Source organism: Flavobacterium amniphilum, from assembly GCF_023634845.1.
Lineage (GTDB): Bacteria > Bacteroidota > Bacteroidia > Flavobacteriales > Flavobacteriaceae > Flavobacterium > Flavobacterium amniphilum.
The window spans coordinates 57,672-173,014 of record NZ_JAMLJL010000002.1; the positions used below are offsets into that span (position 1 = coordinate 57,672).

The window sequence follows — 115,343 nt, forward strand, 5'->3', positions numbered from 1 at the left end:
CTCTTTACGGATCCGTTTTAAATCTTCTGCATTAGGTTCCCAAAAACCGCCTCCAATGAAGCTGGCACCGGGTTGAATATGCAAATAATATCCTCCGCGGAGATATGGTTTAGCCCTGTCATAACTGACGCTAAAATTATTTTTATAAGGCGTTTTATCTTTCGAAAAACGTATATCCCTGTAAATTCGGTGAATTTGCATTTTTTCAATGTTATCACGGGAACCGAGTTCCTGATGAATACTTCCAAAAAATGATTTGATCGCATCATGGTGTTTTTCAAAACGTTTTTTATTATCGTTAAACCAATCCCTGTTGTTGTTTTGAGCTAATTCTGAAAGGAAATCCAATTCCGTTTTTGAAATCATTTTTTTCTTTTAAAAATACCAAATTCCATTTCAATTTTACAAATTATTTGGACCTCTCTTCTAAAACTGATATTACATCTTTCATTTTAAACCCTTTAGCCTGCAAAAGAATTAAATAATGAAATAGTAAATCGGCACTTTCATTTAAAAATAAAATATCGTTACTGTCTTTTGCTTCAATTACCATTTCAATTGCCTCCTCTCCTACTTTTTGGGCAATTTTATTGATTCCTTTTTGAAATAAAGAAGCCACATAACTTGTGTCAGATTGTTTGCTTTTCTTTCTGTTTTCTATGGTTTCTTCCAGTTTTGAAAGAAATTGCCTGTTTGAATTGTTATTTTCGGCCCAGCAGGTATCAGTTCCTTTGTGGCAGGTTGGTCCTAATGGTTTGACTTGAAACAATAATGTATCATTATCACAGTCGGTTTTATAATTTACCAATTCTAGAAAATTCCCACTTTCTTCTCCTTTAGTCCATAAACGTTGTTTTGAACGGGAAAAGAAAGTTATTTTCTGAATTTCCAATGTTTTATTAAATGCTTCCTCATTCATATAACCAAGCATTAACACAGTTTTGGTTTCCGTATCCTGAATAATGGCCGGTACCAAACCGTTATCGTTTTTTGAAAAATCGGGTTTCATATTATAGTCTGATTGTGATGTTTTGTTGTTTTAAAAATTGTTTAAGTTCTGGGATTTGAATCTGCTCAAAATGGAAAACACTTGCCGCCAAAGCCGCATCTGCATTTCCATAATTAAAAACATCTGCAAAATCCTGTTTGCTGCCTGCTCCACCAGAAGCTATGACCGGAATATTCACAACAGAAACCAACTTAGCCAAAGCTTCGTTTGCAAAACCATTTTGGGTTCCGTCGTTGTTCATGGAAGTAAAGAGAATTTCTCCTGCACCTCTTTCTTCAGCTTCTTTTGCCCAATCGAAAAGATCTAAGTCGGTTGGCTCCTTCCCTCCTGCCAAATGCACTTTCCATTGGTTTTCCACCATTTTAGCGTCAATAGCCACGACAACACATTGTGAACCAAATTCCCGGGCCAAATCATTAATTAGTTGTGGATTTTTTACTGCTGCCGAATTAACCGAAACTTTATCGGCACCATTTTGCAGAAGCAATCTCACATCTTCTACAGACGAAATCCCGCCGCCTACTGTAAACGGAATATTTATAGTCTGCGCTACTTTTTTCACTAACGGAATCAGCGTTTTTCTTCGTTCTTCAGTTGCTGAAATATCCAAAAAAACCAATTCATCAGCGCCATTCCCAGCATATTTTGTAGCTAATTCAACCGGATCACCGGCATCTTTCAGATTGATAAAATTGACACCTTTAACCGTTCTGCCGTTTTTTATATCCAAACACGGAATAATTCTTTTAGTCAGCATTACTATTGTTTTTTAATGATAAAATTTTCCAATTGTTTTAATGAAATCTTTCCTTCATAAATTGCTTTTCCGATGATGGTTCCTTCACAACCTAATTGGGCTAATTGCGGTAATTCGTCAATTGTTGAAATTCCACCTGAGGCAATTAGTTTTAATTGTGACGATTTACAATTAATCATAATTTCCTGATACACATTAAAGCCGGGTCCTTCTAGCATTCCGTCTTTACTGATGTCTGTACAGATTACATATTGAATTCCTTCAGAAATGTAATCCTGAATAAAAGGAATAAATGACTCTCCGCTGTTTTCGGACCAGCCTGAGACGGCAATTTTTCCTTCGTTGACATCAGCTCCCAGAATAATTTTATCAGCACCATACGTTCGTATCCAATTTTGGAACACTTGAGGTTCTTTTACTGCGATACTTCCTCCCGTAATTTGATTGGCTCCCGATTCGAAGGCAATACATAGGTCGTTATCACTTTTTAAACCACCACCAAAATCAATTTTCAATTTGGTTTTCGAAGCAATCTGTTCCAGAATTCTGTAATTGATAATCCGGTTTGATTTTGCACCGTCAAGATCTACCAGATGTAGGTTTTCAATGCCGTGTGCTTCAAACATTTTAGCTACTTCCAGCGGATTTTCATTGTATATTTTTTTGGTTTCATAATCCCCTTTTGTAAGACGGACACATTTTCCGTCGATGATGTCTATGGCCGGTATGATTCTCATAATTTAATGTTTTATCTGCGTTAGGGATTGAGGCTTTGTCTGAGCTCTTTTTATTTGCCGTGGCGTTTAGCAAGGCAAATAAAAAAGCGAGTGCCGAAAGCCCGACCCTTGGGTAACGCCCTACTTATTTTTTAAAAAATTCAGCAACAGTTTTTCCCCGGCTTTCCCACTCTTTTCCGGGTGAAACTGCACACCTGAAAAATTATCTTTTTGTAAAGCTGTGGTATATTCCAAATCGTAATTTGTTGTAGCAATGGTTTCGTTACAAACCGGTGCATAATAACTGTGCACCAGATACATGTACTCATTTTCCAGGATTCCTTCAAACAAAGGTGACTTTAAATTTGAAATGGTGTTCCAACCTATTTGCGGCACTTTAACTTTATTCGAAAACCGTCTGATTTCTGTATCAAAAATCCCCAAAGCATCTGTGTTTCCTTCTTCCGAGGATTTGCACAACAATTGCATACCGAGGCAAATTCCCAACAAAGGTTGTTTTAGTGTTGGAATCAACAAATCCAAACCATTTTCTTTCAGTTTTTTCATGGCACTGGAAGCTTCTCCCACACCGGGAAATATTACTTTATCGGCTGCTTTGATGAAATTATGATCATTGGTCACAACACCTTTATATCCCAATCTTTCCAGTGCAAAAAGAATACTTTGTACATTTCCGGCACCATAATCTATAATTGCTATTTCCATTATAAAATTCCTTTGCTTGATGGTAGAATCATTTTTTCGGTATCTCGTTTTACAGCCGCTTTCATGGCTTTGGCAAATGCTTTGAAAATTGCTTCAATTTTGTGGTGCTCATTTGTACCTTCTGCTTTGATATTCAGGTTGCATTTTGCGCCGTCTGTAAATGATTTAAAGAAGTGGAAAAACATTTCAGTTGGCATTTTTCCTATCATTTCACGTTTGAATTCGGCTTCCCAGACCAACCAGTTTCGACCACCAAAATCAATTGCAACCTGCGCCAGACAATCATCCATGGGCAAACAAAATCCGTAGCGTTCAATTCCTAATTTGGTTCCCAAAGCTTTACCGAAAACTTCACCCAAAGCAATGGCCGTATCCTCAATCGTGTGGTGTTCATCTACTTCCAGATCACCATTGACCGCAATGTCCAGATCCATTTGTCCGTGAACGGCTATTTGTTCCAACATGTGATTGAAGAAGTCAATTCCTGTGTTGATATTTTTTTTGCCGCTGCCATCCAGGTTTAACGATATTTTGATATCTGTTTCTTTCGTTATCCTTTCGATTGAAACTGTTCTTGAATTCAATTTCAGGAAGTTATAAATATTTTTCCAATCTGTGGTTTCCAAAGCCAGAACTGACTCTAAACCATTGAGGTTTGCTGAAAGTCCGTTAGCAGATTCATTTATAAGAATTGCTTTGGCTCCGAGATTCTTAGCTAATTCGATATCAGTTAGTCGATCACCGATGACAAATGAATTTTCAAGATCATACGCTTCGGAAAAATACTCCGTAAGCATAGCTGTTCCCGGCTTTCTTGTTAGAGCATTTTCAGAAGGCAACGTTTTATCGATCAATATTTCATTAAAGACAACACCTTCATTTTCAAATGTTTTAATAATAAAATTATGAGCCGGCCAGAAGGTATCTTCCGGGAAACTTGCAGTTCCCAATCCGTCCTGATTGGTGACCATGACCAATTCATACTCCGTTTCCTCTGCAATTTTGCTTAGATATGAAAGGCACTTCGGATAAAACAGTACCTTTTCCAAACTGTCAATTTGTTTGTCATCCGGTTCAATTATAATAGTTCCGTCGCGATCGATAAATAAAACTTTCTTACCCATTTTGTATTGTTTTTAAAGTTTTGATTAATTGTTTGTTTTCTTCTTCGTTGCCAACAGTAATCCGGAGGCAATTTTGACACAAAGGCTGTGATGACCTGTTTCGTATTACGAATCCGTTTGCCAGTAATTGGTTATAGCGTTTTGTTGCGTTATCTACTTTTATAAGGATGAAATTTGCATTAGACGGATAGACTTTTTCAATGAATTTTACTTCAAGCAATTGTTTAGATAGAATTTCTTTTTCCCTTTTAATACTTACAATTTCATCTTTTGCAACTTGATTTTTATTTAATCTTTTTATTGCTTCCAACTGTGTTAATGCATTAACATTATAAGGTGGTTTTATTTTATTCAGAACATCAATAATTTCTTCAGAAGCATATAAAATTCCCAAACGGATTCCAGCCATTCCATACGCTTTTGAAAGTGTCTGTGTGACAACCAACTGCTTATAGTTTTCCAGTTTTAAAATCCAACTTTCTGCATCTGAGAAATCGATGTAGGCTTCATCCAGCACTATCAATCCGTTGAAATTTTCCAAAAGCGTTATTGTTTTATCTTCCTCAATTAAGTTACCTGTTGGATTATTTGGCGAACAGATAAAAATTATTTTGGTATTGTTGTCAATCACCTCCAAAATCTTATCGATATCCGGCTGAAATGAATCAAGCAATATTACTTCCCTATTTTCTACAGCATTCAGATTAGCCAAAACCCCATACATCCCGTATGTAGGCGGCAAAGTGATTACGTTATCACGATTGGGTTCACAAAAGGCACGGATTAATAAATCCAGTACTTCATCGCTACCGTTACCTAACAAGATCTGACTTTCAGGAATATTTTTTAAGACTGAAAGTTGGTGCTTGAGTTTTTTCTGTTGCGGATCCGGGTAACGGTTAATTCCGTTATCGAATGGGTTTTCATTTGCATCCAGAAAAATCATTTCCTTATCGAAATTTTTGAACTCGTCTCTCGCTGATGAATACGCCTCCATTGCAGCAATATTTTTTCGGACTAATTGATTAATTTCCATCTTTGATTGTTTTTAAGCGAATTGTTACTGCATTTTTGTGAGCTTCCAATCCTTCGGCATTTGCCATAGTTTCGATTGTTTTTCCTATGTTTTGGATTCCTTTCTCTGATATTTTCTGAAAAGTCATTGTTTTCAGGAAGCTATCCAAACCAACGCCACTATAGTTTTTTGCGAAACCATTGGTTGGCAACGTATGATTTGTTCCCGAAGCATAATCACCGGCACTTTCCGGAGTAAAATTCCCGATGAACACTGAACCGGCATTATTCACATTGCTAATGAAGAAGTCTTCATCCTTACTGCAAATGATCAAATGTTCTGGAGCGTATTGGTTAATGAAACCCAGGGCATCTTGATTGGTTTTTACTAAAATGAGTTTCGAATTTTCGATTGCTTTTGCTGCTATATCTTTTCTTGGTAAAGCTTCCAATTGATTTTGTATTTCTACTTCCACCGATTTTAGGATTTCTTTCGATGTTGTCACCAGGATTACCTGACTGTCTGGACCGTGTTCCGCCTGGCTTAATAAATCAGAAGCTACAAAAGCTGTGTTGGCCGTATCATCAGCAAAGACAAGTAATTCACTTGGTCCGGCAGGCATATCAATAGCTACATTATACTGAGTTGACAACTGTTTAGCCACTGTTACAAATTGGTTTCCCGGTCCGAATATTTTGTATACGTTATCCATAGTTTCGGTGCCAAAGGTCATTCCTGCTATGGCCTGTATGCCGCCAACTTTATAGATTTTTGTAACACCACACAAAGCCGCCGCATATAAAATTGCAGGATTTACAAAGCCGTTTTTATCCGGTGGCGTGCATAAAATTATTTCTTTACAGTTTGCTATTTTAGCTGGTATAGCCAGCATCAACACTGTTGAAAACAAAGGAGCCGAACCGCCCGGAATGTACAAACCCACCTTTTCAATAGATCGCTTTTCCTGCCAACATAGTACACCTTCAGTCGTTTCAACTGTGATGCGTTGGGTTATTTGAGCTTTGTGGAATTTTTCAATATTTGATTTTGCCTGATTGATCGTTTCTTTTAATTCCGGGGAAACCAGTTTTACAGCTTCTTCTATTTCTGCAGTTGTTACGATTGGCTTTTCAATCATAACACCGTCAAAAATTGACGTATATTTTGCGATTGCCTTATCCCCTTTTTTCTGTACCTCTTTAAAAATACTTTTGACAGTTGGCTCAATATCAGCATAGCTTTGAATTGGCCTAACGGTTAAAGATTCCCATAAAGTTCTGTTTGGATATTTATATTTTTTCATTGTTGTGGATGATTTATAAAACGATTTTTTCAATTGGACACACTAAAATCCCTTCCGCACCGGCAGCTTTGAGTTGGTCAATCACTTCCCAGAATTTTTCCTCTTCTATAACCGAGTGCAGGCTGCTCCAGTTTTCTTCAGCAAGCGGCATAATCGTTGGACTTTTCAAAACCGGAAGGATTTTACTTATTTCCTGAATCTTTTCATTCGGCACATTCATCAGTATATACTTTGATTTTCTGGCCCGTAGCACCGATTGAATTCTGAACAGCAGTTTATCCAAAATTTGATTCGATTCATCTGAGATCAATGGAGAAACAGCCAATACCGCTTCACTTTTAAGGATCACCTCCACTTCTTTCAGGTTGTTTTTGAATAAAGTACTGCCGCTTGACACAATATCAACAATGGCATCAGACAGTCCGATGTTAGGCGCTATTTCAACAGAGCCAGATATTTGGTGAATATCAATTTCCACCTGTCTTGCTTTAAAATAAGCCGAAACTGTTTTGGGATAAGAAGTAGCAATCTGCAGTCCGTTCAAATCGGTTATCGAATTGTAATTAAAGTTTTTCGGTACAGCAACAGAAACCTTACATTTTGAGAAGCCCAGTTTTTCAACCACCTGGATGTTTCTTCCCTTTTCGACCAAAAGATTGTCCCCCACGATTGCTGCATCCACCACACCATCGATAAGATACTGAGGAATATCCGAATTTCGTAAGAAGTATACTTCCAGTGGAAAATTTGTAGCCGTAGCTTTTAGTTGGTCGTTTCCATTATCGATGGAAATTCCTGAATCTTTGAGGATTTGGATACTATCCTCGTTTAAGCGCCCTGATTTTTGAATTGCAATTTTTAAAATACTCATTGTGTTTAGGATTTAATGAGTATATCAAGAGAAGTTGAGTACAGAAAATGAAAAAACCCGCTTGATATACTCAAACGGGTTTATAGTTATATGATTTTACACAATATCATCACTACCTCGCTCGAGCGTGGGATAAATGATGATGATGCAATTGATTTAAAAACATTATTTCTTTTTTTGTTGGCACAAATTTATGCGAATTAATTTTTAATAAACAAATCTTTTTTGAAAAAAGTCTTTTTTAATTGCTTCACAACTAAGCCATTATTTAGCGGGATCAGTTGTAACAGCAGGCGTTTCGCGTATTTCAGAGTGGCGTATTTCACCACCCGAAGTTCCTACAGGACCTGACAAAATAAGTGCCACAACCACAACTGTAAATACTAAAAACGACATTAAAAGTGCTTTCTTATGCTTCTTATAATTAACGAAAAGTCCGAGAATCGATGTTAAACCCACCACATACATCAATTTCATAAAACCTTCAGCTGCTTCTTCATGCTCGTGGATTAAATCATGTGAAAATCCGGGCATTTCTTCAACAAAATGTTCTGCTTTATCACCCGTCATCATTGAGATTTTCCCCATAATCATACAGAAAATAAAAATGACATAAGCGATATTGATCAACAATGCATTTTTCTTAAACATTCCATATCCTAAAATTGCGATTCCGAAGAATAATCCAATAATAGGAAAATGGTTGATTAACATGTGGTAATGTGCTTGGTTCATAGTCTATTAAGTTTGGTTTAATTACGTTTAAAATCAGAGTAATTCCGGGCGGTATTCAAAATGCATGGTGTCATAATGGTACCAGTTTCCGCCCCAAATGAAGCCGTTTTTTTTGAAAATATCCACGATTTGCTGTGGGATCTTATTCTTATACTTCAATTTTGCATTTTCATTTGTGCATTTACAATCCCATTGCCAGTAATTCGAAAATTTGGTATTGATATCAATTGTCATTCCGAAACTATGTGTGCTAAGACGGTTTGTGCCGGCAATTTTACGCCAGTTGAACGTTCCCCCGATATTTGAAAGATAAGGTTTTAAATTGGGATGTTGATCCAATTCATTTGAAATTTTAAGAATTGCTTTATCAACGTCGTTTACCGTTGTTACCTTTATTTTTTGATTCACTAATTTCGGGCACCAGATAATTTCAATCAGTTTTTTGGCTACCTCTTCTTTCGAATTGCCATATATTTTTTTAAAAAAAGTTTCATTCCGGATTCTTCCTGCGTCATTAGTTCCGGGTGTGGTATAGTTAAATTTAAATTTAAATTGGTCCTCAATATCCGGATTATCCAGCAATTCCTCCTCATTCTTTTGTTTTCCGTCATCATAAATCATTGACGAACCATCTTTAAAGAACAGTTTATTGTCTTTATAATGCGAGATTTTATCAGGATAGGCCTTAATCAGTTTTTCTGCGCCTTGCGGAACTTCGGCAGAACTATTTACAATGCACAAAAACAGTATTGAAAGGATAAATTTCATTTAAAATCTTTTTAGGTGCGACTTTTTGAATGTCCATTCAGGCGTTACAAGCATTTCACCAAAATCTTCACTATACCAAGGAGATATTTTTGAATTATTGGTATTTTTTAAAATCTGAAGTTCCTGAGCCGGCATGTAACTTTGTGCCAGCATAAACATTTTTTTGCCTTGTTTATTTATTGCCATATCCACAACAATTACGGCATGCCCGGGGAAACCGCCTTTGATGAATACATCCCCTATTTCGATATCCGAAACCGAAGCAACAGGTTTCAATTCCTTTTCAAGAGAAGCAGTTCCGGCAAATTGAAAAATCTGTTCCAGGTAATCCCAGTAGGCTTTCGCAGAACTATCAGGTTTTGTCTTTTTAACCCAAGAAGTTTTATTTCCTTTGACTGCGATACGATAACCTTCGCGCCATTTTGAATAATCTACGCGGAAACCATTAGTGAAATTGAAATGAATTTTATCGTATTGTTTTTGTGCAAACCAATAATCAGCTCTTAGCCGCATAACAGCGTCAGCACATTGATGCAGGTCTTTAGTACCTATAGGCAAATCAACTACGGCAACATACGCATCATCCGGTTTTGAATCACCATCATGGTATTTGACCAAAGTTCCTGCTTTTTTTAATGGAAGATTCCTCAAGAAATGACCAAAAGAATTTTGATTTTCATTTGTTCTTTCAAAGCCGGCGGGTACCGAAAATCTAGTTCCGACAGTATTCCCGTTGGACTGATTCTTTTCGATTGATTCAACTGATTTATTTTCTGCATTAGCATATAATAAACCAATGCAAACAATAACCGGAATTAAAAACAGTGCTTTTACTTTCATTATCAGTATACTTTTATGTAGATTATGCTCTTTCGAGGTCTACTTATCTTGGTCGGTGCCTTACTAATCTTCTTCCAAGGCTTACTTATCTTCTTCCGAGCCTTACTTATCTTCTTCCGAGCCTTACTTATCTTCTTCCGAGTCTTACTTTTCTTCTTCCGAGTCTTACTTGTCTTCTTCCGAGTCTTACTTGTCTTCTTCCGAGTCTTACTTGTCTTCTTCCGAGTCTTACTTATCTTCTTCCGAGCCTTACTTTTTAGAGTAAACCGTTATATTTTCGGGTAAACCATTCGGTTGTCAGTAAAAGAGCCAGAATTATAAGTCCCCAAATCCAGTCAATTAACGGTGAGCGTGTCACTACTGCTTTTTGAACGGCTTTATAGTCTGGATTATTTTCCAGGAAACGGATTAATTCGTTCACCTGTGCAGGTGCGAATGTTTTTCCCTGCGTATTTTGTGCCAATTGTTTTAATCGGGGTAAATCAGCATTTGTGAATTGTTTTTCGGCATCGAAATCAAGAATATGGAATGTTCCTGTATATTGTGTATTTGAACTTTTCTCTTTAACTGTAAAGCTATAATTCCCCGATTCAAGATCCTGGAAATTCACCTGAAAATCGTTGCTTCCCTTTGAGAAATCGTAAACCTTATACGTATTACTGTTTTTATTTTTTAACTGGATTGTAAGCTGTGCATTTTCGTCGAATTCATAGTTTTTATTAAAATATTGCGCTGAAATCACGATATTTTCACCTGAATTGTAGAAACTCTCATGCGTGACTACCAAGTTTTTCTTTTGTGTATTAGAAGCCAGGAACTGAATTGTTTTATCCAGAAAAACATCAAATTTCTCAAACGATTTTTCTTTTAAATGACTTTCCATGCGCCATTTCCAAATGTTTTCACCAAATAGATAAGCATTTCTGTTCATGCCGTTTTCGGTATAAGCCAGTAACGGATTTTCTGTACTTACATTCCGGATTCTGGATTTAAGTAATGTATTCGTATTTCCTTTAGGCGTAATCGTTCCAAATGCATTTTCCAAAGGAGGAAACTGTTCAAATCCTAAATTATCGATGGCAAACAAGTTAAAACCCGAATCAAAATCGGCTGAATAATCCTCTTTTTGCATGACCATTTTAAAATCAAAATGATTTTGGTAGCGGTTAAGCAAATTGAAGTCGGTATTCACACCTGTAATTACAAATGTGTTAATTTTAAGATTGCTGTTTTGATCCAAAACCGATTTGAAATCAGAATTCGGTTGATACAACACCAAAACATTATAATTTTGTAACGACTTGATTTCATTTGGTTTAACCAAAGTTACTTTGCGTTGTACGTTAGTTTCAACCGAACGCTTGATTGCGCCTAAATCAGGATGCGAAATACTGGAAATTAAAGCAATTTCAGAACGCTGATCAATGATTTCAACTGCAAAATTTTTAGCATTGTTGAATTTATTCTTTTCGTTTTCGGCAGAAGAAATAACTGCTTTATAAGTATGCACTCCCACTTTATCAGCATTAAGCAAAACCGAAACTTCCTGTGATTTTTTTGAAGAAGAAAAAGATACATTCTGTTTGAAAATAGTTTTTCCGTTTTCCTGAATACTGTAAGTTGCTGAGATTGCTTTGTTCCCGTTATAATAAAGAAAAGCTTCAACCGGAAATTTATTCTTTAAAAAAGCGTATTTGTTCGTGTTGAGTTGGTTGATTTTCAAATCCAGATGTTCGATAGTATCCCCTAAGACAACCGGGAAAGCATTAATGCCTGGTTGAATGTTGAACACATAGTCATCCCCTTGCGTTTGATTTCCGTCGGTCAACAAGACAACCGGATAATTCTGGTTACGGTAAATTTGTTTCAGGTTATCAAAAACCTTGTAAATATTTGATCTCTTTCCTTTAAAATCAAGTGGTTTTCCTGAATTCAGGTCTTCATCAAAAGAAAAAAACTGAAGATCGTATTTTTCTTTAAGTTTTTCATTGTTGCTTAATACTTCTGCAATGCTTTTCGCCTGTTGGTTTTGGTTTAAAAAAGCAATTGACTCCGAATTATCAGCAATGACGGGAAGCGGTGTTTTTTTTGTTTCGTACGTTTTTCTTGAAATTACCGGATTAATCAGCAATACTAGAATCAGGAATATAGTCAGAAAACGTAAAAAAGCTAAAAACCGATTCAGTTTTGAATGGTTTTTAGCCTTGTATAAATATTGGTAAAATGCAATTCCAGCAGATAAAACAATTGCAGATAGTAAAAGTAAAATTGTACTGAAATTCATTTTTTATTTCCGGACATTAAGAATAGGAGTTAAAGATAATAAGAATCTTTTAATCCCAAAGGTCTATTGTCTAAATTAGGTTAACATTCCCCCGTCAACGTTTAACACTTGTCCTGTTACATAAGCACTCATATCTGAAGCCAGGAACACACATGCGTTAGCGATATCTTCCGGAGAACCACCTCTTTTCAAAGGAATAGTATCTCTCCATCCCTGAACCACATCTTCGTTTAATTTTGCAGTCATTTCAGTTTCGATGAATCCCGGCGCAATTGCATTACAACGGATATTACGCGATCCTAATTCCAAAGCGATTGATTTTGAGAAACCAATCATACCTGCTTTAGAAGCAGCGTAGTTTGCCTGACCTGCATTACCTTTTACACCAACAACAGAACTCATGTTAATAATAGAACCGGCACGGTTTTTCAACATTGTTTTCTGAACCGCTTTCGTCATATTGAAAACAGATTTAAGGTTGATATCGATTACTGCGTCGAAATCTTCTTCAGACATACGCATTAAAAGGTTGTCTTTAGTAACACCTGCATTGTTGATTAAAACATCTACAGTTCCAAATTCTGCCAATACATCATCCACTAATTTTTGCGCTTCGTTGAAGTCGGCTGCATTTGATTTGTATCCTTTAGCTTTAACACCTAAAGCAGTTAATTCATTTTCAAGAGCCAAAGCTGATTCGGCTGATGAACTGTAAGTAAAAGCTACATTAGCTCCGTTTTTAGCAAAAACTTCGGCAATTCCTTTACCAATTCCTCTACTTGCGCCTGTGATAATTGCTACTTTTCCTTCTAATAACTTCATATCTAAATATTAATATTTTAAAGAAGCCAAATATACACTATTTTAAAACAAAAAAAATTGATTTTACAATTAAACCTTTTATGGCGGGCAATGTCTTAGTTCAAACCTTAAAACCAACCCCATGAAAGTATTTCTGAAACAACTGTTTTTTATTCCCGTGATCTGCATTCTTTTTCCTTCCTGTTCCAGTAGTGATGAAAATGAGTATGAACCCATACCTGAAGATGAATATCCAAACGTTACTGCTGCCTTCGGTGCTAATTTGGATTTAGCAAATCTATACAATTATGCGAATCAGGCTGTTCCGAATTACATTACTAAAGACAATTCAGTACCCAACCCGATAACCGATAAAGGAGCAACTTTGGGGCGTGTTCTTTTTTACGACAAAAACCTTTCTTCAAACAATACTATCTCCTGTGCCAGTTGCCACCAGCAGGCCAATGCTTTCAGTGACAGCAATACTGCCAGCACAGGAGTTAACGGAACCACTCCCAGACATTCCATGCGTCTTGTGAATTCGCGATTTGCAAGGGAATCCAAATTTTTCTGGGATGAAAGAGCCACTACCCTGGAATTCCAGACTACCCAACCCATCCAGAACCATATTGAAATGGGCTTCAGCGGTACCGAAGGTGATCAAAACATGTCCGGTTTAATTGCCAAACTGAACGCAATACCTTATTATAAAGAGTTATTTAAGTTTGCTTATGGAACTGAAGGAATTACAGAAAACAAGATTCAATTGGCGTTAGCACAGTTTGTGAGAAGTATTCAGTCGTTTGATTCAAAATATGACATTGGAAGAGCACAGGTAGCTAATGACGGCCAACCCTTCCCAAACTTTAGCCAGCAGGAGAACAATGGTAAAAACTTATTTTTAACTGCCCCTGTTTTTGATGCTACCGGAAACAGAACCAGCGGTGGTTTAGGTTGTGCCGCTTGTCATGCTGCACCGGAGTTTGATATTGACCCGAATTCAAAAAACAATGGTATCATTGGAACATTAGAAGGTACTGGCATTGACATCACCATTACCCGCGCTCCTTCATTAAGAGATTTAGTGAAACAGGACGGAACTTTAAACGGTAATTTCATGCATACAGGAGTCATAACAAGTTTACAGGCTGCCATTGGCCATTATGGCACGATAAACGTAGCTCCCGGAAACACAAATTTAGACCCAAGACTAATGCCAAACGGCCATGGACAGCAACTTCATCTTACTGCAAACGAAGTAAACGGAGTCATTGCTTTTCTCAGAACATTATCCGGTTCAAATGTTTATACCGATCCCAAATGGTCTTCTCCATTTCCCAATTAACAGTAAAGCGCCGTAAAAAGCGCTTTTTTGTTGAAAAATACTTTTAAAAAACTGGCAACTTTTTTTATACTCCGAATGCAATAACTATCTTTGCCTTTCTTAAAAATATACGCACTAAAAAAATGAAGATTTCATATAACTGGTTAAAGCAATTTATTAAAACGGATTGGGATTCGGAAAAAACCGGAGCAATGTTGACTGACTTAGGTCTGGAAGTAGAAGGAATTGAAAAATACCAATCTATTAAAGGAGGTTTGGAAGGTATCGTTGTGGGACACGTTCTTACATGTGTACAACATCCGAATGCTGATAAACTTAAAATCACAACCGTTGACCTTGGAGGCGAATCTCCTGTTCAGATCGTTTGTGGTGCCAGTAATGTTGCTGCGGGACAAAAAGTTCCTGTTGCCACTATCGGTACTAAATTATATGATAAGGAAGGTGCAGCATTTGAAATCAAAAAAGGGAAAATCAGAGGTGAAGAAAGCCACGGAATGATTTGTGCCGAAGATGAATTGGGATTAGGTGACAGCCACGACGGAATCATGGTTCTTGATGAAAAGCTGGTTCCGGGTACTCCTGCTTCAAAAGTATTCAATATTGAAAATGACGAAGTTTTCGAAATCGGATTGACGCCCAACCGTGCTGATGCAATGAGCCACTGGGGTGTTGCCCGCGATTTGCGTGCCGGTATGTTACAGCAGGACGAGCACGTTGAATTGATTACACCTTCTGTAAGTTCGTACAAAGTAGAAAAAAGAACACTTAAGATCGATGTTAAAGTTGAGGATAATAAATTAGTACCAAGATATTGTGGTGTTACCATTTCCGATTTGAAAGTTGGTCCTTCACCAGCTTGGTTGCAAAACCGTTTGAAAGTCATTGGGCTTACTCCTAAAAACAATGTAGTTGACGTTACTAATTATGTATTGCATGAATTGGGACAGCCGTTACATGCTTTTGATGCCTCTAAAATACACGGAAAAGTGATTGTTAAAAATGCAGAAGAAGGAGCAAAATTCATCACACTGGATGATGCTGAACGTACTTTAAGTGCTGAAGACATCATGATTTATGATGAAAAAGGTCCGTTATGTATTGCAGGTGTTATGGGTGGAAAGAATTCAGGGGTTAATGAAACCACCACTTCTATTTTCCTGGAGAGTGCTTACTTTAATCCGGTATCGGTAAGAAAAACAGCAAAGCGTCACGGAATTAATTCGGATGCATCATTCCGCTTTGAAAGAGGAATTGATCCAAGCATTACAGAATATGCTTTAAAGCGTGCAGCCATCTTAATCAGAGAAGTTGCCGGTGGTGATATGACTTCTGACATTATAGATGTATATCCTAAAAAAGTTGAAGACCATCAGGTTTTATTAAACTTAGAAAAAGTTAATAAATTAATCGGGCAAACTATTCCGGATGATGAAATTAAAAACATTTTGGTTTCATTGGATATTAAAGTAAATAGTATTTCCAAAGTTGGTTTAGGACTTGTAGTTCCTGCTTATCGTGTGGATGTAACCCGTGAGATTGACGTAATCGAAGAAATCTTACGTGTTTACGGATACAATAACATTCAGTTTACCCAAAAACTAAACGCTACAACTGCGCATTCCGCAAGAACCGAAGATTATAAAATACAAAATATAGTTGCAGGATTATTGGTTGGAAACGGTTTCAACGAAATGATGGCCAATTCCCTGACAACTCCTTCTTATGTTGCGTTAAGCGACAGCATCAATGAAAGCAACAATGTATTGATGTTAAATCCGTTAAGCGGTGATTTGTCTGCGATGCGTCAATCGTTATTATTTTCGGCTTTAGAGGCTGTTTCGTTCAACATTAACAGAAGAAATTCCGATTTAAAATTATTTGAATTCGGTAAATCTTACCATAAATTACTATCCGGTTATCAGGAAAATGCCCATTTGACATTAACCGTAACAGGGAATCGAAACAGTGAAAGTTGGACTGGTGCGCAAAAGCCATCAGATTTCTTCTTGTTCAAAGGTTATATTTTAGGTATTTTAGAGCGCTTAGGTTTGACCAAAACTTTAGTAACCAGTCCGTTGAAAACTGATGTTTTTGCTGAAGGTATGGTTTATGAGTCTGGGAATTCGACTTTAGTAGAATTTGGAACTATCAAGAAAACCATTTTAAAACAATTTGATATCAAGCAGGATGTCTTCTTTGCAGATTTCAATTGGAATTCGATCTTAAAAAATATTTCAGCAAACGGAATTAAATTTACAGAGATCTCTAAATATCCAGAAGTAAGACGTGATTTAGCATTGTTATTGGATGATAAAGTTGAATTTTCTAAAATTTTTGATTTAGCGAAAGCAACTGAGAAAAATTTATTAAAGAAAATTGATTTATTTGACGTTTACCAAGGTAAAAACTTGCCCGAAGGTAAAAAATCATATGCTGTAAGTTTCACATTACAAGACAGTTCAAAAACATTGACTGATGCTCAGATTGATAAAGTAATGGGTAAACTGACCCAGTCTTTTGAAACCGAATTAGGAGCCAGTTTAAGATAATTTTCCAACTGTTAAATACAGTTATTTTATTGTAACACAATCTGTAAATCACTAACTTAGTGACATATAGATTGTGTTATGTTTTTTAACAAGGTTAATATTAAAGACGTTTTAATACGGGAAAACTCAAAACCGGGTCATGAATCTTCTTTGCTTCAATTTACACAATCTGTACTTGATACTAATGATTCAGATCAATATACACTCGTCAATAAACTGTACATCAACAAATTAGAAAACGATAAGGTTTTCCATATCGATACCATCCGGAAAATATGCATCACTTACAGGTTACGCTTTTTAAACAGTAAATACTACAAATTAGACATTCCAGAAGAAGCCAATATCAAAATCCGACAACTCGAAATTGATCACAAAACATCCCTGCACAGCTTTAAAATACTCGCAACGGCAAAAGCTTTGAAACTCAAAAATTATGACGATCCTTTACTTTTTGTTCCCATGGGAAATGATTATTACTATTTAATCTATAAGTGGGGAAACGATTTGAGTCCGTTGCGAAAATGGAAAGCTCTACCTTATAGAAACTTCGGTAATTTACTTGCGTTCATTTTACTCTTGAGTATTGCCACAACCTTTATGCTACCTTATGAAAAACTGGGTACCGAAACGTATTCTACCATAAAAATGATTACTTTCCTCTTTATCTTCAAAACCTACTGTGCCATATATATATATTATTTCTTCTGGAAGGGAAAACATTTCAGTGTGAGTAATTGGGACAGTATTTATTACAATTAGCCTCTAGTTTTAGCAATCCTTTTCTTAACCTAGATTAAGTGTATCCGTGAATATTCGGAGTACCTTTGGGTATCATTTAAAAAATAGGAAACAATGACAACAAAAAAAATCGAATTGGTAGCCGAACCAAAAGCACCGCATTTTGTTGGTGATGGTTTTAGAGTGCACAATTTTATCCCGAGCGGTTATCGTTTGGATATGGAACGTATGAGTCCGTTTATCATGTTAGATTACAATTCAAAATATAACTTCCCTCCTTCTGAGATTCCTAAAGGAGTTGGTGTTCATCCGCACCGTGGTTTTGAAACCGTTACGATTGCTTATAAAGGAAAAGTAGCACACCACGACAGCGCAGGAGGTGGCGGAATCATAGGTGAAGGTGATGTACAGTGGATGACAGCGGCTTCGGGCGTATTGCATAAAGAATATCATGAAGAAGAATTCAGCAAAACCGGAGGAGAATTTCAGATGGTACAACTTTGGGTAAATTTACCGGCAAAAGATAAAATGAGCAATCCAAAATACCAGGCGATAGCCAATGTAGAAATGGGACGCTTTGAACTTCCGGATAATGCCGGTTTCATCGAAGTGATTGCCGGTAGTTATGAAAATGTAAACGGCCCGGCTTCAACCTTTACACCGGTTCATATGCAAAATGCAAAACTGAATAAAGGAGGCAAAGCAGGCTTTTCATTTCCGGCGCATTATAACACTGCTCTACTGGTTATCGAGGGAAGTGTAAAAGTGAATAATGAAGAAGTTGTACCAACCGATCATTTTGTTTTGTTTGAAAACGAAGGCGAAGACTTTACTATTGAAGCACTTGAAAATGCAGTGGTTTTAGTTTTGAGCGGTGAACCCATCAACGAACCTATTTTTCCGCATGGACCATTTGTAATGAATACACGTGAAGAAATTGTTCAGGCAATAGACGATTTCAATAATGGAAAATTTGGTCATTTAGAAAACTAATGGCCAAATTTTATCAATCTGAAATTCTAAAAATCTAATCATCCAATAATCTAATCATCTAAAAAATGAAGCCAGAATTTGAAAATATTCCGTTAGTTAAAAACGAAAGCGAGCACCAATTTGAGATCACAGTCGAAAACCACAAAGCTTTAATCGCTTATAAGGAAAGACCCGGTATAATTACTTTAATACACACGGGAGTTGAACCGGAGCTTGAAGGAAAAGGCGCTGCCACAGCGGTAATTGAAAAGACTTTGGATTATCTTGAGAAAAATAACTATAAACTGGTTCCGTTGTGTCCATTGGTATTTGCCTATATCAAAAGACATCCGGAATGGAAACGGATTGTGGATGAAAATTTCAAAGGATTTGAAGAATAAACTTTAATTTTAAGCAAAATAAAAAACAATGTCAAACATACAACTGATTATTGAAGAACGTTCAGCAGATATTGGGAACTTTATGGTGGGCCGGTTACTGCCTTTCCGGGAGAAAAGAACCGTGGGACCATTTGCTTTTATCGATCACATGGGGCCTTCCTTGCTTAAGGATTACCAGAATTTAGATGTTCCGCCGCATCCTCACATTGGATTATCAACATTGACGTATCTTTTTGAAGGAAGTATCATGCACAAAGACAGTTTGGGGACCGAACTTGAAATTCAGCCCGGAGCGGTAAACTGGATGACAGCCGGAAGCGGAATTGTACATTCGGAACGGACGCCACAGTACTTAAGAACTTCGGAAAAAAGCTTGCACGGATTGCAGATTTGGGTTGCACTTCCGAAGGAACTCGAAGAGATGGATCCAACTTTCAGTCATGTTGAAAAAGAAGACATTCCGTACTGGGAACAAGACGGATTATCAATTAAACTTGTCGCAGGAGAAGCTTTCGGGCGGAAATCACCCGTGCCGGTATACAGTCCGTTATATTTTTTAGAGATCAAATCGGATACAAAACAAAAAGTAACGATTGGTGATGAATTATACGGCGAAAGTGCCCTGTATATCCTTGAAGGAAGCATCAGTGACGGAACCAACAATTTCGGGCCAAAACAGATTTTGATTGCAAAAGACACCAAATTTTGTGAGTTTGAAATAGAAGCCAATACCACCGTTTATATTTTTGGCGGAGAACCTTTTCCGGAGGAACGGTTTATCTTTTGGAACTTCGTTTCATCAAGCAAAGAACGTATTGAAAAGGCTAAAACCGACTGGACGAACCAGACTTTTGCCAAAGTTCCCGGCGAAACCGAATTTGTACCACTACCCGCACCTATTAAATTTTAAGAAGCATGCCACGAATAACTGCAACCATAGGACATCAGAACTATAAAACCGAGATTACGACCGAAACCAACATTTTAATCGCTGACGAACCCAAGGAAGTGGGCGGTCAGGGACTGGGATTTGCACCAAGGGAATTACTTGCTTCCTCATTAGGCGCCTGCACGGCCATCACCTTAAAGATGTATGCCAACAGAAAAGGCTGGAATTTAGAAGAAGCCAAAGTAGATGTTGAATTCCGTTGGGATAAAGAGAATTTGAAATCGGTTATGGAACGGAAGGTTGAATTGATTGGTGATCTAGACGAAGAACAGAAAGCAAGATTACTGGTAATTGCCAATTCATGTCCGGTGCATAAGATTTTGTCTAATCCGATAGAGATTAGTACTGTTTTAGAGTAAATAGTCCTTAGCTCTTAGTCCTTAGTAACTGGTACGATTAAGATAATTAGTGGTACCAGTTATTCTTTAGTCGATACCATTTAAAGAGTCCTTAGTTCATAGTGCTTAGTTCTTAGTAATGGCTAAAGAATGCTTAATACCACTAAAAAGTCTTTGGTACCACTTACAAAATCATCAATACCAGTTAAAAAGTCTTCGGTACCACTTGACTTCGACAGGCTCAGCCACCGAATATCTACCAATACCACTTAAAAACTATCAGTACCACCTAAAAACTCTCAGTACCACTTAAAAACTATCGGTACCACCTAAAAACTCTCAGTACCACTTAAAAAGTCTTCGGTACCACCTAAAAAATCATCTGTACCACCTAAAAAGTCTTCTGTACCACCTAAAGAATGACCAGTACCACTTAAAAAGTCTTTGGTACCACTTAAAGAATCATCTGTACCACCTAAAGAATGACCAGTACCACTTAAAAAGTCTTCGGTACCACCTAAAGAATCATCTGTACCACTAGAAAAGTCCTTAGTACTTAGCTCTTAGTCCTTAGTATCTACAAAAGAGTGATTGAAATTACTTAAGAATGTTCTATTGTTAGTTATACATTCTCTACCAGGGACTAAGGACTTGGCAATAAGTACTATTTACTAAACAAAAATCCCATCACCTTTTACGGGATGGGATTTAAACTACAACACATTTTCAGAGATGGGGCGACTACAACCTAGTCCACAACTAACTTGGCCGTAAATAATTTTCTTGAATGAATTTTCAGGATATAGATTCCTTTTGGTAAATCCTGATTGATTAAAGAATATTTGTTATTGTTAACGTTTTTAGTTGCATACAATAATTTTCCTTCGGTATTAAAAATCTCAATCTCATCGATTGGGTAATCCGACTGGATGAACGTTTGATTCCCCTTTTGGGTTGGATTTGGATACACGTTCAATCCGTTATCAATTTTGAATTCGTCTTTGCCTAAAGTTGGATTAATCACCTGGAACGTCACACGGTTTGAAACCTCATTGTAAGAATCGTTTGTGAACATCACCATAAAATAATTACCTGTTTGAGTGGGTAATTCGGCCGGAGCAATTACTTTTGAACCTTGTGCCTGACCTTCAAAATACGTATAACTCACTAACGGATTCACATTCGGGTTATCCCCTTCGTGGTAAATACCCAGCCAGTCTTTCACGATACCCGGAGCATCTGTCCATGAAGCCGTAATTTGTTCACCAAGATCATACACCGGTTTATTGATCCAAAGTTCGGTTACAATATCCCCTACTTTAAAAAAGACCTTGTTTCCAACAGGATTGTATCCGTTTTGCAGATAATACTCGGCATAATAGTATCCTTTTGGTAAATTATTGAAGGTTTTTGAACCCGAAGCCGTCGTAACATATTGCCAAGAAGTTGCGGCAACACTTCCGCCCGGTGTAACCCCCATTTTATAAATTCCGATCCAGTCACTTGTTAACTGCGGACCATTACTGAACGTAACCGTTACCGGAGAACCTACGGCATACTCGGCTTGATTTGTACTTAGTGTTGGAACAGGTCCAACATAGAAATACTTTCTTGAAGCGATTTCGGTATAGCCACCATTTGAGAATATTGCGGCAAAATAACGTCCTTTATTAGGTAATCCACTGGCAAAATTAATAAAACCACTCGCACTACCGTTAGTATATTGCCAGGTTTGGGAAGGCGAAGTTGAACCCGGTGTTTGGCCTTCTTTATACAAACCAATCCACGTTGACGTACTCGCAGGAGCATCTGTATAATTGACTTTAATTGGAGCATTTTGTGCATAAGTTGCTGCATCCAAAGTAATTTCGGTATTAACCGTGTTACTTCCCGAGATTGTAAACGATTTCACATCAGACCATGGAGACCATTCCAGATTACGGTCGCGGTATCTTAGTTTTATATAGTATTGACCGTTTGGAAGTGAGTTTGAAGCCAAAGTCATTTTAGTAATATCAACTCCTAAGTTTTGATTCACGGTAGAATCCCTTCTGGTTCCATATTTACCATATAAATTTTCGAAATCTCTATACACCTCTTTTTTAATGATATCAAAGGTAGGCGTTTGTGAAATCAGGAACTGGCTCGTATTCAATAATTCGTTTGTCGTTGTACTGAAAGCCGAACCGTTTACCGTCACAGGCAACGTTACATTAGTTGGGAAATTATTAGTAATGGAAGGTTTCACCGGAGCCGGTTTGTTTTTATAGCGGTGGAATGTATCCATTAACTGATTGTTTTTCCAACGGTCAACACTTCCGATTGAGTAGCTTTCGATATCCATTTTACCGTTAGTTACGTCTATATCAACAATTTGGTAAATCCAGTTACAAATCGTTTTTTGCACGTCGTCGAAATCCTGTTCGGTAGACGAACCCCAGTATTGATCCCAAGCCGTTCCACCCGAGATAATATTGTATGTTGGCGTATTTTTTAACTGGCCTCTGTGGTACAAATGATGGTGCGCTCCGATGTGCATGGCATATTTAGGAGAAGACACCAATAAAGGAACCGCAGTGTTGCGAACCCAGGTAGAAATATCACCTACATATTGTTCCGCCTGATACGGACGGTGGCTTAGGGAGAAAATCCAGTCGACGGTTGTATCTGTATTCGCGGCATTTAGAACCTGTTGCAACCAATTCAATTGAGGAGTTCCTGTGTGCTCTGAACTCAAACTGATAAACAAAACGTTACCCGCCTGTTGGGCGTAGTAATTTTCAGTTCCCGAAGAAATACCTTTATAAGTCAGCTCACTGATGTAAAAATGATCGTAGTACGAATTCATTCCCAAAGTACCATACGTTTCGTGATTACCAACCGTAGTCTGAATTGGAATATTACCCGACAATCCTTTATTTTTTTTAAAGTGAACGTTTTCATAATGATCCAACGTTCCCACATCCACCTGATCACCCACCATGAACGTCATGGCGATATTATCTTCAGGAGAAGAATTGCGACCCCATTTGTCCTTGATTTTACGTTTAGCTGCCGAAACCAAGGAATCATAACGCGGAACGGCTTTCAGCTGATTGTCACCCATGATCAGGAAACGGATATGACCATCGGCAGTGGCAGGCTGACCCGGTAACGGTAATGTTTTGAAAGAGTTAACCGCAGAGTACGAAGTTCCTGTTTTGATGCGGTAATAATACTTTGTGTTCGGTGTAAGATTTGCGACTTTCACACTATGGTAAAAGTAATTTCCGGGATAACCAGAATCAGTAAAAACGTTTGTGTTTCCCGTTACTGTAACATTTAAATTGTTAGAAGTAGTACCATATTCAACGGTGGATTCATTGTTACTTTCCGTTTTCCAGTTTACGTAGATCGAGTTTGGTGTGGCGTTTTGGAGATACGGAAATAAAGTTTGCGCTTTTGACACCATCCCGGCACCGAAAAGCAGTAAAAGCATGTAAATTTTCTTCATTAGTAGCTAGTTTTTAGTTGGTTGCAAAACTACCAATCCCAAACCCCAATGCTTTTAAGGGAATGTTACAGTTGCTTTATGCTTACTCTTCTTAATTGTTAATTTTGTTAAATAATTGTGCTTTCTACCGACTTAACTTTAAATTTCAGCTAAATAAAACAGACACAAATAACTATGAAATTCGATTTAGACAAAACCATTGAAGTTTTAGAACGCACGCCGTTATTGCTTGAAGCCTTATTAAAAAACCTTTCTGATGAATGGAGCCTGAGCAATGAAGGAGAAGAAACCTGGAGTCCTTATGATGTCGTGGGACATTTAATTCATGGAGAAAAAACAGACTGGATCAAACGGCTGGAAATAATACTTGCAGAAGAAGGCAATAAAACATTTGAACCTTTTGACCGTTTTGCCCAATTTGAAGAAAGCAAAGGCAAAACATTAAACCAGCTTTTATCTGAGTTTAAAGAAATACGGAATTATAATCTTCAGATTCTGAGATCTAAAAATATAACGAGTGCTGATTTTACAAAGAAAGGCATGCATCCGGCGTTGGGAGAAGCAACCTTAGTTAATTTACTTTCCACTTGGGTCGTTCATGATCTGAATCATTTATCACAGATTTCGAGGGTAATGGCGAAGCAGTATAAAGAGGAAGTTGGTCCCTGGATTGAATATTTACCGGTTTTAAAATAAAGAAATCCCGCTTTAAGGCGGGATTTTACATTCAGAACAAACCAATACGTAAAAACTTCCATCAGTACTTCCTATATTTACAGGTAAATCTTACAAACTATATTTAATGGATTTTAAAGAAATAATTCCTGACAAAAGCATATCCTTATTTGTTAAAAGCATTTTAGTTTATGAATCGATTGAGGACGAAAAACATAAAACGATCCTCCCCTTTTTCGCCGACGGATATCCCGGTATTATGTATCAGGAAACAACAAACGGGTTACTTGTAAGTCCGCATGAAAAAGAAATGCCTGTATTTTTTCTTTATGGCCAAACCATAAAACCTATTGAACTTATCATGGAAGGCAGTTACAAACTGATTATCATCCAGCTTTACCCATTTGTGCTTCAGAAGTTTTTCGGTTTAGATCCCAAAAGCATTAATGATAACTGTTATAATCTGTTACAACTTGAAATGTCAGAGATTCAGAATACTGTCAGCTCATTAAAAATTGAACCAGATACAACAAATAGAATTCAAACTATTTCCGGTTTTTTACAGACCGTTTTCGAAGAAAAAAAACAACTTCTGGATTATAAAATCAGGCAATCAATTCAATTAATCTTAGATAACAACGGCCAATTAAGCATAAGCGAACTTTGCACAGCAACAGAGTTAAATGAAAGAACGCTGGAAAGAAGATTTTTGAATGAAGTAGGTATTTCTCCCAAACAATTTTCAAGAATTATCCAGTTTCAACAGTCCTTGGAACAATTAACTGAAAAAGATTATGACAAACTGACGGATATTGTTTATTCAAACGGATTTGCAGACCAATCCCATTTTATTAAAGTGTTTAAAGCATTCACAGGTAAAACGCCTAAAGTATTCCTTAAGAATTAGTTTTTTACCGGTTGTCGGTTTTATACTATTTTTTAAAACCGTGAAGAATCAACTTTGTAGTATAATAATTAACTAATATACTATGAAACGACTACTTATGATGATGCTTCTTTTCTATGCATCAGTTCATTCAAATGATCCCGGAAACGGTAAAAAACTATTTGAAAGCAAATGTGCAAGATGCCATGGGAAAGACGGAACCAAAGGTTTGTTTGGAGCAAAGAATCTGCAAAAAAGCAAATTGACCGATGCAGAATATACTAAAGTAATAACTAACGGCATAGCATTTATGCCTGCCTGGAAAAAGAGATTATCAGGAGATCAAATTACAGAAGTCATTCATTATATAAAAGAACTAAAAAAATAAACTATGAAAAATACAGACATTATCCTATTAATTACAACGACATTTTCAGCATTGATGGCTGGTCTTTTTTATGCATATACCTGTTCTGTTAATTTAGGTTTAGGTAAACTTTCGGATATCGAATACATCAAAGCGATGCAATCTATTAACAGGGAAATTCAAAATCCGGTATTCTTCAGTTGCTTTTTTGGAACATTGATTCTGATACCTTTGAGTGCATTTTTGCAATACAACCAACAGGCAACATTTAAAGCATGGCTTTTGCTTACGGCTGCAGTAACTTATGCAATAGGTGTTTTTGGTGTAACCGTTTTCGGAAATGTTCCTTTGAATGAAGCATTGGAAAATTTCAACACAATTGGTGTAGCCAAAGAAGTTATCCAGCATCAGAGAGCACTTTTTGAAACAAAATGGAATTTATTGAATACAGTCAGAACTGTTTTTTCAATATTGACCGTGATGCTATTGATTGCCGCCTGTATGAACCATAGTAAAGTACCGGTAACGGCTTCATAAATCTTACTCCATAAAAAAATCCCGCTTTAAGGCGGGATTTATATTTTTAAGAATACATTTTCTTTCTCATTTCCTGAATTTTTTCATCTTCAAGATATTCGTCGAAAGTCATATAACGGTCAATTACGCCGTTTGGTGTAATTTCAAGAATTCTGTTAGCAACAGTTTGTGCAAATTCGTGGTCATGCGTTGTGAACAATACAGAACCTTTAAAGTTTTTCAATGAATTATTGAAAGCTGTGATCGATTCCAAATCTAAGTGATTCGTTGGTTCGTCCAGCATTAAAACATTGGCACGCAACATCATCATTCTGGAAAGCATACAACGTACTTTTTCACCTCCTGATAATACGCGTCCTGTTTTCAAAGCTTCTTCACCGGAGAAAATCATTTTTCCTAAGAAACCGCGAACATAAACTTCATCTCTCTCTTCTTCTGTTTTAGCCCATTGACGTAACCAGTCAACTAGCGTTAAATCATTTTCAAAGAAACTATGATTATCACCAGGCAAATACGATTGATTTGTAGTAATACCCCAATCGAAAGTACCTGAATCAGGTGTTAGGTTACCATTTAAAACCTCATAGAAAGCTGTTGTAGCACGTGAATCTCTTGAGAAAACAACGATTTTATCGCCTTTGGCCATGTTTAAATCCACATTTTTGAAAAGCACTTCGCCATCAACAGAAGCAGATAAATCCTGAACATTTAAAATCTGATCACCGGCTTCACGTTCCTGATCAAAAATGATCGCAGGATAACGGCGGCTTGAAGGCTTGATTTCACCGATATTTAATTTTTCAATCATTTTTTTACGTGAAGTAGCTTGCTTTGATTTTGCTACGTTCGCGCTGAAACGACGGATGAATTCTTCTAATTCAGCTTTTTTCTCTTCCGCCTTTTTGTTTTGCTGAGCTCTTTGTTTAGCTGCTAACTGAGAAGATTCATACCAGAAAGTATAGTTACCCGAGTAATGGTTGATTTTTCCGAAGTCGATATCTGATACATGCGTACAAACCGCATCCAGAAAGTGACGATCGTGCGATACCACCAATACTGTATTTTCATAATTTGCAAGGAAGTTTTCCAACCAACCGATGGTTTCAAAATCCAAGTCGTTTGTAGGCTCATCCATGATCAAAACATCAGGATTTCCGAATAAAGCCTGAGCCAAAAGGACACGGACTTTCAGTTTTCCTTCCATTTCACTCATCAAAGTATAATGGTAATCCGCAGAAATCCCTAGATTAGATAGTAATGTTGCAGCATCAGAATCAGCATTCCATCCGTTCATTTCCTCAAACTGCACTTGCAATTCTCCAATTCTGTCTACTTTATCATCAGAATAATCTGCATACAGATCATCCATTTCTTTTTTAACAGCAAATAATGTTTTGTTCCCCATTAAAACGGTTTCCAAAACTGTATGTTCGTCAAACATATTGTGGTTCTGGTTCAAAACCGACATACGTTTTCCAGGCTCAAGAATAACACGCCCTGAAGTTGGATCAATATCTCCCGAAAGGATTTTAAGGAAAGTAGATTTTCCGGCACCGTTAGCACCGATAATTCCGTAGCAGTTACCTTGGGTAAAAGTTACGTTTACTTCATCAAATAAAATTCGTTTACCAAATTGAACCGATAAATTAGAAACTGTAAGCATTTATTTATTTTTTAAAAAGTGATGCAAAAGTAAGCAATAGTAAGCAGTTTTCTATTAAGAGTTTATAGTTTTTTCCATATTGGATAAATATTCAATTATATAGTTTTCAATTATTAAAAAAAGCCGTTAAAAACACCATTCCGGTTACACATTGCAATCAAACCGGATACAAATTAAAGCATTAAAAGGCAATTATTTGTACTATTTTTCTTTCTTTATATTTAAAAAATTAACTGTTTCTTTGCAACAGCTGTTAAGATATTCCCAATACTCTTGGAAGTACGGGAACTTTAACTGTACATTAACAGCCTTATATGCTTTATAAAAATATATTTGCTTATCATAATTTAGATTAGAATGATTGCCTATTTGAAAAAATTACAATTTCTTTTGCCCATTATCAGCCCAATCCTCGTGACTTCATGTGCGAGAGTCTTCCATGACAATGATTACAAGGCTTATTTTGGGGGTGAGATTATTAACCCTAATTCGAAGAACGTCTTCTTGTGCCGTGATAATGAAATTATCGATACAATCGAATTAGACAAAAACAATCGTTTTTTTACCGAGTATGATTCCCTTACACCTGGCATGTATACTTTTAAACATGAGCCGGAATACCAGTATATTTATTTTGGGAAAAACGACAGTTTGATGATTCGTCTGAACACACACGAATTTGACAACTCACTGACTTTTTGCGGACGTGGTGATGAAAAAAACAACTTCCTGATTGAACTATTCCTGAAAAACGAAGACGATAAAAATGCAGGATTTGACATTTACGATTACGATCTGAAAAAATTCGAGAATAAAATTGATGCCGATTTCAAAGAAAAAAATGCTTTCTACGAAAGACGCAAAGAAGACATCAATTGGGATGAGGATTTTGATGTATATGCAAAATCTATGCTGGAAATGCCGTATCTCGCCCAAAAAGAAGTGTATCCATTAGCACATAAATTCAGAACAGGTCAGGAAGTTTGCAAAATCCTTCCTAAAGATTATTATGCTTTCCGTAAAAATATTGATTTCAATAATGAGAAACTGACACATTTTTCTCCTTTTGTTCGTTACCTGACTTCCATGATGAATAATGTAACCTGCAGCAAGGACGGAAACAATAAATCATTGGAAAACAATATTAAAAAACTGGATGTAGCCGATTCAATTTTTACCAATCAGAAGATCAAAAATGCTGTTTTAAACAACATTGCCTTTATGTATATGCTGGAAGACCAGAATATGCTGAACAATAAGAAATTCCTGGATAAATATTTCAAATTGTGTACTGATAAGGAAAAACAAAAAGAAATCAAAAAAATTGCAGAAGCCACACAAACCATGTCACCGGGAAAACCACTACAAAAAGTTGGTTTAATCAACCCAAAAGGCGAAAAAGTAGATTTCAATTCCATATTAAAGCAAAACACAGTGGTTTATTTCTGGACATCCGAGGCCCAATCACACATGGAATCTGTGCATAAAAGAGCCTCTGAATTAAAAGCCAAATATCCGGATTGGGATTTCATTGCAGTTAATATTGATGACACCAATGAAACATGGAAGGCTACTTTACACAAATACAATCTTTCAGAAAACGAACTACACGCTGTAGATTTCAAGGAAATAAAAGACAAATGGGTTATTACTAAAATCCACCGCGCCATGCTGATCAATGTTGACGGAACCATCAACAACGGCTTTGTCAGTCTTTTTGATGCCAGTTTCGACAAATACTTAATGAAGAAATAATTAAAACAAACAGTCATAAAAAAAGCGTTCAGGATTTCTGAACGCTTTTTTATATTATGGGCTACAAAATTATTTGTTTCCTTTTTCGTAATCAGCAATAAATTGAGCGATTCCGATATCTGTTAATGGATGCTTCAGCAAACCAGTGATTGCAGATAATGGTCCTGTCATTACATCAGCACCAATTTTAGCACAGTTTACAATATGCATAGTATGACGAACAGAAGCTGCTAAGATTTCAGTTTCAAAACCATAGTTATCATAAATATCACGAATTTCCTGAATCAAATTCAATCCGTCTGTAGACACATCATCCAAACGTCCTAAGAAAGGAGAAACATAACTAGCTCCTGCTTTAGCCGCTAATAAAGCCTGTCCTGCAGAAAACACTAAAGTCACGTTTGTTCTGATTCCGCGGTCTGAAAAATATTTACATGCTTTCACACCTTCTTTTGTCATTGGTAATTTTACAACGATTTGCTCGTGTAATTCTGCCAATTCCTCACCTTCTTTAACCATTCCTTCAAAATCAAGTGCATTTACTTCAGCACTTACATCACCGTCAACAATGTTACAAATGTCAACATAATGTTTTAAAATATTATTAGTCCCGGTAATTCCTTCTTTTGCCATCAATGAAGGATTAGTCGTTACTCCGTCAAGAATTCCTAACGCCTGTGCTTCCTTAATTTGATCTAAATTGGCTGTGTCAATAAAAAATTTCATCTGTATGTATTTAAAAAAGTTGTGTTTTAAAGGTTACTATTATTTGGGCGTGTCCCTTTGGGCCGGGCTATCCACTACAATCTTTTTAACACGTCCGTGATTAAAAAGGATTTTCGCTTCTATCCCTCACGCGGACGCAAAATTACAATTTATAATTATCTTTTCGAATTTAATTCGCGTAATTCATCTTTAATTTCATTCAATAAATCCTTTATCTCTTGGTGATTTTCCTCCATTAAATTGATGCGGTTAAGTGCTTTTGTAAAATTTCTGATAAAAAACCACAAGATACCTAAAAATAATACTCCTAAAATTACAGAGAAGAATTGTTGTATATATCTTATAATTTATAATGATTCATCAGCATTTTTTCGTACACTTTATCCGGTAATGCTCTTTTCAAAACAATCGAGAATTTCTGCATGAAAGCTCCCACTTTATAATGCACCTTCGGATTGGGAGTTTGAATAATTTTATAAATCGCTCCGGCCATTTCCTCCGGATTACTGCCACTGTCTACATGTGTGTTCATTTCGTTTAATGTATTTCCGTAAGGAACTTCATAAACCGAACCTTTAATTACAGGTGCATGATAACGTCCGGCTGCGATATTTGTAGCAAAATCTCCGGGAGCTACATTCGTAATCTTAATGCCAAATTGTTTGGTTTCCATACGTAAAGCTTCGGTAATTAATTCCAGTGCACCTTTTGACGCCGAATAAATCCCTCTATACGGAAGTCCCATGTAACCGGCGATAGATGTGATATTGATAATCAAGCCTGATTTTTGGTTACGCATATGCGGCAAAACGGCCTTCATTACTTCAATTGGTCCGAATAGATTAGTCTCAAAGTTGTTTTTTATTTCATCAGTCGGAATTTCTTCAATCGGACCGGTAATTCCAACACCGGCATTGTTGATCACAACATCAACCCTACCCGATTTAGTTATAATTTCAGCAACTGCTGCCTGAATAGATTCTGCATTACGCACATCCAAAGCAATCAATGGAAATACTGAACCGGTAACTTTTTCCGGATTTCTGCTTGTACCGTAAACGGTAAAGCCTTTTTGGTGTAAAAATTCACCAATCGATTTTCCAATTCCTGATGAACCTCCTGTTATTAATACTACTTGACTCATTTTATATTTTTTTAAAGCATTGAAATTCCCAAACCGGGCTTTTCTGATAATTGAATTTTTCCGTTTATAATTTTACTTCCATCGGCTATATCATTAGCTATTAAATTAGCTCCGTCTAAGTCTGCATAATCAGCTAATGGAGCTAAAAACGCTCCGGCTGAAATCCCTACGGTTGATTCGGTCATACAACCAATCATTATTTTAAAGTCCAAGTCCCTGGCCGTTTTTATAAGTTCCAATGCCGGCGTTAAACCGCCACATTTGACCAATTTTATATTGACACTTTTATAATGCGGTTGCAAAGAACGTAAATTTTCAATAGTCTGACAATCTTCATCAGCCATCCAATTTGCATGCAAATTTCTGTTTAATATTGAATAATATCCTATTGGCATCGGCTGTTCGATATAGGTAAACTGTGCTGAATCAATATTTTGCTGCAGTTTACCACAGTCGATTTCGGTAAAACTCCCATTTGAATCCAAAGCTATTGATTGTTCTAATTCAGAAAACCGACGGATTATTTTTTCATCAAAACCTTTGCATTTAACCTTGAAATTAGACCAATTGGATTTTTTAATCTTTTCAATTTGCTCATCAATAGACGCCACACTTATGGTTATGGAAGAATCCGGCAAGTGATTTGGTCTGATTTTATTGAGTTCCAAAAAATTTTTATTCTCCAATTTACCGAATAAATCCCAGTAGGCACAATCCAGGGCAGATGTTAAAAAACTGGATAAATTTAATTTCAATAAAAAACTGTAAAATTCTAAAGGATAGAGCATTTTACTTGACTCAATTAAAGTCTTACTTAAGTTTAATTGATTCATAAGATCATTTAAATCGATCCCATAATAATCAATGGAAGTACATTCACCGTACCCAGTAAATCCGTAATGTGAAAGAGAAATGATAAGCGCTTCCCGATGTGTATAATTTCCATACGAAATAGAAAAAGTCTCTTTGAGTTGTAAGGTAACAATCTGCCAGTTTAATTGCATTGGGAATTTTTGCCTTAAAAATAAAAAATCCCGAACAATCGGGACCACAAATTCTGAATTACTTTAAGAAAAAAAATGGCAAGCTACCTACATCGCACCGCTACAACCGCATACCTTTGCTGTGTTCCCACCCTGGAGGAGTCTGCAGGAGCTGGTCGTGTAGGACTTGCCGCTGCAAATATACAATCTTTTTGTATTTTTGCAAGCGTATTTGTTAATGTAAAACTCCTTTGTATATTGTATTCGAAAAATAATTCATAATGAAAAAATATAACTTATTAGCATTCACTTCATTAGTATTGCTTCTAACCAACTGTGCAGGTGATAAAAAAAATTTATTTTCTATCGATGATTCTAAATTTAAACTGATATACCATCAAAATGACAATGTGTCTTTATTGGTAAAGAACAAAAAAGACAAGACAATTGATTCAGTTGTTTACTTCAATGGTGAAAAAAGAATTGGATCGGTAAAAGGAAATACTGCTTTCAATTATAGTCTGAAAGAACAAAAATTAGGTTATCAAAGTCTGAAAGCCGTTATTTACTTTGAAGGTGATTCAACTAAAACGGAAGAATCCAGAATTGAATTAGTCTCACATATTGAACCAAAATTACTGGATTATACCATTTTAAACACTTACCCACACGATATCAAAGCATATACCCAAGGCTTGGAATTCCACAAGGATACTTTATTTGAAGGAACCGGAAACGGTGCAGGAAACGGAACAGGTCTGCGCGGCGTGTCCAGTTTAAGAAAAACCGATTATAAAACCGGAAAAGTCCTGAAAAAAGTAGAATTAGGGGTTGATTATTTCGGTGAAGGAATTACCGTACTTAATAATAAGGTTTACCAATTAACATGGTTGAATAATGAAGGCTATGTTTATAATGCCGATACATTTAAAAAAGAGAAAACTTTCAAATACTTCAAAAAAATGGAAGGATGGGGTTTAACGAATGATGGTAAGAACTTATATCAAAGTGACGGAACAGAAAGAATCACGTTACTGAATCCTGAAACATTTCAGGAAGTTGATTTCATAAATGTATATACTGCCAATAATAAAATTAAAGCCGTAAACGAATTAGAATGGATTGACGGTAAAATTTATGCAAATATTTACCAAATGGACGCACTGGCTATTATTGACCCTAAATCAGGTGCAGTTGAAGCTGTAATTGATTTATCAAAATTAAAAAGTAAAGTCACACAACATCCTGATGTCGATGTTTTAAACGGAATCGCTTATAATCCAAAGACAAAAACGATTTTTGTAACGGGAAAAAACTGGGATAAAATGTTTGAGATTAAAATTAACCATTAATTTTTTTATCTTCCCTCCCAACCTTTTTATATCAAATGGTCTCTATGTAAATATAGACCATTTTTATTTTATAAGCTATGAGAAAACTACAACTATCGATACCGGAACCCTGTCACGAAAACTGGGTTAAAATGACTCCCGTTGAAAAAGGAAAATTTTGTGCAGCCTGTCAGAAAAATGTTATTGATTTTTCAAAATCAACCGACAGGGAAATCATCAATGCATATCAAAAGGATAAAAATTTATGTGGACGATTTTTAAACACACAATTAGACAGGGAATTGATAATTCCAAAAGAAAGAAAATCTGTTTGGCTGGCTTCCCTATTCTTCGGAATGATTTCATTATTCGATACTAAAGTAAATGCTCAGGAAAAACCAAAAACGGAACAAACTGATGCAAAAAACCTTAATTCCGGGAAGTCTACAACTGAAATAAAAACACAAAACGAAAGAAAGACAATCACTGGAATTGTAAGTGATGCAACCGGGCCAATTCCTGGAGCAAATATTATCGTACAAGGTACAACCAGAGGTGTTCAATCTAATTTCGACGGAACCTACAGTATAAATGCGGAAGAAGGTGAAAGATTGGTTTATTCTTTTATGGGAATGAAGGAAATCACAAAAACAGTTGGTAAATCAACTGTAATAAATGCTGTTTTGCCAGACGACAATAGCTTCTTAACAACAGGATTAGTAATCACTGGAGAAATTAACGAACCAAGAAAAAGACCGTATACCGAAAGAGCTTACCGTGTTGTTGAAACTTGGTTTGAATATTAATACAACATTCCTAATTATGAAAAGATTACATTTATCCATACCGGAACCCTGTCACGAAAACTGGCAACAAATGACACCTGCTGAAAAAGGAAGATTTTGTGCAGCCTGCCAGAAAAATGTGCATGATTTTACAAAGTCAACTGACAGAGAAATTATTAAGGCTTATGAAAAAGACCAAAAATTGTGTGGTCGTTTTTTGAATACACAATTAGACAGAGAATTAATGATTCCGAGAAAAAGAAAATCGTTGTGGTTGGCTTCAGTGTTTTTGGGAATGATTTCTATGTGGAATACTAAAGCAAATGCTCAGGAAAAACCAAAAACAGAACAAAATGATACCAAAAACTTGGATTCCGGAAAATCTGATACTAATATAAAATCACAAGGAGCAGAAAAAACAATTACAGGAACCGTAAGTGATGCAACTGGTCCAATTCCTCTAGCAAATATTGTAGTGCAAGGAACTACAAGAGGTGTAGAGGCTGATTTCGAAGGAAAATACAGTATTGTAGTTAAAGAAGGTGAAAAACTGACATTCTCCTTTATGGGCATGGAAGATATTACCAAAACAATTAACAGTCAATCATCCATTATAAATGTACTTCTGAAAGACGAAATTACTGACAAACATATAATTCAGGTTGTCGGTGGTTACCCAATCAGACGCAGTACCAATTTTATAGAAAGAGCTTACCGTGTAGTGGAAACTTGGTTTGAAGAATAATAAACAGATGAAAAAATTACAACTATATATACCAGAACCCTGCCACGAAAACTGGCAACAAATGACACCTGCTGAAAAAGGAAGATTTTGTGGAGCCTGCCAGAAAAATGTGCATGATTTTACAAAGTCAACTGACAGAGAAATCATAAATGCATACGAAAAGGATAAAAATTTATGTGGACGTTTTCTCAACACACAATTAGACCGGGATTTAATTATTCCGAAAGAACGAAAATCAGTTTGGCTGGCTTCAGTGTTTTTTGGATTTATTTTTCTAATATCGAGCAAGACTATAGCACAAGGCAAACCAAGAATAGAATCAACAAAAATCAAAAACGATAATACAAGAAGTACAGTAACAAAATCTGAGAATAGGACGCTTAAAAAATTAGTTACTGGTACAGTAAATGATAATATAGGACCTTTACCAGGAGCAGTTATTTCTGTTAAAGGAACTAACCTAAAAACCGAAACCAGCTTTGACGGCAAATACAGTATTATGGTTAAAGAAGGAGATGCATTAATTTTTTTCTTTAAAGGAATGAATGATGTAACCAAAATCATCAGTACTTCAAATATTATGAATGTAAAAATGACGGATAATTATTCCGGTGCAACAGAAGAAAAAATCATAAGAACCGGTGGAATAAAAAGAAAAAAGAAACTATAATTTGTTAGTATAAAAAAACGGGCATTTGCCCGTTTTTTTATACATCTTCAGTACCTATTATTTTTTTACTTCGTAACGGGATGTTTTCTCGTTGTAAGCGTATTTAGTAGATTTTGTTTTGTTTTTCAGCAAAAACTCTCCATTTGGCAACAATTGGAATTCAAATCCTTCACTTCTCTTCTTGTATTGGGTTTCAGAAGCTGTCTTTAATTTATCAAGGAAAACAATTTCCTGAACTTCAACAGCCTTTTGGGTATTTCCAATCAATAACGTTTTTGTTGCAGGATTCCACAATTGATTTTCAGTTACGGCTGCTGTTTCTTTTTTAAGTTTTGTATCTGTTTTTACCGTTTCATTCCAAGTTACACAGTAGAAAGTATTGGTTTTAACTTTAACAGGAGTAATTTTTACATTCGCAGGATTAAAATCGGTACGGCTTTTAGTTAACAGCATGCTGTCTTTTGCCACAACCAGAAATAAATCTTTCTTTTTATTATAGGCAACAGACGCGTCACCGGATTTAGCAAGGACTCCGGCTGAAGCGGAAGCAGTTGAGGCTTTCTTTTTTTTCTTTTGTCCGTAAGATAAACTCACCGACAATACCATTAATAGTAGTGCAATTTTTTTCATTGTTTATAAGTTATTTGGTTTGCCAAGATATTAAAAATATCTTACCAAAAACAAAAATCACGCCAAAAAAAGCGTGATTGATTTTATTCTGCAATTGCATTCAACAAAAGCTGCGCGGTAGCTTCATTTGTAGCCAATGGTACATTGTGTACATCACAAATCCTTATCAGCATATTGATATCCGGTTCGTGTGGATGACTGCTCATCGGATCTTTGAAAAACAAAACCATTTTGCATTTTCCTTCAGCAACCCGGGCTGCAATTTGAGCATCACCTCCCATTGGACCACTCAGTAATTTCTTTACTTTGATCCCTGCTCCTTCCGCTTTACTTCCGGTAGTGCCGGTAGCTATGATTTTAATATTTTCTTTATGTAATATTTCGATGTTTTTATTTAAAAACTGCACCATATCGGCTTTTTTACCGTCATGTGCGATTATGGCAATTTCCATGATTATTTGTTTAAAACGTGATATTCGATTAACCCGTCTATAGGTCGGCGTAACACATTACCCAACTGGATTTTGTGTTTGTCCAAAACACTTTGCAATTCATCTTTTAAATAGAACGCAATCGAACCGATGAAATGCACAGGAACTTCTTTATAATTATCAAATTGTTTGATATAATTTTCGACAAATGATTCCATTTCTTCAAAAATATACTGACGGCAAAATTCGGTGTCTTTGTGTTTGATCAGGAATTTTGCAAAAGTGGCCAAATACGCATTCGGATTGGGTTCTTTGTACAAATTATGTTTCACCGGATCCGGTTCAACATTATAGGTCGTTTCAAATTCCTGAGCCAGATCAGCCGGCATCTTGTTGAAATAATAACCTCTCAATAAATGACGTCCGAAACGGTTTCCGGAGCAGTCATCCATAGCGATATAACCTAACGACTGTACTTTTTGGTGCAAAACATGGCCGTCAAAATAACTGCAATTTGAGCCTGTTCCCAAAATACTTACTATAGCCTTTTCACCTTTAGGCGTTGTGGCAAAAACCGCAGCATAGGTATCTTCATGCACCGTTACGGCCGCATTGGGGAAATATTCCTGAAAAACCTGAGTCAGGAAAATCTTCATGCGGTCTGTTCCACAACCTGCACCATAAAAAAACAAACTGGAAACCTGATTCTTATTATGAGAGATATCAAAACGGTCTTCCAGACGGTTGATAATTTCATCTTTTGACAATACTTCCGGGTTTAATCCCAAAGATTGAGTGGTAAACAATACCTTTCCGGCATCATCAATGGCAATCCAGTCGGCCTTAGTAGAACCGCTATCTACGAGTAATTTCATTAGTAAGTTTGAGTTTGAATTGCGAACCTAGCCCTGATGGAAGCGGCATCCTTTTTTGTGGTCATTGAGGTTCTCGAAATGACCACAAAAAAGATACAGCGGACAGCAGGAATAGCTCCAAAAAAAATTATAAAAAAACCCGTTAATACAACGACTAACGGGATTATAAAGATATCAAATTATTTTAAACCTGAAACGTGTACGGCCAAATCGATTAATTTGCTTGAATACCCGTATTCGTTATCATACCAGGAAACCAGTTTGAAGAACGTTGAGTTCAATCCGATTCCGGCGTGGGCGTCAACAACTGAAGTACGTGAATCACCGATGAAATCTTGAGAAACAACATCATCTTCCGTAAAACCCAAGATACCTTTCATTGAAGTTTCCGAAGCATTTTTTAGCACGTTCATGATTTCTTCATAGGTTGTTTCTTTCTCCAATTTAACGGTTAAATCAACAACTGAAACATCGGCTACAGGCACACGCATTGACATTCCGGTTAATTTTCCGTTTAATTCAGGGATCACTTTTCCAACCGCTTTAGCAGCACCGGTTTGAGACGGAATGATATTTAATAAAGCTGCACGTCCACCACGGAAATCCTTGCGTGAAGGTCCGTCAACGGTTAACTGGGTTGCAGTTGTTGCATGAATTGTAGTCATTAAACCTTCCACGATTCCGAAATTATCGTTAATCACTTTTGCCAAAGGCGCCAGACAGTTTGTTGTACATGAAGCGTTTGAAACGATAGTATCGGCAGCTGTTGCTTTTTCGTGGTTGACACCCATCACAAACATTGGCGCATCTGCTGAAGGCGCTGAAATTACTACCTTTTTCGCACCACCTTTGATGTGTGCATTGGCCGTTTCCAAAGTAGTGAAGATACCGGTACATTCTGCTACCACATCTACTTCCACATCTGCGTCGTCCCATTTGATCAAGGTTGGATCTTTCTCAGCAGTAACACGGATGTACTTATCGTTAACGTATAATTTTCCGTCGATAACTTCCACTTTTCCGTTGAAACGGCCGTGAACTGAGTCGTATTTTAATAAGTATGCTAAATGGTTTACATCTAATAAATCGTTGATTGCCGTAACTTCTACATTATCTCTGTTGAAAGTTTCTCTAAACACAATTCTCCCGATACGGCCGAAACCGTTAATTCCTAATTTTACTTTCATATTCATATTCTTTAGACTTTAAGCGGTATTTACTTAAAGTTATTATTTAAATAGATTAAATTTATAATAGTGGGGTTAAGTCGTCATGATATCGGAAACTCTTAACAATTCCTCGTCAATTTTTGAGCTTCCTTTGATGGCTTGTTCCAATGGTGTGAGCGCTACTTTATCCTGGTATAAACCGACCATGAAGTTTGATTTACCTTCCAAAATGGATTCGACAGCTTTTACACCTAATCTTGAAGCCAATACACGGTCGAAACAAGATGGTGAGCCGCCGCGTTGCATATGTCCGAGTACAGAAACGCGCACGTCGTATTCAGGTAGGTTTTCTTCCACATATTCTTTAAGTTCGAATACGTTTTTACCAATTTTATCTCCTTCCGAAACCACCACGATGCTGGATGATTTTCCGGATGCTTTACTTTTTTGAAGTGATTCCAGTAAACGTTCCAATCCCAAATCTTCCTCAGGAATTAAAATTTCCTCTGCTCCTGCTCCGATTCCGGCATTTAAAGCGATATGACCGGCATCTCGCCCCATAACCTCCACAAAAAATAAACGGTTGTGTGAACTGGCAGTATCACGGATTTTATCGATGGCTTCCACAACTGTATTCAAAGCCGTATCATAACCTAAAGTATGGCTGGTACCAAAAATATCATTGTCAATTGTTCCTGGAATTCCCATAACAGGATAACCAAACTCGTTATTGAAAATTTCAGCACCGGTAAAAGTTCCGTCACCACCAATAACTACCAAGGCATCGATTCCTGCATTCACTAAATTTTCGTGTGCTCTCTTACGGCCATCTGGAGTTTTAAAATCCATTGATCGAGCCGATTTAAGAATCGTTCCGCCTTTATTCACGATGTTGTTCACCGATCGCGGTCCCATTTCTTTGAAATCACCTTCAATCATTCCTTGATAACCGCGATAAATACCAATACATTCTACATTATGGTAAGCACAGGTCCGAACAACCGATCTGATGGCTGCGTTCATTCCCGGAGAATCACCTCCCGAGGTCAAAACGCCTATTTTTTTAATAATTTTTGACATTTAAAATTAATTATAATGTAAAATTACTAAAGAAATTCTGTTAAAAATCAAAGAAGTGTTAAATTATAAAAGAGGTGATAAATTTCAAACGTTTTCGTTAATAAGTTTTTAATAACCCGTTGGTTTTAATTCCCTTCAGGCACTTTATTATCGTTATTGAGATCTTCGGTAGGTCTTTTTTTGCGCTGCTCAGACATTTGAATATGTTCTGGTGTAACATCAGAATCAGGAACCTGTTCTTTAGATTCTTTTTCCTTTTTAGCTTTTTTGGAATTGAACACTTTTTGCATCAATTCTTTGAATGTATTAAAGTCTACTTCGTAAGAAACTCCAAGCCCTTGAGTATATCCAATTCCTTCACCGATATAATTAATGTCGTTTTCACGGTTAAAGAAACGGGCTTTTAATGTTCCGTCCTCATTCAATTTCAATTGAACTTCCACATCTCCAACAACAGCAGTTTCAGTAACGCCGCCAACCGGAACACCAAATTTACCGTTGATGGTAACCTTATCACTGATTTGTGTGGAAAGTGTAACACCAACACTTCCATCTGATTGTAAATTAGGATTACGCTTGTCTCCGGTTATTATATAAGGTCTGACTTTAAGTTTGTCATCACTGCTTGAAAACAAATCTTCAAATAAGCTATTCGCTTTTTCCAGTAAGTTTCCTGTTACAGCATTTTCAGCAACACCTTTATCTGTTAGGAAACTACCGGTTGACAATAAATAAATTGCCTGTGTCTGTCGTGTATCAGCATCGTTAAGTTTGTACTCCAGCTCTGATTTCAAAACCGACCCAACCGTTGGGAAATTAATTGAAATATCCGGCGTTGGATTTGTCAGTTGATCAGTTAACTTAATAACCACCTCAGTCGGCACTTTTTTATTAAAGGAAGGATTATCCAATAAAACTGCCGGATTTGCCTGTGTTGTATACACCGCTTCCATATTCAAAGTTGCATTCATCGGATTCCCGTCCCATGAAATGTAACCTCCTTTTTTAACATCAAATTGCTTGTCGATGATACCACCATATTTGAAGTTATATACTCCTTTATAAACCTGGAAATCCCCCCACATATTAAATTTACCCAACGTATTGATTTCCATTAAAAGTGACCCTACTCCTCGCCCTTTTAATCCATGTCCGTTGTTCTTGTTGATAATTACTTCAATTTCTGCATCAGGAGTGATATCAAATTCAAAATTCAATTCGACACCGTTGTAATTCTTATTTTTTGCGTCCTTACCTTTTTGGGCAGCGATTCCGTTTTTCGTAACAAATTTGATATAATCTTTTTCGGTAGTTGCTTCTGTATCGTTAATTGGGATTTTAATTGAAGTGTCTTTACTTGATTTAGCATTTACATTGATTACCAATCCGTTTATTGGCCCTTTAATAGATGCTTCTCCATCAATAAAAGCCGTACCATAATATAATGCACCATCAGAATCTTTTGTATCCAGTGCAAGCATTCGGTCAGAATCGATATTTAAATCCAGTGTCCAATCAGCAAATTTATTATGCCTAATCGATCCGGTCAAGCGTCCTTCTGTATTGTATTTTGAATCATACAAACCTATATTCCTGAAACTAAACTGATTTTCGGTAACATCTACAACTGAGTTTTTACCAAAATTATAATCGGTGTTTAAGTAAGGTATTTTCAATCCTGCTTTATTCAAGTACAAACGTCCGGTAATATCAGGTTCGTCGAAATCTCCGGTAAACCTTGCGGTCCCAGATGCCAATCCTCTTATGTTTTGAATTATATCGCCACCTAACGGACTGAAAATCCCCAAATTAAAATCTTCCAGACGTAAATCTAAATCCAGCTTGGTACTTCTCCCTTCAATAAATACATTCCCGTCAGCTGAAAAAGATTCCATTCCATTATTTCGCAAAACCGAATTGACCCTGAAATTCTTAAAACTATTATCTCCTTTGACATCAACATTCAATTTTCCTAATGCAAAATTATTGATGTTCAAACTGTCAATTTCCAAAGAAGACGTAGGCTCATAAATTGCCTTTCTTTGTTTAAAATCTACTATTCCGTTAACCTTACCTTTAAATCTTAGGCTATCTACCGAAGGTGTAATTTTATCCAATTCAACATCTTTAAATGACAATTGGACATCTTTATAAGTAGAATCCTTTAATTTACCCATGAGCTGCATAACCTGATCGCCATGCGTCATGGAAATTTTCTCTATTGAAAAATCAGTCAGTTTTTTATTGAAAACGATTTTATTATCATCCTCTTCTTTCTCATTCAAAAACCATAGATAGTCTTTAAAATTCACTTCCGATTTCTTGATACCAACCACACTGTTATTATCTTCATTAATGGTATGGTATAAGTTTAGATTATAATAATCTTTCCCCTTTTTTCCACCTTTAAATTCAGTTCTGAAAAACAAGGTATCATTTGCCGTAACATTAATCAGGCTTAAATTGGCAACTTTATAGTACTTCGTCTTAATGCTATCCATTTCGATGTAAGCATTATAAAGAGGATTTTTATTATCCAGATCGATATTAATATTATCAAATTTATTTCCGTATGCCGTAATTGAAGGTGATTTAAAATTGAATTTGAACATTCCGTCATTCGAATCAATTTCTCCTTTCATGTAAGTATTTTCACCCAAAGAAATTTCAGGATAAAACACTTCAATCAGTTTACTGTATACATTAAAATCAAATTTGACAAACTGTCCTTTACTCACTTTATTTGGTGAATAATTGGCATATAAACTTCCCAGAGAGTTCTCAATCAAATCCGGTAATTGCTTGAATTGGAATTTCCCTTCTACCTTACCTTCAATAATATCCGGGGAATTAATGGTTATAGTCCTGACCTGATTTGAGTCAAAAGTTGATTTCACCTGAAAATCATCAAAGAAATAAGTATCCTTGCTGTTTTCATATGAAGTCTGATTGATATAAATATTTCCATAAATATTATCAATCGAGTTCCCTTGTAAATCCATCACAACATCACCTCTGAAAATTGAAATTTCATCAGCGGTATAGATGTTTAATTTTTTAAGATTTGCATATTCCACCTTAGCATGGAAATCGTATTTGTTTTCCCTTTTACTCAAATCCAGGTTACCATCGAATTCCATGATTAAATTCGGGTCATTTGCAACGATGTTACCGTTAAAGACCGACTTATTCATTGTCCCGTCTACCTCTATGTTCCGGTAATTATACCCATTATAATAAATGCTCTGGACGTCACCTTTAATCTGGGTATTCAGGTATTTTTCTTTAAACCCTTTACCATCAGCATCTAAATCCAGATTTACAACTCCCAAATCACTTCTTCCCAAGAATTTACCCAGATCAAAATTATTGAGTTTTACATTTCCTTTATAAGTAGCATTATCGATATGGTCGATATTCGTCATACTTAAATTCGATTGTACGTTTCCTAGCGCAGTCTTCAGCAAAACATTTGCTTTTACTGTTTTGAGTGTAACTTCTGTTTCGCCCGAAAGTGTAAAACGTCCGAATTTTTTAAATGTAGAAGGCAGATTATCTCCTAAAACTCTTGGCAGGAGCTTATCTAAATTATCATAAGTAGAGGAAATTTTGGAAAACTTTCCTTTCATGTAAAAATCACCCTTGTTTTTGGTAAAAAGGTTTCTAAAGTCAAAATTCCCTATAATTTCAGAATTATTTTTATCAACCAAATATAAATTCCTGGTCTTGAAATTATTAAGACTTCCATAAAGTTTACCTCTGACATCAAATTCCTGGTTTTTTCCAAATTCACCATAAAACAAATTCAGATCATTAGAAGAAACTAAAGCTTTGTCAATCTTAATATCAAAAATTACCTTATTATTGAAATCGGCAAAATCCTTTCGGTCGTATTTTAATTCCACATCGCCTTTCAGTTTGGAATTGGATGTTTCCAGATCTAAATTGGCCAAATGAATGTTCTTTTTAGTATAGGTAAAATCCGAAACCAGATTATCAACCACTAAACCACGGTTGTCCACAAAAGCCATTTCTTCGATTTTCATGGTAACATCAGGCCCGAGTACCTGAAAATTTGAAGTATGCGCATTTAATTTTTTAGCCTCAAAAACCAGCTGATCTTTCAGATTTTCATCCAAAAACCGAAAATGGCTGTTAGTCAAATGCATATCTTCGGCAGTCATCAGAAATTTTTTCTTCGTTGGACTACTCGGTTTACCATCATCAAACAATGCTACAAACTTATCTAAATTTGTGTCCTTCTCTCCTTTGTAATTTTTGATATGAAAATCGAGTCCATCTAAACGGACTTCCCCAAAATGCAAGTCACCGTCCAATAATTTTTTAGCATCAACCAAATTAGTTTTCAATACATTTATATAAAATAAAGTATCTTTTCTATAATCCCTGATTAATACTTTTTTTAGTTTGACACCTCCGAAAACTGTAAAATTAGCTTCCTGAACAGTAATATCGGTACCAAATTCCTTATTAAGTCGTTCAGTGGCATACTGTCCCAATTTTGTTTGGACTGAAGGAATATTCAAAGCTATAGCAAGCAACAGCAATAGCAATATTATCCCGAGAAGGACATACAATGCTATTTTCAGGAATTTGTTAAAGGCGGTATTTTTTTTAGTTTCTTCCAAAAGTCAAACAAAAGGTCTAGATGCCCGTACCAGTTAATTCACAAAAAAACTGTAATTTTGGGCTTCGATGTAAAATTATGTATTTTATGTCGGTTTTTCAAATATAACGCAAATTCTGTGCCTTTATGTCTGCACCTACCTATATATTAGCAATTGAAAGTTCATGTGACGATACTGCAGCCGCCGTATTGCTGGACAGAAAAGTCTTGTCAAACGTTGTAGCCAGACAGGAAATCCATGAGGAATTTGGCGGGGTTGTCCCTGAATTAGCATCAAGAGCACACCAGCAAAATATAGTTCCTGTAATTGATGTCGCAATCAAAAAAGCCGGAATTACAAAAGAGCAATTATCTGCAATTGCCTTTACACAAGGGCCGGGACTGATGGGGTCACTATTGGTTGGCAGTTCGTTTGCAAAATCCATGGCCTTGGCATTAAACATTCCGTTAGTTGCTGTTCATCATATGCATGCACATGTTTTAGCCCATTTTATCGATGAAGAAGGATATGATAAGCCTGAATTTCCTTTTTTGGCAATGACAATTTCTGGAGGACATACCCAAATTATCAAGGTGAAAAGCTTTTTTGACATGGAAATTATTGGGGAAACTACCGATGACGCTGTTGGTGAAGCTTTTGATAAAAGTGCCAAAATACTTGGCCTTCCCTATCCTGGCGGACCTTTGATTGATAAGTTCGCAAAAGATGGAAATCCAAAAGCATATCAATTCACCAAACCAAAAGTTGATGGTCTTGATTTCAGTTTCAGTGGTTTGAAAACACAAATCTTGTATTTCATTCAAAAGAATCTAAAGGAAAATCCGAATTTTATTGAAGAAAACAAAGCTGACATCTGTGCTTCCATCCAACATATTATCATTCAGATTTTGATGGATAAAATAAAAATGGCCGTTGAACAAACCGGAATAAAGCAAATTGCAATTGGTGGCGGCGTTTCAGCCAATTCAGGAATCAGGACAACATTAAAAGAAACCGAGCAGAAATACGGCTGGAAAACTTTCATCCCTAAATTTGAATACACTACTGATAACGCCGCCATGATTGGCATTGTGGGTTACCATAAATTTTTAGAGAAACACTTCAGCGATGCTTCAACAGTATCTAAAGCACGAATTGAGTTTTAATATGCAGTTATTTTACAATCCAGACATCACTATTGAATCCAAAGAGTTTTCCTTCGATAAAGAAGAAAGTAAACACATTATTAAAGTATTGCGAAAAAAAGAAGGCGATATTTTATACGTTACCAATGGATTAGGATTTTTATTTGTAACCGAAATCATTTTGGCTTCCGAAAAAAAATGCATAGTTAAAATCAATTCTACTGAAAAGCAGGAAGAAACAGGATTCTATATTCATTTAGCTGTTGCACCAACAAAGATGAACGAACGTTACGAATGGTTTCTTGAGAAAGCTACCGAAATCGGTATTCATGAAATCACTCCTATTATATGTGATCATTCTGAAAGAACAATAATTAAAACCGAACGTTTTGACAAAATCATCCAATCGGCAATGAAACAATCCAATCAGTATTTTTTACCAAAACTGAACGAACCTGTTTCCTTTAAAAATTTCATCAATAAAAATCATGATGGAAATATTTATATTGCCCATTGCGAAGAAAGTAATAAGAAACTATTGAAAGATGTGGTTAAACCTAAGGAAAAATACACTCTTTTAATTGGTCCGGAAGGCGATTTTTCATCTAAAGAAATAAACCTGGCTCTTGAAAATAAATTCGTACCAGTATCTTTAGGAAATACAAGATTACGTACAGAAACTGCAGCCATAGTAGCCTGCCACAGTTTTACCTATATAAACGAATAGTTATGAGAAGTATATTGATATTGTTGTTTGTTTGTAATTTCGGGTTTTCACAGGAAATTGCTCTTTTGAAATACAATGGAGGCGGCGATTGGTACGCCAACCCTACTTCATTACCGAATTTAATTAAGTTCTGTAATACCAACATCAATACCAGGATAAAAACAAAATCAGCCACGATATCACCCGGAAGTCCTGATATTTTCTCCTATCCTTTTATACATATGACCGGTCATGGCAATGTGGTTTTCAGTAGTCAGGAAGCAGAAAACCTCCAAAACTACCTTACTTCGGGTGGTTTTTTACATATAGATGATAATTACGGTATGGATAAATACATCCGTAAGGAAATCAAAAAAATTTTCCCTAATAATAGTTTGGTTGAAATCCCTTCCTCCCACACAATATTCCAAAAACCTTTTACTTTTTCGAACGGATTACCTAAAATACACGAACATGACGGCGGCAAACCACAGGCATACGGCATCTTTATTGAAGGAAAGCTAGTCTTACTTTACACATTTGAATGCGACTTAGGTGACGGCTGGGAAGATCCTGATGTTCACAACGACCCTAAAGAAGTACGTGAAAAAGCCTTAAAAATGGGAGCTAATATCATAAACTACGTTTTTAATAATTAATTTACATTTAGGCTACCTTCTCATTATTAACAAAAACGCAACCCTATTCTTAGCGTGTTTAGCTTGTGCAATTTGTCATTTTAACAATTCTTTATTTACTTTTTTAAGATAATAACAAAAAACAATCCTAGTATTTGCGGATAGTTTGGTTTGTATTATAAATTTTTAACACATAAACGCTTTTTTTGTTAAATTTAATTTATAGTATTGTCAAAGAATTTTGAAAAAAATTACTAATCATTTAACTAAACCAAACAAATTATGAAAAAATTGTTATTAACTGCTTCGGTTGCATTCTTAATGTTTTCTTGTCAAAAAGACAATGTTAACGAAGATCAATCATCTAAAGTTTCAGCTCACAGAGGATGTGCTTCTCATGCTGTATTAGAACAACAATTAAAAGACAATCCTCAATTGGCTTCAAGAATGGCTGATATTGAGAATTTCACAAATGAAGCGATCAAAGCTGGTCGTTTGGTAAATGGTAAAATTGAAATTCCTGTTGTAGTAAACGTATTATACAGAACTACAGCTGAAAACATTTCTTTAGCACAAATCCAATCTCAAATTGATGTTTTAAACAAAGATTTCAACGCAACTAACTCTGACTACAATCAGGTTCCTGCTTTATTCTCAGGTGTAAAGGCTAATGTTGGAATTTCTTTCGTATTAGATCAAGTAATCAGAAAATCTACAACTAAATCATCTTGGGGTACTGCTGATGCAATGAAAAACTCTAAAAAAGGTGGTATTGCAGCAACATCTCCTACAACTAAGTTAAACATGTGGGTATGTACAATTGGTGGCGGAATCTTAGGTTACGCACAATTCCCTGGAGGTGCAGCTTCTACTGACGGTGTTGCAATTGATTCTAAATATTTCGGACTTTCAGGATCCGCTAACGCTCCATACAACTTGGGAAGAACTGCTACTCACGAAGTTGGTCACTGGATGAATTTACGTCACATTTGGGGTGATGCAACATGTGGGTCTGACTTAGTAGCTGATACTCCGGTACATAATACTGCTAACTACGGAAAACCTGCATATCCTCACTACAGTACTTGTACTGGTACTCCTGTTGAAATGACTATGAACTATATGGATTATACTGACGACGATGCAATGTATATGTTCTCAGCAGGTCAAAAATCAAGAGTCGATGCAATTTTTGTTTCTGGTGGTGCAAGAAATTCTTTCGCTCAACCATAACATTTAAGAAATAATATAAACTAAGCCCGTCTTTAAGACGGGTTTTTTTTGTATTGCATTATTCACAATACAAAAAACACATAGCCAACTGTATTTTTATTAACAAGTAACCTTTTTAAAAACCTTAAAATTAAAGACTTAACAAAGTTATTAACAATTTATATTGCTAACACAATAATTTTATTATTCATATTTTTTTAGTAAAAGTTTTGATGATAATTTAATATTATTTATCATTGCATCGGAAATTACAATTTCCAAAAACAAATATTAATCAAACCAATCAAACCAAATTTTTATGAAAAAATTATTATTGACTGCTTCTGCAGCATTATTAATGTTCTCATGTCAGAAAGATGACAATCAAACAAACCAAGAACAAACTAAAGTTTCAGCTCACAGAGGATGTGCTTCTCACCAAGTATTAGAAAGACAATTGAGAGAAAATCCTGCTCTAGCTGGCAAAATGTCTGAAATCGAAAGATTAACAAGCGAAGCTATCAAAACTGGGAAATTAGTAAACGGTAAAGTGCAAATCCCTGTTGTTTTCAACGTATTGTACAGAACGACTGCTGAAAACATTTCTTTAGCTCAATTACAATCTCAAATTGATGTGCTAAACAAAGATTTCAATGCTGCCAATTCTGATTATAACACTGCAAACAACCCATACTCTTCTGTAAGAGCAAATGTTGGCATTTCTTTCGTTTTGGATCAGGTTATCAGAAAATCTACAACTAAAACTTCTTGGGGAACAAATGACGCGATGAAAAAATCAGCTCAAGGTGGTATTAACCCGACTTCTCCAACTACTAAATTAAACTACTGGGTATGTACAATTGGTGGTGGAATTTTAGGTTATGCTCAATTCCCTGGTGGTTCTTCAGCTACTGACGGTGTTGCTATCGATTCTAAATATACTGGAAACACAGGAACAGCTACTTATCCATTTAACTTAGGTAGAACTGCTACTCACGAAGTTGGTCACTGGATGAACTTACGTCACATCTGGGGAGATGCTACTTGTGGATCTGACTTAGTATCTGATACTCCAGTTCATAATACAGCTAACTATGGTGTTCCTGCTGTTGGTCACAGATCAACTTGTTCTGGTACTCCACTTGAAATGTACATGAACTACATGGATTATACAGATGACAGAGGAATGTACATGTTCTCTTTAGGTCAAAAATCAAGAATGAGTGCAATTTTTGCTTCAGGAGGTTCAAGAAACTCTTTTGCTCAACCATAATAGTTGCAATTAATTATATTTAAAACCCGCTTTTTTGCGGGTTTTTTTATTCCATAAGATTTAGTAAATTTAATTTCTCAAAATCTAACAAGTGGCCGGATCAAAAAACATTCTCTCCCAGGAAGTTCAGACTTTTATTGAAGAATCATTAACCGTGAATTTTTCGAAATTAGCCTTACAGAAAAATCCTTTCCCGGAAATTTCCTGGAACGAAATTTTAACTCAAATAGCATCTAAGTTAAAAGCCAAAGATAAATTACCGACTTGGTTTCAAACAAAAGACATACTCTATCCGAGTAAATTATCGATTGAACAGACTTCCTCAGAAATCACCGCGCAGCATAAAGCATCCATAATTTCAGGAGAAAGCATAATCGATTTAACAGGAGGATTTGGTGTTGATGCCTACTACTTTTCGAAAAGATTTAAAAAAGTAATTCATTGCGAATTAAAAGAAGATTTACAGGCAATCGTTTCAAACAATATTGAAAAACTCAAACTTACAAATGTCGAATCCTTACTTGGAGACAGTACAGAGATATTGCAAAAATTAAATCATAAATTCGACTGGATCTATATTGATCCGTCACGCAGAAGTGACGCAAAAGGTAAAGTATTCATGCTACAGGACTGCTTACCAAATGTCCCTGCCAATTTAAATTCATATTTCAATTACACATCCAACATTTTAATAAAAACCGCTCCCATTCTTGATATATCGGCAGGTATAAACGAACTGGAATTTGTTAAGGAAATTCATATTGTCGCATTAAATGGTGAAGTAAAAGAAGTTCTTTGGCTATTGGAGAATAATTATTCAGGAAAAATAAAAATTAAAACAATTAATTTAAATAAAGAACAAAATGAAGAATTTGACTTTGTCATGGGAGATAATTTAAACTTCCCGGATTATGGATTACCAAAAAAGTTTATTTACGAACCCAATGCCGCAATTTTAAAATCAGGCGCTTTTGATCAGGTTGCAATTCATTACTCATTAGAAAAACTACATCAACATTCACACCTCTATACTTCAATTGATTTAATTGATTTTCCGGGAAGAAAATTTAAAATCAGCAATACTTTTGACTACAACAAATCCAATATGAAAAAATTTATGTTGGAACAGAAAGCAAATATCACTATTCGGAATTTCCCCGAGACCGTTGAAAATATCAGGAAAAAATGGAAAATAAGTGATGGAGGAAATATCTATTCTTTTTTTACAACTGATTTGAATAACAGTAAAATTGTTTTAATTTGCGAAAAAATTTAAATAAAATGAAATTCCGAATTTTAGCTCTTTTACTATTAGTAACAACTTTTTCTTTTGCTCAAAAACCTTGTGAATTCGTAACCAATGTGACAGATTCAATAGGTACCTACAAAGAGACGAAAAGTTGTTTGGTTTACGAAAAAGTTTTCGGAAATTCAGCGCAATTAATTTTTTTATCATTAGCAAGCGAGAATGACACTCCAATGCTAAAACTACAGGTAATCCAAAAAAGCAAAGATTTCATCACACCTAAGTGTATTGATACTGCATCAAAATTATTTTTCCAGTTATCTAACGGAAAAGTAATCTCACTTGTTTATGCAGATGAAGGAAAATGTGATAATTTAATTTACAATCAGGCCGAAAAGGAAAACAACCGTTTTTTGGAAGCCAGCTTCTTTTTCCTGAAGAATGATTTTGAAGATTTAAAAAAATACTCCATTTCTTTGATGAAGATCAACTATTCTTCAGGTGCAATCGATTATGTTTTACCAAAAGCAATTGTTTCTGAAAAAATAGGCACCACCTCCAGTCCGGAAAATTTCTTCAAAGACAACTATAATTGTTTATTTACGGACAGTTCCAAGTAAAATTAGACACTTTATCCTTTTTGGATCCTTTTAGGTTATAATGCCACCATTCACTGTTAAGGGCTTCAAAGCCATTACGGAGCATTATTCTTTTTAATAGTTTTCTGTTTTTCAATATCACCTTTTCGAATTGATCATAGGAATGTGCTGATTCCGGACCGAAATGATCAAAACCGGCTCCCATATCCAATTCATTTCCATTTTCATCAACAAGGGTGATATCAATAGCTCCTCCTCTATTGTGAATAGACCCTCTGGCTGGATTAGCTACATAATCTGGATCAGAAACAATTGACCACATTTTTTTTTGTACATCTAAAGGGCGGTAACAATCGAATATTTTAATCCTGTAACCCTTTCTCTTAAAACATTTACTGGCATCAGCCAATGCCTTGACTGTTTTAAGCCTCAAAAAACATTCGTCACATTCATACACCTTTGTCTTTAAAAAATTATCTGTAGTGGCGTATTTCATATCAAATACTAAATCACTTACATAATCTTTACTATTTACAAATGTTGTGTCGGAAATTTCCTGGGCACTAACCAATTCAAGACAGAATAATAAAGAAAGTAAGTAATAATATTTCATTTGTTGTTTTTTCAGAAATTTACTTAAAAAAAAGAAATAAAAAAAGCCCCACATTTGTGGGGCTTTGTGATCCAATCAGGATTCGAACCTGAGACCTACTGCTTAGAAGGCAGTTGCTCTATCCAGCTGAGCTATTGGACCTCATTTTAGTAAACTAAAACAATTTATCATCTTTGTCGGGGTGGCAGGATTCGAACCTGCGACCTCCTGGTCCCAAACCAGGCGCGATGACCGGGCTACGCTACACCCCGAAAAAGCGGAGAGACAGGGACTCGAACCCTGGCGACGGTTACCCGTCGACAGATTAGCAATCTGCTCCGTTACCACTCCGGCACCTCTCCTATTTTGCAAAGAACTTGATCATTTTTGCGGTTGCAAATGTAGCACAACAAAGTATTATTACCAACTTTTAGAGCAACTTTTTTTGGTTTTTTTTAAAGAAAATTCTTTTAAAGCTAATAATCAACAACATACAAATTAACTATTTTTTAAATATTAAATAATATCATAATGAAAATTCCAGTTTGCATTAAAATTAGTAAATTCGCAAAACTAAATTAGAAAACACAAAATGAAAAAAGTTGTTATTGTTTCAGCTGTCCGTACTCCAATAGGTAGTTTTATGGGAGCTTTATCCAGCGTACCTGCTCCACAATTAGGCGCTACTGCTATTAAAGGGGCTTTAAATAAAATTAATTTAGACCCTGCTTTAGTTAATGAAGTTTATATGGGTAATGTTGTTCAGGCTGGTGTTGGACAGGCTCCGGCAAGACAAGCTGCTCTTTTTGCAGGACTATCAAACGAAGTGGCTTGTACTACCGTAAATAAAGTATGTGCATCAGGGATGAAATCAGTTATGATGGGAGCTCAGGCTATCATGTGTGGTGATGCAGAGATTGTTGTGGCTGGAGGTATGGAAAATATGAGTTTGATTCCTCATTATGTTCATATGAGAAATGGAATGAAATTCGGACCGACTTCTTTAGTAGATGGTATGCAAAAAGACGGATTGGTTGATGTATACGATCAACAAGCAATGGGAGTTTTTGCCGACTTATGTGCTACAGAACACAATATCTCACGTGAAGAGCAGGATAATTTCGCTATTCAATCCTATACACGTTCTGCAAATGCATGGGATGCCGGTAAATTTAATGAAGAAATTGTTCCCGTAACAATTCCACAAAGAAAGGGAGACCCAATTGTTGTTACAAAAGATGAAGAGTACACTAATGTAAAATTAGACAAGATTCCTGCTTTAAATGCTGTATTTACAAAAGAAGGAACCGTAACAGCAGCAAATGCTTCAACAATAAACGATGGTGCAGCTGCAATGGTTTTAATGAGCGAAGAAAAAGCAAATGAATTAGGATTAAAGCCTTTAGCATACATTAAAGGATATGCTGATGCAGCGCAGGAACCAAAATGGTTTACAACGGCTCCCGCAAAAGCTTTACCTAAAGCTTTAAACAAAGCCGGTATAACCTTAGGAGATGTTGACTTCTTCGAATTCAACGAAGCTTTCTCGGTTGTAGGATTGGCTAATGCAAAAATTTTAGGCTTAGACAATGATAAAGTCAATGTAAATGGTGGAGCTGTTTCTTTAGGTCATCCTCTTGGATGCTCAGGCGCAAGAATCATTGTTACATTAATTAATGTATTAGCACAAAACAATGCAAAAACAGGTGCTGCTGCTATCTGTAACGGTGGTGGTGGTGCTTCTGCAATTGTTATCGAAAGAGCTTAAATAAATTTATAAATTATCAGTTATAAGCCATAAAACTGCTTATAGCTCATAATTCATAACTCAAATTGTATTCAATGTTTGGTATTTGTAATCTGGCCAATATTCCTCTACGTATAGAACCAAGTGACAGAAGTGAATTAGTTTCACAAGTTTTATTTGGTGAACATTTTATTGTTTTAGAACAAAATCTGAAATGGTCCAAAATTAAATTAGCTTTTGATGAATATGAAGGTTGGATTGATAATAAACAATTTAAAGCCATTGAAGAAGAACAGTACAATCAACTTTCAAAAGACGCAATTGTACTGAATGCTGATTTGATTGAATACATTACCTCTCCTGACAATTTATTAATGCCAATTCCGCTTGGATCTTCATTGTCTTTTTTAAATTATGAGAGTATAAACACTGAAAATCTTTCTTTTGAAGGAGCAAAAATCAGTGGTATGAAAGCTAAGCAGCAAATAATCGAAATCGCTTTTATGTATCTGAATGCTCCTTATTTATGGGGAGGCAAGACCCCTTTCGGTATCGATTGTTCAGGTTTTACCCAAATGGTATACAAACTCAATGGACACAATTTATTGAGGGACGCATCCCAACAGGCGACTCAAGGTGATGCATTAAGTTTTATTGAAGAAAGCGAACCAGGTGATTTAGCTTTTTTTGATAATGATGAAGGTAATATCATACATGTAGGAATTATTATGGAAAACAATTACATCATTCATGCAAGCGGAAAAGTCCGTATTGACCGTTTAGACCATCTAGGTATCTATAATGCCGAAATCAATAGACACACACACAAATTAAGGGTTATTAAAAAGATCATATAAAAAAAGTCCTGAGTTAAACTCAGGACTTTTTTATATTTACAATCGCTCAATTATTTTTTAGCTTTCAATGCTTTTGCTTTATCTGTCATATCTAAAGCATAATACATATTTAAAAGCGTAGTTTTTATATCCTGATCATCAGACAGCAATTCATTAGCTTTTTCCAAGAAAGGAATAACTGATTTGTATAAAGTTGCTCTTTTAGCTTTTAGAACATCATACTTTTTGTTATCAGCATCAGAAGTACCTAATTTATTCATTGCATCAACAATTTCTTTTTCTCCTTCTAATTTTAAAGCTGATAAGTTGATATAAGCGTTTTTATACTTTGGATCAATTTCAATAGCTTTTAAATAATAACCTTCAGCATCAACTTTTGCCTGCTTATCTCCTGATTGACTACTGATTACTCCTAAGTTATAATACAAATCGGCATTATTAGGGTTTTTGGCTAATGCTTCAGAAACTAATTTCTTATACATTTCATAATCCTTAGTCTGCAAATATAAATCTGCTTCTGACAAAATTAAAGAAACATCTTCAGGATTATTTGCTCTCGCCTCACCCATAGATTTTTTTGCTGCAGGAACATCTCCCTTTTGAATGTATAACAAAGAAATATTCTTTGCAATTTCACCTCTTTTAGAAGGAACATGCTCTGTTTTAGGCTCATAATGCGTTCCAATTTTCACAGCCTGATCTCTTTGGGCAGCAGAAGGGAAAGTTTGCTCTTGATCATTAGCTTTAAATTTAGCTGTATAATTTGTTGCTTTACCTGAATATTTTACATCTTTCAATTTTTTGTAATAATCCAAAGCCAAATCATAATCTTGTGCATTCAAGGCATAGTTAGCCGCATAATACAACATAACTGTATCCTTTTTATCAATTGAATAAGTTTGGTATAATTTCAAAGCACCCGTTTTGAATTTTTTAGCATCAATATCAGCAATTGCACTATTACGCACTTGTTCTTTCAATTCGGTCAAAGATGTTTGCGCCTGGGTAGTATATTTTACTTTCCCTGAATTTTCTTCAACTAACATCAAATCACTGTAAGCTTTTGCTGCTTCAGCTAAATTTTTATCAACTTCAACATTCTTTTTAGCCAATTCAAAAGAAGCATTACCCTTTAAAAAATGATATTGTGCTTTTTGTGCTTCATCAGCATTAACAATCATATTTTCTATTCCTGCTAAAATTTCTTTTGCTTCAGCAGCATTACCTGATTTTAAAGATTTTTCAGCAGCTTTTAACTGATCTTTTTGAGCAAAAGTTGCCACCGATGCAAATAAAGCCGTAGCAATTGCTAAATTTTTAATTTTCATTTTTAATTTTTTAAAATTATTTATTCTTGGTTTTCAATTTCAGTTGAATCAACACCATCAATCAAATCAGTTCCTTCTTCTTCATTCTCATCTGATTCTTCTTCACGCATTACTTTACAAACTGCCGCAATCGAGTCTTTACCTTTAATATTAATTAAGCGGACTCCTTGTGTTGCACGTCCCATAACACGTAAATCAGAAACTTTCATACGAATCGTTAAGCCTGATTTATTGATAATCATTAAATCATCCTCGTCAGTCACATTGTTAATCGAAATCAATGCTCCTGTCTTTTCGGTGATGTTTAAGGTCTTAACCCCTTTACCACCTCGGTTGGTAATACGATACACATCTTCTCCGTCTTCATCCACTAATTTAGTACGTTTTCCGTAACCGTTTTCAGTAACAACCAACAATTGCGTTTCGTTCACATCTTTAGTATCTACAGAAACCATGCCAATAACTTCGTCTTTTTCGTCCGCCAGCGTAATCCCTCGAACTCCTGAAGCTGTGCGACCCATCGGACGTGTTTTACCTTCTTCGAAACGGACTAATTTACCTGACTTAACTGCTACCAACACCTGACTTTCTCCTGTTGTTAACTTTGCTTCCAATAATTCATCACCGTCCTTAATCGTAATTGCAGCAACACCATTTGTTCTTGGACGCGAATATTGCTCTAAAGACGTTTTCTTAACCTGACCTTCTTTAGTAACCATGATAACATAATGGTTGTTGATATATTCCTGATCTTTCAAATCCTGAGTACAGATAAATGCTTTTACTTTGTCATCCTGCTCAATGTTGATAAGATTTTGAATTGCTCTTCCTTTTGCTGTTTTACTTCCTTCTGGAATTTCATACACGCGCATCCAGAAACATTTTCCTTTTTGTGTAAAGAACAACATGTACTGATGGTTTGTTGCCACATACATATGCTCAAGGAAATCTGAATCACGGGTACCGGCCGATTTTTGGCCAACTCCACCTCTATTCTGTGTTTTATACTCAGATAGAGATGTACGCTTAATATATCCGGCGTGAGAAATCGTGATCACCACCTGCTCATCGGCGATTAAATCTTCAATACTTACATCACCACCAGAATATTCAATAGTTGAACGACGTTCGTCACCATACTTATCTCTGATTTCAGCCAATTCGTCTTTAATTACTCCCATACGCATTTCTTTGCTGGCAAGTAATTCTTTCAAATAGTTGATGGTTTTCATGATTTCATCATACTCAGCACGTAATTTATCTTGTTCAAGACCCGTTAACTGACGTAAACGCATCTCAACAATGGCACGTGCCTGGATTTCCGATAAATTGAAACGTTCAATTAACTTAGCTCTCGCTTCATCACCATCTTTTGACGCTCTAATTAACGTAATAACTTCGTCAATATTATCTGAAGCAATAATTAAACCTTCTAAAATGTGTGCTCTTTCTTCCGCTTTTCTTAAATCGAATTGTGCCCTACGCGTTACAACATCATGTCTGTGTTCAACAAAATGATGAATCAAATCTTTTAAATTCAACATTTGCGGTCGGCCTTTCACCAATGCAATATTGTTAACACTGAAAGATGATTGTAACTGTGTATATTTATATAAGGTATTTAAAACTACATTAGGAACTGCATCGCGCTTTAAAATATAAACGATACGCATACCGTTTCTGTCCGATTCATCACGGATAGTGGAAATACCTTCAATTTTTTTATCATTAACCAAGTCGGCAGTATGCTTAATCATATTTGCCTTATTTACCTGATATGGAATTTCGTTAACAATAATTGCTTCACGACCTTCAACTTCTTCAAAACCAACTTTAGCCCTCATAACTACACGTCCACGACCAGTTTTGAACGCCTCACGAACACCATCCATACCATAAATAACACCTCCTGTAGGGAAATCAGGTGCTTTAATATGCGTGATTAACTCATCAATTTCGATGTCATTATTATCAATATAAGCTAAAGTACCATCGATAACTTCGGTTAAATTGTGTGGCGCCATATTAGTCGCCATACCAACTGCAATACCGGATGCTCCGTTCACTAGTAAATTAGGAACTTTAGTTGGCATTACTTTTGGTTCTTCTAAAGTATCGTCGAAATTTAACTGAAAATCTACCGTTTCTTTTTCTATATCAGCAAGCATCTCTTCCGAGAACTTTTTCATTCTTGCCTCAGTATAACGCATCGCTGCCGGACTGTCACCGTCAATCGAACCAAAGTTACCCTGTCCGTCAACCATTAAGTAACGTAAACTCCAATCCTGAGCCATACGTACCATGGCATCATAAACCGAAGAATCTCCGTGCGGGTGGTACTTACCCAACACCTCTCCAACGATTCTAGCTGATTTTTTATGAGCTCTGTTTGAATATACTCCTAATTCATGCATCCCGAACAATACTCTGCGATGTACTGGTTTTAGACCATCTCTTACATCAGGTAACGCACGCGACACAATAACTGACATCGAATAATCGATGTAAGCTGATTTCATTTCGTCTTCAATGTTAATTGGAATTAACTTTTCTCCTTCAGACATAAGTATTTATGTTATTAATTTATTTATTATTCAAAACGCGCTAATATACGTATTTCTGACTTTTTTACCAGCATGACAAACATCTAATTTCAATTTTTTATTAACAATTAAAACAAATACTTTGGTTGATAAATTAAGGTAATTTTAACTTGGTTTTCAAATAATTTTTCGTCAATTAGCTGTCAGTACTACTATGAACGGAATGATTTTTGCTTTTCCTTTCATAAATCATTAAATTTACATTCAAATCCTTTTTAAGTCATGGATGATAATTTTTCACCAAGAGTCAGAGATGTAATCACTTACAGTAAAGAAGAGGCCTTACGTTTAGGCCATGATTTTATTGGAACCGAACATCTGATGCTTGGCATTTTAAGAGACGGAAGCGGAACTGCCATAAATATTCTTAATAATTTGTCAGTCGATTTAGAGCATTTACGACGAAAAGTTGAAATTTTAAGCCCTCCCAATCCAAACCCTGCCTCAAGCAACGACAAAAAAAACCTGCACCTAACCCGGCAGGCCGAAAGAGCACTCAAAACTACTTTTCTGGAAGCAAAAGTTTTCCAGAGCAGTACAATCAGTACCGGACATTTACTATTGTGTATTTTACGCAACGAGAATGATCCTACTACTAAATTATTAAACAAGCTGAAAATCGATTATGATACAGCAAAAGAACAATATTTAACTATGATGCCAAACGAAGAAGATTTTCAAGACAATTTCCCTAAAAATGAATCTTCATATGGGGACGATTCAGGACAAGATGACAGCTTAAGAGAAGGAAACTTCAACAATCCTGCCAATAAATCCAATAAGAAATCAAAAACCCCGGTTCTGGATAATTTTGGACGCGATTTAACAGAAATGGCTGAAGAAGGAAAACTAGATCCGGTTGTGGGGCGTGAAAAAGAAATCGAGCGTGTTTCCCAGATTTTAAGCCGCAGAAAGAAAAACAACCCATTATTGATTGGCGAACCGGGCGTGGGTAAATCTGCTATTGCAGAAGGACTGGCCTTACGCATCATTCAAAAGAAAGTTTCCAGAATTCTTTACAATAAAAGAGTTGTTACTTTAGACCTGGCTTCTCTTGTTGCCGGTACAAAATACCGCGGACAATTTGAAGAAAGAATGAAAGCCGTAATGAATGAGTTGGAAAAAAATGACGATATCATTCTATTCATTGATGAAATCCACACAATCGTGGGTGCCGGTGGCGCTACAGGTTCTTTGGATGCGTCAAATATGTTTAAACCCGCATTAGCACGTGGAGAGATTCAATGTATCGGTGCCACTACATTAGATGAATACCGTCAGTATATAGAAAAAGACGGAGCTTTAGAACGTCGTTTCCAAAAAGTAATTGTTGAACCAACATCAATTGAAGAAACAATCACAATTTTGAATAATGTAAAAGGCAAATATGAAGACCATCATAATGTAGTTTACACTTCTGAAGCAATTGAAGCCTGTGTGAAATTAACAGAAAGATACATGTCTGAAAGATTCTTACCAGACAAGGCAATTGATGCTTTGGATGAAGCAGGATCCCGCGTCCATATCACCAATATTGATGTTCCGAAACAAATTCTGGATTTGGAACGCCAATTGGAAGAAGTTCGCGAACTTAAAAATTCTGTTGTTAAAAGACAAAAATATGAAGAGGCTGCTAAACTCCGTGATGATGAAAAACGTCTGGAAAAAGAACTGGCAATCGCACAAGAACAATGGGAAGAAGATTCAAAAAATAACCGCATTCAGGTAACAGAAGATAACGTTGCCGATGTAGTTTCAATGATGACCGGAATACCAGTTAACCGTATTGCTCAAACCGAAAGTAATAAGTTAGCAAAATTACCTGAACTTATTGAAAATAAAGTTATTGGACAAAAAGATGCTGTACAGAAAATTGCCCGTGCCATCCAAAGAAACAGAGCTGGTTTAAAAGATCCAAACAAACCAATCGGTTCATTTATTTTCTTAGGTCAAACCGGTGTTGGTAAAACACAATTAGCAAAAGTACTGGCTAAAGAATTGTTTGATTCTGAAGATGCTTTAGTACGTATTGACATGAGTGAATACATGGAAAAATTTGCCATTTCCAGATTAGTTGGTGCGCCTCCGGGATACGTTGGCTATGAAGAAGGCGGACAATTAACCGAAAAAGTTAGACGCAAGCCTTATTGTGTAGTTTTATTGGATGAAATTGAAAAAGCGCATCCGGATGTATTCAACATGATGCTTCAGGTATTGGATGACGGTTATTTAACTGACAGCTTAGGTCGTAAAATTGACTTCAGAAACACGATTATCATTATGACATCCAATGTTGGGGCACGTCAATTAAAAGATTTCGGTCAGGGAGTTGGTTTCGGAACTGCTGCCAAAGTGGCGCAAGCTGACGACAATTCAAAAAGCATCATTGAAAATGCGCTTAAAAAAGCATTTGCTCCTGAATTCCTGAACAGAATTGATGATGTTATTGTATTCAACACATTGGAAAAAGAAGATATCGATTTAATCATCGAAATCGAATTGAAAAAACTATACGGACGCGTTAAAGATCTGGGGTACGACCTACGATTATCTGACGAAGCCAAAGCTTTCATTGCTGATAAAGGATTTGACAAGCAATTTGGCGCAAGACCTTTAAAACGAGCTATTCAAAAATATGTTGAAGACGCATTGGCAGAAGAAATAATTACTTCAAAAATCCATGAAGGTGATATTATCGAAATGGATTTGGATACTGATGCCCAAGAGCTTAAGGTCAAAATCAAAAAAGCACAGAAGCCTACTAATTAGTAGGCTTTTTTTTTTGAAATAATGTACTTACCTTAGTTTTTTGAATAAAACTATATCTATGTCTCAAAGCAAAGTAATTATTGGTAGTGAAGAGTGGTGTTCCTTTCCTGATTTAGGTATTCCTTACATTAAAGCAAGAGTAGATTCAGGAGCAAAAACATCATCCTTACATGCTACTAATATTGCGCCATTTACAAGAAATGGTGAAGATTGGGTTAAATTTGACATTAATCCGCTTCAGAATAATTCCAAATTAGTCAAACACTGCGAAGCAAAACTTATAGACAAACGAGTGGTAAAAAGCTCAAGTGGTTACCGCGAACAGCGTTTTGTCATTCAAACAGAATTAAAAATCGGGGAAGAAAACTGGCAAATCGAAATGACATTAGCCAACAGGGATTCCATGGGATTCCGGATGCTTTTAGGAAGAGAGGCCATGATTGGAAAATTATTGGTCGATCCGGAAGAAAAGTATTTATTGGGTCAGCCAACATTTGATGAAATTAAAAACTATTACAATGTAATAAAAGAAACGAAAAATGGTTTAAGAATTGCATTATTAGCCAGTAATCCAGAGTTATATAGTAATAAAAGAATCATTGAGGCAGGTGAAATAAGAGGCCATCAAATGGAATTCCTAAACATAAAGGAATGTTACATAAAACTAGATGCAACCACCCCCGAAATACACTATCGAGGTGGAAGGGTTTTGGATAATTTTGACGCAGTAATTCCAAGAATCCGTCCCAGCATGACCTTTTACGGATGTGCTTTAACACGCCAATTTGAAGCCATGAAAGTATTTACTTTAAATTCGGCTGCGGCTATTACACAATCAAGAGATAAGTTATTTTCATTGCAATTATTGCTTAGAAACGGTGTTGACATACCGACTACAGGATTTGCAAATTCACCTTTGGATACCAATGATTTAATTAATATGGTAGGCGGCTCTCCTTTAATCATAAAACTTTTGGAAGGAACCCAAGGAAAAGGTGTGGTGTTAGCAGAAACCAAAAAAGCTGCCGAATCGGTAATCAATGCTTTTAAAAGCTTAAATGCTAATATTTTAGTTCAGGAATTCATCAAGGAAGCAAACGGAAAGGATTTACGTCTTTTTGTTGTTGACGGTAAAGTGGTTGCCGCTATGCAACGTGAAGCTGCTCCGGGTGAATTCAGGGCGAATATCCATATGGGAGGTACAGCTTCAGTCATAAAAGTTACGGCCGAAGAGAAAAAAATTGCGATTAAAGCAGCTAAGGCAATGGACTTAAAAGTTGCCGGTGTTGACATTATCCGTTCCTCAAAAGGTCCATTGTTGCTTGAAGTAAACTCCTCTCCCGGATTAGAAGGCATTGAAGGCGCAACACATAAAGATATTGCCGGTGAAATGATTAAGGCAATCGAAAAAAGCTTAAAAATCAAGATATGAACCCTTACTTAGATATTGTATTGCGAAGTATTGCCGTGTATTTATTCATGGTAATCGCTTTACGTATCTTCGGAAAAAAGGAATTATCACAACTTAATTCTTCCGATATTATCCTGATCTTATTAATCAGTAATTCGGTTCAAAACGCTATGGTCGGCCCTAATACTTCCTTACTGGGTGGAATTACGGCCGCTTTTGTATTGTTTATAATCAATTTTCTTTTCAAAAAAACCATTCTTAAATCCACTTTTGTCAAAAATCTCATATTGGACAAACCGGAAATATTGATACATGACGGAAAAACCGAATATGACACTCTTGCTAAATTAGGAATTACATCTGACGAACTGGAAGAAGCCATGCGCGAACACGGTGTATTAAAATATGACGAAGTCAAATTGGCTATGTTTGAAACCGATGGAAACATCAGTATTATTTCAGGTAAAGAAAATTTAAAGCATACAAAACATAAAAGAAGAATTCATAAATCTCTAAATTAAAGAAAATGAATGAAGAAAACCATTACGCTCTGGCCGAAATGTTAATCAGAAAACCTGTTGGCTTGGTTTTCGAAGCTTTTATCAATCCTGAAATCACTAGTAAATTTTGGTTCACAAAAGGTTCAGGAAAACTAGTTGAAGGTGAAAAGGTCGATTGGACTTGGAAAATGTATAATCATACAGTAACCGTCTTTGTCAAGGAAATTTCAATTAACAAAACTATCAAAGTTGAATGGGGAAACTATGATGAATTGTCTTCTGTTACCTGGACATTCAAAGAAATTGACACAGATAGCACATTTGTAAGTGTAAAAAATGAAGGCTTTAAAGGTGACTCTGATAAAGTTCTATCACAAGTCAGGGATTCTACCGAAGGATTTACTTTGGTTTTAGCCGGTTTAAAAGCGTATTTAGAGCATAACATCCAATTAAATTTAGTCGGAGACCGATTTCCAAATCCATAAAACATGAACAAAAACAGACTCGAAGCTTTCAGTGACGGCGTGCTAGCCATAATTATCACTATCATGGTTTTGGAATTAAAAACACCTGAAGGTACTAATTTCAATGCGCTTCTGAAACTATTCCCGATATTTATCAGTTATGTACTGAGTTTTATTTACGTTGGTATTTATTGGAACAATCACCATCATATGATGCATACCGTAAAAAAAGTGACAGGAGGTATTTTGTGGGCCAATCTTCATTTATTATTCTGGCTTTCACTTATTCCTTTTGCTACAGCCTGGATTGGAGAACATAACTTTGCTCCATTCCCAATGTTTTCATATGGATTTGTGCTTTTAATGTGTGGTGTAGCGTACAACATTCTTCAAAATCAGATTATCAAAACACAAGGTGAAAATTCTTTATTATCAAAAGCTGTCGGTAAAGACTTTAAAGGTAAAATTTCTCCAGTTTTGTATTTAGTAGCAATATTATCTACCTATTATCATGAAGTTTTTTCCGGTATTATTTATATTTTAGTGGCACTGATGTGGCTGATTCCAGATAAAAGGATTGAAAAAATTATTGATAACGAATAAACTCAGAATTATGGAAATGAGAACCCAATGCGAAAAATGCAACACAACATTAAACAATCAATCCGAAGCTTATATCTGTAGTTATGAGTGTACCTATTGCCCAGATTGTTTTCATGAATTGAATGCAATTTGCCCGAATTGTTCAGGCGAATTGGTAATCAGACCCAAACGCAAACCAAAAACAGACTAATATGCCTACAATTTACCACGACTTTACCATAAATTCTAGTCCTGAAAGGGTTTTTGAAACAGTTTCCACTCCGTATGGACTCGACAACTGGTGGACACAGCGCTCCAGCGGTAAACAGGAAATAGGATCTGTATTCAATCTCTTTTTCACGGAAGAATACAATTGGTTTGCCGAAGTCAGCGTCCTGAAACACAATGAGCAAATCGAATTCACAATGGTTAAAGCAATGGCCGATTGGCTGCCTACCAGCTTTGGATTTATTTTAAAAGAAGAACAAAGAGGAATTACCACTGTTGAATTTTACCATAAGAATTGGGATTCTGTCAGTAAAGAATATAGAGTAGCCAGTTTTTGCTGGGCCAATCTTTTACGCCAAATGAAACAATATTTAGAAGAAGGAATCATAACACCATTTAACGAAAGAAACTAACTATGAACATTATCGCAATAATTTTAATCGGATTTGTAATATTCATCCACATTTACATCGTTTGGCTTGAAATGTTTGCCTGGACAACCCGTGCAAAAAAAGTATTCAGGACAATTCCGGAGCATTTATTTGAACCTACTAAAGTTTTGGCTGCAAACCAAGGTTTATATAACGGGTTTTTGGCAGCAGGGCTAATCTGGTCGTTTTTTATCCAGAATGAAGAATGGAGTAAAAATGTAGCTCTGTTTTTTCTTGGATGTGTTGCCGTTGCAGGCATTTACGGAGCTATAACTGCTTCCAGAAGAATTTTATACGTACAAACAATCCCAGCAGCTTTAGGAATTTTAGCCGTTTTATTCCTTTAATTTTACCGGAATATAAATATCCTCTTCCGAATCAGGATTCATAGGATCATATTTCCCTTCAGGTATAATTTCAAAGTGAGGACGTGAATTATCCAGCTTATAATTTGACGCCGGAATACACTCACTAAAAATTTTTTCAAAAAAAACAGGAGCCTCTATGACATTTCCCTTATACGGAAAAACAGCATACAAGCCTCCTGTTAAATTGTATTGTTCCAATTCATTTGGGATTGCATCAAAGTTGACTACTTCAACTAAAGCCCATTTTGTAAATTGCAATGTAGGATCTTGCATAAAATCATCAGAATAAATCTGTAATGAAATGCGCTCTCCTCCTATTCTATTCTGAACTTTTTTTACCAGCGGCATGAAACCTGCCCATAATTGTCCTGTTTTATTCACTACAAAAGACATTGATAATGATTTACCAACCAGTTTTTTCGGTGCAACAGAAACAATTTCGAAATTCATTTTTATTCTAATTCATCGATTTGAAAACTGTTCAGGAATTCAATTGATTTTTCAATATCATAATGTAAAATTCGGTCTTCATTCACTAACGGAACTTCTTCACGGTATGATTTCAGGAACATTTCAATGAATTCACTTGATTGCAAAGGTCTTCTGAATTCAATTGCCTGTGAAGCATTCATTAATTCAATTGCTAAGATACGCTCCAGATTTTCCATGATTTTCAAGCATTTGGTAGCAGCATTTGCTCCCATCGATACATGATCCTCCTGTCCATTACTCGACACAATACTGTCGATACTTGCCGGAGTGGCCAATTGTTTATTCTGACTTACGATACTTGCTGCCGTATACTGTGGAATCATGAATCCTGAATTCAATCCCGGATCACTAACCAGGAATGCAGGCAATTCTCTCAAACCAGAAATCAACTGATAGGTTCTTCTTTCTGAAATACTTCCTAATTCTGCTAATGCCAATCCAAGGAAATCAAGTGCTAAAGCCAAAGGCTGTCCATGGAAATTTCCTCCCGAAATAATTAAATCATCTTCATAAAAGATATTGGGATTATCCGTAACTGAATTTATTTCCGTTTTGAAAACCTTTTTAACATAATCGATGGTATCTTTCGATGCTCCATGCACTTGTGGAATACAACGGAATGAATATGGATCCTGAACATGTTTCTTAGGTTGCTTGATAATCTGGCTTCCGTCCAGTAAATCCTGGAAACGCTGTGCTGTCACAATTTGACCTTTATGCGGACGTACCATGTGGATTAATTCATTGAATGGCTCGATTCTTCCGTCAAAACCTTCTAATGAAATTGCTCCGATAACATCGGCTAAATAGGAATACTTGATAGCCTTTAGCAAAGTATAACATCCGTAGGCACTCATAAACTGGGTCCCATTCAATAAAGCCAGACCTTCTTTAGATTTCAAAGCAATTGGTTCCCAGCCCATCTTGGCCAAAACTTTTGAAGCCGGCTGACGGAATCCGTCAACATAAACCTCACCTTCTCCAATCAAAGGAAGACATAAATGTGCCAATGGAGCTAAATCTCCCGAAGCTCCCAACGATCCTTGGGTGTAAACAACAGGTAAAACATCATTATTATAAAAATCAATCAATCGCTCAACTGTTTGTAATTGAACGCCTGAATTTCCATAACTCAAGGATTTGATTTTTAATAACAACATGATTTTAACCACTTCATGAGGTACTTCGTCTCCCGTACCACAGGCGTGAGATTTCATTAAGTTTTCCTGAAGCTTTGTCAGGTTTTCGTTTGAAATTTTAATATTGTATAAAGAACCAAAACCGGTATTGATCCCATAAATAGGATCGGTTTGTGATTCCATTTTTTTGTCAAGATATGCACGGCATTTTTCAATGTTTACGCGGGCTTCTTCCGATAATTGTAGTGTGAAATTTTGTGAAACGATTTCATGAAGCAATTCTAATGAAAACACATCAGAACTGATATAATGTACTGTATCCATCTTAGTTAGTTAAATTGGACTCCAAAATTCAGTAAAAAAGCAGTGAAATCAAAATAAATATTAGGAATTAATTAAGATTTATAATTCTCTTAATTCCTATATTTGATTCAATAAACAACATAACTATGAAAAATACAATTTATGCATTGTTTGCATTACTCATATCCTTCAATGCATTTTCCAAGGAAAAGATATCACTTTCGGGAAAAATAACAAATTCGGTTGACAATAAACTGACAATTAAAGGCGAATCATTTGAAAAAGCAATTACCTTAAAGGCTGATGGTTCATTTACCGAATCTTTTGAAATAGATTACAACGGAAGTTATACTTTAATGACTAAAAATGCCCGTATTCCTCTGTATTTGGGAAAAGGCTCAAAACTAGTGATTAATGCAGATGATAAAGACTTTGTAAAAACACTTAAATTTTCAGGTGCCGGTGCAGTCGAGAATACATTTTGGCAACAAAAAAACGAATCCGTTAATAAAAGTCTAGGCAATCAGACTGAATTTTATTCACTTGAAGAGACAGCTTATATAAATAAAGTTAAAGAAGTAAAAAACAACATTTTAACCATTTACAGTTCTACAAAATTTACAGATAGTTCCTTTAAAGCAAATGAAAAGAAAAACATTGATTACTTTGAATTGCTACAATATTTGATATACCCGCAGTATCACGCCCATTATGCTAAAAAAGAAGGATTTACCCCTTCAGCTACATTCCCAAAATTGGATCCTGCTTTTGATTTGGACAACAACAATGAGTATTTGTTTTCAAACTCATACAAACAACTGGTATTCAATAGTTTTAGTTATAAAATTGCTGAATTAGCCGGTAAAGAAGCTGAATATACTTCTCAATATTCATTACCGGAATTAAAAAAAATAAAAAGTCCAGCAATCAGAGCATCGCTTATCCAGACAATCGCATATGAAGTAAGTGCCGGCAATCCTGACGCAGAAAAACTTTACAATGAATTGATTGTATTATCTTCTGATGCCAAATTCAAAGAAAGTCTGACCGCCAAATTCAACCAAATCAAAACCCTTACTCCCGGAAAAACATCTCCAGTTTTCGATTATGAAAACTTCAAAGGTGGAAAAACTTCATTAGAGAGTTTGAAAGGTAAGTACGTTTACATTGACGTATGGGCAACCTGGTGCGGGCCTTGTCGCCGTGAAATTCCTTCACTTCAAAAAGTAGAAGAAGAATACAAAGGAAAAAATATCGAATTTGTCAGTTTATCAATAGATCAGAAAAAGGATTATGACAAATGGCGCAAAATGGTAGAAGAAAAATCATTAGGCGGAATTCAATTATTTGCTGATAATGATTGGAATTCTCAATTTGTAAAAGAGTATGCCATCGAAGGTATTCCTCGTTTTATTTTAGTTGATCCAAACGGAAATATTGTATCAGCCGATGCTCCACGCCCTTCCGATCCGAAACTGATAACAAAATTCAAGGAATTGGGAATCAAATAATAAAAAAAGAGCTTCACTTTGAAGCTCTTTTTTTATTGGTTTTTATGATCTCTCAGAATTCGAAAACTACATGAAAACCGATTTTCCCAAATGTACATTTTCATAATTGATATAATTATCGGAATCTCCTTTATTCAAAATAGCATTTGCAATATAATCACCTACATAATCGGTTCCAAAATAAGAATCTTTATTTAAATCAGATGTAACTATGCCCAATTCGATTGCTTTTTCTACGGCTCTCCTAACCGCAGAAGCTTCTTCGGTTAAATCAAAATGATCCAGTAACATTGCAGTACTCAAGATAGAAGCCACAGGATTAGCAATATTCTTTCCCTTTGCCTGCGGATAAGATCCATGAATAGGTTCAAATAAAGCGTTTTCATAACCAACCGATGCAGAGGCCAGCAAACCTATTGATCCTCCAATAACACTTCCTTCATCAGAAATAATATCTCCAAACATATTTTCAGTCAGAATAACATCAAACTGTTTTGGATTCAAAATCATTTGCATGGCAGCATTATCCACAAAAAGAAAATCTACTATAACTCCAGGATATTCATTGGCTAAATTAGTCACCACTCTTCGCCACAATCTGGAAGATTCAAGTACATTAGCCTTATCAACAAGTGTCACTTTATTACTTCTGGTTTGTGCCGCTTTGAATGCCAAATGCGCAATTCTTTCAATTTCAAATTGGGAATATTCACATAAATCAGAAGCAACAGTAGCATCTTCATTTATTTTTTTTTCACCAAAATAAATCCCACCTGTTAATTCCCGGTAAATAAGCATATCAGTTCCTTCAATAATATTTCTTTTTAAAGGTGATTGATCCAATAAAGTTGGGTATGCTTTTACCGGTCTTATATTGGCAAATAATCCCAATTCTTTTCTTAACCGTAACAATCCTTGCTCAGGACGTACTTTGGCATTTGGGTTATTATCATATTTTGGATCTCCGATGGAGCCAAAAAGTACCGCATCTGATTTTTTACATAGATTAAGTGTTTTTTCAGGCAATGGGCTTCCGGTTTCATCAATGGCAATGGCACCTACAAGAGCTTCTTCAATTTCAAAATGATGCCCAAAAATTTCTGCTATTGTATTTAAAACTTTCACGGATTGTTGACTTACTTCAGGGCCAATTCCGTCTCCCGGCAATAATGCAATTTTTAATCTCATGTTTATCGTTATTTAGAAATGAGTGGATTCAGCAATCCTTTTATTTTCAAATTCTTCAATCTTAGCTTTATTACTGATTAAAAAATCTATATCGTCAAAATCGTTTATCAGACATATTTTTTTGTAAGCATCAATCTCAAACGTCTCTGATAAATCTAAATTTTCCACACTGATTGTCTGTTGTTCTAAATCAACAATCAAATTCGTTTTCGGTATAGCTTCAATTATATCAAGTAGACTTTTTAAAAAACCAGCTGAAACCTGAACCGGTAACAATCCGTTATTGAGTGCATTTCCTTTGAAAATATCAGCGAAATAGCTCGAAACAATTACTTTAAAGCCATAATCTGTTAGCGCCCAAGCCGCATGTTCCCTACTACTTCCGCATCCAAAATTATCTCCGGCTATCAAAATACTCCCTCCAAAAATTTTACTGTTTAACACAAAATGTGGAATTGCATTGTTATCGGCATCATAGCGCCAGTCCCTGAATAAATTATTTCCAAAACCGGCTTTATCAGTTACTTTCAGGAAACGGGCCGGAATAATTTGGTCTGTATCAATATTTTCCGTGCGTAGCGGAATAGCAGTCGATTTTAAATTTACAAATTTTTCCATTTAATTCATTTGTTGGATAATGTCTATTATTTTTCCTTCTATGGCTGTCGCAGCTGCAATTAAAGGGCTTGCCAATAAAGTTCTGGAACCTTGTCCCTGTCTCCCTTCAAAATTCCGGTTGGAAGTTGCTACACAATATTCTCCTGCAGGTATTTTATCATTGTTCATGGCTAAACAAGCAGAACATCCCGGTTGGCGAATTTCAAATCCGGCCGCTTCAAAAACAGCTGTAAGCCCTTCACTACTTATCTGTTTGGCAACCTGCTGCGAACCCGGGACAATTAAGGCAGTAACATTTTCTGCTTTTTTCTTTCCTTTAATATAATTAGCTGCAACCCTGAAATCTTCGATTCGTGAATTCGTACAACTTCCGATAAAAACATAATTAATGGGTTTGTTAATTAATGATTCACCTTTTTCAAATCCCATGTAAGCCAATGATTTTTCAAAAGATTCTCCTTCTAAAACGGGGATGTTTTCATTGATTTTTATTCCCATTCCCGGATTTGTACCATAGGTAATCATAGGAGAAATATCAGATGCATCAAAATGGTATTCTTTATCAAAAACAGCACCTTCATCTGTTGGTAACGTTTTCCAATAAGTAATCTTTTGTGTTAATTCATCGCCTTTTGGTGCAAACTTTCTATCTGTTATATAATTAAATGTTGTTTCATCCGGTGCAATCATCCCTCCTCTTGCTCCCATTTCGATACTCATGTTGCAGACGGTCATTCGGCCTTCCATACTCATTTCCCTGAAAACATTTCCGGCATATTCACAGAAATAACCCGTACCTGAATTGGTTCCAATTTTTGAAATGATGTAGAGGATAACATCTTTAGGCAAAACACCTTTCGCCAATTTTCCGTTGACGTTTACACGCAAACTTTTAGGCTTATTCAACAATAAACACTGACTTGCAAACACTTGCGCAACCTGACTCGTTCCAATACCAAATGCGATAGTTCCAAAAGCACCATGCGTAGATGTATGGCTGTCTCCACAAACCATTGTCATTCCCGGTAGGGTAATTCCAAGTTCAGGAGCCATTACATGGACAATACCCTGGTATTCATGCCCCAAACCATACAAAGTGATGTTGTTTTTTATACAATTATTGGTTAATTGCTCAATTTGATTTCGGGCTAATGGATCAGTGATGGGCAAATGCTGGTCTAATGTAGCTACGTTATGATCGGTAGTAGCAACAATTTGTTCTGGTCTGAAAATCGGAATGGAACGTTCTTCCAATTCAGCAAAAGCTTGCGGACTTGTCACTTCATGAATCAAATGTTTGTCAATATATAATATCTCAGGGCCATTGGGCACAGTTGCCACCACATGACTGTCCCATACTTTATCAAATAATGTTCTCTTTTTCATATTATTATGCTAAAAGTCCTACTTTACTCATCTCAATAATCCGATGAACATCCTGATCGATTACCTCCCTCTTTTTGTCAGCAAATTTTAAAAATTCCTGATAAACAATATCTAATTGAAGCTTAGTCAACTCATAACCTATTTTTTTTGCCCTATAAGCCAAAGCAGCCCTGCCACTTCGTGCTGTAAGGATAATAGAAGATTCTGTCACACCTACATCTGCAGGATTTATAATTTCATACGTTTCCCTGTTTTTTATGACTCCATCCTGATGAATGCCTGAGCTATGTGCAAAAGCATTTGAGCCAATAATGGCTTTATTCGCCTGAACAAACATTCCCATACTTTCAGAGACCAATTTGCTTGTATCACTTAATAATTTTGAATTAATATTGGTGTCAAAACCCAACTTTGAATGCTGACGCAAAATCATAACAACTTCTTCTAAGGCCGTATTCCCGGCTCTTTCACCAATTCCGTTGATGGTACATTCAATCTGTCTGGCTCCGTTAATTATCCCTGAAATGGAATTAGCAGTAGCCAATCCCAAATCATTATGACAATGACATGAAAGAATTGCTCTTTCAATTCCAATTACATTTTCCTTAAGGTATTTAATTTTTGCACCATACTCTTCCGGAAGGCAATATCCTGTAGTATCAGGAATATTGAGTACGGTTGCGCCTGCTTTTATAGCTTCCGAACAAACTTTTGCCAAAAATTCATTATCAGTTCTTCCTGCATCTTCTGCATAAAATTCTACATCATCCACAAAAGTTTTGGCGTAAGTAATTGCTTCAGCAGCACGTTCAATAATTTGTTCCCTGCTTGCATTAAACTTATGCTTAAGATGTGAATCTGATGTACCGATGCCTGTATGAATACGAGGTTTTTTAGCACTTTTCAAAGCTTGGGCTGCAACTTCAATGTCATTTTTTACTGCTCTGGTTAAAGCACAAACCGAAGCATTTTTTACTAATTTAGAAATAGCTTCTACAGAAGTATAATCGCCAGGACTTGAAACCGGGAAACCCGCTTCGATAACATCAACCCCAAGTTCATCCAAGCGTCGTGCTATAATCAATTTTTGCTCTGTATTCAATTTACAACCCGGCACTTGTTCGCCATCCCGAAGTGTTGTATCAAATATTTGTATCTTCTGATTTTTCATACTTATTTTTTTGCTAAATCATGTTTCATTCAATACAAATTTATACTTTGCGATACTCGACGAACCCATTTTCATAATTGGTTTTACAGTACCAAATCAAAAAACAAAAACCATAAATAACTAAAAAACAATCACTTACAAATAACAATTTTACAATGGCCAACCTTTCAAAAGATAATTTATTTGTACTTATCAAATCACTTTCAAAATCTGAAAAAAGACATTTTACGCTTTATGTAAACCGTTTAGGAATTAATCTTGACGCTAAATTTTTGGTACTTTTTAATCTTTTAGATAAAATGCCTAACTACAATGAGGATGAAATTTTAAAAAATAAAAACATTACTAAGCTGCAACTATCAAATTTGAAAGCGCATTTATACAAACAAATTTTGGTTAGCTTACGAATGAATCCTGTTAACCAGAATATCCGTATACAGATCAGGGAGCAACTTGATTTTGCGACTATTTTGTATCAAAAAGGACTCTATAAACAGAGTTTAAAAATTTTGGATAAAGTAAAAGCTATCGCATTGGAAAATGATGAAAAAATCATTGCTTCAGAAATTGTTGAATTGGAAAAAGTTATAGAATCCCAATATATCACCCGAAGTATTGTGGGCAGGGCTGATGAATTGATTCAACAAACAAAAGAATTGAGTAAACTAAACGTCACCGCCAGTGTATTATCGAATTTGTCCTTACAACTGTACAGCATCATGCTTAAAAGTGGCTATGCCAAAAGTGATTTGGAAATGAATGAAATCACAGAATTTTTCAACAAAGAGCTTCCTGAATATCAAATTAACGAGCTAGGATTCAGAGAAAAATTATGGCTTTACAAAGCTCATTTGTGGCATAGTTTCCTAATTCAGGATTTCTTGTCATGCTATAAGTTTTCAAGCAAATGGGTCAATTTATTCCATAAGAATGAGTTCATGATCCACGCAAATCCAGTTTGGTATATAAAAGGAAACAGCTATCTTTTAGAGAGTTTGTATCTAATTAAGCATAAATCAAATTACAAAAAAGCATTGGAGCGTTTTGAAGAAACCATTGATTCTGAAGATTTTCCTAAAAATGATAATTTAAAGTCTCTCAGTTTGCTTTGTATTTATAGCAGCAAGTTTAATCTACATTTTTTAGAAGGCGATTTTGAAAGAGGTTTATACTTAGTTGATGAGATATTAAAAGCTCTAAAAAAGCATGAAGACAGAATTGATGAACATCATATTATGGTCTTTTATTACAAAATTGCCTGTCTCTATTTTGGTTCAGGCAATAATAGAAAATGCATTGAATACACTAAAAAAATAATAGAAAACAAAAACCTTAGCATGCGGGAAGACTTAATGTGTTTTGCCCGCATATTAAGTTTAGTTGCTCATTATGAATCTGGTATGGATTATCATTTAGAAATTCAGTTAAAGAGTACTTATAAATTTTTGATTAAAATGAACGATTTACATGACGTACAATATGAAATAATCAAATTCTTAAAAAAATTAGGTACAATTTACCCGCATCAATTAAAGTCGGAATTCAAAAAATTGCATTTACAATTGCAGAATCTCGAAAATCATCCTTATGAAAAAAGAGCATTCCTTTACTTAGATATTATTTCCTGGTTGGAAAGCAAGATAGAAAACAAACCAGTTGCGAAAATTATACAGGAAAAATCCAAGAAATTGGTTCGTTAAAAAAGGGATAGATTTTTGAATCTATCCCATCTATATCAAGCAATTAACTGAGTATATAAATCCTCCTTTTCATTAAGATAACGGTACTGAAAGCCATACTTATTCATTTTATCCATAATCGTACTTATATCATCTTTATTTTTCAGTTCAAGACCAACAAGTGCAGGCGCCAGTTCCCTATTATTTTTCTTCGTAAATTGGAAGAATGTAATATCATCATCAGCACTTAAAATTTCATTTACAAATTCTTTCAAAGCACCCGGACGCTGCGGAAACTGAATCATAAAATAATGCTTTAATCCTTCGTGCAAAAGTGAACGTTCCTTAATTTCTTCCGTCCGCTCAATATCATTATTGCTTCCACTTACAATGCAAACCACATTTTTCCCCTTGATTTTCTCTTTATAGAAATCCAATGCTGCAATTGCAAGTGCCCCTGCGGGTTCTACTACAATTGCTTCTTCGTTATACAAGCGCAAAATTGTCGTACAGACTTTACCTTCAGGAACCAGAATGATGTCATCCAAATTATCCTTGCAAATTTCATAATTTAGCTTCCCCACTTGTTTTACAGCAGCTCCGTCAACAAATTTATCAATGGTTTCAAGAGGAACTACTTTTCTGTTTTCAATTGCAAATTTCATAGAAGAAGCTCCCAAAGGTTCAACGCCTATAATTTTTGTTTCCGGACTTAATTCTTTAAAAACAGTGGATAATCCGGCAGATAAACCACCACCGCCAACGGGAACAAATACATAATCAAGAGGTGAATTAAACATCTCTAAAATTTCAAGTCCGACTGTGCCTTGTCCAGCAATAACATCAATATCATCAAAAGGATGTACAAATGTTTTATTATGCTCATCAGCAAATTTCAAAGCGCTCAAATAAGCATCATCAAAAGTATCACCAATCAGAACAATTTCAACATAATCCTTCCCAAAAGATTTAACCTGTTTTACTTTTTGGTTCGGAGTGGTTTTTGGCATATAAATAACACCTTTAATTTGTAATAAACAGCATGAAAATGCCACACCCTGTGCATGATTTCCCGCACTGGCACATACAATACCATTACTCTTTTCATCGTTTGATAACAAACTGATCTTATTGTAAGCTCCCCTGATTTTATACGAACGTACCATTTGCAGGTCTTCTCTTTTTAATAATACCCGAGCCGAAAATTCATCCGATATATTTTTGTTTTCGAGTAAAGGAGTAGTTTCCACTACTCCTTTTAATTTCTCTTTTGCTTTTACTATTTCATTTAATAAATTCATTACATCTTGGGTCTTAATTTACGGACTTCCGCTCCGGTTTGCCAAAGCTCAGATTCTCTTATTTCTTTTAATTCCAGGTTTAATTTTTCCCTGTAATCCTTTTTACTTCCTTCAGCAATTACCCTAGCAGCTTCGCGTCCTGAAGAAACTTCTTCATATAAAGTTTCAAAAACAGGAGTTGTTGCTTCTCTAAATTTACCTTTCCAGTCTAAAGCACCGCGCTGAGCTGTTACGGAAGTGTTTGCAAACATCCAGTCCATTCCGTTTTCAGCAACCAAAGGCATTAAACTTTGTGTTAATTCTTCCACTGTTTCATTAAACGCTTCCGATGGCGAATGTCCATACTTTCTCAAAACATTGTACTGGGCTTCAAACAAACCTGCAAGTGCTCCCATTAAAATCCCTCTTTCCCCGGTTAAATCTGAAAAGACTTCCTTCTTAAAATCGGTTTCAAATAAATAACCGGAACCAACACCAATACCTAATGACAATGCCTTTTCTCTTGCCGTTCCGGTTGCATCCTGATAAACGGCAAAACTTGAATTAAGGCCTTCACCCTTTAAAAATAAACGTCTCAAAGATGTTCCTGAACCTTTGGGAGCAACTAATATTACATCTACATCAGCAGGAGGAACAATCCCAGTTTTGTCATTAAAAGTAATTCCGAAGCCATGGGAAAAATATAAAGTTTTCCCTTTAGCCAGATGTTTTTTGATTGTTGGCCAGGCTTCTATTTGCCCTGCATCCGACAGCAAATATTGAATTATTGACGCTTTTTGAACAGCTTCTTCAATATCGAAAAGAGTTTCCCCTTCAATCCATCCGTCATGTAATGCTTTATCCCAACTTTTTCCTCCTTTTCGTTGTCCAACAATTACATTAAACCCATTATCTCTAAGATTTAATGATTGCCCAGGTCCTTGAACTCCATAGCCAATTATTGCAATAGTTTCCTTTTGCAATGTTTTTAATGCTTTATCCAAAGGGAATTCTTCTCTTGTAATTACGGTTTCTTGTATTCCGCCAAAATTAATTGTTGCCATTTTATATAATTTTTTAATTTTAAATGTTAAAAATCACACTTCCTGGTTGAAAATGTTTTTTAGTGCTTAGTTGGTTATTATATTCTTTTTCTTCCATTTCCAATACTTTATCATGGATACCGTTACTGGATTTAATAATGGCAATCCGCGAACTCCTCACAAACTCTATCAATTGAAATTGTTCCAGTTTTCGAAGCAGATTACCTATCTCCTCCTGTTGACCTGTCGTTTCAAAAACTGTAAAATCTTCACGGATTACCACAGCTCTCGCTCCATACTCCCTCAGAAGTCTTTCTACTTTCATTTCCTTCATGGTGACCGATGTTGGAACTTTATACAGTGCCATCTGCTGCCAGATAATTTCTTCATTGGTATTGTAATATACTTTAAGCACATCTATTAATTTTTCAAGTTGCCGGGCAATTGTTTTGATACGTTGCTCAGTTTCTGAAATAACTATCGTAAATCTGAAAATGTTTTCAATTTCACTTGGAGAGGTGTTAAAGCTCTCAATATTAATTTTCCGTCGGGAAAACAATATGGCTATTTTGTTAATTAACCCCACATGATTTTCAGTGTATATGGTCAAAGTGAATTCTTGTTTCATTTTGTTTTTATTTAATATCTTCCTTCCGTAAAACTATTTCTGCAACTCCTTTCCCCTGCGGAACCATCGGGAATACGTTATCTTCATGAGCAACTTCAATTTCCAATAAAAATGAAGCAGGATGTTGAAGCATTTGGGTTAAACCATTTCTCAGGTTTTCTCTTTCAGAAATAAAATTTCCTTCAATTCCATAACCTTTGGCAACAGCAACAAAATCGGGGCTTTTAATATCTGTAAAAGAATAGCGTTTTTCATGGAATAATTCCTGCCATTGCCTTACCATTCCCAAATAGCGGTTGTTCAAAATCAAAATTTTTACATTCGGCTGAAACTGCATGATTGTCCCTAATTCCTGAATATTCATCTGTGCGCCACCATCACCCATAACAGCAATTACCTGTCTTTCCGGGACTCCATATTTAGCTCCAATAGCCGCCGGAAGTGCAAACCCCATTGTTCCCAATCCTCCACTGGTGATATTGCTTCTTGTAAAATTTTGCCTGGTATAACGGCAGGCAGCCATTTGATGCTGTCCAACATCGGTAACAATCACAGCATCGCCTCCAGTTAAGTCGTTCAGAACATCCATTACTTCTCCCATAGTAATTTTTCCATGGGTTGGTTTTAATTCCTTAGCAACCAATTCATCTTGTTCTTTAATCCTTTTGTTTTCAAATTCCCGTAACCATTTAGGATGTGAGTTCTTATGTATTAAATCAGTTAGAAGCGGCAAGGTTTCTTTGCAATCACCCCAAACCGCAACAGTCGTTTTGACGTTTTTATCTATCTCAGCAGCATCTATATCAAAATGAATAATTTTAGCTTGCTTCGCATATAAATCCAGTCTTCCCGTTACCCGGTCATCAAATCGCATACCTACTGCTATCAATACGTCACATTCATTGGTTAACACATTTGGTCCGTAATTACCATGCATTCCAAGCATCCCTACCCCTAAATAATGATCTGTTGGAATAGCACTCATTCCCATAATGGTCCAAGCGGTCGGGAACCCTCCTTTTTCAATAAATGTCAGGAATTCCTTTTCAGCTTCACCCAAAATAACACCCTGCCCGAAAATCACGAAAGGTCTTTTTGCTTCATTAATCAATTGAGCTGCTTCGTCTATATAAGATCTTCTAACCGTAGGTTTTGGCCTGTAGCTTCTTACATAATCACATAAACCATATCCCTTATAATCAAAACTTTGGAGTTGCGCATTTTTAGTGATATCAATTAACACCGGACCTGGACGCCCACTTTTGGCAATGTAAAACGCCTTAGCCAAGACTTCGGGTATCTCGTTAGCATCAGTAACTTGATAATTCCATTTCGTTATAGGTGTTGTAATATTGACAATATCTGTCTCCTGAAAGGCATCAGTCCCTAATAAATGGGCAAAAACCTGTCCTGTAATACAAACCAATGGAGTCGAATCTATCATTGCATCTGCCAAGCCGGTAACAAGATTTGTTGCTCCGGGACCACTTGTTGCAAACACTACGCCTACTTTACCGCTTGCCCTTGCGTAACCCTGAGCCGCATGAATAGCTCCTTGCTCATGCCTTACCAAAATATGCTCCAAAGAATCTTTATAATCATACAAAGCATCATAAATAGGCATAATCGCTCCACCCGGATAACCGAAAACAACCGATGTTTTTTCAGATAATAAAGCATCTAGAACAGCTAAACTTCCTGTTGTTTTCACACTTTTAGGTTGAAAACTTTTCTTTTGTTTTGTTTCTGTTGTGATCATTTTATTCGTATTAAGATTCATCTGTAACACATCCTTCGGATGCATCTTTAACTAATTTTGCGTATTTAAACAAGACACCATTTTTGACTTTTAATTCAGGCTGAATAAATTTTTTTCTCCTTACCATCAGGATATCATCAGAAACATTCAAATGAATGGAATTACTGACTGCATCAATTTCAATACTGTCTCCGTCTTCCACAAAAGCAATAGTTCCTGCGTCAAAAGCTTCAGGTGTTATGTGGCCAACAACAAAACCGTGTGTTCCGCCGCTAAACCTTCCATCTGTAATTAATGCGACACTTTTCCCAAAACCAGCACCAATTAAAGCTGAAGTTGGCTTCAACATTTCGGGCATTCCTGGTCCGCCTTTAGGTCCTACATAACGGATAACCACAACATCTCCCGCCTGAATCTTTTTCCTTTCAATTCCTTTAATAAGTTCTTTTTCTCCGTCAAAAACTTTGGCAGGTCCGGAAAACTTTTCTCCTTCTTTTCCTGTAATTTTTGCGACGGCACCTTTTTCTGCAAGGTTGCCATATAAAATCTGGAGATGTCCGGTTGTTTTAATAGGCTGTTCGATAGGTTTGATAATGTTTTGACTTTCAAAATCAATTACATCAACATCTTTTAAATTTTCAGCCACCGTTTCTCCCGTAACTGTTAAGCAATCACCATGAAGCATTTTTTTATCCAATAGATATTTCAACACCATTGGAACACCTCCTTTTTCATGTAAATTTTGCATCAGATAATTACCTCCGGGCTTAAAATCAGCTATTAAAGGGGTTTTGTCACTAATGCGCTGAAAATCATCCTGTGTAATTTTCACCCCAACACTTTTTGCCATCGCTATAATATGCAATACCGCATTTGTACTGCCTCCCAACGCAATTAAAGTCGTAATGGCATTCTCAAAAGCTTTGAGAGTCATGATGTCTTTAGGACAAATATTTCTTTCTAATAATATTTTAAGATAAACTGCCGATTGCTTGCATTCATCAATTTTTTCATGACTTACAGCAGGATTTGAACTGGAATACGGCAAACTCATTCCTAAAGCTTCAATTGCGATGGCCATTGTGTTTGCAGTATACATCCCGCCGCATGCTCCGGCACCAGGACAAGCGTTTTTAATAATTCCCTTAAACTCTTCTTGAGAAATTTTACCGGCAATTTTTTCTCCCAATGCTTCAAAAGCTGAAACGATATTTAAATCCTTATTTTGGTATTTTCCGGGAGCAATAGTACCTCCGTAAACCATAATGGAAGGACGGTTTAACCTTCCCATTGCCATAATGCTCCCCGGCATATTTTTATCACATCCCGGGATTGCAATCAATCCGTCATAATAATGTCCTGACACAACACTTTCAATGCTATCGGCAATAATTTCGCGGCTTACCAATGAATACCGCATACCATCAGTTCCGTTAGTAATACCGTCACTAATGCCAATAGTGTTGAAAATCAGTCCGACCATTTCGCCCGAATTTACTTCCTGTTTGATATAAGTTGCCAGATGATTTAAATGCATATTACAGGTATTACCATCATATCCCATAGAAGCAATACCAATAAATGGCTGATTCATTTGTGCATCATTCAGTCCGATACCATACAACATTGCTTGAGCTGCCGGTTGTGTTTCATCCTGTGTAATCGTTTTACTATGTCTATTCAATACCATCTTAAACTACTTTTCCAATTAATATTTTCTTTCTAAAACCAAGTCTTTATAGGCAGTTTGAAGTTGCTTGCCTAAAGAGTTTTCCCAATGCAACGGAAGAACCGTTTTATTAACAGAAGCTATTCCGATGATCTCTGCTGCTGTACCAGAAAAGAATGCACTTTCAGCATTTTCAAGATCCTCTGGCAGATAAAGTCCTTCAACAACTTCTATCCCCTGCTCTTGGCACAATTCCATAACTGTTGCCCTGGTAATTCCCGGTAAAATATTTCCTAATTGAGGCGTGTATAATTTTCCGCTTTTTTCAAAGAAAAGATTGGCTCCAGGTCCTTCGGCCAAAAATCCGTCACTATCTAAAAGCAAGGCTTCATCATAACCGTTTCTTTTAGCTTCTGAAGTCGCCAATATGGAATTAACATAATGCCCGCAAACTTTCGCTTCAATTTTTGTTGATTTGGGATGAGGTCTGCAGAATGATGAATACATAAGATTCAATTGCTTTTCTCCCAAATAAGCTCCCCATTCCCAAGCTGCTATCATTATAGAAACATCATTTGGTGTGTTTAAAGTCATGTTAGGAGAACAAAATACCAGCGGTCTTATATACGCATCTTTAAAATTGTTCGTTTCCAATAATTCATACGTTTTCTGAATAAGTTCAGTAGTATCAAATTCGAATGGAATTCCTATCAGCTGACATGATCTTTTTAATCTGACATAATGTTCCTCTGCCTTAAATATCCGTGTTCCTGTGCTGGTATCATATGCACGTATTCCTTCAAATACACCATAACCATAATGCAAAGTTTGTCCGTATAAATCAGTATGAACTTCACTGGCATTTAAGAATGATCCGTTCAAGTAAATAATATGATTATCAGTATAATACAAATTGTTTGTTGGGGCTAATGTGAAATTACCTGGTTTCATTGTTTTAATTTTTGATTTTCCGAAATTAGAATTGATTTAAATTTTACGATTTCCGATTTTTATATTTTTAAGCAAATCCGAACAACAAAAAAGAAACATAAATAAATGATTAACAGCTTATTATAAAAACAAATATTACGATAGCTACAGTATGATTTTTCTTCTTTTGACAAAAGAAAACCTCACAAAAAACATTGCTTACTTCAATCCCAAGAATTGAAATCAGATAGTTTTTGAAAATAAATGAGCTAAGGAAATCAGTATGAATCCTTTTGTTGTCTAAAAAATAATGGAATAGTGGCTAAACGGGAGTCAATCCGCGATCAATGAGATATTCTGATGCCACCTGAAAGCATTGTTAATTAGCAGACGCTAATTCGAATAAGAATAATGCTGGAAATTAAAGAAGGTAAAGAAATAACAGAAGTTGTTAACGATTTTTGGTTTTGACATTGTTGATGATGTCGCTGTGTTTTTTTGATTTTTGTCATCTTTAAAAATTTTTGTGTTGATTAAAATAAAAAAAGCCTTCCATAATGGGAAGGCTTATACTAATATTACTTATGTTTTATGTATAACATCTCCCCGTCATAATTGTGGAATTACAATTACGATAATGACAACGATAATGTTAACAATTTTTCTCATTTCTTCACTTAGTTGATGCAAATGTATAAAAAAAAGTCAAAAACAATATTTTTTTCAAAGAAAATGTGATTTTTCAAAAAAATTATTACTTTTGTAACAAATGGTACGCAATTACAAATACAATCAATTCTCTACAACCAAAAACTTGGTTGCGATTGTTGCTACCACAACCACAACAACTACGACTACCCCGTCCGGGGTATAATTTCTTCATATAATCCGTTTGCGTACGTGTATATTTTTTACACTGAATGCTCCTATTCAATTTTTTAATTTTACTAACGTATAATACCGAATAAACACCAAAGTTTTATCCTGTTATACTTATAAAACACATCTCATGAAAGTTTTAAAATTTGGCGGAACTTCTGTTGCCGACCATCATAATATAAAAAAATCGGTTTCCATAATGCAGCAGGAAGCCAATAAAATAATTGTTGTAGTTTCTGCTTTAGGTGGAGTAACCGATTCCTTAGTAGAGATCATCCGTTTGGCTAAATCCAAAGACAAATCATATTCTGATATACTATTAGAATTAAAAAACAGGCATATTGAAACGCTTTCAAATCTTATCCAATTAAATAGTTCAAATGAAACTTTGGATTATATACAAAATTCATTCAACCAGTTGGAAACACTTTTGGAGGGATGTTTTTTGTTGGGTGAATTGTCTAAAAAATCAATCGATAATATTCTTTCATATGGCGAATTATTGTCATCAAAAATCATTTTCGAATATCTAAAATCCATCCATTCAAAAGTAAGTTACAAAGACAGTAGGGAACTAATCCAAACCGATTCAAATTATGGAAATGCCCATATCAATTTTCAGATAAGCAACTACCTGATTCAGTATTATTTTGATAAAAATCAATCGGATATTACTATTCTTCCGGGATTCATCGCCCAATCCCAGGAAGGCAACACAACAACTTTAGGCCGTGGTGGTTCAGATTATACTGCATCAGTCATCGCAGCTGCCTTACAGGCAAACCAATTGGAAATATGGACTGACGTGAGCGGTATGTTTACGGCTAACCCCCAAATTGTAAAACAGGCAAGACCCATTCCGCAAATTTCTTATAAAGAAGCAATGGAATTATCGCATTTTGGTGCCAAAGTATTGTATGCACCAACAATTCAGCCGGTACTAAACAGTAACATTCCAATCTACATTAAAAATACTTTTAAACCGGATGAAAGCGGAACTTTCATTTCAAACGATTGCCATTCCGGCAAGAATCCAATCAAAGGTATAAGCCATATGGACAATATTGTATTACTGACATTGGAAGGTTCTGGACTTGTAGGTGTTCCGGGAGCTTCCAAAAGACTTTTCGGTGCTATTGCTAAGGAAAATATCAATATTGTTTTTATTACTCAGGCATCTTCTGAGCACAGCATCTGCATCGGACTTTCGGAAAATGATGCTTTGAAAGCGAAACAATGCATTGATGCCGAGTTTGAATACGAAATCAAACAATTAGTTATCCGCCCCATATTTGCTGAAAAGAATTTAGCAATAATTGCTTTGGTTGGAGAAAACATGAAAAACCATCAGGGTTTGAGCGGTAAAATGTTCAGTACTTTAGGCAAAAACAACGTCAATATCAGAGCAATTGCACAAGGTGCTTCTGAACGCAATATCTCAGTGGTAATAGACAGGAAAGATGTAAAAAAAGCACTCAATTCACTTCATGAGAAATTCTTTGAGGACAACATCAAACAAATCAATCTGTTTATTTGCGGCGTAGGGAATGTTGGCGGAAAATTCATTGAACAGATTAACCAACAGAAAAAATATTTGAAGGAAAATCTGAAAATCAACATCCGTGTTATCGCTCTTTCTGATTCCAAAAAAATGGTTTTCAATGAAAATGGAATTACTCTTGACAATTGGAAAGCATCTCTGGAAAATGGAGATGAGGCTTGTATTAACCAATTTATTTCTAAAGTAGAAAAAATGAATTTACGCAACAGCATCTTTGTTGATAATACTGCCAATGAGAATATCGCTGCAATTTACAACCGTTTTTTAAGCCAGAATGTAGCCGTAGTAACTTGTAATAAAATAGCTTGTTCATCAGAATATGACAATTATAAAAACCTGAAAGAACTTTCTAAAAAATACAACGCACCGTTTTTATTTGAAACCAATGTTGGTGCGGGTTTACCAATTATCGACACACTCAAAAACCTTATTGCGTCAGGTGATAAAGTACATAAAATACAAGCGGTTTTATCCGGAAGTTTAAATTTCATCTTTAATAATTTCAATTCCACTACTACTTTTCATGATGTGGTGCAACAAGCCAAGTCTGAAGGTTATACTGAACCGGATCCGAAGATTGATTTAAGCGGAATTGATGTAATGCGTAAAATTCTCATCCTTATCCGTGAAAGTGGTTATCAAATGGAAATCAAAGAAATTGAAAATCTGTCCTTTTTACCGGATGAAGCATTGCACTCAGATTCTGTAGATGCCTTTTTTACTTCTCTTGAAAACCATCAATTACATTTTGAAAACATGTACAAAGAAGCACAAAATAAAGAAAGCCGACTCAAATATGTGGCGAGTTTTGAAAATGGTAAAGCATCAGTCGGATTACAATACATTGATAAAGAACATCCATTTTACAATCTGGAAGGAAAAGATAACATCGTTCTTTTTTACACAAACCGCTATTCGGATCAACCTTTATTGATTAAAGGTGCCGGTGCCGGTGCCGATGTAACGGCTTCAGGGATTTTTGCTGATGTAATACGTGTAGGTAACAATTAATTGATGAATATGGAAAGTATAAAAATATTTTGCCCGGCAACAGTTGCAAATCTTTCATGTGGTTTTGATGTACTTGGGCTATGCCTGGAAGCAATCGGTGATGAAATCATAATTCAAAAAACTCCTAAAAAAGGCATACGGCTGACAAAAATTACCGGCGCAGATTTACCATTGGAACCGGAAAAAAACGTTGCCGGTGTTGCTGCACAATCGTTATTGAATGAAATAAACCCTGATTTTGGATTTGACATAGAAATTCATAAGAAAATAAAAGTCGGAAGCGGTATTGGAAGTTCAGCTGCAAGTGCTTCCGGAGTTGTTTTTGGTTTAAATGAATTACTGGGAAGACCATTTACTAAAAAAGAGCTGGTTTATTTTGCCATGAAAGGTGAAGCCGTGGCCAGCGGAAGTGAACATGCTGATAACGTAGCACCTGCCCTTTTAGGCGGATTTACTTTAGTAAGAGGCTACAATCCTTTGGATATTATCCGTATTGAGAGTCCGTCCGAATTATATGTTACTGTTATTCATCCGCAAATTGAATTGAAAACTTCTGAAATGCGTGCTGTATTAACACCAGAAATATCTCTAAAAAGTGCCATCACACAATGGGGGAATCTTGGAGGTCTTATAGCCGGTTTATACACAAATGACTATGGATTGATTCAGCGCTCATTACATGACGGAATTGTCGAACCTTTACGCAGTAAATTTATTCCTAACTTTGATTTGGTTAAAGAAAAAGCAATCGAATGTGGTGCTTTAGGAGCCGGAATTTCGGGCTCTGGACCTTCAATTTTTTCTTTAAGTAAAGGGTTTGAAACAGCTACAAATGTTGCCAATGAGATGAGAAAAATATTTTCGGAAACAGCAATTCCTTTTGAAGTACATGTATCGAAAATTAATCCAGAGGGAGTTTGCATAATTAACTAAATCAACTAAAATGAAATATTACAGTTTAAACAACAAACAACATAAAACAACTTTCCAGGAAGCAGTCATTCTTGGACTGGCACCTGATTCAGGGCTTTATTTTCCTGAAAAAATAGAACCGTTACCAACTTCTTTTTTTGAAGAAATAGACAAGCTGGAAAATTCACAAATTGCTTTTGAAGCCATCAAACAATTTATTGGAAATGAAATTCCGGAAAACAATTTAAAAGAAATTATATACCAAACACTTTCTTTTGATTTCCCTGTGGTAAATGTTGAAAAAGACATTTACGCTTTGGAATTATTTCACGGACCAACAATGGCTTTCAAGGATGTTGGCGCACGTTTTATGTCAAAATGCCTTGAATTTTTCAATGAGGACACTTCTAAAAAAAGTACCGTATTGGTAGCTACTTCCGGTGATACTGGCGGAGCGGTAGCCAGTGGTTTCTATGAAGCTGAAAAGATCAACGTTGTAATTCTTTATCCTAAAGGAAAAATCAGTGACTTCCAGGAAAGGCAACTAACCACTTTAGGTCATAATATTAAAGCTATTTCCATAAACGGAAGCTTTGATGATTGTCAGGATATCGTCAAAAAAGCTTTTGTGGATTCTGATTTAAAGCATATAAACCTGACTTCGGCAAATTCGATTAATATTGCCAGATGGTTGCCACAGATGTTTTATTTCTTCTTTACATATAAAGCATTGAAAAGTAAAAACAAACCGATAATCATAGCATGTCCTAGTGGTAATTTTGGAAATATATGTGCCGGCGTTTTAGCTAAAAAATTAGGATTACCTATTTCACATTTTGTCGCTGCAACAAATTTAAATGATACAGTACCCCGATTTATGGAAAACGGAGTTTACAAACCAAAATCAACCATTCAGACAATTTCGAATGCCATGGATGTCAGCAATCCAAGTAATTTTATCCGGATCAGGGAATTATACAATGATGATTTAAACGAATTTCAAAAGGAGTTTTCTTCTTACAGTTATTCCGATGAAGAAACCAGAAAAGCCATGCAATTCGTTTATACTAATTACAACTATATGATGGATCCGCACGGAGCTGTTGCTTATTTGGGACTAAAAGATGAACTTCAAAAACAAAACGGTTCAATTGGCGTCTTTCTGGAAACCGCCCATCCGGTAAAATTTGAAGAAACAGTTAATGAAACATTAGGGATTTCAATAGAATTTCCTGAAAACATGAAATCAATTTTATCAAAAGAAAAGACAATGACATTATGCGATAATTATGCAGAAGTCAAGGCGTTTTTAATGAATAAAATATAACAAAAAGGAGTGTTTATGTTGGTGTAATTCTTCTGAAATTTCAAAAAATTAAACTAATTTAGCGCCCGAATTAACACAATAAACAAATGAAAAATACAGCATTAACAAACATTCACGAAAGTTTAGGAGCAAAAATGGTTCCGTTTGCAGGCTATAATATGCCTGTTCAGTATGAAGGCGTTAACATTGAGCACGAAACCGTTCGTAATGGTGTGGGTGTTTTTGACGTTTCACACATGGGTGAATTTATGCTAAAAGGAGAAAATGCTTTGGCTTTAATCCAAAAGGTTACATCTAATGATGCTTCAAAATTAGTTGACGGAAAAGCTCAATATTCATGTTTACCGAATAATGACGGCGGAATCGTTGACGATTTAATTGTTTATAAAATTGCTGACAATCATTATATGTTGGTTGTAAATGCATCCAATATCGAAAAAGACTGGAACTGGATTTCATCTCATAATGATTTAGGTGTTGAAATGGAAAACCTTTCCGATGCTTATTCGTTATTGGCCATTCAAGGACCAAAAGCTGCCGAAGCCATGCAATCGTTAACTTCGATTGATTTAGCAAACATGCCGTATTATTCATTCCAAATTGGTGAATTCGCCGGAAAAAATGATGTAATTGTTTCTGCAACTGGTTATACCGGTTCAGGTGGTTTCGAAATTTATTTCAAAAACGAAGATGCAGCAACTATCTGGAGCCGTGTATTTGAAGCGGGTGCTGCATTCGGAATCAAACCTATCGGTCTGGCTGCACGTGATACGTTACGTCTTGAAATGGGATTCTGTTTATACGGTAATGATATCAACGACACTACTTCTCCATTAGAAGCCGGTTTAGGATGGATTACCAAATTCGATAAAGAGTTTACAAACTCAGCAAATCTGAAAAAACAAAAAGAAGAAGGTGTTACCCGTAAATTGGTTGCTTTCGAATTAACTGAAAGAGGAATTCCACGTCATGATTATGAAATCGTTGACGCAGACGGAAATGTAATCGGTATCGTAACTTCCGGTACACAATCTCCTTCGTTGAACAAAGGAATTGGTTTAGGATATGTACCTACGGCATTTTCAACAGTTGATTCTGACATCTTTATCAGAATCCGTAAAAATGATATTCCTGCCAAAGTGGTGAAATTACCTTTCTACAAAAAATAATATTATACGTATTAAATAAAAAATCCGCTTAAAGCGGATTTTTTATTTCTTATTTCTGGATGTTTTTAAAGTACAAATACCCCACCTATATTAAAAGAACCAAAACTGTTTTTAATTGTATAGTCTGAATCTTCCGGAACTTCACTCAAACCTGTCATTCCTTGGTAATCGAACAAAATACTGAACTTTTTGGATACCTCTAATTTATATCCAATACCATAGTTCAAACCAATCTGGGTTGAATTTACATATTTTTCAATGTCTTCACCATTTCCATTGGCTGATGTTAAGAAACCAATACTCGGACCGAAATTCAAGTTCCATTTTCTTGTACTTCCAAAATGCCAGTTAGCATTAAGCGGAATAGTTACATAATTCAATTCTTCTCTATAACCGTTAAATTTTGTTCCCATCGTTTGAAATAACATACCGGAACGGAAACTCCAACGGTCGTTGTAGAAATAATCCAAGTCGGCACCAAAATGCACCGAAGTCATTGAAGAATTATCCAAATCTTCTTCACCATAATAATTTGATGACGAATGTCCAATAAACGGAGTAAGTTCAACCGTACCTTTAGCCCTTTTTTGTGAGAATGCAGTAAAACCAACAAAAAGAACAGTTAAAGCAATAATTTTTTTCATATAATTTTTAATTAAACAGTGCGAAAGTAGCCATAAAAAAAACCTTCTCAAATTTTTTAATTGAATTAAGTAACGTTATTTTTGCATAAGAAATTAAACGATTAAAAGTCAAACAATAAGAAATGGGAAGAGCATTTGAATTTAGAAAAGCGCGTAAAATGAAACGTTGGTCGGCAATGGCCAAAACGTTTACCAAAATTGGAAAAGACATCGTAATGGCAGTTAAAGAAGGAGGGCCAAGTCCTGAAACTAACTCACGTTTAAGAGCCGTTATCCAAAATGCGAAAGCTGCTAACATGCCAAAAGACAATGTTGACCGAGCTATCAAAAAAGCATCCGATAAAGATACAGCCAATTTTAAAGAAGTTTTATTTGAAGGATATGCACCACACGGAATCGCTGTTTTGATTGAAACCGCTACCGATAACAACAACAGAACAGTTGCCAACATCAGAAGTTATTTCAACAAATGTAACGGAACTTTAGGAACCCAAGGCTCTGTGGAATTCATGTTTGACCATACCTGTAACTTCAGAATCCCTTCTGAAGGTCAGGATGTTGAAGAACTTGAATTGGAAATGATCGATTTCGGTGTGGAAGAAATTTTCGCTGATGAAGACGGAATTTTAATGTATGCTCCTTTCGAAAGTTTTGGTGCCATCCAAAAAGAACTGGAAAACAGAGGAATTGAAGTATTGTCTTCAGGGTTTGAAAGAATTCCGCAAATCACAAAGGAATTAACTCCTGAGCAAGTTGCCGATGTTGAAAAATTATTGGAAAAAATCGAAGAAGACGATGACGTTATGAACGTTTTCCATACAATGCAGGAATAAAAAACAAATCTTTGATACTACAAAAACTCCGGTAAATACCGGAGTTTTTTTATTCTCTGTGCGAATTCTGTAACACTTCACAAAAATACTGTAAGACATTCCTCATATTCACATCCTACATTTGTAATGTAATAATCATTAAACATTTGTATTATGAAAACTATCGTAACATCAATTGCCGTATTATTAACATTGGCTATTCAGGCGCAGAACAAAAATACCCAAACCGAGGTTAAAACAACAGTGACAACCATTAAAGATTCTGACGGTGAAAAAAGACTGATCAAATCAGAGGTAACCAAAGAGGAACAAAAAGTGGGTGTCGAAGTAGAGCAGGAAAAACCCGGAACAAAAAACATCCCAATGGCTAATAATCCGGTAGAGGTGACAACAGCTACCGCTATTAACGCAGACGGTAAAACAAAAGTCGTAGACGTTGAGCGTTCCACCTATTTCATGAATAACGGTAAACGTTACGAATTGAAATCGGAAGAAGGCGGTTACACCATGAAAATGCCCGATGATAAATTCAATGCAATTTTGAGAAAAACATCAAACAACAATTATATCTACTACAATAAAAATAAATATGCATTGGGTTACTTCGATGCGGAAGGTAATTTTATCCTGGAAACGTACAACACTAAAGCCGATAAAATTACTGTGGAAAAATACATTATTGCAAAATAGTATTATTTGGTTAGTTGGTTAATAAAAAATCCTGCTCAAAAGGCAGGATTTTTTTATTTCTATTTGATATACTCAATTTTTTGAGCTTCTTCTACATTAACACTATCAAAAAAGCCTTGGTCATTCATCCACTCATCACTGAATACTTTACTCATATAACGTGATCCGTGGTCAGGAAATATAGCGATAACATTACTGTTTTCATCAAACTCCCCTTCTTCAGCATATTGTTTGATAGCCTGCATAACAGCACCCGATGTATAACCCACAAACAAACCTTCGGTTTTTGCAATATTACGGGTCATGTGTGCACTGTCCTCATCAGTAACTTTCACAAACTTATCAATCAAATCAAAATCGGTTGCAGTCGGAATTAAATTCTTTCCTAAACCTTCGATTCTGTATGGATAAATTTCTTCAGCATCAAACTCTCTGGTTTCGTGGTATTTTTTCAATACAGATCCATAAGCGTCAACACCTAAAATTCTGATATTCGGGTTTTTCTCTTTTAAGAATTTTGCTGCTCCTGATAAAGTACCTCCGGTTCCCGTACAAGCCACTACATGTGTTACTTTTCCGTTTGTCTGTTCCCAGATTTCCGGGCCTGTAGTTTTGTAGTGTGCTTCAATATTTAGATCATTAAAGTATTGGTTAATATAAACCGATCCTTTGGTTTCTTCATGCAAACGTTTGGCAACATTGTAGTATGAACGTTCATCATCAGCAGAAACATGCGCAGGGCAAACATAAACTTTTGCACCCATGCTGCGTAACATATCAATTTTGTCAGATGATGATTTAGAACTCACAGCAAGAATACATTCATATCCTTTAATAATACTTACCATTGCCAAACTGAAACCCGTATTCCCGGAAGTAGTTTCAATGATGGTATCACCAGGTTTAATGATCCCTTGTCTTTCAGCTTCTTCAATAATGTATAATGCAATACGGTCTTTTGTTGAGTGACCCGGATTAAAGGCCTCTACTTTTGCATAAAAATTACCTTTAATTTCTTCAGTAATCTTATTGATTTTAATAAGCGGAGTATTACCTATTAGTTCCAATACATTATTGTAAGCTTGTATATCTTGTCCCATATATTTTTATAATCGAGGCTTCATTCTGGAATTTTTGACACCTCCAAAACTTTGCAAATCTATAAAAAAAAATTTAATTACTTTTTAATTCCTTCTAAATCTAACAAAAAACTGAATTCTTTGGCTACTTCTTTCAAAGCTTCAAATCTTCCGGAAGCACCACCATGGCCTGTATCCATATTGGTATCTAAATATAAGACATTATTATCAGTTTTCAAAGTCCTTAGCTTCGCCACCCACTTGGCCGGTTCCCAATATTGCACCTGAGAATCATGTAAACCAGTTGTTACCAATAGGTTAGGATATTGTATCGCCGCAACATTATCATATGGCGAATATGATTTCATATAGTCATAATACTCTTTTTCGTTCGGATTACCCCACTCATCATACTCACCGGTTGTTAACGGAATAGAATCATCCAACATCGTGGTCACGACATCCACAAACGGCACAGCCGCAATAACCCCATTATAAAGTTCAGGTGCCATATTGATAACTCCACCCATTAACATCCCTCCTGCTGATCCTCCTTCTGCATATAAATGTCTGGCAGAAGTGTATTTGTTTTCAATCAGGAATTTAGAACAATCGATAAAATCGGTAAATGTGTTCATCTTCTGTAGCAATTTTCCGTTTTCATACCATGGTCTTCCTAAATCTTCCCCGCCTCTTACATGGGCAATGGCGTAAATAAAACCTCTGTCCAATAAACTCAGGCGGGTTGTTGAAAACGTACAATCCATCGAATAGCCGTAAGAACCGTAAGCATACTGTAACAACGGATTCTTGCCATCCAATTTGGTTCCTTTTCTGTAAATCATCGAAACAGGCACTTTGGTACCGTCTTTTGCAGTAGCCCAAACACGTTTTTCTTCGTAATTGTCCTTATCGAATTTTCCGCCCAATACCTGCTGTTCTTTCTTAACTTCCTTCGTTTTGTCTTTCATATTGAAATCAATAACCGATGAAGGAGTTCTTAAAGACTGGTATCCATAACGTAAAATATCGGTATCAAAATCAACATTGGTCGATGTATAAGCCGTATACGTCTCGCTTTCAAAAGGCAAATAATACTCGCCTTCCCCACTCCATGGCATGATACGTAATTTTGTCAGGCCGTTATCGCGTTCTTCAACAACAAGATAATCTTTGAAAATCTCAATATCTTCCAGCAATACATTTTCACGGTGCGCAATAACATCTTTCCAGTTCTCCTTTTCAGTGGCTGTTTCAGACGTTTTCATCAACTTGAAATTGGTCGCCTTGTCTTTATTCGTCAATACATAGAAACTATCACCAAAATGCGAAATACTATACTCCAATCCTCTTGTACGTTTCTGGAAGATTTTAAATTCCCCGTCAGGTGTATCAGCACTTAAGGTTCTGTATTCGCTTGTCATGGTACTTTGCGAACCTATAACGATATACTTTTTCGACTTCTCCTTATATATATACACACTGAAAGTGTCGTCTTTCTCTTCATAAACCAATACGTCATCTTTCGAATCGGTGCCTAATTTATGTCGGTAAATCTTATCCGAACGCAAAGTCACAGGATCTTTTGTTGTGTAAAAAATAGTTTCATTGTCATTAGCCCAAACCGATCCTCCGGTACAGTTTTCAATCTTATCCGCTAAGATCTCACCGGTTTCAAGGTTCTTGACCTGAATAGTGTAAATCCTGCGGCTGACTTTGTCTACGCCGAATGTGGCAAATTTATTATTCGGACTCACGCTCACACCTCCCAACTGGAAGTACGAATGTCCTTTTGCCATTTCATTGCAATTGAAAAGAACCTCTTCATTTGCTTCAAGGCTTTTGAATTTTCTGGAATAAATAGGGTAATCCTGTCCTTTTTCAAAACGGGAAATATACCAGTAACTGTTAAAAAAATAAGGAACCGATGAGTCGTCTTCCTTAATTCTCGATTTCATTTCTTCAAATAAAGAAGTCCTGAAATCTTTAGTATGGGCAGTCATTTCCTCGTAATATTTATTTTCGGCTGTCAGGTAATCAACCACTTCCTGATCTTCTCTCTGGTTTAACCAAAAGTAATTATCAATTCTGACGTCGTTGTGTTTTTCAAGTTTTTTGGGAACAATTTTAGCAACAGGTGGCTGGATGTTTTTTGACATTTTTTTTTGTGCAGTTACATTATTAATCTGAAAAACAAAAATAAGGCTTAAACATGTTAGTTTGGTTACGTCTTTCATTTTTGTTTAGTTGTTTATTTGGTTGGCAATTTAGTAATTTTGCACTATTAATCTAAATCAAAAAGAGAAATGTTTGGAGATATTATGGGCATGATGGGTAAATTAAAAGAGACCCAACAGAAAATTGAAGACACTAAAAAACGTCTTGACACGGTTCTTGTTGATGAACAAAGCAGCGATGGATTATTGAAAGTAACCTTAACCGCTAACCGGACAATCCGCAATGTATCAATTGACGAAAGCCTTTTAGCAGACAAAGACCAACTGGAAGACTACCTGGTAATGGTATTAAACAAAGCCATCGAAAAAGCAACATCTGTCAACGAAGCCGAATTGGGCGCAGTTGCCAAAGACGGAATGCCGAACATCCCTGGAATGGATAACCTTTTTAAATAATAAGAATCCCACACCAGTGGGATTTTTTATGTAGTTAAATAACCGAATACTAGACTGAATACAATAACAAATTCTTCTCTACATAAAACAAATTCATCTATGCATAAAATAAATTCCCTTATGCATAAAACAAATTCCCTTATGCATAAAATAAATTCCCCTATACATAAAACAAATTCCCCTATGCATAAAATAAATTCCCCTATACATAAAACAAATTCCCCTATACATAAAACAAATTCCCCTATACATAAAACAAATTCCCCTATGCATAAAATAAACTCCCTTATGCATAAAACAAATTCAAGTATTCACAAAAGAAAATTGTCTCAAATAAGACTTTCGGCTATCGACTTTCGGATTTTGACTTATAAAAATGCTTAAATTGAAATCTTCGGAAGAATTTCCAAAACATACTCATGCATAACCTGACGGTAATCCAGGTGTGTCACTATTCGCAACTTGCCTTGCCCCATCGAACTGATGTGTATGCTTTTTTCCCTGAATTTTTCGATGATTACTTTTTCATCGAGATAGGATTGAACATTAAAAATCAGGATATTGGTCTCTACAGGCTCCACCGAAGCTACCCACGGCAGGCGTTGTAAAATAAAAGCGAGTTCTTTAGCCCTTCTGTGGTCATCGGCCAAACGTTCAATATGATTATCCAAAGCATAAATACCGGCTGCGGCCAGATATCCCGCCTGACGCATCGCGCCTCCGAAAATCTTACGGATGCGTAACGCTTTCTTGATCGTCTTGGCATCTGAAATCAACACGGAACCAACAGGAGCTCCCAGTCCTTTACTCAAACACACAGAGATTGAATCAAACAATTCCCCGAACTGTCTCGGTGATTGTTTTTTAGCCACCATGGCATTCCATAAACGGGCGCCGTCTAAATGGTATTTTAATTTATTTTGAACGCAAACCTGTTTGATTTCACGGAGCGTTTCCATTTCATAACAAGCTCCGCCACCTTTATTGGTCGTATTTTCAATACTGACCAAACTAGTTAAAGGCGCATGGAAAAACTCCGGGTCGTTAATGGCTTTTCTCACCATATCGGCCGTGATCATTCCGCGTTCACCATCTAACAAACTCAGTGAACAACCACTGTTGAAAGCGGCTCCTCCGGCTTCATATAAATAAATATGGGACCATTTATCGCAAATTATCTCGTCTCCTGGATTGGTATGTAATTTTAAGGCAGTCTGATTGGCCATGGTTCCGGAAGGAAAAAAAAGTGCGGCTTCCATCCCGAACATATTGGCAACTTTTGCTTCTAAAGCGTTTATAGTGGGGTCTTGTTTATATACATCATCGCCTACTTTTGCCTGAAACATGGCATGCAACATTTCCTGCGTAGGTTTTGTAACGGTATCACTGACCAAATTTATTTCCATAATTATAAAAGGATTGGTACTTTTGCTGAGATATTAGCCCCGATGGGAACGGCATCCTTTGCGCTAGCAAAGATACAGTGGACAGCGGGAAATAGCTACAAATTAAAAACCAAAAATATAAAATTTATATGACAAATGCCGAGCAAATAAAAGGTATTGTAGAGCGCCTTGGTGCGTTGAGGAGGTATCTTTGACATTGATGCCAAACTAATCGAAATCGCAAACGAAGAAGAAAAAACGTTTGCACCCGACTTCTGGAATAACGCCAAAGAAGCTGAAATAATCGTGCGCAATCTCCGTTCGAAGAAAAAATGGGTCGAAGATTACGAAAAAGCGGTCAATTTGAGCGACGAATTACAAATTGCTTATGAATTCTGCAAAGAAGGCGATTTGAGCGAAGAAGAATTGGACGAACTTTTCGACACTACAAATACCCATATCGAGAACATCGAATTCAAAAACATGCTCTCTGACGAAGGGGACTCCATGAGTGCCGTATTGCAGATTACAGCCGGTGCCGGCGGAACCGAAAGTTGCGACTGGGCCAGCATGCTAATGCGTATGTATTTAATGTGGGGCGAAAAAAACGGATACAAAGTCAAAGAACTGAATTTCCAGGAAGGTGATGTTGCCGGTATCAAGACTGTTACATTGGAATTTGAAGGAGATTATTCGTTTGGGTACTTAAAAGGTGAAAACGGAGTACACCGTTTGGTGCGTATTTCCCCTTTCGACAGTAATGCGAAACGTCACACATCGTTTGCTTCCGTGTATGTTTATCCGTTAGTTGATGACAGTATCGAGATTGACATCAATCCTGCCGATATTGAAATCACTACATCACGTTCAAGTGGTGCCGGAGGACAAAACGTGAACAAGGTCGAAACAAAAGTTCAGTTGTATCACAAACCAACCGGTATTCAGATTCAATGTTCGGAAACCCGTTCGCAACAGGATAACCGCCAGAGAGCAATGCAAATGTTACGCTCGCAGTTATACGAAATCGAGTTGAAAAAGCGTATGGAACAACGTGCCGATATCGAAGCCGGGAAAATGAAAATTGAATGGGGATCACAAATCAGAAACTATGTTTTGCATCCGTACAAATTGATTAAAGATGTAAGAACCAGTTTTGAAACCAGTGATGTTGACGGAGTTTTAAATGGAAATCTGGATGAATTCCTGAAAGCTTACCTGATGATGATGGGACAAAAAGAAGAATAAAATCCGGAAACGGATCAAAACAAAAAAGGAGCTTAATAGCTCCTTTTTTAATTATACTATATAAAATATTAGTCTCTTCTGCTCATCAAGATTCTTAATACATACCAGAATAACAACATAATTGAAGAGAATAACTGCAATGCAGCACCTACATATTGGTCTGTTGCATATTGCTCTTTAATTTGGTGTGTCTGATACAAAATACTTGCTGAAGCCAAAACCACCATTCCTACTGAGAACCACAATCCAAGGTTAAATCCGAAAATCATTCCGGCAACAATTGTTCCCAACGAAACAAAACCACCCACAAGGATGATTGTTCTTAAAAATGAAAAATCTGTTTTGGTAAATAATACAACAGCCGTTAAACCTGAAAACATGAATAATGTAATCACAGCCGCCTGTGTAATCAAATCACCACCGGCAAATGCAACGGCATAACCAATAAGCGGTAAAAAGATCAAGGCTTCAAGAATAACATACAATCCTAATCCAAGGTATTGCTTCTCTCTTGAAGGATGGAACGCTAATTTTCCTGAATATGAAGAACCTAACCAGAAAAGTCCCAAAACCAAAAGCCAGCCAATTTTTCCTCCCATCAAGGCAAAAATTAAGTTTGCAGGGATAATTTTCAACAAAATTGTTTCAACAACAATGAATGCCAGAATAGCCAAGGCTACATGCGTATAAGTTTTTTTGAAAAATTCCGCTTGTGCTTCTTGCGAAACATTTGATACTAAATCGTTTTCAGTGTACATAATTATATTCTTAAAATTTATCGAATATACTCAAAAAGTATAGCACAGTACAAGTTTTTTAATTTTTAACTTATTTTTTGTTTGCTTTAAATCTTTCCTGAGTTTTCTTTATAAACTAAAATTCAATTTCTGGTTAAGAAGTCTATATTTGCACAAAATTTTAAAAGCCGGTTATTTTTATTAATTTCTTTACCATCAAAACTATAAAGCAATGAATTTTTTTAAAAGAAAATTTTACAAAACTTATTTAAGTTTACTTGAGTTCTTAGGTGCAAGTGATGAAGAAATTACTAAAATCCAATATTTTTTAAAGAATAACAAAAAGCCAAATCTAAGCGACCCAAAAGAGTTTATGGAGAAAACGCTTTGGCTTAAACTATACTATTACACTGAAAATTACGGAAAGTTTGTTGATAAATTTGAAGTCAGGGATTATGTTGAGGAAAAAATTGGCAAACAATATTTAAATGATATTTTTGGGATTTATGATTCGGTAAGTGAAATCAATTTTGATGCATTACCCAATCAATTTGTTATAAAAGGAACCCATGGATCCGGTTATAATGTGATCGTAAAAGACAAAAACGAATTAAACATTGATAAAACCAAAAAGAAACTGAACCAATTTCTTACTGAAAAATACTACTATAAATTTCGCGAAGCCATTTACAAGAATGTAAAACCGAGGCTTATCATTGAAAAATATATTTCAGAGATTGATTCGGATGCGCTTATCGATTATAAATTCCATTGTTTTAACGGTAAACCGGAATATGTATATCTTCAGAAAAACAAATCGAAAGATATAACCAAATGCTTTTATGATATGAACTGGAATAAAGTTTTACCGGAAAAATTCATACCGGCATTTCATAATTCTGATTTCAAAAAACCGGATAATTTCGACGAAATGATCCGTATTGCAGAAAAACTATGCGAAGGTTTTCTTTTCTTACGTGTGGATTTATATTCGATTGGAGACAAAATTATCTTCGGCGAACTTACTTTCTTTTCAAACGGAGGATTAATCAGGAGTTCTATCGAACGATTCAATAAAGAATTTGGTGAGCTTATTAAATTACCTAACTAAAGCCCGTTACTATTTTCAACAAACGACAATAATCCTGTAAAAAGACAATCCAGGTCTTATCTCCTATTTTATTTTTTCAGTTGGTATTGAATTAATCCCCAATTTACTTCAATCCCATTATTGGTTTCAACCACACCTAAAATATCCTGAACACCTTCTAAAACAATTGCTTCACTGGCTTTATCCAATCCGAAAAAAAGTTTAAAAAAATGAATCATTTCATTTGTGTTATTAAAAACAAATGGGTACTTATTAAATTGGCAATCAATTATTTTGCTTTGTATATCAGGATTTTCCAAGAAATAATCTTTAAAAAAGAAATTCCCGTCATGACCTAAAGAATTGTGCTCATTCACAAATTTGTTTAAAAAGTTATCGACACTTGAATCTTTTTCCACATCGGCAAAAACAAAGCGTCCGTCATCTTTAATTATTCTTAAACATTCTTCAACAAATAATGGCACATTTTCCAGGTGGTGCATTCCACTAAGCGAAAAAACAACATCAAATGTACTGGATTCAAATGGAAGTTTTTTTGGTGAGACAAGTGCTATCGAATCATTAATAAACCCTTCTGAAAAATCAACTGATTTTAAGTTTACATGACTTGGAATATACCTTTTTAAATAGCCTCCGCCGGAAGGCACATCCAATGCTTCTCTGACATTTGAAAAATCAATGGAAGAAAGCAAAGAGTTAAATTCATTGTTTCTGGCATCAGGATACTTCTGCATCGCAAAATGATAGTCGTTTGCCCTACTCTGGAACAATTGTCTATAATCATTCATTTTTATATTCTTTATTCAGATCAAGTATATACCTTTTCAGATCCCGTTACTTAATCTTTATGTTTATTTGATTGTTATTTATAACTCTTTAATGTTTATCATTTCCCCAAACCAACATTAAAAAATGTAATTTAATTATTAAACCCTACCCTCTTTTATTTCATCCACAATTTCAGGATTTAACAAAGTAGATGTATCTCCGAAGTTTGTAAAATCACCTTCTGCAATTTTACGCAGGATACGTCGCATGATTTTTCCTGAACGGGTTTTTGGCAAACCGCTTACGAACTGGATTTTATCCAACTTGGCAATTGGCCCGATCTGATCTGTTATAATCTGGTTGATTTCTTTGGATAAGTTATCTCTGTCACGGGTTTCTCCTGTTTCTTTCAAGATAATAAACCCATACAATGCGTTTCCTTTGATATCATGTGGAAAACCGACAATGGCACTTTCGGCAATTGCGGGATGTTCATTAATCGAATCTTCAATAGGCGCAGTTCCTAAATTATGTCCGGATACAATAATCACATCATCTACCCTACCTGTAATTCTGTAATAACCAACTTCATCACGCAAAGCACCGTCTCCGGTAAAATACTTCCCTGGAAAAGCCATGAAATACGTTTCTTTATAACGTTGATGGTCACCCCAAATCGTACGGGCAATACTTGGCCAGGGGAATTTAATACATAAGCTTCCCACAACCTGGTTCCCTTCGATTTCGTTTCGTAATTCATCCATCAAAACCGGTTGGATTCCAGGTAAAGGCAACGTTGCATATGTAGGTTTAGTCGGAGTCACAAAAGGAACCGGTGATAACATAATCCCGCCCGTTTCAGTTTGCCACCAGGTATCAACCAAAGGACAACGTTTTCCGCCTACGTGGTCGTTATACCAATGCCATGCCTCATCATTAATAGGTTCTCCAACAGATCCTATAACCTTCAGTGATTTCATCGGAAACTTCTGGACATAATCAATACTTTCTTTTGCTAACGAACGGATTGCCGTAGGTGCGGTATAAAATTGTGTCACTTTATGTTTTTCAATCACTTCCCAAAAACGGCTAAAGTCCGGATAGGAAGGAATTCCTTCAAAAATCACCGTCGTTGCACCATTTAATAACGGTCCGTATAATATATAAGAGTGACCTGTAATCCATCCGATATCAGCTGTACACCAAAAGATATCATTGTCTTCATAATTGAAAACATTTTTAAACGTATAAGCTGTATACACCATATAACCGGCCGTGGTATGTAACATTCCCTTTGGTTTTCCGGTAGAACCCGAAGTATATAATATGAATAACGGATCTTCGGCATCCATGATTTCGGCAACATTGTTATCAATTGCTTCATCCAGTAAAGGCTGCAGCCAAATATCCCGTCCTTCTTTCATGCTTACTGTTTCATTGGTTCTTTTTACAACCAAAACTTTTTCGACAGTAGGGCATTTTTCCAATGCTTCATCAACTATACCTTTCAAATCAATGGTTTTATTCCCGCGATAACCACCGTCTGAAGTTATCACCATCCTGCATTCACAATCGTTGATTCTTGCAGTTACTGCAGATGCGGAAAATCCGGCAAAAACAACTGAATGAATAGCACCAATTCTGGCACAGGCTAAAACTGCAACAGCCAATTCAGGAATCATTGGCAAATAAATACAAACGCGGTCTCCTTTTTTGATTCCCTGATCACGCAAAACGTTTGCCATTTTGGAAACCCTTTTGTATAATTCATTGTATGAAATATGGATCGCTTCTTCATTCGGATTATTGGGCTCAAAAATAATGGCCGTTTTTTCTCCTTTACGGGCTAGATGCCTGTCAATACAATTCTTGGTAATATTAACTTTGGCATCAACAAACCACTTGAATTGGGCTTCCTGCATATCAACATCAAAGACTTTTTCCCATTTCTGGTACCATGTAAAATTTTCATCAGCAACCTTATCCCAAAACTTTCTGGGTTCACGTACCGATTTTTTATACATTTTAAAATAATGTTCCAGGCTTTCAATTCTATAATAACTCATGGTAATTCTTTAGATATTCGGTAAAATTAAAATAACTTGGCCATTAATCTGTTTCAAATTGGATATTTTTTTAGTTAATTTGTAAAAACCAACTAGCCCAATTAATGCAATTCGATACTCAAAATACGGATGCCTCCACTTTATATAAGTTATTGACCGGAACCGTAATTCCCCGCCCCATAGGATGGATTTCAACAGTCGATGAAAACGGAATAAACAACCTTGCTCCTTTTTCTTTTTTTAATGCCGTAGGAGAAGATCCGCCCCATGTGATGTTTTCAACCGTCAGAACAGGCGATAAAAACAAAGACACTTTAAACAATGTATTGGCAAATAAGCAATTTGTGGTCAATCTGGTTACCGAAGAAGTTGTAGAAAAAATGAACACAACTTCACAACCGGTTACTCCGGATGTTGATGAATTCACACTTGCCGGACTCACTCCAATTGATTCAATCTATATAAATCCCAAAAGAGTAAAAGAAAGTCTGGTTCATTTTGAGTGTGAAATGGTACACCATTATTTCCTTGAAGATCATAAAAATGGAGGTGCAGCCATTATTATCGGTAAAATTCTAACCATGCACATTGACGATTCAATTCTTATGGAAAATGCCCGTATCAATCTGGAAACTTATAAACCGGTTGCCCGTTTAGCCGGAGCAAATTATTCAAAATTAGGAGAAATATTCTCCGTAAAAAGACCAACATAATGAAAATATCAGTAATTGGCGGAGGTCCCGGCGGTCTCTACTTTTCAATACTAACCAAAAAAGCCATTCCGGATTGCCAGATTGATGTTTATGAACGTAACAAAGCCGATGACAGTTTTGGTTTTGGCGTCGTTTTTTCAGATGAAACACTGGGTGAATTCCTTACACGGGATACCAAATCATATGAATTGATCCGAAGTAAATTTGCGTATTGGGACGATATCGTAGTAGCCCGAGATGGCGAAAGAGTGAGTATTTCCGGAAACGGATTCTGTGGCTGCTCACGAAAAACATTACTGCAACTTTTACAGCAAAGATGTACCGAAGAAGGTGTAAATCTTCATTTCGAACAAAACATAGATGACCTTTCGCAATTTAAAAACAGTGATATTATTGTTGCTGCCGACGGAATCGGAAGTGCCATCAGAACACAATTTGCTTCAGATTTTGGAACTTCTGTTAAATTACAAAAAAACCGATTTGTGTGGTTAGGCTCAACGAAACCATTGGATGCTTTCACCTATTTCTTCAGAACGACCGAATTCGGGACTTTTGTTGCCCACACCTATCAATACGAAGCCGGAATGAGTACCTGGATTTTCGAATGTTCAGAAGAAACATGGCAAAAAGCAGGTTTTGAAGTTGAAAATGAAGCAGCGACTGTTCAAAAAATAGCCGAAATATTTAAAGAAGAATTAGACGGCCATCCTTTGATTACCAACAAATCACACTGGCGCCAGTTTCCGCATGTAACCAACGAAAAATGGCATAAAGACAATATTGTTTTATTAGGCGATGCCAAAGCAACAGCCCATTTTTCCATTGGTTCAGGTACTAAATTAGCCATGGAGTGTGCTATATCGCTTTCTGATGCAGTTGTGGCTAACCAAAATAATCCAACTGCTGCTTTTGAGCAATACGAAAAATCCAGAAGAAACCGCGTGGAAATGATCCAGCATGCGGCCAATGTATCTTTAGACTGGTTTGAACATATGGACCGCCATGTTCAGCATGATTTCCAGCAATTTGCTTTCGGCGTAATGACGCGTTCGAAAAAAGTTACGTTCGAAAATCTGGCCATCCGTGATGCCTCTTATCCTGAAAAAGTATTGGCAGAATTCAATGCTAAAATCGGAACCGAACTTAAAACTCCGGCTGCTTTTACACCTTTCAAGTTAAGGGATTTGACACTCCAAAACCGGATCGTGATGTCTCCGATGGGACAATATTCAGCTGAAGACGGAATTCCGAACGACTGGCATTTCCAACATTATACTACCCGGGCAATTGGCGGTATCGGATTGATTATCGCCGAAATGACAGCCATTTCACCAACAGGAAGAATCACTCCCGGTTGTACTGGATTATATTCACAAGAACAAATAGTTAGCTGGAAACGAATTACTGATTTCATCCATCAAAATACCCAAACAAAAATTGGGATTCAATTAGGACATTCCGGACGAAAAGGCGCTATCAAAAAACCTTGGGAAGGAAGTTCAGAACCAATAGACAACGTTTGGGATTTGTTATCAGCCTCACCTATTCCATTCAATGATAAATTGGCTTCTCCTAAAGAAATGACCAACGATGACATGGACAAAATCATTTCTGAATTTATGGAAGCGACAAAGAATGCAGAAGAAGCAGGATTTGACATGATTGAATTGCAGGCACACCACGGATTTTTATTAGCTTCTTTTCTGTCTCCGTTAACCAATATCAGAGCAGATGAATTTGGCGGAAGCATCGAAAACCGATTAAAATTCCCAATCCGGGTTTTTACCGAAATGCGTAATACATTTCCGCAAAACAAACCAATGTCGGTTCGGATTTCAGCATCTGATTGGGCTGAAAACGGAATCTCTGAAACGGATGTAATCACAATTTCCGAAGCTTTCAAAAATGCCGGAGCCGATATTATCAGTGTATCAACCGGAAATACGGTTGCCCACCAGAAACCGCAAACCGGAAGAATGTGGCAAACACCTTTTTCAGATATGGTCCGTAATACGGTTCACATACCAACCATTACAGCGGGATACATTCAGGATATTGATCAAATCAATACTATTCTATTAAATGGACGTGCCGATTTGGTTTCGCTCGGAAGACCGTTATTGCTCGATCCTTATTTCATCAGAAATGCCCAAGCGTATGAAAATTTCAGACCGACCGATATTCCACAGCAATACATGGCAGGAACCACTCATTTGTATCCGTTAAAAGCTTCGGAACGTAAAACTGTGGAAGGAATGAAGAAAGAATTAAAACCGGAAAGCCACAAGATAATTACGAATCAAAAAACCAATGGATAATACAAGTAAAAAAATAATTTTCAGATATTACAGTGATGTCTTGGAAGAAGAAATCGTCGAAACCATGTGGGCTGAAACCCTGGACGAAGAAAATGGTGTTTACAAACTTGACAGCATTCCTTTTTATGGTCCGCTAATAGCTACCGATGATATCTTTTATGCCGAATTTGATGAAAGCGAAGGCGGTTTGACATTCAGGGAAGTAATCGAATATTCAGGGAATTCAATCGTGCAGATTGTAATTACCCAAGAAGATTTCAACAAAGAAATTATAAGAGACGAACTTCGGAATTTGAATTGCGAGTCGGAAGGATTAAATGATACATTTTTTTCTGTTGAAATATTGGAAAGTACTGATTACAAAACCATAAAGTCAATATTGGACAACTATGAGGAAAGTGGTGTTCTTTCTTATGCAGAACCCATACTTTCAGTAAAACATTCTGACGATATAGCTTAACCAACCGACCAACAACCAACTAAATGATACATTACGAAGATAATTTCACTCACGATAACTTACCAAATCCGGAATTACAACCGCAATATTCCTTTTTGGATTTACCTCAGTTCAACCAACCTGAAATGCTCAATTGTGTTGAACGTTTATTGGATTATCATATCCAAAACGGTCATGGTGATGCTATTTGCATCCAAACATTTGAAGAAAAATGGACCTATAACGATTTATACGAAAAAGCAAACCAGATTGCACATGTTTTAGTTGATGACTTAGGGTTAAAATCCGGTAACCGTGTGTTAATCCGTTCGGCTAATAACCCAATGATGGTTGCCTGTTGGTTTGCCATCCTTAAAGCCGGAGGAATTGTAGTTGCTACCATGCCATTACTTCGTTCCAAAGAATTGACTACCATAATTGATTGTGCCGAAATTACCCATGTTTTGTGCGACAGTGCCTTATCCGACGAAATGGAATTGATTAAATCTCCTTTTTTGAAGAGAACCTGTTATTACCGTAGTTCGGAATTGGAAACCTTAATGCTATCCAAACCGAAAACATTCTCTAATTTTCATTCAAAATCAGACAGTGTTGCTTTAATCGGCTTTACATCCGGTACAACAGGATTACCAAAAATGACAGCACATTACCACAAAGATGTTTTAAATATCTGTGAAGCATTTCCGCAATATTCTTTACAACCAACACAAAATGATGTATTTACCGGAAGCCCACCGCTTGGTTTTACCTTTGGTTTGGGTGGCTTGGTATTGTTTCCGATGTATGTTGGTGCGTCGACTTTCTTAATCGAAAAACCCACACCTGATTTGCTACTTCAGGCGATACAGGATTATAAAGTAACCGTTTGTTTCACAGCTCCTACAGCATGGCGTGTATTAACAACAAAAGCAAGCGATTATACTATTTCGAGCTTACGCAAATGTGTATCAGCCGGAGAAACATTACCACTCAAAGTTTGGGAAGATTGGTACAATACAACCGGATTGAAAATCATTGACGGAATAGGCGCCACCGAAATGCTGCATATTTTCATTTCTTCCAACGAAATCAACATGAAACCCGGATCAACCGGTGTTGCCATTACAGGTTATGAAGCCAAAATAACCGACAATAAAGGAAACGAAGTACCGAGAAACGAACCTGGAAAACTAGCCGTACGTGGTATTACTGGCTGCAAATACCTAAACCGTGAAGAAAAGCAGCGCGAGTATGTCAGCAACGGATGGAATTTAACTGGAGATATTTTCCGTCAGGATGAAGAAGGCTTCTTCTGGTTTGTGGCAAGAGGTGATGACATGATTATTTCTTCGGGATATAATATTGCTGCCATTGAAGTGGAAAGCGTACTTTTGACACACGAAGAAATCCAGGAATGCGCCGTAGTCGGTTTGCCTGATGAAGAACGCGGTATGTTGGTTTGTGCCCATATTGTTTTAAAAGACAAAGCTAAAGCCACAGATGAACTTGCCAAATCTATTCAATTGTGGTTCAAAGAAGTATCGGCTCCTTATAAGTATCCCAGAATAATTAATTTCATTGATGTTTTACCCAAAACCGAAACCGGTAAAATTCAACGATTCAAATTGAAATAATACTTAATTTTATAAACATGAAATCGCAATGAATAAGGAGTTTATTGTAAATAAACACCAAAATAAATTAAAAAGCGACACCATATATGAGCGCTGACAAATAAATTTCACATATATGAAATATTTTATTAAAACAGAAAAAATCCGTTTCCAGCATATCGATTTTGCAGGAATCGTTTTCTATCCGAGATTCCTTGAAATGCTTAACGGATTGGTTGAAGACTGGTTTGAAGAAGCATTGGACCGTCCATTCTGTAAAATGCACGAAACAAACGGAATTCCAACCGTAGATTTAAAAGTCCAATTTAAAAAAGCAGCCCGCTTAGGTGAAGTAATCATCAAAGAACTATGGGTTAAGGAATTACGTACTTCTTCCCTACTTTGTGCTTTTTTATTTAAAAACCAGCAGGGTGAAATCATTTTGGAAGGCGAAGTTACTTTGGTTAACGTAAAAATGGCCGAAGACCGAAAAGCGATTTCTTCAGAAGCATTTAGTGACACGATGAGAGAAAAAATAAGTTATTTCCTTTTACCATAATACAATAAACATGGAATTTAAAAAGTTCAAAGCCGCAACAGTACAAACTTCTCCCGTTTTTTTAAATGTGGAAAAAACGATTGATAAAGCGATTTCATTTGTTCAGGAAGCCGCTAACAATGGAGCGCAATTAATCGCTTTCCCTGAAGTTTTTGTGGCGGGTTATCCATACTGGAACTGGGTAATGACTCCGGTTCAGGGAAGTAAATGGTATGAAGAATTGTATAAAAGTTCTGTAACCACTGATGATGCCGATATGCAACGCCTATATCAGGCTGCAAAAGACAACAACATTACTATTGTCATCGGAATTAATGAAAGAGGTAGCAGTTACGGAGAAATTTACAACACCAACTTAATCATTGACAACAAAGGAAGCTTAATCGGAAGACATCGAAAGTTGGTCCCAACCTGGGCTGAAAAATTAACCTGGACATCGGGTGATGGCTCTTCTTTAAAAGTCTATGATACCGAAATCGGACCAATCGGAACATTAGCCTGTGGTGAAAACACCAATACTTTAGCACGTTTTACCCTATTATCACAAGGCGAACTGATTCACATAGCTAATTATATTTCGTTACCGGTTGCACCTCCGGATTACAATATGGCGGAAGCTATTAAAATCCGTGCAGCCGCTCATTCCTTTGAAGGAAAATTGTTTACAATTGTTTCCTGTTCGACCATTTCGAAAGAAATTATGGATGCCTTAAAAGAAGATGTTCCGAATATCGAAGAATTGCTAACCCGTAAAAATTCGGCATTTTCAGGTTTTATTGGACCAAACGGCGCCGTAATCGGGGAACCTTTAATTGATGAGGAAGGAATTGTTTATGCCGATATTGATTTGGCCAAATGTATCCAACCGAAACAAATGCACGACATTTTAGGTCATTACAACCGTTTTGATATTTTCGATTTGCGTGTGAATGTGGCACCAACCCGAAAAATCACTTTGATTGACAATCACGAGGAATTCAACAGAAGATAAAATGAAAAACAAAGGAGCAGTAACAGCTATTCTGGAGATTTACAAAAAGGCAATCGAAGATTTGAAGGATTCTATAAAAGACATCTCAGAGGAACAATTGCTGGTTGTTGTTGATACTGAAACAACTGATGACAACTGCCGTTCTTTGCAAACCATATTGTCACACATTGTGAGTTCTGGGTATAGCTATGCTACAAGTGTTCATAATCATAAAGAAAATTCACTGGAAAAACCGGTTAAAAAATTCCATACTTCGGTTGATGCGTATGTAACCGATTTAGATACGATGTTTGCTTTCAATGAATTTGTTTTCGATAAAATTTACGACGACGAACTGGAAGAAAACGACCAGGACAATAAAATGAAAACCGGATGGCAGCAATATTACGATATTGAGCAATTAATGGAGCACGCCATTGTTCATATTCTCCGCCATCACAGACAAATTAACAATATCATTAAACGAAATTTTAATAATTCCGTAAAAGACACAAGATATGGAAGATAAATTCAGTGACGATCAGATTGGTCGTGCCAGAGTAAAAGACACTCCGGAGCTAGAAGCCTATTATAAAGAATTAGAAGGCTTGGGTGCCGGTGCTTTATGGACAGTTGCCAACGACATTGAGCCTTGGGAACCCCGTACATCATCAGTTCCCATGCTTTGGAAATATGAAGATTTAAGAGAATTGGTCTTAAAATCTTCCGAATTGGTTACTCCTGAACAAGCAGGTCGCCGTGTGGTGTATCTGGTAAACGACAAACGAAAAGATGTTTCGGCAGCTGTAGGCTGGTTGTACACCGGAATTCAGGTAACAAGACCAGGTGAAAGTACATCTGCACACCGCCATAAAGCTTCTGCACTTCGTTTCATCATGGAAGGTGAAGGCGGTTATACGGTTGTGGATGGTAACAAAGTTACCTTTGAAGTCAATGATTTTGTGATTACACCAAATTCAGCATGGCACGAGCATGGTGTGGCTGAAGACGGAAAAACCTGTGTTTGGCAGGACGGATTGGACATTCCTTTGGTAAATGCTCTGGAAGCCAATGATTATGCAGTTTTTGACGGCAAACAACCTTTAAAAGCACCCACAAACCATCTGCCGTTATCTTATGGCGGAACCGGATTGATTCCTGCCGATGCCGTTTGGGACAAACCCTATTCTCCATTATTCAAATATTCCTGGAAGCAAGTCTATCCGGCATTGTTGGAAGCAGCAAAAGTCAATGAAGGCTCACCTTACGACGGAATCATCATGCAATATTCAAATCCGTTGACCGGTGGACACGTGATGCAAACCATGGGAGCTTCCATGCAATTATTACCGGCCGGTTTTAAAGGAAAAACACATAAACATACCGGTTCTTTTGTGTACCAATGTGCCAAAGGAAGCGGTTATTCCATTATTAACGGAAAACGTTTTGACTGGAAAGAAAGGGATATTTTCTGTGTACCGTCATGGGCTTGGCATGAGCATCATAACGCATCCAATACTGAAGATGCTTGTTTGTTTTCATTCAATGACTTACCGGTTATCGAAGGATTAGGTTTGTTTCAGGAACAAGCTTATCCGGACAACAACGGATACCAAATTATTAAATAAAATTATGAATCGGCGATTGACTTTGCAACTCAGTCACTTTGCCACTTTGCTACTCAAAATATGAAATTACTTACTTATTCAATAGAAGATTCTGAACCGCGTTTAGGTTTTATACACAACAACCAAGTCATCGATATGGAAGATTTTGGGGAAGTTTCCAATTTTCCGCTTCCAAGCGATATGCTTTCATTGATCGACATGGGTTTTGATGTGGTTTCCGAAATCAATGAATTAATTTCCGAAACAAGTCAGGAACAATTTGATGAAATCGCTTATTCCATTGATGATGTTGTTTTTTTGGCACCGATCATGAAACCCAGAAAAAACATTATCGGAATTGGTTTGAATTATACCGAACACGTTGCCGAAAGTGCGAGAACATTGGATACGACAGGAAAATTACCGCAAAAACCGATTATTTTTTCCAAACCGCCAACAACCGTTACGGCAACCAACACGGAAATCGTTAAAAACACAAAACTGACGCAGCAATTGGACTGGGAGGTTGAATTAGCCGTGGTAATCGGCAAAAAAGGTAAATATGTAAGCAAGGAAGATGCTTTGGATTATGTTTTTGGTTATACGGTAATCAATGACATTTCCGCAAGGGATTGCCGCCGTGAAGGACAATGGATTGTTTCCAAAGGCCAGGATACTTTTGCGCCAATGGGACCGGTTTTGGTAACCAAAGACGAAATTGAAAACCCTCACAACTTGAATTTATCCTTAAAACTAAACGGAATCGAAAAACAGAATTCAAATACCAAATTCTTATTATTCAATATCAATGATTTGATTGAAGATTTGAGTATCGTTTTCACATTGGAACCCGGAGACATTATTGCAACCGGAACGCCTGCCGGTGTTGGCGCCGGTCGTGATCCGCAGGAATGGATGCATAACGGTGACGTTGTGGAAGCTACTGTGGAAGGCATTGGAACGATTGTGAATACAATAAAGGAAATTTAATTTAAATGAAAAACCTACTATTATTATTCTTATTAAGTTTCAATTTCACTTTTTCACAAGAAAATTTTGTAAACTCTTATGTCCACATTTACGGTAAAGATGGGTTAGTTTATAAAGTTAAAGACAACCAATTATTTACGGGGACAATTTCGTTTATAAAAAAGAATGGGGTTATCAGACATAAAACTGTATTCAACAATGGATATCTGACAAATACATATTTATATTACAATAAATCTTCCCGTGGAAAAATAAGCGAAGAAACAGTTTACTATCAGGAAAAAGTAAATGAGGATGTACCTAAATTACATCCAAAGAAAATTATAAGTTATCATTCAACAGGAGAAATCTATAACATTAAGTATTATGATTTGGAAGGAGAAAACTATCTGGAAGAAAGTTTTGAAGATGGAAAATTAACATACAGTTGCGAATATAAAAACGGGAAAAAACACGGAAAGGAATATTGTACCACAAGGAAATGTGGTGAAGAAACAGTTATGTATTCAAAGGGGAAAAAAATTTAATAACCGAAAGATGGATAAAACAAAAAAAGCAGTTGAAGCTTTCAATAAAAATGCAAATCAATACCAGGACAGATTCATGGCTTTTGATTTGTACAACGATACTTTTGACTTGTTTTGGGGTTCCATTAAAAAACAAAATGCTGAAGTTCTGGAATTGGCCTGTGGACCGGGAAATATCACCAAGTATCTTTTACAGAAACGTCCCGATTTTCAGGTTTTAGGAACAGATTTGGCTCCAAACATGATTGAATTGGCCCAAAAGAATAATCCTTCAGCTGATTTTCAATTATTGGATTGCCGCGATTTCGTAAAATTGGGACGAACTTTTGACGGCATTATGTGTGGCTTCGGATTGCCTTACATTTCTAAAGAAGATGCCGTCCAATTGATAACAGATTCGGCTGCATGCCTGAATCCCGGAGGAGTTTTATATCTCAGCACCATGGAAGATGATTACAGTAAATCCGGGTTGAAAAAAGGAAGTAACGGAGACGAAGTCTTTATGCATTACCATCAGGCTGATTATTTAACAGCTGCATTGGAAGAAAACGGTTTTGAGTTAATAACTTTAGACCGTAAAGATTTTCCCGAACAAAACGGAACCATAACAACAGATTTAATATTAATTGCAAGAAAATAAAATGAAAAAATACAGAATAGGTCAAATCGTACCTTCGTCAAATGTAACCATGGAAACCGAAATACCGGCTGTTTTCCGTTCGCGTGAAACGATTTTACCGGAGCGTTTCACATTTCATAGCAGTAGAATGCGCATGAAAAAGGTAACCAAGGAAGAATTGGAAGCCATGGATGCCATGAGTTTGAAATGTGCCACCGAATTATCCGATGCACATGTAGACGTTATGGGTTACGCCTGTTTGGTAGCCATCATGAGCATGGGACGCGGATATCATTGTGTTTCGGAAGTGAATTTGCATCAGGAAACCATAAAGAACGACTTCCCTACTCCAATTGTAACTTCTGCCGGTGCATTGATCAACGGTTTAAAGGTTTTGGGGGCTAAAAAAGTGGCCGTGATTACACCGTATATGCGTCCGCTAACCGATTTGGTGGTGGATTATATCGAGCATCAGGGATTTGAGGTTGTCGATTCCATTGCATTGGAAATTCCTGACAATTTGGAAGTTGCCGCTCAGGATCCGATGAATTTATTGGAAATCTACAAAAGACTGGATTTAACCGGAGTTGATGTTTTAGTGGCTTCTGCCTGTGTGCAAATGCCTTCATTGGAAGCTATTGATCTGATTCAGAAAGAAATCGGGATTCCGGTGACATCTGCAGCCGTTTGTACCACTTACGAAATGATGAAAAAACTCGGAATTGAAGCCAAAGCACCAATTGGCGGTGAATTACTAAGCGGAAAATACTAAAATAATGCCTCTGATTGAGGCATTATTCTTTTATAAAACTTTGTATTTTGTTTTTGTAATATTCGATTTTCTGGTGCATCCGGTTAAAAAATATATTTCTGTCTCTCTTCCCGGAAGATTGCAGTAATTTTGAAGTGTAACACTGGTGTTTAAAAAATGCTTCCGATTCCAAGCAGGTCTCTTTATTTTCTGTAATAAAATAACCTACCATATTATAAGGAACAAACAAGGATTTTTCCTCAGGGCCGGAAAGCAAAACCGTATTATTCAAAATCAGCAATTCATTGTAATACAACTGGAAAGATTCATCATCCCGGTTTGTTTTCGTATCAACTAATTCAACAACAGCCCTGACTTCATCTAATAAGAGCAATGCGGTTTCATATGAAATCAATCCGGCTTCAAAAAAGTAAAAAATCTGTTGCAGCGAACTGTTAATCGTTGTGTCATTCCATATTTCGGTGACTTTTACCTTTTCATACACCGCTTTCAACTGTGAAGTTCCTTCCAGCATTTGTGCATCGGGTACAAAATGGTCAAAATGCATTTGTTTTTCTTCCTTACTCAACAATTGGATCCAGACATATAATTTGAATTTTGAAAGCAACGTTCCGCCAATAGTATAAAACAGCGGTATATCCTTTGCAGAATAAAAGAGATTCACCTGTTTGTCCCTATATTTTTTCAGAAATGCAGCCGATTGTTCAAAATAACTTTTAAAATCCCCAACCGATTTTATACTATGTGTTTTTTCTACAATAATCTTCTTTTTATCAGAAAATAAAGCATCCAAAGAAATGGAATAATGATTGCAGAGCATAACGGTCTCTTCAATTGAAAATTTACTCTTCAAGGACACCCTTCTGTGTGAAGCATCATAACTGATATTGAGTACACCGGCAATTTCATCAATAATGGATTGTTGTTCTTTAAGTGATTTCCGAATTTCTTTAAGCAATAATTCCTGATTACTCATTTTTGTGATTTTCACAAATATATAAAATACAATAATTACTAATTACAATTTCATTTGTAAATAACACAATATTTTTGACCGTAAACTAAAATTAAAGCTATGAAAAAAATAATGTTTGTATTGCTATCTGTAATTTCAATTAATTCCAGGGCACAAGATACTTTATCCACACCTAAAGTGATCACTTACACAAATGTAAACGGTTATTTCAAATGGAAATCGGATAAAGTCTCACGGAATGACAGCATCAAAATCTTCAGTCTGTCACCTATTTCGAGAAGAGTAAATCAGGTGAATGGTTTTGCGCTTGGTGTAGGTCATTATGAAAACCGGAATATAAAGTTTCAAAAAGTCAATGGTTTAAATATTGAAGCGAATCCAGTCTCATTGGCACTCATTACTTTCGGACTTAATATTCCGTTTGAAGGATTTTTTGCAGGAATTAACGACAATGTGATCAGTAATTCTTCATTCATGGATGATTTTACACCCACATACATTGAAATCAACGGATTAAACATCAGTTCAGGTGGATTCTTGGGAGGAGCCAAAATGAATGGTTTGAATATCAGCGTAATCTCTTCAATGAATCAGATGAACGGACTGTCGCTGAACGCATCTGTTATTGCAACAAAACATAATAATGGATTATCAATTGCCGGAATTGCCAATATCAGTGATTATGGCAATGGAATTCAGATTGCACCATCCAATGTCAGCAGAAACCATAACGGGATCCAAATCGGATTGTTCAACCACTCCAAAAACCTGAGAGGATTGCAGTTCGGTCTGTGGAATACGAACGGTAAACGCAAATTACCATTGCTTAACTGGCAGTTTAAAGCCTGATTATTATACGTAAAATACCAAAACAAAAA

Annotated in this window: 105 protein-coding genes, 3 tRNA genes and 1 other RNA gene (1 of these 109 only partly in view); 57 read left to right on the forward strand and 52 right to left on the reverse strand. The window is 36.2% G+C overall.

Annotated elements, in window-relative coordinates:
* From NAT51_RS02075 to fabG, 14 genes are all read right to left on the reverse strand, one after another.
* Positions 1 to 366: the 5' portion of a DUF2461 domain-containing protein gene (locus NAT51_RS02075; protein WP_250594617.1), read on the reverse strand. It extends 300 nt beyond the left edge of the window; the window shows 366 of its 666 coding nt (coding positions 1-366); the start codon lies at positions 364 to 366; its stop codon lies off the left edge, out of view.
* A 43-nt stretch (positions 367 to 409) separates the two neighbouring features.
* Positions 410 to 1,009: a bifunctional phosphoribosyl-AMP cyclohydrolase/phosphoribosyl-ATP diphosphatase HisIE gene (gene hisIE, locus NAT51_RS02080; RefSeq protein WP_250594619.1), complete on the reverse strand. Its 600-nt coding sequence runs from the start codon at positions 1,007 to 1,009 to the stop codon at positions 410 to 412.
* Position 1,010: 1 nt separating this feature from the next.
* The gene (gene hisF / locus NAT51_RS02085; protein ID WP_250594621.1) at positions 1,011 to 1,766 is read right to left on the reverse strand and encodes an imidazole glycerol phosphate synthase subunit HisF; all 756 of its coding nucleotides are present in this window, start codon (positions 1,764 to 1,766) and stop codon (positions 1,011 to 1,013) included.
* Positions 1,767 to 1,768: 2 nt separating this feature from the next.
* The gene (gene hisA / locus NAT51_RS02090) at positions 1,769 to 2,503 is read right to left on the reverse strand and encodes a 1-(5-phosphoribosyl)-5-[(5-phosphoribosylamino)methylideneamino]imidazole-4-carboxamide isomerase (protein ID WP_250594623.1); all 735 of its coding nucleotides are present in this window, start codon (positions 2,501 to 2,503) and stop codon (positions 1,769 to 1,771) included.
* 120 nt (positions 2,504 to 2,623) lie between these two features.
* Positions 2,624 to 3,208 carry an imidazole glycerol phosphate synthase subunit HisH gene (hisH, locus tag NAT51_RS02095; RefSeq protein ID WP_250594625.1) on the reverse strand — a complete coding sequence of 195 codons (585 nt, stop codon included), beginning with the start codon at positions 3,206 to 3,208 and terminating at the stop codon, positions 2,624 to 2,626.
* Positions 3,208 to 4,332 (reverse strand): bifunctional histidinol-phosphatase/imidazoleglycerol-phosphate dehydratase HisB, encoded by a 1,125-nt coding sequence (gene hisB, locus NAT51_RS02100; protein ID WP_250594627.1) that lies wholly within the window; start codon positions 4,330 to 4,332, stop codon positions 3,208 to 3,210. The genes hisH and hisB overlap by 1 nt, the downstream gene beginning before the upstream one ends.
* On the reverse strand, positions 4,325 to 5,368 hold the full coding sequence (gene hisC, locus NAT51_RS02105; protein ID WP_250594628.1) for a histidinol-phosphate transaminase: 1,044 nt from the start codon (positions 5,366 to 5,368) through the stop codon (positions 4,325 to 4,327). The genes hisB and hisC overlap by 8 nt, the downstream gene beginning before the upstream one ends.
* Positions 5,358 to 6,650, reverse strand: a complete 1,293-nt coding sequence (hisD, locus tag NAT51_RS02110; protein ID WP_250594630.1) for a histidinol dehydrogenase — start codon at positions 6,648 to 6,650, stop codon at positions 5,358 to 5,360. Before hisD ends, hisC begins: the two co-directional genes overlap by 11 nt.
* 13 nt (positions 6,651 to 6,663) lie before the next feature.
* Positions 6,664 to 7,521 (reverse strand): ATP phosphoribosyltransferase, encoded by an 858-nt coding sequence (gene hisG / locus NAT51_RS02115; protein ID WP_250594632.1) that lies wholly within the window; start codon positions 7,519 to 7,521, stop codon positions 6,664 to 6,666.
* 264 nt (positions 7,522 to 7,785) lie between these two features.
* A complete protein-coding gene (locus NAT51_RS02120) occupies positions 7,786 to 8,256 on the reverse strand; it encodes a hypothetical protein (RefSeq protein ID WP_250594634.1) in 471 nt (156 codons plus the stop codon).
* Positions 8,257 to 8,289: 33 nt separating this feature from the next.
* Complete coding sequence (locus tag NAT51_RS02125) at positions 8,290 to 9,024, reverse strand: M15 family metallopeptidase (RefSeq protein WP_250594636.1); 735 nt, start codon at positions 9,022 to 9,024, stop codon at positions 8,290 to 8,292.
* Positions 9,025 to 9,864: a DUF4846 domain-containing protein gene (locus NAT51_RS02130; protein WP_250594639.1), complete on the reverse strand. Its 840-nt coding sequence runs from the start codon at positions 9,862 to 9,864 to the stop codon at positions 9,025 to 9,027.
* Between the two features lie 256 nt (positions 9,865 to 10,120).
* A complete protein-coding gene (locus tag NAT51_RS02135; RefSeq protein WP_250594641.1) occupies positions 10,121 to 12,148 on the reverse strand; it encodes a hypothetical protein in 2,028 nt (675 codons plus the stop codon).
* Between the two features lie 75 nt (positions 12,149 to 12,223).
* Positions 12,224 to 12,970, reverse strand: coding sequence for a 3-oxoacyl-[acyl-carrier-protein] reductase (gene fabG / locus NAT51_RS02140; RefSeq protein WP_250594643.1), 747 nt, complete (start codon positions 12,968 to 12,970; stop codon positions 12,224 to 12,226).
* A gap of 121 nt (positions 12,971 to 13,091) precedes the next feature.
* On the opposite strand from fabG, the gene NAT51_RS02145 reads away from it, so the two are divergent.
* The 7 genes from NAT51_RS02145 to NAT51_RS02175 all read left to right on the forward strand — a co-directional run bounded on the left by NAT51_RS02145 (position 13,092) and on the right by NAT51_RS02175 (position 20,265).
* Positions 13,092 to 14,294, forward strand: coding sequence for a cytochrome-c peroxidase (locus NAT51_RS02145; RefSeq protein ID WP_250594645.1), 1,203 nt, complete (start codon positions 13,092 to 13,094; stop codon positions 14,292 to 14,294).
* Between the two features lie 122 nt (positions 14,295 to 14,416).
* The gene (pheT, locus tag NAT51_RS02150; protein ID WP_250594647.1) at positions 14,417 to 16,843 is read left to right on the forward strand and encodes a phenylalanine--tRNA ligase subunit beta; all 2,427 of its coding nucleotides are present in this window, start codon (positions 14,417 to 14,419) and stop codon (positions 16,841 to 16,843) included.
* A 78-nt stretch (positions 16,844 to 16,921) separates the two neighbouring features.
* The gene (locus tag NAT51_RS02155) at positions 16,922 to 17,605 is read left to right on the forward strand and encodes a hypothetical protein (RefSeq protein WP_250594649.1); all 684 of its coding nucleotides are present in this window, start codon (positions 16,922 to 16,924) and stop codon (positions 17,603 to 17,605) included.
* Positions 17,606 to 17,698: 93 nt separating this feature from the next.
* Positions 17,699 to 18,577, forward strand: coding sequence for a pirin family protein (locus NAT51_RS02160; RefSeq protein ID WP_250594651.1), 879 nt, complete (start codon positions 17,699 to 17,701; stop codon positions 18,575 to 18,577).
* 65 nt (positions 18,578 to 18,642) lie between these two features.
* Positions 18,643 to 18,957, forward strand: coding sequence for a GNAT family N-acetyltransferase (locus tag NAT51_RS02165; protein WP_250594653.1), 315 nt, complete (start codon positions 18,643 to 18,645; stop codon positions 18,955 to 18,957).
* Positions 18,958 to 18,985: 28 nt separating this feature from the next.
* Positions 18,986 to 19,867: a pirin family protein gene (locus NAT51_RS02170; protein WP_250594655.1), complete on the forward strand. Its 882-nt coding sequence runs from the start codon at positions 18,986 to 18,988 to the stop codon at positions 19,865 to 19,867.
* A 5-nt stretch (positions 19,868 to 19,872) separates the two neighbouring features.
* The gene (locus tag NAT51_RS02175) at positions 19,873 to 20,265 is read left to right on the forward strand and encodes an OsmC family protein (protein ID WP_250594657.1); all 393 of its coding nucleotides are present in this window, start codon (positions 19,873 to 19,875) and stop codon (positions 20,263 to 20,265) included.
* Between the two features lie 727 nt (positions 20,266 to 20,992).
* On the opposite strand, the gene NAT51_RS02180 is transcribed toward NAT51_RS02175, so the two are convergent.
* A complete protein-coding gene (locus NAT51_RS02180; RefSeq protein ID WP_250594659.1) occupies positions 20,993 to 23,737 on the reverse strand; it encodes a fibronectin type III domain-containing protein in 2,745 nt (914 codons plus the stop codon).
* Positions 23,738 to 23,911: 174 nt separating this feature from the next.
* Here NAT51_RS02180 and NAT51_RS02185 point away from each other — a divergent pair, with 174 nt between their 5' ends.
* From NAT51_RS02185 to NAT51_RS02200, 4 genes are all read left to right on the forward strand, one after another.
* On the forward strand, positions 23,912 to 24,433 hold the full coding sequence (locus NAT51_RS02185; RefSeq protein ID WP_250594661.1) for a DinB family protein: 522 nt from the start codon (positions 23,912 to 23,914) through the stop codon (positions 24,431 to 24,433).
* 106 nt (positions 24,434 to 24,539) lie between these two features.
* The gene (locus tag NAT51_RS02190; RefSeq protein ID WP_250594663.1) at positions 24,540 to 25,319 is read left to right on the forward strand and encodes a helix-turn-helix domain-containing protein; all 780 of its coding nucleotides are present in this window, start codon (positions 24,540 to 24,542) and stop codon (positions 25,317 to 25,319) included.
* Positions 25,320 to 25,401: 82 nt separating this feature from the next.
* Positions 25,402 to 25,686, forward strand: coding sequence for a c-type cytochrome (locus tag NAT51_RS02195; protein ID WP_250594665.1), 285 nt, complete (start codon positions 25,402 to 25,404; stop codon positions 25,684 to 25,686).
* 3 nt (positions 25,687 to 25,689) lie between these two features.
* On the forward strand, positions 25,690 to 26,202 hold the full coding sequence (locus NAT51_RS02200) for an anthrone oxygenase family protein (protein WP_250594667.1): 513 nt from the start codon (positions 25,690 to 25,692) through the stop codon (positions 26,200 to 26,202).
* A 46-nt stretch (positions 26,203 to 26,248) separates the two neighbouring features.
* Here the strand turns inward: NAT51_RS02200 and NAT51_RS02205 are convergent, their stop codons facing one another.
* On the reverse strand, positions 26,249 to 27,865 hold the full coding sequence (locus tag NAT51_RS02205) for an ABC-F family ATP-binding cassette domain-containing protein (RefSeq protein ID WP_250594669.1): 1,617 nt from the start codon (positions 27,863 to 27,865) through the stop codon (positions 26,249 to 26,251).
* A gap of 357 nt (positions 27,866 to 28,222) precedes the next feature.
* Between NAT51_RS02205 and NAT51_RS02210 the strand changes: the two genes are divergently transcribed.
* Positions 28,223 to 29,620: a TlpA family protein disulfide reductase gene (locus tag NAT51_RS02210; protein ID WP_250594671.1), complete on the forward strand. Its 1,398-nt coding sequence runs from the start codon at positions 28,223 to 28,225 to the stop codon at positions 29,618 to 29,620.
* A gap of 69 nt (positions 29,621 to 29,689) precedes the next feature.
* On the opposite strand, the gene fsa is transcribed toward NAT51_RS02210, so the two are convergent.
* From fsa to ffs, 4 genes are all read right to left on the reverse strand, one after another.
* The gene (gene fsa, locus NAT51_RS02215) at positions 29,690 to 30,346 is read right to left on the reverse strand and encodes a fructose-6-phosphate aldolase (RefSeq protein ID WP_250594673.1); all 657 of its coding nucleotides are present in this window, start codon (positions 30,344 to 30,346) and stop codon (positions 29,690 to 29,692) included.
* A gap of 340 nt (positions 30,347 to 30,686) precedes the next feature.
* Positions 30,687 to 31,490, reverse strand: a complete 804-nt coding sequence (locus tag NAT51_RS02220) for an SDR family oxidoreductase (RefSeq protein WP_250594675.1) — start codon at positions 31,488 to 31,490, stop codon at positions 30,687 to 30,689.
* An 11-nt stretch (positions 31,491 to 31,501) separates the two neighbouring features.
* Positions 31,502 to 32,494 carry an enolase C-terminal domain-like protein gene (locus NAT51_RS02225; RefSeq protein WP_250594677.1) on the reverse strand — a complete coding sequence of 331 codons (993 nt, stop codon included), beginning with the start codon at positions 32,492 to 32,494 and terminating at the stop codon, positions 31,502 to 31,504.
* A gap of 73 nt (positions 32,495 to 32,567) precedes the next feature.
* An RNA gene (gene ffs, locus NAT51_RS02230) (signal recognition particle sRNA small type) lies at positions 32,568 to 32,666 on the reverse strand.
* A gap of 88 nt (positions 32,667 to 32,754) precedes the next feature.
* Between ffs and NAT51_RS02235 the strand changes: the two genes are divergently transcribed.
* From NAT51_RS02235 to NAT51_RS02250, 4 genes are all read left to right on the forward strand, one after another.
* Positions 32,755 to 33,825 carry a glutaminyl-peptide cyclotransferase gene (locus NAT51_RS02235; protein WP_250594679.1) on the forward strand — a complete coding sequence of 357 codons (1,071 nt, stop codon included), beginning with the start codon at positions 32,755 to 32,757 and terminating at the stop codon, positions 33,823 to 33,825.
* Positions 33,826 to 33,902: 77 nt separating this feature from the next.
* A complete protein-coding gene (locus tag NAT51_RS02240; protein ID WP_250594681.1) occupies positions 33,903 to 34,610 on the forward strand; it encodes a carboxypeptidase-like regulatory domain-containing protein in 708 nt (235 codons plus the stop codon).
* 16 nt (positions 34,611 to 34,626) lie between these two features.
* Complete coding sequence (locus tag NAT51_RS02245; RefSeq protein ID WP_250594683.1) at positions 34,627 to 35,334, forward strand: carboxypeptidase-like regulatory domain-containing protein; 708 nt, start codon at positions 34,627 to 34,629, stop codon at positions 35,332 to 35,334.
* Positions 35,335 to 35,341: 7 nt separating this feature from the next.
* A complete protein-coding gene (locus NAT51_RS02250) occupies positions 35,342 to 36,004 on the forward strand; it encodes a carboxypeptidase-like regulatory domain-containing protein (protein ID WP_250594685.1) in 663 nt (220 codons plus the stop codon).
* A 57-nt stretch (positions 36,005 to 36,061) separates the two neighbouring features.
* Here NAT51_RS02250 and NAT51_RS02255 read toward each other — a convergent pair whose 3' ends face one another.
* The 6 genes from NAT51_RS02255 to NAT51_RS02280 all read right to left on the reverse strand — a co-directional run bounded on the left by NAT51_RS02255 (position 36,062) and on the right by NAT51_RS02280 (position 44,838).
* Positions 36,062 to 36,634 carry a hypothetical protein gene (locus tag NAT51_RS02255; RefSeq protein WP_250594686.1) on the reverse strand — a complete coding sequence of 191 codons (573 nt, stop codon included), beginning with the start codon at positions 36,632 to 36,634 and terminating at the stop codon, positions 36,062 to 36,064.
* Positions 36,635 to 36,717: 83 nt separating this feature from the next.
* Positions 36,718 to 37,086, reverse strand: coding sequence for a methylglyoxal synthase (locus NAT51_RS02260; RefSeq protein WP_250594688.1), 369 nt, complete (start codon positions 37,084 to 37,086; stop codon positions 36,718 to 36,720).
* 2 nt (positions 37,087 to 37,088) lie between these two features.
* A complete protein-coding gene (locus NAT51_RS02265; RefSeq protein WP_250594690.1) occupies positions 37,089 to 37,940 on the reverse strand; it encodes a BadF/BadG/BcrA/BcrD ATPase family protein in 852 nt (283 codons plus the stop codon).
* A gap of 179 nt (positions 37,941 to 38,119) precedes the next feature.
* Positions 38,120 to 39,127: a type I glyceraldehyde-3-phosphate dehydrogenase gene (gene gap / locus NAT51_RS02270; protein ID WP_250594692.1), complete on the reverse strand. Its 1,008-nt coding sequence runs from the start codon at positions 39,125 to 39,127 to the stop codon at positions 38,120 to 38,122.
* A 75-nt stretch (positions 39,128 to 39,202) separates the two neighbouring features.
* Complete coding sequence (pfkA, locus tag NAT51_RS02275; RefSeq protein ID WP_250594694.1) at positions 39,203 to 40,189, reverse strand: 6-phosphofructokinase; 987 nt, start codon at positions 40,187 to 40,189, stop codon at positions 39,203 to 39,205.
* A gap of 125 nt (positions 40,190 to 40,314) precedes the next feature.
* Positions 40,315 to 44,838, reverse strand: a complete 4,524-nt coding sequence (locus NAT51_RS02280; RefSeq protein ID WP_250594696.1) for a translocation/assembly module TamB domain-containing protein — start codon at positions 44,836 to 44,838, stop codon at positions 40,315 to 40,317.
* Positions 44,839 to 44,963: 125 nt separating this feature from the next.
* Between NAT51_RS02280 and tsaD the strand changes: the two genes are divergently transcribed.
* The 7 genes from tsaD to NAT51_RS02315 all read left to right on the forward strand — a co-directional run bounded on the left by tsaD (position 44,964) and on the right by NAT51_RS02315 (position 51,657).
* Positions 44,964 to 45,983, forward strand: coding sequence for a tRNA (adenosine(37)-N6)-threonylcarbamoyltransferase complex transferase subunit TsaD (gene tsaD, locus NAT51_RS02285; protein ID WP_250594698.1), 1,020 nt, complete (start codon positions 44,964 to 44,966; stop codon positions 45,981 to 45,983).
* A gap of 1 nt (position 45,984) precedes the next feature.
* Positions 45,985 to 46,689, forward strand: coding sequence for a 16S rRNA (uracil(1498)-N(3))-methyltransferase (locus NAT51_RS02290; RefSeq protein ID WP_250594700.1), 705 nt, complete (start codon positions 45,985 to 45,987; stop codon positions 46,687 to 46,689).
* A gap of 2 nt (positions 46,690 to 46,691) precedes the next feature.
* Entirely contained in the window at positions 46,692 to 47,327 is a 636-nt protein-coding gene (locus NAT51_RS02295) for a DUF4159 domain-containing protein (RefSeq protein ID WP_250594702.1), read from the forward strand.
* Between the two features lie 261 nt (positions 47,328 to 47,588).
* Positions 47,589 to 48,539 (forward strand): zinc metalloprotease, encoded by a 951-nt coding sequence (locus NAT51_RS02300; protein ID WP_250594704.1) that lies wholly within the window; start codon positions 47,589 to 47,591, stop codon positions 48,537 to 48,539.
* Positions 48,540 to 48,837: 298 nt separating this feature from the next.
* The gene (locus NAT51_RS02305) at positions 48,838 to 49,791 is read left to right on the forward strand and encodes a zinc metalloprotease (RefSeq protein ID WP_250594706.1); all 954 of its coding nucleotides are present in this window, start codon (positions 48,838 to 48,840) and stop codon (positions 49,789 to 49,791) included.
* Between the two features lie 91 nt (positions 49,792 to 49,882).
* Positions 49,883 to 51,067, forward strand: coding sequence for a class I SAM-dependent methyltransferase (locus tag NAT51_RS02310; protein WP_250594708.1), 1,185 nt, complete (start codon positions 49,883 to 49,885; stop codon positions 51,065 to 51,067).
* Positions 51,068 to 51,072: 5 nt separating this feature from the next.
* Positions 51,073 to 51,657, forward strand: coding sequence for a hypothetical protein (locus NAT51_RS02315; protein ID WP_250594710.1), 585 nt, complete (start codon positions 51,073 to 51,075; stop codon positions 51,655 to 51,657).
* On the opposite strand, the gene ddpX is transcribed toward NAT51_RS02315, so the two are convergent.
* The 4 genes from ddpX to NAT51_RS02335 all read right to left on the reverse strand — a co-directional run bounded on the left by ddpX (position 51,638) and on the right by NAT51_RS02335 (position 52,590).
* Complete coding sequence (gene ddpX, locus NAT51_RS02320) at positions 51,638 to 52,249, reverse strand: D-alanyl-D-alanine dipeptidase (RefSeq protein WP_250594712.1); 612 nt, start codon at positions 52,247 to 52,249, stop codon at positions 51,638 to 51,640. The two genes, NAT51_RS02315 and ddpX, sit on opposite strands and share 20 nt — an antisense overlap.
* A gap of 67 nt (positions 52,250 to 52,316) precedes the next feature.
* Positions 52,317 to 52,390: transfer RNA gene (locus tag NAT51_RS02325), tRNA-Arg, on the reverse strand.
* A gap of 35 nt (positions 52,391 to 52,425) precedes the next feature.
* Positions 52,426 to 52,500: transfer RNA gene (locus NAT51_RS02330), tRNA-Pro, on the reverse strand.
* 6 nt (positions 52,501 to 52,506) lie between these two features.
* Positions 52,507 to 52,590, reverse strand: a tRNA-Ser gene (locus NAT51_RS02335).
* 230 nt (positions 52,591 to 52,820) lie between these two features.
* On the opposite strand from NAT51_RS02335, the gene NAT51_RS02340 reads away from it, so the two are divergent.
* Both NAT51_RS02340 and NAT51_RS02345 read left to right on the forward strand, forming a co-directional pair.
* The gene (locus tag NAT51_RS02340) at positions 52,821 to 53,996 is read left to right on the forward strand and encodes an acetyl-CoA C-acyltransferase (protein ID WP_250594714.1); all 1,176 of its coding nucleotides are present in this window, start codon (positions 52,821 to 52,823) and stop codon (positions 53,994 to 53,996) included.
* A 74-nt stretch (positions 53,997 to 54,070) separates the two neighbouring features.
* Positions 54,071 to 54,832 carry a C40 family peptidase gene (locus tag NAT51_RS02345; RefSeq protein WP_250594716.1) on the forward strand — a complete coding sequence of 254 codons (762 nt, stop codon included), beginning with the start codon at positions 54,071 to 54,073 and terminating at the stop codon, positions 54,830 to 54,832.
* A gap of 50 nt (positions 54,833 to 54,882) precedes the next feature.
* Here NAT51_RS02345 and NAT51_RS02350 read toward each other — a convergent pair whose 3' ends face one another.
* Together NAT51_RS02350 and gyrA are read right to left on the reverse strand one after the other, a co-directional pair.
* Positions 54,883 to 56,160, reverse strand: coding sequence for a tetratricopeptide repeat protein (locus NAT51_RS02350; protein WP_250594719.1), 1,278 nt, complete (start codon positions 56,158 to 56,160; stop codon positions 54,883 to 54,885).
* A 20-nt stretch (positions 56,161 to 56,180) separates the two neighbouring features.
* Complete coding sequence (gene gyrA / locus NAT51_RS02355) at positions 56,181 to 58,724, reverse strand: DNA gyrase subunit A (protein ID WP_250594721.1); 2,544 nt, start codon at positions 58,722 to 58,724, stop codon at positions 56,181 to 56,183.
* Positions 58,725 to 58,985: 261 nt separating this feature from the next.
* Here gyrA and NAT51_RS02360 point away from each other — a divergent pair, with 261 nt between their 5' ends.
* From NAT51_RS02360 to NAT51_RS02395, 8 genes are read left to right on the forward strand one after another with little or no spacing between them, the layout of a single operon-like run.
* Complete coding sequence (locus tag NAT51_RS02360; protein ID WP_250594723.1) at positions 58,986 to 61,532, forward strand: ATP-dependent Clp protease ATP-binding subunit; 2,547 nt, start codon at positions 58,986 to 58,988, stop codon at positions 61,530 to 61,532.
* Between the two features lie 58 nt (positions 61,533 to 61,590).
* Positions 61,591 to 62,964, forward strand: coding sequence for a 30S ribosomal protein S6--L-glutamate ligase (gene rimK, locus NAT51_RS02365; RefSeq protein ID WP_250594725.1), 1,374 nt, complete (start codon positions 61,591 to 61,593; stop codon positions 62,962 to 62,964).
* Positions 62,961 to 63,464, forward strand: coding sequence for a DUF421 domain-containing protein (locus NAT51_RS02370; protein WP_250594727.1), 504 nt, complete (start codon positions 62,961 to 62,963; stop codon positions 63,462 to 63,464). Before rimK ends, NAT51_RS02370 begins: the two co-directional genes overlap by 4 nt.
* Positions 63,465 to 63,469: 5 nt before the next feature.
* The gene (locus NAT51_RS02375; RefSeq protein ID WP_250594729.1) at positions 63,470 to 63,928 is read left to right on the forward strand and encodes an SRPBCC family protein; all 459 of its coding nucleotides are present in this window, start codon (positions 63,470 to 63,472) and stop codon (positions 63,926 to 63,928) included.
* Between the two features lie 3 nt (positions 63,929 to 63,931).
* A complete protein-coding gene (locus tag NAT51_RS02380; protein ID WP_250594731.1) occupies positions 63,932 to 64,510 on the forward strand; it encodes a TMEM175 family protein in 579 nt (192 codons plus the stop codon).
* A gap of 10 nt (positions 64,511 to 64,520) precedes the next feature.
* On the forward strand, positions 64,521 to 64,700 hold the full coding sequence (locus NAT51_RS02385) for a DUF1272 domain-containing protein (RefSeq protein ID WP_250594733.1): 180 nt from the start codon (positions 64,521 to 64,523) through the stop codon (positions 64,698 to 64,700).
* 1 nt (position 64,701) lies between these two features.
* Positions 64,702 to 65,130, forward strand: coding sequence for an SRPBCC family protein (locus tag NAT51_RS02390; protein ID WP_250594735.1), 429 nt, complete (start codon positions 64,702 to 64,704; stop codon positions 65,128 to 65,130).
* Between the two features lie 2 nt (positions 65,131 to 65,132).
* Positions 65,133 to 65,495 carry a DUF1304 domain-containing protein gene (locus tag NAT51_RS02395; RefSeq protein ID WP_250594737.1) on the forward strand — a complete coding sequence of 121 codons (363 nt, stop codon included), beginning with the start codon at positions 65,133 to 65,135 and terminating at the stop codon, positions 65,493 to 65,495.
* On the opposite strand, the gene NAT51_RS02400 is transcribed toward NAT51_RS02395, so the two are convergent.
* Both NAT51_RS02400 and hutH read right to left on the reverse strand, forming a co-directional pair.
* A complete protein-coding gene (locus tag NAT51_RS02400) occupies positions 65,484 to 65,966 on the reverse strand; it encodes a GyrI-like domain-containing protein (RefSeq protein WP_250594739.1) in 483 nt (160 codons plus the stop codon). The genes NAT51_RS02395 and NAT51_RS02400 overlap by 12 nt on opposite strands.
* Positions 65,967 to 65,968: 2 nt before the next feature.
* Positions 65,969 to 67,471, reverse strand: a complete 1,503-nt coding sequence (gene hutH / locus NAT51_RS02405; protein WP_250594741.1) for a histidine ammonia-lyase — start codon at positions 67,469 to 67,471, stop codon at positions 65,969 to 65,971.
* Between the two features lie 125 nt (positions 67,472 to 67,596).
* Here hutH and NAT51_RS02410 point away from each other — a divergent pair, with 125 nt between their 5' ends.
* Positions 67,597 to 68,961: a TlpA family protein disulfide reductase gene (locus NAT51_RS02410; RefSeq protein WP_250594743.1), complete on the forward strand. Its 1,365-nt coding sequence runs from the start codon at positions 67,597 to 67,599 to the stop codon at positions 68,959 to 68,961.
* 66 nt (positions 68,962 to 69,027) lie between these two features.
* Here the strand turns inward: NAT51_RS02410 and leuB are convergent, their stop codons facing one another.
* Genes leuB through NAT51_RS02430 form a run of 4 tightly spaced genes read right to left on the reverse strand, consistent with a single transcriptional unit; the run spans position 69,028 to position 73,324 of the window.
* Positions 69,028 to 70,149 (reverse strand): 3-isopropylmalate dehydrogenase, encoded by a 1,122-nt coding sequence (gene leuB / locus NAT51_RS02415; RefSeq protein ID WP_250594745.1) that lies wholly within the window; start codon positions 70,147 to 70,149, stop codon positions 69,028 to 69,030.
* 12 nt (positions 70,150 to 70,161) lie between these two features.
* The gene (gene leuD / locus NAT51_RS02420; protein WP_250594747.1) at positions 70,162 to 70,767 is read right to left on the reverse strand and encodes a 3-isopropylmalate dehydratase small subunit; all 606 of its coding nucleotides are present in this window, start codon (positions 70,765 to 70,767) and stop codon (positions 70,162 to 70,164) included.
* Positions 70,768 to 72,153: a 3-isopropylmalate dehydratase large subunit gene (gene leuC / locus NAT51_RS02425; RefSeq protein WP_250594749.1), complete on the reverse strand. Its 1,386-nt coding sequence runs from the start codon at positions 72,151 to 72,153 to the stop codon at positions 70,768 to 70,770.
* 4 nt (positions 72,154 to 72,157) lie between these two features.
* Positions 72,158 to 73,324 carry a 2-isopropylmalate synthase gene (locus NAT51_RS02430; protein ID WP_250594751.1) on the reverse strand — a complete coding sequence of 389 codons (1,167 nt, stop codon included), beginning with the start codon at positions 73,322 to 73,324 and terminating at the stop codon, positions 72,158 to 72,160.
* A gap of 155 nt (positions 73,325 to 73,479) precedes the next feature.
* Between NAT51_RS02430 and NAT51_RS02435 the strand changes: the two genes are divergently transcribed.
* On the forward strand, positions 73,480 to 75,024 hold the full coding sequence (locus tag NAT51_RS02435; RefSeq protein WP_250594753.1) for a hypothetical protein: 1,545 nt from the start codon (positions 73,480 to 73,482) through the stop codon (positions 75,022 to 75,024).
* 35 nt (positions 75,025 to 75,059) lie between these two features.
* Here NAT51_RS02435 and ilvA read toward each other — a convergent pair whose 3' ends face one another.
* Genes ilvA through NAT51_RS02465 form a run of 6 tightly spaced genes read right to left on the reverse strand, consistent with a single transcriptional unit; the run spans position 75,060 to position 82,333 of the window.
* The gene (ilvA, locus tag NAT51_RS02440) at positions 75,060 to 76,304 is read right to left on the reverse strand and encodes a threonine ammonia-lyase IlvA (RefSeq protein WP_250594755.1); all 1,245 of its coding nucleotides are present in this window, start codon (positions 76,302 to 76,304) and stop codon (positions 75,060 to 75,062) included.
* Positions 76,304 to 77,347 carry a ketol-acid reductoisomerase gene (ilvC, locus tag NAT51_RS02445; protein ID WP_250594757.1) on the reverse strand — a complete coding sequence of 348 codons (1,044 nt, stop codon included), beginning with the start codon at positions 77,345 to 77,347 and terminating at the stop codon, positions 76,304 to 76,306. The genes ilvA and ilvC overlap by 1 nt, the downstream gene beginning before the upstream one ends.
* 19 nt (positions 77,348 to 77,366) lie before the next feature.
* Positions 77,367 to 77,954 (reverse strand): acetolactate synthase small subunit, encoded by a 588-nt coding sequence (ilvN, locus tag NAT51_RS02450; protein ID WP_250594759.1) that lies wholly within the window; start codon positions 77,952 to 77,954, stop codon positions 77,367 to 77,369.
* Positions 77,955 to 77,961: 7 nt separating this feature from the next.
* Positions 77,962 to 79,713: a biosynthetic-type acetolactate synthase large subunit gene (gene ilvB, locus NAT51_RS02455; RefSeq protein ID WP_250595407.1), complete on the reverse strand. Its 1,752-nt coding sequence runs from the start codon at positions 79,711 to 79,713 to the stop codon at positions 77,962 to 77,964.
* 10 nt (positions 79,714 to 79,723) lie between these two features.
* Entirely contained in the window at positions 79,724 to 81,403 is a 1,680-nt protein-coding gene (gene ilvD / locus NAT51_RS02460; RefSeq protein WP_250594761.1) for a dihydroxy-acid dehydratase, read from the reverse strand.
* A gap of 18 nt (positions 81,404 to 81,421) precedes the next feature.
* Positions 81,422 to 82,333 carry a branched-chain amino acid transaminase gene (locus NAT51_RS02465; RefSeq protein ID WP_317245445.1) on the reverse strand — a complete coding sequence of 304 codons (912 nt, stop codon included), beginning with the start codon at positions 82,331 to 82,333 and terminating at the stop codon, positions 81,422 to 81,424.
* Positions 82,334 to 83,321: 988 nt separating this feature from the next.
* On the opposite strand from NAT51_RS02465, the gene thrA reads away from it, so the two are divergent.
* The 4 genes from thrA to gcvT all read left to right on the forward strand — a co-directional run bounded on the left by thrA (position 83,322) and on the right by gcvT (position 89,171).
* On the forward strand, positions 83,322 to 85,763 hold the full coding sequence (gene thrA, locus NAT51_RS02470; protein ID WP_250594763.1) for a bifunctional aspartate kinase/homoserine dehydrogenase I: 2,442 nt from the start codon (positions 83,322 to 83,324) through the stop codon (positions 85,761 to 85,763).
* A gap of 9 nt (positions 85,764 to 85,772) precedes the next feature.
* The gene (locus tag NAT51_RS02475) at positions 85,773 to 86,696 is read left to right on the forward strand and encodes a homoserine kinase (RefSeq protein ID WP_250594765.1); all 924 of its coding nucleotides are present in this window, start codon (positions 85,773 to 85,775) and stop codon (positions 86,694 to 86,696) included.
* Positions 86,697 to 86,706: 10 nt separating this feature from the next.
* Positions 86,707 to 88,002 (forward strand): threonine synthase, encoded by a 1,296-nt coding sequence (gene thrC, locus NAT51_RS02480; protein WP_250594767.1) that lies wholly within the window; start codon positions 86,707 to 86,709, stop codon positions 88,000 to 88,002.
* Between the two features lie 86 nt (positions 88,003 to 88,088).
* Positions 88,089 to 89,171 (forward strand): glycine cleavage system aminomethyltransferase GcvT, encoded by a 1,083-nt coding sequence (gcvT, locus tag NAT51_RS02485; RefSeq protein WP_250594769.1) that lies wholly within the window; start codon positions 88,089 to 88,091, stop codon positions 89,169 to 89,171.
* A gap of 65 nt (positions 89,172 to 89,236) precedes the next feature.
* Here gcvT and NAT51_RS02490 read toward each other — a convergent pair whose 3' ends face one another.
* Positions 89,237 to 89,815, reverse strand: coding sequence for an outer membrane beta-barrel protein (locus NAT51_RS02490; protein ID WP_250594771.1), 579 nt, complete (start codon positions 89,813 to 89,815; stop codon positions 89,237 to 89,239).
* 122 nt (positions 89,816 to 89,937) lie between these two features.
* Between NAT51_RS02490 and NAT51_RS02495 the strand changes: the two genes are divergently transcribed.
* Together NAT51_RS02495 and NAT51_RS02500 are read left to right on the forward strand one after the other, a co-directional pair.
* Positions 89,938 to 90,648 carry a YebC/PmpR family DNA-binding transcriptional regulator gene (locus NAT51_RS02495; RefSeq protein ID WP_250594773.1) on the forward strand — a complete coding sequence of 237 codons (711 nt, stop codon included), beginning with the start codon at positions 89,938 to 89,940 and terminating at the stop codon, positions 90,646 to 90,648.
* A 153-nt stretch (positions 90,649 to 90,801) separates the two neighbouring features.
* On the forward strand, positions 90,802 to 91,338 hold the full coding sequence (locus NAT51_RS02500; protein WP_250594774.1) for a hypothetical protein: 537 nt from the start codon (positions 90,802 to 90,804) through the stop codon (positions 91,336 to 91,338).
* A 59-nt stretch (positions 91,339 to 91,397) separates the two neighbouring features.
* On the opposite strand, the gene NAT51_RS02505 is transcribed toward NAT51_RS02500, so the two are convergent.
* Both NAT51_RS02505 and NAT51_RS02510 read right to left on the reverse strand, forming a co-directional pair.
* The gene (locus NAT51_RS02505) at positions 91,398 to 92,438 is read right to left on the reverse strand and encodes a PLP-dependent cysteine synthase family protein (RefSeq protein ID WP_250594776.1); all 1,041 of its coding nucleotides are present in this window, start codon (positions 92,436 to 92,438) and stop codon (positions 91,398 to 91,400) included.
* A 77-nt stretch (positions 92,439 to 92,515) separates the two neighbouring features.
* On the reverse strand, positions 92,516 to 94,576 hold the full coding sequence (locus NAT51_RS02510; RefSeq protein ID WP_250594778.1) for a S9 family peptidase: 2,061 nt from the start codon (positions 94,574 to 94,576) through the stop codon (positions 92,516 to 92,518).
* A 147-nt stretch (positions 94,577 to 94,723) separates the two neighbouring features.
* On the opposite strand from NAT51_RS02510, the gene NAT51_RS02515 reads away from it, so the two are divergent.
* Positions 94,724 to 95,050, forward strand: coding sequence for a YbaB/EbfC family nucleoid-associated protein (locus NAT51_RS02515; RefSeq protein ID WP_250594780.1), 327 nt, complete (start codon positions 94,724 to 94,726; stop codon positions 95,048 to 95,050).
* Positions 95,051 to 95,430: 380 nt separating this feature from the next.
* On the opposite strand, the gene NAT51_RS02520 is transcribed toward NAT51_RS02515, so the two are convergent.
* The gene (locus tag NAT51_RS02520) at positions 95,431 to 96,456 is read right to left on the reverse strand and encodes a threonine aldolase family protein (RefSeq protein WP_250594782.1); all 1,026 of its coding nucleotides are present in this window, start codon (positions 96,454 to 96,456) and stop codon (positions 95,431 to 95,433) included.
* Positions 96,457 to 96,584: 128 nt separating this feature from the next.
* Between NAT51_RS02520 and prfB the strand changes: the two genes are divergently transcribed.
* Positions 96,585 to 97,680 (forward strand): peptide chain release factor 2 gene (prfB, locus tag NAT51_RS02525; RefSeq protein ID WP_250594784.1). Its coding sequence is split into 2 segments (ribosomal slippage): positions 96,585 to 96,647 and positions 96,649 to 97,680, totalling 1,095 coding nucleotides; the frame shifts between segments, so codons are not numbered across the junction.
* A gap of 68 nt (positions 97,681 to 97,748) precedes the next feature.
* On the opposite strand, the gene NAT51_RS02530 is transcribed toward prfB, so the two are convergent.
* Entirely contained in the window at positions 97,749 to 98,438 is a 690-nt protein-coding gene (locus NAT51_RS02530) for a Bax inhibitor-1/YccA family protein (protein ID WP_250594786.1), read from the reverse strand.
* 211 nt (positions 98,439 to 98,649) lie between these two features.
* On the opposite strand from NAT51_RS02530, the gene NAT51_RS02535 reads away from it, so the two are divergent.
* Complete coding sequence (locus tag NAT51_RS02535; RefSeq protein WP_250594788.1) at positions 98,650 to 99,528, forward strand: ATP-grasp fold amidoligase family protein; 879 nt, start codon at positions 98,650 to 98,652, stop codon at positions 99,526 to 99,528.
* A 68-nt stretch (positions 99,529 to 99,596) separates the two neighbouring features.
* Here the strand turns inward: NAT51_RS02535 and NAT51_RS02540 are convergent, their stop codons facing one another.
* Positions 99,597 to 100,316: a class I SAM-dependent methyltransferase gene (locus NAT51_RS02540; protein ID WP_250594790.1), complete on the reverse strand. Its 720-nt coding sequence runs from the start codon at positions 100,314 to 100,316 to the stop codon at positions 99,597 to 99,599.
* Between the two features lie 138 nt (positions 100,317 to 100,454).
* Positions 100,455 to 102,362, reverse strand: coding sequence for an acetate--CoA ligase (gene acs / locus NAT51_RS02545; protein WP_250594792.1), 1,908 nt, complete (start codon positions 102,360 to 102,362; stop codon positions 100,455 to 100,457).
* Positions 102,363 to 102,466: 104 nt separating this feature from the next.
* On the opposite strand from acs, the gene NAT51_RS02550 reads away from it, so the two are divergent.
* The 12 genes from NAT51_RS02550 (at position 102,467) to NAT51_RS02605 (ending at position 113,489) form a co-directional block, all read left to right on the forward strand.
* A complete protein-coding gene (locus tag NAT51_RS02550) occupies positions 102,467 to 103,075 on the forward strand; it encodes a flavin reductase family protein (RefSeq protein ID WP_250594794.1) in 609 nt (202 codons plus the stop codon).
* Entirely contained in the window at positions 103,075 to 105,393 is a 2,319-nt protein-coding gene (locus NAT51_RS02555; RefSeq protein ID WP_250594796.1) for an oxidoreductase, read from the forward strand. The genes NAT51_RS02550 and NAT51_RS02555 overlap by 1 nt, the downstream gene beginning before the upstream one ends.
* Positions 105,386 to 105,853 carry a DUF4265 domain-containing protein gene (locus tag NAT51_RS02560; RefSeq protein WP_250594798.1) on the forward strand — a complete coding sequence of 156 codons (468 nt, stop codon included), beginning with the start codon at positions 105,386 to 105,388 and terminating at the stop codon, positions 105,851 to 105,853. Before NAT51_RS02555 ends, NAT51_RS02560 begins: the two co-directional genes overlap by 8 nt.
* A gap of 23 nt (positions 105,854 to 105,876) precedes the next feature.
* Entirely contained in the window at positions 105,877 to 107,466 is a 1,590-nt protein-coding gene (locus tag NAT51_RS02565) for an AMP-binding protein (protein WP_250594800.1), read from the forward strand.
* Between the two features lie 115 nt (positions 107,467 to 107,581).
* The gene (locus NAT51_RS02570) at positions 107,582 to 108,004 is read left to right on the forward strand and encodes an acyl-CoA thioesterase (RefSeq protein WP_250594802.1); all 423 of its coding nucleotides are present in this window, start codon (positions 107,582 to 107,584) and stop codon (positions 108,002 to 108,004) included.
* 10 nt (positions 108,005 to 108,014) lie between these two features.
* A complete protein-coding gene (locus NAT51_RS02575) occupies positions 108,015 to 108,995 on the forward strand; it encodes a carbon-nitrogen hydrolase family protein (RefSeq protein WP_250594805.1) in 981 nt (326 codons plus the stop codon).
* Between the two features lies 1 nt (position 108,996).
* Positions 108,997 to 109,503, forward strand: a complete 507-nt coding sequence (locus tag NAT51_RS02580; protein ID WP_250594807.1) for a DinB family protein — start codon at positions 108,997 to 108,999, stop codon at positions 109,501 to 109,503.
* A complete protein-coding gene (locus NAT51_RS02585; protein WP_250594809.1) occupies positions 109,493 to 110,602 on the forward strand; it encodes a cupin domain-containing protein in 1,110 nt (369 codons plus the stop codon). Before NAT51_RS02580 ends, NAT51_RS02585 begins: the two co-directional genes overlap by 11 nt.
* Before the next feature lie 60 nt (positions 110,603 to 110,662).
* Complete coding sequence (locus NAT51_RS02590) at positions 110,663 to 111,571, forward strand: fumarylacetoacetate hydrolase family protein (RefSeq protein ID WP_250594811.1); 909 nt, start codon at positions 110,663 to 110,665, stop codon at positions 111,569 to 111,571.
* Positions 111,572 to 111,576: 5 nt separating this feature from the next.
* Positions 111,577 to 112,098: a hypothetical protein gene (locus NAT51_RS02595; RefSeq protein WP_250594814.1), complete on the forward strand. Its 522-nt coding sequence runs from the start codon at positions 111,577 to 111,579 to the stop codon at positions 112,096 to 112,098.
* A 10-nt stretch (positions 112,099 to 112,108) separates the two neighbouring features.
* Positions 112,109 to 112,738: a class I SAM-dependent methyltransferase gene (locus tag NAT51_RS02600; RefSeq protein ID WP_250594816.1), complete on the forward strand. Its 630-nt coding sequence runs from the start codon at positions 112,109 to 112,111 to the stop codon at positions 112,736 to 112,738.
* A gap of 1 nt (position 112,739) precedes the next feature.
* Positions 112,740 to 113,489, forward strand: coding sequence for a maleate cis-trans isomerase family protein (locus NAT51_RS02605; protein ID WP_317245447.1), 750 nt, complete (start codon positions 112,740 to 112,742; stop codon positions 113,487 to 113,489).
* Between the two features lie 22 nt (positions 113,490 to 113,511).
* Here NAT51_RS02605 and NAT51_RS02610 read toward each other — a convergent pair whose 3' ends face one another.
* Positions 113,512 to 114,465, reverse strand: a complete 954-nt coding sequence (locus NAT51_RS02610) for a hypothetical protein (RefSeq protein ID WP_250594818.1) — start codon at positions 114,463 to 114,465, stop codon at positions 113,512 to 113,514.
* A 99-nt stretch (positions 114,466 to 114,564) separates the two neighbouring features.
* Between NAT51_RS02610 and NAT51_RS02615 the strand changes: the two genes are divergently transcribed.
* Positions 114,565 to 115,314 carry an LA_2272 family surface repeat-containing protein gene (locus NAT51_RS02615; protein WP_250594820.1) on the forward strand — a complete coding sequence of 250 codons (750 nt, stop codon included), beginning with the start codon at positions 114,565 to 114,567 and terminating at the stop codon, positions 115,312 to 115,314.
* Positions 115,315 to 115,343 lie beyond the last annotated feature (29 nt).

Coding starts and splice junctions, on each gene's coding strand:
- NAT51_RS02570 (WP_250594802.1), top strand. CDS start 107,582: ATGAAATATTTTATTAAAACAGAAAAAATCCGTTTCCAGCATATCGAT.
- fsa (WP_250594673.1), bottom strand. CDS start 30,346: ATGAAATTTTTTATTGACACAGCCAATTTAGATCAAATTAAGGAAGCA.
- ilvC (WP_250594757.1), bottom strand. CDS start 77,347: ATGGCAACAATTAATTTTGGCGGAATACAAGAAACCGTAATTACAAGA.
- NAT51_RS02400 (WP_250594739.1), bottom strand. CDS start 65,966: ATGAATTTCGAAATTGTTTCTGTTGCACCGAAAAAACTGGTTGGTAAA.
- NAT51_RS02245 (WP_250594683.1), top strand. CDS start 34,627: ATGAAAAGATTACATTTATCCATACCGGAACCCTGTCACGAAAACTGG.
- NAT51_RS02610 (WP_250594818.1), bottom strand. CDS start 114,465: ATGAGTAATCAGGAATTATTGCTTAAAGAAATTCGGAAATCACTTAAA.
- NAT51_RS02120 (WP_250594634.1), bottom strand. CDS start 8,256: ATGAACCAAGCACATTACCACATGTTAATCAACCATTTTCCTATTATT.
- fabG (WP_250594643.1), bottom strand. CDS start 12,970: ATGAAGTTATTAGAAGGAAAAGTAGCAATTATCACAGGCGCAAGTAGA.
- NAT51_RS02380 (WP_250594731.1), top strand. CDS start 63,932: ATGAACAAAAACAGACTCGAAGCTTTCAGTGACGGCGTGCTAGCCATA.
- NAT51_RS02170 (WP_250594655.1), top strand. CDS start 18,986: ATGTCAAACATACAACTGATTATTGAAGAACGTTCAGCAGATATTGGG.
- NAT51_RS02360 (WP_250594723.1), top strand. CDS start 58,986: ATGGATGATAATTTTTCACCAAGAGTCAGAGATGTAATCACTTACAGT.
- NAT51_RS02225 (WP_250594677.1), bottom strand. CDS start 32,494: ATGCAATTAAACTGGCAGATTGTTACCTTACAACTCAAAGAGACTTTT.
- hisD (WP_250594630.1), bottom strand. CDS start 6,650: ATGAAAAAATATAAATATCCAAACAGAACTTTATGGGAATCTTTAACC.
- NAT51_RS02260 (WP_250594688.1), bottom strand. CDS start 37,086: ATGGAAATTGCCATAATCGCACATGACGGTAAAAAAGCCGATATGGTG.
- rimK (WP_250594725.1), top strand. CDS start 61,591: ATGTCTCAAAGCAAAGTAATTATTGGTAGTGAAGAGTGGTGTTCCTTT.
- NAT51_RS02385 (WP_250594733.1), top strand. CDS start 64,521: ATGGAAATGAGAACCCAATGCGAAAAATGCAACACAACATTAAACAAT.
- NAT51_RS02540 (WP_250594790.1), bottom strand. CDS start 100,316: ATGAATGATTATAGACAATTGTTCCAGAGTAGGGCAAACGACTATCAT.
- ilvN (WP_250594759.1), bottom strand. CDS start 77,954: ATGAAACAAGAATTCACTTTGACCATATACACTGAAAATCATGTGGGG.
- pheT (WP_250594647.1), top strand. CDS start 14,417: ATGAAGATTTCATATAACTGGTTAAAGCAATTTATTAAAACGGATTGG.
- NAT51_RS02505 (WP_250594776.1), bottom strand. CDS start 92,438: ATGGGACAAGATATACAAGCTTACAATAATGTATTGGAACTAATAGGT.
- hisA (WP_250594623.1), bottom strand. CDS start 2,503: ATGAGAATCATACCGGCCATAGACATCATCGACGGAAAATGTGTCCGT.
- NAT51_RS02435 (WP_250594753.1), top strand. CDS start 73,480: ATGGCCAACCTTTCAAAAGATAATTTATTTGTACTTATCAAATCACTT.
- leuC (WP_250594749.1), bottom strand. CDS start 72,153: ATGAAAAAGAGAACATTATTTGATAAAGTATGGGACAGTCATGTGGTG.
- NAT51_RS02350 (WP_250594719.1), bottom strand. CDS start 56,160: ATGAAAATTAAAAATTTAGCAATTGCTACGGCTTTATTTGCATCGGTG.
- NAT51_RS02600 (WP_250594816.1), top strand. CDS start 112,109: ATGGATAAAACAAAAAAAGCAGTTGAAGCTTTCAATAAAAATGCAAAT.
- NAT51_RS02295 (WP_250594702.1), top strand. CDS start 46,692: ATGAGAAGTATATTGATATTGTTGTTTGTTTGTAATTTCGGGTTTTCA.
- NAT51_RS02475 (WP_250594765.1), top strand. CDS start 85,773: ATGGAAAGTATAAAAATATTTTGCCCGGCAACAGTTGCAAATCTTTCA.
- NAT51_RS02255 (WP_250594686.1), bottom strand. CDS start 36,634: ATGAAAAAAATTGCACTACTATTAATGGTATTGTCGGTGAGTTTATCT.
- NAT51_RS02290 (WP_250594700.1), top strand. CDS start 45,985: ATGCAGTTATTTTACAATCCAGACATCACTATTGAATCCAAAGAGTTT.
- NAT51_RS02250 (WP_250594685.1), top strand. CDS start 35,342: ATGAAAAAATTACAACTATATATACCAGAACCCTGCCACGAAAACTGG.
- NAT51_RS02195 (WP_250594665.1), top strand. CDS start 25,402: ATGAAACGACTACTTATGATGATGCTTCTTTTCTATGCATCAGTTCAT.
- ilvB (WP_250595407.1), bottom strand. CDS start 79,713: ATGATCACAACAGAAACAAAACAAAAGAAAAGTTTTCAACCTAAAAGT.
- hisB (WP_250594627.1), bottom strand. CDS start 4,332: ATGGGTAAGAAAGTTTTATTTATCGATCGCGACGGAACTATTATAATT.
- NAT51_RS02175 (WP_250594657.1), top strand. CDS start 19,873: ATGCCACGAATAACTGCAACCATAGGACATCAGAACTATAAAACCGAG.
- ilvA (WP_250594755.1), bottom strand. CDS start 76,304: ATGAATTTATTAAATGAAATAGTAAAAGCAAAAGAGAAATTAAAAGGA.
- NAT51_RS02135 (WP_250594641.1), bottom strand. CDS start 12,148: ATGAATTTCAGTACAATTTTACTTTTACTATCTGCAATTGTTTTATCT.
- hisG (WP_250594632.1), bottom strand. CDS start 7,521: ATGAGTATTTTAAAAATTGCAATTCAAAAATCAGGGCGCTTAAACGAG.
- hisF (WP_250594621.1), bottom strand. CDS start 1,766: ATGCTGACTAAAAGAATTATTCCGTGTTTGGATATAAAAAACGGCAGA.
- NAT51_RS02595 (WP_250594814.1), top strand. CDS start 111,577: ATGAAAAACCTACTATTATTATTCTTATTAAGTTTCAATTTCACTTTT.
- NAT51_RS02520 (WP_250594782.1), bottom strand. CDS start 96,456: ATGGAAATAAATTTGGTCAGTGATACCGTTACAAAACCTACGCAGGAA.
- NAT51_RS02185 (WP_250594661.1), top strand. CDS start 23,912: ATGAAATTCGATTTAGACAAAACCATTGAAGTTTTAGAACGCACGCCG.
- NAT51_RS02575 (WP_250594805.1), top strand. CDS start 108,015: ATGGAATTTAAAAAGTTCAAAGCCGCAACAGTACAAACTTCTCCCGTT.
- thrA (WP_250594763.1), top strand. CDS start 83,322: ATGAAAGTTTTAAAATTTGGCGGAACTTCTGTTGCCGACCATCATAAT.
- NAT51_RS02220 (WP_250594675.1), bottom strand. CDS start 31,490: ATGAGTCAAGTAGTATTAATAACAGGAGGTTCATCAGGAATTGGAAAA.
- NAT51_RS02265 (WP_250594690.1), bottom strand. CDS start 37,940: ATGAAATTACTCGTAGATAGCGGTTCTACTAAGGCCGACTGGATTGCC.
- thrC (WP_250594767.1), top strand. CDS start 86,707: ATGAAATATTACAGTTTAAACAACAAACAACATAAAACAACTTTCCAG.
- NAT51_RS02340 (WP_250594714.1), top strand. CDS start 52,821: ATGAAAAAAGTTGTTATTGTTTCAGCTGTCCGTACTCCAATAGGTAGT.
- NAT51_RS02375 (WP_250594729.1), top strand. CDS start 63,470: ATGAATGAAGAAAACCATTACGCTCTGGCCGAAATGTTAATCAGAAAA.
- hisIE (WP_250594619.1), bottom strand. CDS start 1,009: ATGAAACCCGATTTTTCAAAAAACGATAACGGTTTGGTACCGGCCATT.
- NAT51_RS02550 (WP_250594794.1), top strand. CDS start 102,467: ATGCAATTCGATACTCAAAATACGGATGCCTCCACTTTATATAAGTTA.
- NAT51_RS02565 (WP_250594800.1), top strand. CDS start 105,877: ATGATACATTACGAAGATAATTTCACTCACGATAACTTACCAAATCCG.
- NAT51_RS02180 (WP_250594659.1), bottom strand. CDS start 23,737: ATGAAGAAAATTTACATGCTTTTACTGCTTTTCGGTGCCGGGATGGTG.
- NAT51_RS02305 (WP_250594706.1), top strand. CDS start 48,838: ATGAAAAAATTATTATTGACTGCTTCTGCAGCATTATTAATGTTCTCA.
- NAT51_RS02130 (WP_250594639.1), bottom strand. CDS start 9,864: ATGAAAGTAAAAGCACTGTTTTTAATTCCGGTTATTGTTTGCATTGGT.
- NAT51_RS02315 (WP_250594710.1), top strand. CDS start 51,073: ATGAAATTCCGAATTTTAGCTCTTTTACTATTAGTAACAACTTTTTCT.
- NAT51_RS02210 (WP_250594671.1), top strand. CDS start 28,223: ATGATTGCCTATTTGAAAAAATTACAATTTCTTTTGCCCATTATCAGC.
- NAT51_RS02605 (WP_317245447.1), top strand. CDS start 112,740: ATGAAAAAATACAGAATAGGTCAAATCGTACCTTCGTCAAATGTAACC.
- NAT51_RS02490 (WP_250594771.1), bottom strand. CDS start 89,815: ATGAAAAAAATTATTGCTTTAACTGTTCTTTTTGTTGGTTTTACTGCA.
- NAT51_RS02495 (WP_250594773.1), top strand. CDS start 89,938: ATGGGAAGAGCATTTGAATTTAGAAAAGCGCGTAAAATGAAACGTTGG.
- NAT51_RS02205 (WP_250594669.1), bottom strand. CDS start 27,865: ATGCTTACAGTTTCTAATTTATCGGTTCAATTTGGTAAACGAATTTTA.
- leuB (WP_250594745.1), bottom strand. CDS start 70,149: ATGAGATTAAAAATTGCATTATTGCCGGGAGACGGAATTGGCCCTGAA.
- NAT51_RS02200 (WP_250594667.1), top strand. CDS start 25,690: ATGAAAAATACAGACATTATCCTATTAATTACAACGACATTTTCAGCA.
- NAT51_RS02390 (WP_250594735.1), top strand. CDS start 64,702: ATGCCTACAATTTACCACGACTTTACCATAAATTCTAGTCCTGAAAGG.
- NAT51_RS02465 (WP_317245445.1), bottom strand. CDS start 82,333: ATGAAACCAGGTAATTTCACATTAGCCCCAACAAACAATTTGTATTAT.
- NAT51_RS02145 (WP_250594645.1), top strand. CDS start 13,092: ATGAAAGTATTTCTGAAACAACTGTTTTTTATTCCCGTGATCTGCATT.
- pfkA (WP_250594694.1), bottom strand. CDS start 40,189: ATGTCAAAAATTATTAAAAAAATAGGCGTTTTGACCTCGGGAGGTGAT.
- NAT51_RS02500 (WP_250594774.1), top strand. CDS start 90,802: ATGAAAACTATCGTAACATCAATTGCCGTATTATTAACATTGGCTATT.
- NAT51_RS02155 (WP_250594649.1), top strand. CDS start 16,922: ATGTTTTTTAACAAGGTTAATATTAAAGACGTTTTAATACGGGAAAAC.
- tsaD (WP_250594698.1), top strand. CDS start 44,964: ATGTCTGCACCTACCTATATATTAGCAATTGAAAGTTCATGTGACGAT.
- NAT51_RS02560 (WP_250594798.1), top strand. CDS start 105,386: ATGGATAATACAAGTAAAAAAATAATTTTCAGATATTACAGTGATGTC.
- NAT51_RS02395 (WP_250594737.1), top strand. CDS start 65,133: ATGAACATTATCGCAATAATTTTAATCGGATTTGTAATATTCATCCAC.
- NAT51_RS02555 (WP_250594796.1), top strand. CDS start 103,075: ATGAAAATATCAGTAATTGGCGGAGGTCCCGGCGGTCTCTACTTTTCA.
- ilvD (WP_250594761.1), bottom strand. CDS start 81,403: ATGGTATTGAATAGACATAGTAAAACGATTACACAGGATGAAACACAA.
- ddpX (WP_250594712.1), bottom strand. CDS start 52,249: ATGAAATATTATTACTTACTTTCTTTATTATTCTGTCTTGAATTGGTT.
- NAT51_RS02125 (WP_250594636.1), bottom strand. CDS start 9,024: ATGAAATTTATCCTTTCAATACTGTTTTTGTGCATTGTAAATAGTTCT.
- NAT51_RS02590 (WP_250594811.1), top strand. CDS start 110,663: ATGAAATTACTTACTTATTCAATAGAAGATTCTGAACCGCGTTTAGGT.
- NAT51_RS02580 (WP_250594807.1), top strand. CDS start 108,997: ATGAAAAACAAAGGAGCAGTAACAGCTATTCTGGAGATTTACAAAAAG.
- leuD (WP_250594747.1), bottom strand. CDS start 70,767: ATGGAAAAATTTGTAAATTTAAAATCGACTGCTATTCCGCTACGCACG.
- NAT51_RS02515 (WP_250594780.1), top strand. CDS start 94,724: ATGTTTGGAGATATTATGGGCATGATGGGTAAATTAAAAGAGACCCAA.
- acs (WP_250594792.1), bottom strand. CDS start 102,362: ATGAGTTATTATAGAATTGAAAGCCTGGAACATTATTTTAAAATGTAT.
- NAT51_RS02345 (WP_250594716.1), top strand. CDS start 54,071: ATGTTTGGTATTTGTAATCTGGCCAATATTCCTCTACGTATAGAACCA.
- NAT51_RS02510 (WP_250594778.1), bottom strand. CDS start 94,576: ATGTCAAAAAACATCCAGCCACCTGTTGCTAAAATTGTTCCCAAAAAA.
- NAT51_RS02370 (WP_250594727.1), top strand. CDS start 62,961: ATGAACCCTTACTTAGATATTGTATTGCGAAGTATTGCCGTGTATTTA.
- NAT51_RS02430 (WP_250594751.1), bottom strand. CDS start 73,324: ATGAAAAATCAGAAGATACAAATATTTGATACAACACTTCGGGATGGC.
- NAT51_RS02615 (WP_250594820.1), top strand. CDS start 114,565: ATGAAAAAAATAATGTTTGTATTGCTATCTGTAATTTCAATTAATTCC.
- gyrA (WP_250594721.1), bottom strand. CDS start 58,724: ATGTCTGAAGGAGAAAAGTTAATTCCAATTAACATTGAAGACGAAATG.
- NAT51_RS02165 (WP_250594653.1), top strand. CDS start 18,643: ATGAAGCCAGAATTTGAAAATATTCCGTTAGTTAAAAACGAAAGCGAG.
- hutH (WP_250594741.1), bottom strand. CDS start 67,471: ATGGATACAGTACATTATATCAGTTCTGATGTGTTTTCATTAGAATTG.
- NAT51_RS02585 (WP_250594809.1), top strand. CDS start 109,493: ATGGAAGATAAATTCAGTGACGATCAGATTGGTCGTGCCAGAGTAAAA.
- NAT51_RS02160 (WP_250594651.1), top strand. CDS start 17,699: ATGACAACAAAAAAAATCGAATTGGTAGCCGAACCAAAAGCACCGCAT.
- gcvT (WP_250594769.1), top strand. CDS start 88,089: ATGAAAAATACAGCATTAACAAACATTCACGAAAGTTTAGGAGCAAAA.
- NAT51_RS02190 (WP_250594663.1), top strand. CDS start 24,540: ATGGATTTTAAAGAAATAATTCCTGACAAAAGCATATCCTTATTTGTT.
- NAT51_RS02235 (WP_250594679.1), top strand. CDS start 32,755: ATGAAAAAATATAACTTATTAGCATTCACTTCATTAGTATTGCTTCTA.
- NAT51_RS02240 (WP_250594681.1), top strand. CDS start 33,903: ATGAGAAAACTACAACTATCGATACCGGAACCCTGTCACGAAAACTGG.
- hisC (WP_250594628.1), bottom strand. CDS start 5,368: ATGGAAATTAATCAATTAGTCCGAAAAAATATTGCTGCAATGGAGGCG.
- NAT51_RS02530 (WP_250594786.1), bottom strand. CDS start 98,438: ATGTACACTGAAAACGATTTAGTATCAAATGTTTCGCAAGAAGCACAA.
- NAT51_RS02535 (WP_250594788.1), top strand. CDS start 98,650: ATGAATTTTTTTAAAAGAAAATTTTACAAAACTTATTTAAGTTTACTT.
- NAT51_RS02410 (WP_250594743.1), top strand. CDS start 67,597: ATGAAAAATACAATTTATGCATTGTTTGCATTACTCATATCCTTCAAT.
- gap (WP_250594692.1), bottom strand. CDS start 39,127: ATGAAAGTAAAATTAGGAATTAACGGTTTCGGCCGTATCGGGAGAATT.
- hisH (WP_250594625.1), bottom strand. CDS start 3,208: ATGGAAATAGCAATTATAGATTATGGTGCCGGAAATGTACAAAGTATT.
- NAT51_RS02300 (WP_250594704.1), top strand. CDS start 47,589: ATGAAAAAATTGTTATTAACTGCTTCGGTTGCATTCTTAATGTTTTCT.